The 115,343-nt window shown below is 35.9% G+C and carries 110 protein-coding genes and 4 tRNA genes (1 of these 114 running past the window's edge); 64 read left to right on the top strand and 50 right to left on the bottom strand.

The genetic code is table 11. From position 1 onward, the window contains the following. A protein-coding gene (locus tag AC57AW_RS16300) for an RNA polymerase sigma factor (protein WP_496352724.1) crosses the window boundary here: on the bottom strand, positions 1-95 show its start. Its footprint begins 517 nt before the window's first position; 95 of the gene's 612 nt are visible here — the first part of the coding sequence; its start codon is at positions 93-95; its stop codon lies off the left edge, out of view. A 48-nt stretch (positions 96-143) separates the two neighbouring features. Between AC57AW_RS16300 and msrB the strand changes: the two genes are divergently transcribed. The 4 genes from msrB to AC57AW_RS16280 all read left to right on the top strand — a co-directional run bounded on the left by msrB (position 144) and on the right by AC57AW_RS16280 (position 2,979). Beyond that, a complete protein-coding gene (gene msrB, locus AC57AW_RS16295; RefSeq protein ID WP_496352723.1) occupies positions 144-659 on the top strand; it encodes a peptide-methionine (R)-S-oxide reductase MsrB in 516 nt (171 codons plus the stop codon). A gap of 116 nt (positions 660-775) precedes the next feature. Continuing rightward, positions 776-1,345: a fasciclin domain-containing protein gene (locus AC57AW_RS16290; protein ID WP_496352722.1), complete on the top strand. Its 570-nt coding sequence runs from the start codon at positions 776-778 to the stop codon at positions 1,343-1,345. 83 nt (positions 1,346-1,428) lie between these two features. Further along, complete coding sequence (locus tag AC57AW_RS16285; protein WP_318845359.1) at positions 1,429-2,139, top strand: ferritin-like domain-containing protein; 711 nt, start codon at positions 1,429-1,431, stop codon at positions 2,137-2,139. A gap of 24 nt (positions 2,140-2,163) precedes the next feature. Next, a complete protein-coding gene (locus AC57AW_RS16280; protein ID WP_496352721.1) occupies positions 2,164-2,979 on the top strand; it encodes a ferritin-like domain-containing protein in 816 nt (271 codons plus the stop codon). A gap of 491 nt (positions 2,980-3,470) precedes the next feature. Here AC57AW_RS16280 and AC57AW_RS16275 read toward each other — a convergent pair whose 3' ends face one another. Further along, a complete protein-coding gene (locus AC57AW_RS16275; protein WP_496352720.1) occupies positions 3,471-3,992 on the bottom strand; it encodes a TlpA family protein disulfide reductase in 522 nt (173 codons plus the stop codon). 260 nt (positions 3,993-4,252) lie between these two features. Between AC57AW_RS16275 and AC57AW_RS16270 the strand changes: the two genes are divergently transcribed. Beyond that, positions 4,253-5,776 carry a catalase gene (locus AC57AW_RS16270; RefSeq protein WP_496352719.1) on the top strand — a complete coding sequence of 508 codons (1,524 nt, stop codon included), beginning with the start codon at positions 4,253-4,255 and terminating at the stop codon, positions 5,774-5,776. A 5-nt stretch (positions 5,777-5,781) separates the two neighbouring features. After that, positions 5,782-6,303 carry an ankyrin repeat domain-containing protein gene (locus AC57AW_RS16265; protein WP_496352718.1) on the top strand — a complete coding sequence of 174 codons (522 nt, stop codon included), beginning with the start codon at positions 5,782-5,784 and terminating at the stop codon, positions 6,301-6,303. Between the two features lie 104 nt (positions 6,304-6,407). Here the strand turns inward: AC57AW_RS16265 and AC57AW_RS16260 are convergent, their stop codons facing one another. Both AC57AW_RS16260 and AC57AW_RS16255 read right to left on the bottom strand, forming a co-directional pair. Further along, positions 6,408-7,046, bottom strand: coding sequence for a response regulator (locus AC57AW_RS16260; protein WP_318845363.1), 639 nt, complete (start codon positions 7,044-7,046; stop codon positions 6,408-6,410). Further along, entirely contained in the window at positions 7,039-10,029 is a 2,991-nt protein-coding gene (locus tag AC57AW_RS16255; protein ID WP_496352717.1) for a ligand-binding sensor domain-containing protein, read from the bottom strand. Before AC57AW_RS16255 ends, AC57AW_RS16260 begins: the two co-directional genes overlap by 8 nt. 359 nt (positions 10,030-10,388) lie before the next feature. Here AC57AW_RS16255 and AC57AW_RS16250 point away from each other — a divergent pair, with 359 nt between their 5' ends. From AC57AW_RS16250 to AC57AW_RS16235, 4 genes are all read left to right on the top strand, one after another. Continuing rightward, positions 10,389-11,276 (top strand): hypothetical protein, encoded by an 888-nt coding sequence (locus AC57AW_RS16250; protein ID WP_318845365.1) that lies wholly within the window; start codon positions 10,389-10,391, stop codon positions 11,274-11,276. A gap of 110 nt (positions 11,277-11,386) precedes the next feature. Next, positions 11,387-11,857: a hypothetical protein gene (locus AC57AW_RS16245; RefSeq protein ID WP_496352716.1), complete on the top strand. Its 471-nt coding sequence runs from the start codon at positions 11,387-11,389 to the stop codon at positions 11,855-11,857. 33 nt (positions 11,858-11,890) lie between these two features. Further along, entirely contained in the window at positions 11,891-12,310 is a 420-nt protein-coding gene (locus tag AC57AW_RS16240) for a transposase (RefSeq protein ID WP_496352715.1), read from the top strand. Beyond that, positions 12,286-12,618, top strand: a complete 333-nt coding sequence (locus tag AC57AW_RS16235) for a helix-turn-helix domain-containing protein (RefSeq protein ID WP_496352714.1) — start codon at positions 12,286-12,288, stop codon at positions 12,616-12,618. Before AC57AW_RS16240 ends, AC57AW_RS16235 begins: the two co-directional genes overlap by 25 nt. Positions 12,619-13,049: 431 nt before the next feature. Here AC57AW_RS16235 and AC57AW_RS16230 read toward each other — a convergent pair whose 3' ends face one another. Further along, on the bottom strand, positions 13,050-13,508 hold the full coding sequence (locus tag AC57AW_RS16230; protein ID WP_318845369.1) for an organic hydroperoxide resistance protein: 459 nt from the start codon (positions 13,506-13,508) through the stop codon (positions 13,050-13,052). 45 nt (positions 13,509-13,553) lie between these two features. After that, positions 13,554-14,852: an epoxide hydrolase family protein gene (locus tag AC57AW_RS16225; protein WP_496352713.1), complete on the bottom strand. Its 1,299-nt coding sequence runs from the start codon at positions 14,850-14,852 to the stop codon at positions 13,554-13,556. Positions 14,853-15,107: 255 nt separating this feature from the next. On the opposite strand from AC57AW_RS16225, the gene AC57AW_RS16220 reads away from it, so the two are divergent. After that, positions 15,108-15,965: a DUF4240 domain-containing protein gene (locus AC57AW_RS16220; RefSeq protein WP_496352712.1), complete on the top strand. Its 858-nt coding sequence runs from the start codon at positions 15,108-15,110 to the stop codon at positions 15,963-15,965. Between the two features lie 78 nt (positions 15,966-16,043). Here AC57AW_RS16220 and AC57AW_RS16215 read toward each other — a convergent pair whose 3' ends face one another. From AC57AW_RS16215 to AC57AW_RS16205, 3 genes are all read right to left on the bottom strand, one after another. Continuing rightward, entirely contained in the window at positions 16,044-16,850 is an 807-nt protein-coding gene (locus AC57AW_RS16215; RefSeq protein WP_496352711.1) for an SDR family NAD(P)-dependent oxidoreductase, read from the bottom strand. Between the two features lie 96 nt (positions 16,851-16,946). Further along, entirely contained in the window at positions 16,947-17,534 is a 588-nt protein-coding gene (locus tag AC57AW_RS16210; protein ID WP_496352710.1) for a TetR/AcrR family transcriptional regulator, read from the bottom strand. Between the two features lie 106 nt (positions 17,535-17,640). Then, on the bottom strand, positions 17,641-18,039 hold the full coding sequence (locus tag AC57AW_RS16205) for a winged helix-turn-helix transcriptional regulator (protein WP_496352709.1): 399 nt from the start codon (positions 18,037-18,039) through the stop codon (positions 17,641-17,643). Between the two features lie 208 nt (positions 18,040-18,247). On the opposite strand from AC57AW_RS16205, the gene AC57AW_RS16200 reads away from it, so the two are divergent. The 8 genes from AC57AW_RS16200 to AC57AW_RS16165 all read left to right on the top strand — a co-directional run bounded on the left by AC57AW_RS16200 (position 18,248) and on the right by AC57AW_RS16165 (position 23,915). After that, entirely contained in the window at positions 18,248-19,099 is an 852-nt protein-coding gene (locus AC57AW_RS16200; RefSeq protein WP_496352708.1) for an SDR family oxidoreductase, read from the top strand. Between the two features lie 164 nt (positions 19,100-19,263). Further along, positions 19,264-20,196, top strand: coding sequence for a helix-turn-helix domain-containing protein (locus AC57AW_RS16195; RefSeq protein ID WP_496352707.1), 933 nt, complete (start codon positions 19,264-19,266; stop codon positions 20,194-20,196). A gap of 97 nt (positions 20,197-20,293) precedes the next feature. Beyond that, the gene (locus tag AC57AW_RS16190) at positions 20,294-21,034 is read left to right on the top strand and encodes an SDR family oxidoreductase (RefSeq protein ID WP_496352706.1); all 741 of its coding nucleotides are present in this window, start codon (positions 20,294-20,296) and stop codon (positions 21,032-21,034) included. 21 nt (positions 21,035-21,055) lie between these two features. Beyond that, a complete protein-coding gene (locus tag AC57AW_RS16185) occupies positions 21,056-21,541 on the top strand; it encodes a DUF1097 domain-containing protein (RefSeq protein ID WP_496352705.1) in 486 nt (161 codons plus the stop codon). A gap of 48 nt (positions 21,542-21,589) precedes the next feature. After that, on the top strand, positions 21,590-22,342 hold the full coding sequence (locus tag AC57AW_RS16180) for an SDR family oxidoreductase (protein ID WP_496352704.1): 753 nt from the start codon (positions 21,590-21,592) through the stop codon (positions 22,340-22,342). A 9-nt stretch (positions 22,343-22,351) separates the two neighbouring features. Further along, positions 22,352-22,774, top strand: coding sequence for a nuclear transport factor 2 family protein (locus AC57AW_RS16175; RefSeq protein WP_496352703.1), 423 nt, complete (start codon positions 22,352-22,354; stop codon positions 22,772-22,774). 73 nt (positions 22,775-22,847) lie between these two features. After that, positions 22,848-23,246, top strand: a complete 399-nt coding sequence (locus AC57AW_RS16170) for a DoxX family protein (RefSeq protein ID WP_496352702.1) — start codon at positions 22,848-22,850, stop codon at positions 23,244-23,246. Positions 23,247-23,375: 129 nt separating this feature from the next. Beyond that, positions 23,376-23,915: a carboxymuconolactone decarboxylase family protein gene (locus AC57AW_RS16165; RefSeq protein WP_496352701.1), complete on the top strand. Its 540-nt coding sequence runs from the start codon at positions 23,376-23,378 to the stop codon at positions 23,913-23,915. A gap of 384 nt (positions 23,916-24,299) precedes the next feature. On the opposite strand, the gene AC57AW_RS16160 is transcribed toward AC57AW_RS16165, so the two are convergent. Both AC57AW_RS16160 and AC57AW_RS16155 read right to left on the bottom strand, forming a co-directional pair. Further along, positions 24,300-24,722 carry a transposase gene (locus tag AC57AW_RS16160; protein ID WP_496352700.1) on the bottom strand — a complete coding sequence of 141 codons (423 nt, stop codon included), beginning with the start codon at positions 24,720-24,722 and terminating at the stop codon, positions 24,300-24,302. Positions 24,723-24,817: 95 nt separating this feature from the next. Then, positions 24,818-25,516 carry a hypothetical protein gene (locus tag AC57AW_RS16155; RefSeq protein WP_318845384.1) on the bottom strand — a complete coding sequence of 233 codons (699 nt, stop codon included), beginning with the start codon at positions 25,514-25,516 and terminating at the stop codon, positions 24,818-24,820. Between the two features lie 696 nt (positions 25,517-26,212). Between AC57AW_RS16155 and AC57AW_RS16150 the strand changes: the two genes are divergently transcribed. The 4 genes from AC57AW_RS16150 (at position 26,213) to AC57AW_RS16135 (ending at position 30,444) form a co-directional block, all read left to right on the top strand. Further along, the gene (locus AC57AW_RS16150; protein ID WP_496352699.1) at positions 26,213-27,649 is read left to right on the top strand and encodes a helix-turn-helix transcriptional regulator; all 1,437 of its coding nucleotides are present in this window, start codon (positions 26,213-26,215) and stop codon (positions 27,647-27,649) included. A gap of 243 nt (positions 27,650-27,892) precedes the next feature. Beyond that, a complete protein-coding gene (locus AC57AW_RS16145; RefSeq protein ID WP_318845386.1) occupies positions 27,893-28,222 on the top strand; it encodes a helix-turn-helix domain-containing protein in 330 nt (109 codons plus the stop codon). Positions 28,223-28,334: 112 nt separating this feature from the next. After that, on the top strand, positions 28,335-29,210 hold the full coding sequence (locus AC57AW_RS16140) for an AraC family transcriptional regulator (protein WP_496352698.1): 876 nt from the start codon (positions 28,335-28,337) through the stop codon (positions 29,208-29,210). A 67-nt stretch (positions 29,211-29,277) separates the two neighbouring features. Next, positions 29,278-30,444, top strand: coding sequence for an iron-containing alcohol dehydrogenase (locus AC57AW_RS16135; protein WP_318845388.1), 1,167 nt, complete (start codon positions 29,278-29,280; stop codon positions 30,442-30,444). Between the two features lie 123 nt (positions 30,445-30,567). Here the strand turns inward: AC57AW_RS16135 and AC57AW_RS16130 are convergent, their stop codons facing one another. The 3 genes from AC57AW_RS16130 to AC57AW_RS16120 form a co-directional block, all read right to left on the bottom strand. Next, on the bottom strand, positions 30,568-30,975 hold the full coding sequence (locus tag AC57AW_RS16130; RefSeq protein WP_496352697.1) for a lipocalin-like domain-containing protein: 408 nt from the start codon (positions 30,973-30,975) through the stop codon (positions 30,568-30,570). A gap of 184 nt (positions 30,976-31,159) precedes the next feature. Continuing rightward, a complete protein-coding gene (locus AC57AW_RS16125; protein ID WP_496352696.1) occupies positions 31,160-32,395 on the bottom strand; it encodes a PKD domain-containing protein in 1,236 nt (411 codons plus the stop codon). 347 nt (positions 32,396-32,742) lie between these two features. Then, on the bottom strand, positions 32,743-35,748 hold the full coding sequence (locus AC57AW_RS16120; protein WP_496352695.1) for a reprolysin-like metallopeptidase: 3,006 nt from the start codon (positions 35,746-35,748) through the stop codon (positions 32,743-32,745). A gap of 194 nt (positions 35,749-35,942) precedes the next feature. On the opposite strand from AC57AW_RS16120, the gene AC57AW_RS16115 reads away from it, so the two are divergent. Both AC57AW_RS16115 and AC57AW_RS16110 read left to right on the top strand, forming a co-directional pair. Then, entirely contained in the window at positions 35,943-37,373 is a 1,431-nt protein-coding gene (locus AC57AW_RS16115) for a helix-turn-helix transcriptional regulator (RefSeq protein WP_496352694.1), read from the top strand. A 60-nt stretch (positions 37,374-37,433) separates the two neighbouring features. Beyond that, positions 37,434-38,876, top strand: a complete 1,443-nt coding sequence (locus AC57AW_RS16110; RefSeq protein ID WP_496352693.1) for a helix-turn-helix transcriptional regulator — start codon at positions 37,434-37,436, stop codon at positions 38,874-38,876. 189 nt (positions 38,877-39,065) lie between these two features. Here the strand turns inward: AC57AW_RS16110 and AC57AW_RS16105 are convergent, their stop codons facing one another. After that, complete coding sequence (locus tag AC57AW_RS16105; protein WP_496352692.1) at positions 39,066-39,788, bottom strand: T9SS type A sorting domain-containing protein; 723 nt, start codon at positions 39,786-39,788, stop codon at positions 39,066-39,068. A 332-nt stretch (positions 39,789-40,120) separates the two neighbouring features. On the opposite strand from AC57AW_RS16105, the gene AC57AW_RS16100 reads away from it, so the two are divergent. Further along, a complete protein-coding gene (locus tag AC57AW_RS16100) occupies positions 40,121-41,476 on the top strand; it encodes a tetratricopeptide repeat protein (RefSeq protein WP_496352691.1) in 1,356 nt (451 codons plus the stop codon). A gap of 86 nt (positions 41,477-41,562) precedes the next feature. Here the strand turns inward: AC57AW_RS16100 and AC57AW_RS16095 are convergent, their stop codons facing one another. Together AC57AW_RS16095 and AC57AW_RS16090 are read right to left on the bottom strand one after the other, a co-directional pair. Then, entirely contained in the window at positions 41,563-42,000 is a 438-nt protein-coding gene (locus tag AC57AW_RS16095) for a hypothetical protein (RefSeq protein WP_496352690.1), read from the bottom strand. A 50-nt stretch (positions 42,001-42,050) separates the two neighbouring features. After that, a complete protein-coding gene (locus tag AC57AW_RS16090; protein ID WP_496352689.1) occupies positions 42,051-44,873 on the bottom strand; it encodes a T9SS type B sorting domain-containing protein in 2,823 nt (940 codons plus the stop codon). A 683-nt stretch (positions 44,874-45,556) separates the two neighbouring features. Between AC57AW_RS16090 and AC57AW_RS16085 the strand changes: the two genes are divergently transcribed. Next, positions 45,557-46,312 carry a response regulator transcription factor gene (locus tag AC57AW_RS16085; RefSeq protein ID WP_496352688.1) on the top strand — a complete coding sequence of 252 codons (756 nt, stop codon included), beginning with the start codon at positions 45,557-45,559 and terminating at the stop codon, positions 46,310-46,312. 163 nt (positions 46,313-46,475) lie between these two features. Here AC57AW_RS16085 and AC57AW_RS16080 read toward each other — a convergent pair whose 3' ends face one another. Further along, positions 46,476-46,835: a prevent-host-death protein gene (locus AC57AW_RS16080; protein WP_318845399.1), complete on the bottom strand. Its 360-nt coding sequence runs from the start codon at positions 46,833-46,835 to the stop codon at positions 46,476-46,478. Between the two features lie 251 nt (positions 46,836-47,086). Here AC57AW_RS16080 and gnd point away from each other — a divergent pair, with 251 nt between their 5' ends. The 5 genes from gnd to AC57AW_RS16055 all read left to right on the top strand — a co-directional run bounded on the left by gnd (position 47,087) and on the right by AC57AW_RS16055 (position 53,419). Further along, positions 47,087-48,505 (top strand): NADP-dependent phosphogluconate dehydrogenase, encoded by a 1,419-nt coding sequence (gene gnd, locus AC57AW_RS16075; protein ID WP_496352687.1) that lies wholly within the window; start codon positions 47,087-47,089, stop codon positions 48,503-48,505. Positions 48,506-48,516: 11 nt separating this feature from the next. Beyond that, on the top strand, positions 48,517-49,998 hold the full coding sequence (gene zwf / locus AC57AW_RS16070) for a glucose-6-phosphate dehydrogenase (RefSeq protein ID WP_496352686.1): 1,482 nt from the start codon (positions 48,517-48,519) through the stop codon (positions 49,996-49,998). A gap of 25 nt (positions 49,999-50,023) precedes the next feature. Next, positions 50,024-50,734, top strand: coding sequence for a 6-phosphogluconolactonase (gene pgl, locus AC57AW_RS16065; protein WP_496352685.1), 711 nt, complete (start codon positions 50,024-50,026; stop codon positions 50,732-50,734). 705 nt (positions 50,735-51,439) lie between these two features. After that, positions 51,440-52,078, top strand: coding sequence for a TetR/AcrR family transcriptional regulator (locus AC57AW_RS16060; RefSeq protein ID WP_496352684.1), 639 nt, complete (start codon positions 51,440-51,442; stop codon positions 52,076-52,078). Positions 52,079-52,780: 702 nt separating this feature from the next. Continuing rightward, entirely contained in the window at positions 52,781-53,419 is a 639-nt protein-coding gene (locus AC57AW_RS16055; protein WP_318845404.1) for a TetR/AcrR family transcriptional regulator, read from the top strand. Positions 53,420-53,498: 79 nt separating this feature from the next. On the opposite strand, the gene AC57AW_RS16050 is transcribed toward AC57AW_RS16055, so the two are convergent. From AC57AW_RS16050 to AC57AW_RS16035, 4 genes are read right to left on the bottom strand one after another with little or no spacing between them, the layout of a single operon-like run. Next, positions 53,499-55,028: a peroxidase, FMP-type gene (locus AC57AW_RS16050; RefSeq protein ID WP_496352683.1), complete on the bottom strand. Its 1,530-nt coding sequence runs from the start codon at positions 55,026-55,028 to the stop codon at positions 53,499-53,501. A gap of 18 nt (positions 55,029-55,046) precedes the next feature. Next, positions 55,047-56,501: a ferritin-like domain-containing protein gene (locus tag AC57AW_RS16045; RefSeq protein WP_496352682.1), complete on the bottom strand. Its 1,455-nt coding sequence runs from the start codon at positions 56,499-56,501 to the stop codon at positions 55,047-55,049. Positions 56,502-56,505: 4 nt separating this feature from the next. Beyond that, complete coding sequence (locus AC57AW_RS16040; protein ID WP_496352681.1) at positions 56,506-58,584, bottom strand: GMC oxidoreductase; 2,079 nt, start codon at positions 58,582-58,584, stop codon at positions 56,506-56,508. Then, positions 58,581-59,024: a sugar dehydrogenase complex small subunit gene (locus tag AC57AW_RS16035; protein WP_496352680.1), complete on the bottom strand. Its 444-nt coding sequence runs from the start codon at positions 59,022-59,024 to the stop codon at positions 58,581-58,583. The genes AC57AW_RS16040 and AC57AW_RS16035 overlap by 4 nt, the downstream gene beginning before the upstream one ends. 518 nt (positions 59,025-59,542) lie before the next feature. Between AC57AW_RS16035 and AC57AW_RS16030 the strand changes: the two genes are divergently transcribed. Beyond that, positions 59,543-60,853, top strand: coding sequence for a M20 metallopeptidase family protein (locus AC57AW_RS16030; RefSeq protein WP_496352679.1), 1,311 nt, complete (start codon positions 59,543-59,545; stop codon positions 60,851-60,853). Here the strand turns inward: AC57AW_RS16030 and AC57AW_RS16025 are convergent. After that, positions 60,850-61,266, bottom strand: a complete 417-nt coding sequence (locus AC57AW_RS16025) for a RidA family protein (RefSeq protein ID WP_496352678.1) — start codon at positions 61,264-61,266, stop codon at positions 60,850-60,852. The genes AC57AW_RS16030 and AC57AW_RS16025 overlap by 4 nt on opposite strands. Before the next feature lie 159 nt (positions 61,267-61,425). After that, the gene (locus AC57AW_RS16020; protein WP_496352677.1) at positions 61,426-62,028 is read right to left on the bottom strand and encodes an FMN-dependent NADH-azoreductase; all 603 of its coding nucleotides are present in this window, start codon (positions 62,026-62,028) and stop codon (positions 61,426-61,428) included. A gap of 117 nt (positions 62,029-62,145) precedes the next feature. Here AC57AW_RS16020 and AC57AW_RS16015 point away from each other — a divergent pair, with 117 nt between their 5' ends. Next, positions 62,146-62,502, top strand: coding sequence for a winged helix-turn-helix transcriptional regulator (locus AC57AW_RS16015; RefSeq protein ID WP_496352676.1), 357 nt, complete (start codon positions 62,146-62,148; stop codon positions 62,500-62,502). 101 nt (positions 62,503-62,603) lie between these two features. Beyond that, a complete protein-coding gene (locus tag AC57AW_RS16010; protein ID WP_496352675.1) occupies positions 62,604-63,200 on the top strand; it encodes a Crp/Fnr family transcriptional regulator in 597 nt (198 codons plus the stop codon). 29 nt (positions 63,201-63,229) lie between these two features. Here AC57AW_RS16010 and AC57AW_RS16005 read toward each other — a convergent pair whose 3' ends face one another. Then, positions 63,230-64,072, bottom strand: coding sequence for a universal stress protein (locus tag AC57AW_RS16005; protein WP_496352674.1), 843 nt, complete (start codon positions 64,070-64,072; stop codon positions 63,230-63,232). Then, positions 64,069-64,545 (bottom strand): MarR family winged helix-turn-helix transcriptional regulator, encoded by a 477-nt coding sequence (locus tag AC57AW_RS16000; RefSeq protein WP_496352673.1) that lies wholly within the window; start codon positions 64,543-64,545, stop codon positions 64,069-64,071. Before AC57AW_RS16000 ends, AC57AW_RS16005 begins: the two co-directional genes overlap by 4 nt. Before the next feature lie 251 nt (positions 64,546-64,796). On the opposite strand from AC57AW_RS16000, the gene sph reads away from it, so the two are divergent. Beyond that, entirely contained in the window at positions 64,797-66,362 is a 1,566-nt protein-coding gene (gene sph / locus AC57AW_RS15995; protein WP_496352672.1) for a sphingomyelin phosphodiesterase, read from the top strand. 49 nt (positions 66,363-66,411) lie between these two features. Here sph and AC57AW_RS15990 read toward each other — a convergent pair whose 3' ends face one another. The 3 genes from AC57AW_RS15990 to AC57AW_RS15980 form a co-directional block, all read right to left on the bottom strand. Continuing rightward, positions 66,412-67,617, bottom strand: a complete 1,206-nt coding sequence (locus tag AC57AW_RS15990) for an MFS transporter (protein ID WP_496352671.1) — start codon at positions 67,615-67,617, stop codon at positions 66,412-66,414. A gap of 88 nt (positions 67,618-67,705) precedes the next feature. After that, the gene (locus tag AC57AW_RS15985; RefSeq protein WP_318845422.1) at positions 67,706-68,620 is read right to left on the bottom strand and encodes a helix-turn-helix domain-containing protein; all 915 of its coding nucleotides are present in this window, start codon (positions 68,618-68,620) and stop codon (positions 67,706-67,708) included. Between the two features lie 136 nt (positions 68,621-68,756). Continuing rightward, positions 68,757-69,272 carry a hypothetical protein gene (locus AC57AW_RS15980; protein WP_496352670.1) on the bottom strand — a complete coding sequence of 172 codons (516 nt, stop codon included), beginning with the start codon at positions 69,270-69,272 and terminating at the stop codon, positions 68,757-68,759. 118 nt (positions 69,273-69,390) lie between these two features. Here AC57AW_RS15980 and AC57AW_RS15975 point away from each other — a divergent pair, with 118 nt between their 5' ends. From AC57AW_RS15975 to AC57AW_RS15965, 3 genes are all read left to right on the top strand, one after another. Next, positions 69,391-70,812, top strand: coding sequence for an aminotransferase-like domain-containing protein (locus AC57AW_RS15975; protein WP_496352669.1), 1,422 nt, complete (start codon positions 69,391-69,393; stop codon positions 70,810-70,812). A 447-nt stretch (positions 70,813-71,259) separates the two neighbouring features. Continuing rightward, the gene (locus AC57AW_RS15970; protein WP_047377485.1) at positions 71,260-71,436 is read left to right on the top strand and encodes a BF3379 family histone-like protein; all 177 of its coding nucleotides are present in this window, start codon (positions 71,260-71,262) and stop codon (positions 71,434-71,436) included. A 414-nt stretch (positions 71,437-71,850) separates the two neighbouring features. After that, positions 71,851-73,422: a M28 family peptidase gene (locus tag AC57AW_RS15965; RefSeq protein WP_496352668.1), complete on the top strand. Its 1,572-nt coding sequence runs from the start codon at positions 71,851-71,853 to the stop codon at positions 73,420-73,422. 35 nt (positions 73,423-73,457) lie between these two features. On the opposite strand, the gene AC57AW_RS15960 is transcribed toward AC57AW_RS15965, so the two are convergent. Genes AC57AW_RS15960 through AC57AW_RS15950 form a run of 3 tightly spaced genes read right to left on the bottom strand, consistent with a single transcriptional unit; the run spans position 73,458 to position 76,840 of the window. Further along, positions 73,458-74,024 (bottom strand): RDD family protein, encoded by a 567-nt coding sequence (locus AC57AW_RS15960; protein ID WP_496352667.1) that lies wholly within the window; start codon positions 74,022-74,024, stop codon positions 73,458-73,460. Continuing rightward, entirely contained in the window at positions 74,024-74,674 is a 651-nt protein-coding gene (locus AC57AW_RS15955) for an HAD family hydrolase (protein WP_496352666.1), read from the bottom strand. Before AC57AW_RS15955 ends, AC57AW_RS15960 begins: the two co-directional genes overlap by 1 nt. A 42-nt stretch (positions 74,675-74,716) precedes the next feature. Next, positions 74,717-76,840, bottom strand: a complete 2,124-nt coding sequence (locus AC57AW_RS15950; protein WP_496352665.1) for a Tex family protein — start codon at positions 76,838-76,840, stop codon at positions 74,717-74,719. A gap of 274 nt (positions 76,841-77,114) precedes the next feature. Between AC57AW_RS15950 and AC57AW_RS15945 the strand changes: the two genes are divergently transcribed. Then, positions 77,115-77,792, top strand: coding sequence for a YceI family protein (locus tag AC57AW_RS15945; protein ID WP_318845432.1), 678 nt, complete (start codon positions 77,115-77,117; stop codon positions 77,790-77,792). Between the two features lie 89 nt (positions 77,793-77,881). Here AC57AW_RS15945 and AC57AW_RS15940 read toward each other — a convergent pair whose 3' ends face one another. Next, the gene (locus AC57AW_RS15940; protein WP_496352664.1) at positions 77,882-78,238 is read right to left on the bottom strand and encodes a hypothetical protein; all 357 of its coding nucleotides are present in this window, start codon (positions 78,236-78,238) and stop codon (positions 77,882-77,884) included. 119 nt (positions 78,239-78,357) lie between these two features. On the opposite strand from AC57AW_RS15940, the gene AC57AW_RS15935 reads away from it, so the two are divergent. The 6 genes from AC57AW_RS15935 to ychF all read left to right on the top strand — a co-directional run bounded on the left by AC57AW_RS15935 (position 78,358) and on the right by ychF (position 84,659). Next, complete coding sequence (locus tag AC57AW_RS15935) at positions 78,358-78,609, top strand: DUF1294 domain-containing protein (protein ID WP_318845434.1); 252 nt, start codon at positions 78,358-78,360, stop codon at positions 78,607-78,609. Between the two features lie 97 nt (positions 78,610-78,706). Beyond that, on the top strand, positions 78,707-78,913 hold the full coding sequence (locus AC57AW_RS15930; protein ID WP_496352663.1) for a bacteriocin-like protein: 207 nt from the start codon (positions 78,707-78,709) through the stop codon (positions 78,911-78,913). Positions 78,914-79,047: 134 nt separating this feature from the next. Further along, the gene (gene typA / locus AC57AW_RS15925; protein ID WP_318845436.1) at positions 79,048-80,853 is read left to right on the top strand and encodes a translational GTPase TypA; all 1,806 of its coding nucleotides are present in this window, start codon (positions 79,048-79,050) and stop codon (positions 80,851-80,853) included. A gap of 129 nt (positions 80,854-80,982) precedes the next feature. After that, the gene (locus AC57AW_RS15920; RefSeq protein WP_496352662.1) at positions 80,983-82,599 is read left to right on the top strand and encodes a glycoside hydrolase family 10-like protein; all 1,617 of its coding nucleotides are present in this window, start codon (positions 80,983-80,985) and stop codon (positions 82,597-82,599) included. 237 nt (positions 82,600-82,836) lie between these two features. Further along, positions 82,837-83,388, top strand: a complete 552-nt coding sequence (locus tag AC57AW_RS15915; RefSeq protein WP_496352661.1) for a ferritin — start codon at positions 82,837-82,839, stop codon at positions 83,386-83,388. 179 nt (positions 83,389-83,567) lie between these two features. Beyond that, positions 83,568-84,659: a redox-regulated ATPase YchF gene (ychF, locus tag AC57AW_RS15910; protein WP_496352660.1), complete on the top strand. Its 1,092-nt coding sequence runs from the start codon at positions 83,568-83,570 to the stop codon at positions 84,657-84,659. 447 nt (positions 84,660-85,106) lie between these two features. Here the strand turns inward: ychF and AC57AW_RS15905 are convergent, their stop codons facing one another. Genes AC57AW_RS15905 through AC57AW_RS15895 form a run of 3 tightly spaced genes read right to left on the bottom strand, consistent with a single transcriptional unit; the run spans position 85,107 to position 85,729 of the window. Then, positions 85,107-85,268, bottom strand: a complete 162-nt coding sequence (locus tag AC57AW_RS15905) for a hypothetical protein (RefSeq protein WP_223600919.1) — start codon at positions 85,266-85,268, stop codon at positions 85,107-85,109. Positions 85,269-85,309: 41 nt separating this feature from the next. Then, entirely contained in the window at positions 85,310-85,507 is a 198-nt protein-coding gene (locus AC57AW_RS15900; RefSeq protein WP_496352659.1) for a hypothetical protein, read from the bottom strand. A 30-nt stretch (positions 85,508-85,537) separates the two neighbouring features. Next, positions 85,538-85,729 (bottom strand): hypothetical protein, encoded by a 192-nt coding sequence (locus AC57AW_RS15895; RefSeq protein ID WP_318845441.1) that lies wholly within the window; start codon positions 85,727-85,729, stop codon positions 85,538-85,540. 231 nt (positions 85,730-85,960) lie between these two features. Here AC57AW_RS15895 and AC57AW_RS15890 point away from each other — a divergent pair, with 231 nt between their 5' ends. The 6 genes from AC57AW_RS15890 to AC57AW_RS15865 all read left to right on the top strand — a co-directional run bounded on the left by AC57AW_RS15890 (position 85,961) and on the right by AC57AW_RS15865 (position 91,406). Further along, positions 85,961-86,986, top strand: a complete 1,026-nt coding sequence (locus AC57AW_RS15890; protein ID WP_496352658.1) for an SDR family oxidoreductase — start codon at positions 85,961-85,963, stop codon at positions 86,984-86,986. 1 nt (position 86,987) lies between these two features. Next, complete coding sequence (locus AC57AW_RS15885; RefSeq protein WP_496352657.1) at positions 86,988-87,641, top strand: NAD-dependent epimerase/dehydratase family protein; 654 nt, start codon at positions 86,988-86,990, stop codon at positions 87,639-87,641. Further along, on the top strand, positions 87,638-88,768 hold the full coding sequence (locus tag AC57AW_RS15880; RefSeq protein ID WP_496352656.1) for an MBL fold metallo-hydrolase: 1,131 nt from the start codon (positions 87,638-87,640) through the stop codon (positions 88,766-88,768). The genes AC57AW_RS15885 and AC57AW_RS15880 overlap by 4 nt, the downstream gene beginning before the upstream one ends. 6 nt (positions 88,769-88,774) lie before the next feature. Then, positions 88,775-89,554, top strand: a complete 780-nt coding sequence (locus AC57AW_RS15875; RefSeq protein ID WP_318845445.1) for a helix-turn-helix domain-containing protein — start codon at positions 88,775-88,777, stop codon at positions 89,552-89,554. A 59-nt stretch (positions 89,555-89,613) separates the two neighbouring features. Then, complete coding sequence (locus AC57AW_RS15870) at positions 89,614-90,552, top strand: helix-turn-helix domain-containing protein (protein ID WP_496352655.1); 939 nt, start codon at positions 89,614-89,616, stop codon at positions 90,550-90,552. A gap of 89 nt (positions 90,553-90,641) precedes the next feature. Continuing rightward, complete coding sequence (locus AC57AW_RS15865) at positions 90,642-91,406, top strand: SDR family NAD(P)-dependent oxidoreductase (RefSeq protein WP_496352654.1); 765 nt, start codon at positions 90,642-90,644, stop codon at positions 91,404-91,406. Between the two features lie 87 nt (positions 91,407-91,493). On the opposite strand, the gene AC57AW_RS15860 is transcribed toward AC57AW_RS15865, so the two are convergent. From AC57AW_RS15860 to AC57AW_RS15845, 4 genes are all read right to left on the bottom strand, one after another. After that, a complete protein-coding gene (locus AC57AW_RS15860) occupies positions 91,494-91,670 on the bottom strand; it encodes a bacteriocin (protein ID WP_318845448.1) in 177 nt (58 codons plus the stop codon). 402 nt (positions 91,671-92,072) lie between these two features. Next, positions 92,073-93,224 (bottom strand): methionine aminotransferase, encoded by a 1,152-nt coding sequence (locus AC57AW_RS15855; RefSeq protein WP_496352653.1) that lies wholly within the window; start codon positions 93,222-93,224, stop codon positions 92,073-92,075. 132 nt (positions 93,225-93,356) lie between these two features. Beyond that, positions 93,357-94,082 (bottom strand): LytR/AlgR family response regulator transcription factor, encoded by a 726-nt coding sequence (locus AC57AW_RS15850; protein WP_496352652.1) that lies wholly within the window; start codon positions 94,080-94,082, stop codon positions 93,357-93,359. Then, entirely contained in the window at positions 94,051-96,909 is a 2,859-nt protein-coding gene (locus AC57AW_RS15845; protein ID WP_496352651.1) for a sensor histidine kinase, read from the bottom strand. Before AC57AW_RS15845 ends, AC57AW_RS15850 begins: the two co-directional genes overlap by 32 nt. 219 nt (positions 96,910-97,128) lie before the next feature. Here AC57AW_RS15845 and AC57AW_RS15840 point away from each other — a divergent pair, with 219 nt between their 5' ends. The 7 genes from AC57AW_RS15840 (at position 97,129) to AC57AW_RS15810 (ending at position 105,898) form a co-directional block, all read left to right on the top strand. Next, positions 97,129-99,015: a DNA topoisomerase IV subunit B gene (locus tag AC57AW_RS15840; protein WP_318845454.1), complete on the top strand. Its 1,887-nt coding sequence runs from the start codon at positions 97,129-97,131 to the stop codon at positions 99,013-99,015. 90 nt (positions 99,016-99,105) lie between these two features. Further along, the gene (locus AC57AW_RS15835) at positions 99,106-99,582 is read left to right on the top strand and encodes a hypothetical protein (protein ID WP_318845455.1); all 477 of its coding nucleotides are present in this window, start codon (positions 99,106-99,108) and stop codon (positions 99,580-99,582) included. 7 nt (positions 99,583-99,589) lie between these two features. Continuing rightward, positions 99,590-102,181: a DNA gyrase/topoisomerase IV subunit A gene (locus tag AC57AW_RS15830; RefSeq protein ID WP_496352650.1), complete on the top strand. Its 2,592-nt coding sequence runs from the start codon at positions 99,590-99,592 to the stop codon at positions 102,179-102,181. Positions 102,182-102,222: 41 nt separating this feature from the next. After that, positions 102,223-102,864 carry a rhomboid family intramembrane serine protease gene (locus tag AC57AW_RS15825; protein WP_496352649.1) on the top strand — a complete coding sequence of 214 codons (642 nt, stop codon included), beginning with the start codon at positions 102,223-102,225 and terminating at the stop codon, positions 102,862-102,864. A gap of 31 nt (positions 102,865-102,895) precedes the next feature. Then, a complete protein-coding gene (locus AC57AW_RS15820; RefSeq protein WP_496352648.1) occupies positions 102,896-103,984 on the top strand; it encodes a helix-turn-helix domain-containing protein in 1,089 nt (362 codons plus the stop codon). 160 nt (positions 103,985-104,144) lie between these two features. Next, positions 104,145-104,930: an SDR family NAD(P)-dependent oxidoreductase gene (locus AC57AW_RS15815; RefSeq protein ID WP_496352647.1), complete on the top strand. Its 786-nt coding sequence runs from the start codon at positions 104,145-104,147 to the stop codon at positions 104,928-104,930. Continuing rightward, positions 104,927-105,898 (top strand): NAD-dependent epimerase/dehydratase family protein, encoded by a 972-nt coding sequence (locus AC57AW_RS15810; RefSeq protein ID WP_496352646.1) that lies wholly within the window; start codon positions 104,927-104,929, stop codon positions 105,896-105,898. The genes AC57AW_RS15815 and AC57AW_RS15810 overlap by 4 nt, the downstream gene beginning before the upstream one ends. Positions 105,899-105,953: 55 nt before the next feature. On the opposite strand, the gene AC57AW_RS15805 is transcribed toward AC57AW_RS15810, so the two are convergent. The 8 genes from AC57AW_RS15805 to AC57AW_RS15770 form a co-directional block, all read right to left on the bottom strand. Further along, positions 105,954-107,486 carry an L-type lectin family protein gene (locus AC57AW_RS15805; protein ID WP_496352645.1) on the bottom strand — a complete coding sequence of 511 codons (1,533 nt, stop codon included), beginning with the start codon at positions 107,484-107,486 and terminating at the stop codon, positions 105,954-105,956. Positions 107,487-107,492: 6 nt separating this feature from the next. Beyond that, positions 107,493-108,065 carry a phage tail-like protein gene (locus AC57AW_RS15800; RefSeq protein WP_496352644.1) on the bottom strand — a complete coding sequence of 191 codons (573 nt, stop codon included), beginning with the start codon at positions 108,063-108,065 and terminating at the stop codon, positions 107,493-107,495. A 545-nt stretch (positions 108,066-108,610) separates the two neighbouring features. Continuing rightward, positions 108,611-108,970, bottom strand: coding sequence for a DUF4180 domain-containing protein (locus AC57AW_RS15795; protein ID WP_496352643.1), 360 nt, complete (start codon positions 108,968-108,970; stop codon positions 108,611-108,613). Between the two features lie 5 nt (positions 108,971-108,975). After that, positions 108,976-109,998, bottom strand: coding sequence for a serine hydrolase domain-containing protein (locus AC57AW_RS15790; protein WP_496352642.1), 1,023 nt, complete (start codon positions 109,996-109,998; stop codon positions 108,976-108,978). 27 nt (positions 109,999-110,025) lie between these two features. Then, on the bottom strand, positions 110,026-110,874 hold the full coding sequence (prmC, locus tag AC57AW_RS15785; protein ID WP_496352641.1) for a peptide chain release factor N(5)-glutamine methyltransferase: 849 nt from the start codon (positions 110,872-110,874) through the stop codon (positions 110,026-110,028). After that, positions 110,875-111,633 carry a peroxide stress protein YaaA gene (yaaA, locus tag AC57AW_RS15780; RefSeq protein ID WP_496352640.1) on the bottom strand — a complete coding sequence of 253 codons (759 nt, stop codon included), beginning with the start codon at positions 111,631-111,633 and terminating at the stop codon, positions 110,875-110,877. Between the two features lie 4 nt (positions 111,634-111,637). After that, on the bottom strand, positions 111,638-112,339 hold the full coding sequence (locus tag AC57AW_RS15775) for a CPBP family intramembrane glutamic endopeptidase (RefSeq protein WP_496352639.1): 702 nt from the start codon (positions 112,337-112,339) through the stop codon (positions 111,638-111,640). A gap of 39 nt (positions 112,340-112,378) precedes the next feature. After that, on the bottom strand, positions 112,379-112,990 hold the full coding sequence (locus AC57AW_RS15770; RefSeq protein ID WP_223600895.1) for an L-threonylcarbamoyladenylate synthase: 612 nt from the start codon (positions 112,988-112,990) through the stop codon (positions 112,379-112,381). 101 nt (positions 112,991-113,091) lie between these two features. Between AC57AW_RS15770 and AC57AW_RS15765 the strand changes: the two genes are divergently transcribed. The 4 genes from AC57AW_RS15765 to AC57AW_RS15750 all read left to right on the top strand — a co-directional run bounded on the left by AC57AW_RS15765 (position 113,092) and on the right by AC57AW_RS15750 (position 113,499). Beyond that, a tRNA-Met gene (locus tag AC57AW_RS15765) sits at positions 113,092-113,164 on the top strand. Positions 113,165-113,203: 39 nt separating this feature from the next. Continuing rightward, positions 113,204-113,276 (top strand) — tRNA-Met (locus AC57AW_RS15760). Between the two features lie 39 nt (positions 113,277-113,315). Further along, positions 113,316-113,388, top strand: a tRNA-Met gene (locus AC57AW_RS15755). A 38-nt stretch (positions 113,389-113,426) separates the two neighbouring features. After that, positions 113,427-113,499, top strand: a tRNA-Met gene (locus AC57AW_RS15750). 53 nt (positions 113,500-113,552) lie between these two features. Here the strand turns inward: AC57AW_RS15750 and AC57AW_RS15745 are convergent. Next, positions 113,553-113,825, bottom strand: coding sequence for an Ada metal-binding domain-containing protein (locus AC57AW_RS15745; protein WP_496352638.1), 273 nt, complete (start codon positions 113,823-113,825; stop codon positions 113,553-113,555). Between the two features lie 63 nt (positions 113,826-113,888). Next, positions 113,889-114,602: a 2OG-Fe(II) oxygenase gene (locus AC57AW_RS15740; RefSeq protein WP_496352637.1), complete on the bottom strand. Its 714-nt coding sequence runs from the start codon at positions 114,600-114,602 to the stop codon at positions 113,889-113,891. A 173-nt stretch (positions 114,603-114,775) separates the two neighbouring features. Here AC57AW_RS15740 and AC57AW_RS15735 point away from each other — a divergent pair, with 173 nt between their 5' ends. Further along, complete coding sequence (locus AC57AW_RS15735) at positions 114,776-115,222, top strand: GNAT family N-acetyltransferase (protein WP_496352636.1); 447 nt, start codon at positions 114,776-114,778, stop codon at positions 115,220-115,222. Positions 115,223-115,343 lie beyond the last annotated feature (121 nt).

Here is a 115,343-nt window from a genome sequence, read left to right as displayed (position 1 = left end):
ATAAGTTCCTCTTCCGAATAGGTTGTTTTAATAGCTTTTGTTTTTCTGTCCAAATGTAATAAAATAAAACAAATAGTCAATAAAATCCAATCCATCTTTTATTTCGTACATGATTTTAAAGAAATTATTAAAAAATATTCAATATGAAAAATCATACTTCAAGAGCTGTACTTGTTTTTTGTATCGCTCTGTCTGCACACTTCTATAAAGCCCAGAGTCAGCTTTTTAAAATTAAAAATCCTTATTACTCCCGTACAGCTGAAAATCTACTGAAAGTAAGCAATGCTGAGTGGAAAAAGATTTTAAAACCCGAACTCTATCAGGTGGCCAGAGAAGGAGCTACAGAAACTGCTTTTACCGGAAAGTATTATGAATTTGATGAAAAAGGAACTTATTATTGTGCGGTATGCGGGAATCCTCTTTTTATTTCAACTTCAAAATTTGCTACCACCTGTGGATGGCCGTCTTTTTATCAGCCTATCCGTAAAAACAGCGTTAAATACAGAAAAGATTCCTCACACGGTATGGAACGTACTGAAGTATTGTGCGGAAGATGTGATTCTCATCTGGGACATGTTTTTGATGATGGTCCCAAACCTACAGGAAACCGATTTTGTATGAATTCTGTCTGCCTTAAATTTGTTCCAAATAAAAAATAATAAGCTATAAATCAATTGGTTGAAAAATAATTTCGTTTTTTTCAATCTAAAATAAAACCAACCTCGTAAATGACATTAAACACACAATTAACTATAATTAATTAAAAAATAACGCAATGAACACACAATCGAAAATCACAGTTTTAGCAATGGTCGCTTTATCATTTGCTTTTAGCGGGAAGGTAACGGCACAAACGATGAAAGAAAAAACAGTAATGGTAGGAGGAGCTCCTATGTATCCATCCAAAAATATTATTGAAAACGCGGTCAATTCCAAAGATCACAAAACCCTCGTAGCAGCAGTAAAAGCTGCCGGTTTAGTAGAAACATTACAGGGAGCAGGACCTTTTACCGTACTGGCTCCCACAGATGCTGCCTTTGCAAAACTTCCGAAAGGAACAGTAGAAAATCTTGTAAAGCCTGAAAATAAAGCAATGCTTACAAGCATATTGACATATCATGTGCTTCCTGGAAAATACAGTGCAAAAGAAATCTGGGCCGCTGTAAAAGCAGGAAATGGGAAAAGTATGATGAAAACAGTACAGGGAGAGGAACTTACTTTCTGGACTAAAGGCAAAGACCTTTATATCAAAGATGCTAAAGGAAACAGTGCCAAAGTAACTATTGCAGATGTGAACCAATCTAATGGAGTGATTCATGTAATAGACACGGTTTTAATGCCATAACAATTTGTAAGATTTCAAACAGCATATGTTAGTATGCTGTTTTTCTTTCTATTATTTATCCTAACACTAAAAAAATTAATATTATGAAAAAACCAATTCAGGTTTCTAATCAGGGAGTAACCCTTGATACAAGCAGAAGAAACTTTTTAAAATTAAGTGGAGTAGGATTAGCCATCGCAGGCCTTACTTTCATAGGCTGTGATGACAATGATGATTTTCAGATCATAGATGAGCCCAAGTATGATTTGGGGACAGGAGATGTAGGGATATTAAACTATGCCTATGCACTCGAACAGCTGGAAGCTGATTTTTATACAAAAGTGGTGAATAATTTTTATACGGGAATTTCCAGTATTGAAAAAGAAGTTTTTACAGACCTCTATCATCATGAAGTGATTCACCGGGATTTCTTTAAAGTAGCTATTAGTGGTGCTACAGACCATGTACTTCCCAAACTGGAATTCCAGTATCCTAATGTGAATTTTAATGATCGTAATTCAGTATTGGCCACGGCAAAAGCTTTGGAAGATACTGGAGTGGCAGCGTACAATGGAGCAGGAAAATATATTTCCAATCCTGCTTATCTGGTGATTGCCGGCAAAATAGTTTCGGTGGAGGCCAGACATGCTTCTGCCATCAGAAATTTGATCAATCCAGGATCTGCTGATTTTTCGGGAGATGATGTGATAGATGCGAACGGACTTGATCTTGCAAAAGAGCCTAAAGATATTGTGATGGCTGCAGGAGCATTTATCAAAACACCTTTTACCTGGAAAGAAAGAGGCATTAACTAATCATTCACCTTTAAAAATTACATTATGAATATTCTTAGATTACTGGATAAGCTTTCTTATGATAAATTTTTTACAACGGAAGCTTCAAGACTGGAAACCATTACGAATATGTCATTATTCGGAAAAAAAGCAGCTACAGCAGTTGTCCCCCTTGGATTGGGAACGTTGATGGCAACCTCTGCCAAAGCGGAAACTACAACAACGAATTTAACAGGTACTGCTTTAAAAAGCACCCTGACGGATGCCTTACAACTGGCATTGGTCCTGGAATATCTGGAAAATGAATATTACAGTATAGGACTATCCACACCAGGATTGATCCCCACTGGAGACAGAACTGTTTTTATGCAGATCTCAAAACATGAATCAGCCCATGTGAGTTTTCTGAAAAGTACATTGACTTCTCTTGGAACAACACCGGGAAGTAAACCGACTTTTGATTTTACAGCCAGTGGAAATTTTACGCCTTTTACAGATTATAACCAGTTTCTTATTCTTGCACAGGCTTTTGAAGACACTGGAGTAAGAGCTTATAAAGGACAGGCCGGAAATGTAATGTCTAACAAGGTTGTACTTCAGGCCGCATTACAGATTCACTCTGTAGAAGCACGACATGCTTCGCAGGTAAGGAGGATGAGAGCCAATAAAGGATGGATTGAGCTTGCTGACGGAGGAAGCATGCCCTCTGCAACCAATCCCGTGTATGCCGGAGAAGACAATGTAAATCAGGCCGGTTATAATACAGGAACTTTATTTGGAGCTGCGGCTGGTTCTGCGGCTTATGATGAAATATTAAGTGGCAGCGATGCACAGACTATTGCTTCCCTGTTCATAGTTTAGTTGTGATTTGGATGATGATAAAGTGGTGTCCATTTCCGGAATTTTCCGGAAATGGATTTTTTTATGTTATATAGAATTGTAAATGAGTGCTATAGAGAGGTTTGGTTTTCCTTAATAATACCTTTGAAGTGACGATGGGGCAGGTATTGGTTTAAATAAAAAATCCCCAGTAATTCCTGGGGATAAAAACTAATAACCATGAAACTCAAATTAATGAGATAATCAAGCCGCAAATGTATTGAAAAAAGTTTCAAAGTCTCATTATTTTGAATTATTTTTTTCTGTTTTTTTTAAAAATGTACAGAAAGCTTCAATGTTTGCTGCCCGAAAGCATCTCAAAAAAATAAGATATTTTTTAATTGTAGATGGATCTCAAAAAAAGATAAGCTTAACGCCTATCTTATATAACCGCTGTTCAACATCTGTAACCTTCAGTTTTCCAGCGGTTCAGTTAATATGAATGTTGTGTTTTTAAAATGAGATGATGAATTCTATTGGAGTGTTTTTAATCGAGTGGTAAACTCATTATAATCTATACTCCCTACATTTTTATCAATTACCTTTCCATCTTTTATGATAAAAGTTAATGGGATGGCACTGTACCCCAATAGGCCGTTTCCTCCCAAATAGGTTTTGATTGCCTCTATATATTCTACATTTTGAAGTGTAATATCGTTTATCGTATTTTTAGTAAGAAAAGTTTTTAATTTTTCAGGATCTTCATCAATAGATAAAAAAGCAAACTTTATGTTTGGGTTCTCTTCCATTATTTTTTTGAAAGTTGGAATTTCCTGAAGGCAGGGTTTACACCATGTGGCCCAAACATTGATCACGATGATTCCGTCCTTATTCAGATATTCTTTTTGGAAGGGGCTGTCTTCAATATTTCCGGAGAATTTTGTTTTAAGGTGATTGATTATAGGAGGATCAACAGTACTTATTTTGATGAATTTTAATCCAAGGAAAATAGCTGCTGCTGGAATAATTATAATTAATATTATTTTTTTTATCATTTGTTTTTTTGCAAAACTATGTAATTCTTCAATCTAATAAATGATCAAGACTGTAGATATTAAACTACAGGAATAGCAAATTAAATTGTCACAGAGCAGAGAAGTTTATCATTCTATAAATCTTATTTTTTAAAATATAGTAGATTTCATCTATTGACTTATTTAATATTGATAGATTGTATAGATTTTCTGAATCGAATTTATTGAGAGGGATTCAGGAGATCAACGGTCTATATTTGCCCCACAATAAATAAGAAATTATGAAAAAAAATGTGTTTTTAGCGGGGATTCTTATCACTTCTACACTGTATTCTCAGCAACTGACAACTAATACGGGAAGCCCTGTAGGAGATAATCAAAATTCTAAAACGGTAGGGAATAACGGACCGGTTTTACTGGAAGATATTCATTTGATTGAGAAGTTAGCTGCTTTTGACAGAGAAAGGATTCCCGAAAGAGTAGTGCATGCGAGAGGAGCCGGAGCTATTGGAGAATTTGTTGCAGATGCAGATTTTTCAGAGGTTACTATGGCAGATTTTTTATCAAAGGCTGGAAAGAAAACACCTGTATTGGTAAGGTTTTCTACTGTAGTACATCAGCAGGGGTCTCCGGAAACCTTCAGAGATCCAAGAGGATTTGCAGTTAAATTTTATACTGATCAGGGAAATTACGACTTAGTGGGTAACAATTTACCGGTATTTTTCATCAGGGATGCCATGAAATTTCCTGATATGGTTCACGCTTTTAAACCATCTCCGGTTACCAATAACGCTTCTGACAATAACAGAGTCTTTGATTTTATGGCTAATATTCCGGAAGCTACGCATACGCTGACCTGGTTGTTTTCAGATTACGGAATTCCTGCCAGCTACAGGGAAATGCAGGGGAATGGTGTACATGTCTTCAAATGGGTCAATGCAAAAGGAGAAGTAACGTATGTAAAATATAAATGGGTTCCTCAACAAGGTGAGAAGAATCTTACCCAGGAAGAAGCTGATAAAATTCAGTCTATACAAATAGAACATGCTACAAGAGATTTGTACAATGCTATTCAGAATAAAAACTTTCCGAAGTGGGATTTGTATGTACAGATGCTGAAGAAAGAGGACTTTGAAAAGCTTGATTTTAACCCGGTAGATGTGACCAAAATATGGCCGGAAGCTATTGCAAAATCGGTTAAAGCAGGAACAATGACTCTTAATCAGAATCCAGCAAACTATTTTCAGCAGGTAGAGCAGGCCGCTTTTTCTCCGGGAACTCTTGTGCCGGGAATTGAGCCGTCAGAAGATAAACTGTTACAGGGAAGACTGTTCTCTTATTTTGATACTCAGAGACACAGGATTGGAGGAAATTTCCAACAGCTGCCAGTGAATGCATCGAAGAATGAAGTGATGACCTATAATCAGAACGGGTATATGTCTATGAGAGCCCAAAGCGGAGAAGTAAACTACCAGCCTTCAGCGGGTAAACCGGAAGTGAACGATAACAAAAAATTCAAATACTCTCAGACTGTTTTTCCAGCAGGTACATCATCGGTACAGGCGAAAATAGATAAGGAAAACAACTTTAAACAAGCCGGAGATCTGTACAGGTCTTTCTCTAAAAAAGATCAGGATAACCTGATTAAAAACCTTGGAGATGCTTTGAACAGCGTTACCAATAAAAAAGTAGTAGCTAAAATGATCTCTTACTTCTACCAGGCAGACGCTGATTATGGAAAACGTCTGGCACAATATGTTAAAATGGACCGCCAGCAACTGGAATCTTTATTATCTTCAAAATGAGAATAATGAAGTATTTTATTTCCGTTGTCATGCTTTTTTTTGCGATTAGCAGAATGAGCGCGCAAGACATTTTTTCGTATGCAAAGACAGGCAATGTAGAAGCCATGTCTAAATTTAAAAAAGATATTGATTCTAAAAACACAGAAGGCTATACTCCCTTAATTTTAGCCGTATATCATAATCATTACAAAACTGCCCAATGGCTGCTTGAAAACGGAGCTAAGCCTGATCTGCAGGATCAAAGCGGTAATACAGCATTAATGGGTGCTGCATTTAAAGGATATACAGAAATGGTTTCATTACTCATTTCCTTTAAAGCGGATATAAATGCCAGAAATTATAATGATGCAACAGCTCTTATCTATGCAACCGTTTTTGGCAGAACAGAAATTCTGAAATTACTTTTAGAAAAAGGAGCGGATAAAAGTATAAAGGATAACAGAGGAAACACTGCTCTGCAGCATGCTTTGATACAGAATAATGAAGAAGCCGTGAAATTGCTTCAAGGAGAATCAGTGATGAAATAATACAGTTATTATTGGCTGATTAAAAAAAGAATGCCCAATATCAATCTGATATTGGGCATTTTGTTTGGGTATTACATTCTTAGTGTTTTATTAAATGCTTGTGATTATTTGTATTTGTGTGCTTGGTTTTTATCTCCTAAGCGTACAAGATCTACTGTGTTTTTGATGTTTAGTTTTTTGTAAACTCTTGCTTTGTAGGTGCTTACTGTGGATAGGTGCAGGTTCAGCTCATTCGAGATCTCAATATTACCATATCCTTTTATCAATAAATCAAATATTTCCTTTTCTCTTTCGGATAAAGCTTCTATCGGGTTGACAGGAGTATCTTTTTTAGCAGAAGAAACCAGTTTTTTTACAATATCCGGAGAATAATAGGTTCCTGTTTCAAAGATGTTTTCTACGGCTTCCAGGATATTATTTTCATCACATAATTTATTAATGTATCCGTCAGCTCCTTCAATGATATATTGTACTGCAATATCATTGTCATACACTGAAAACACTAAAATCTTCAGGTCAGGCTGTATTTTTTTTACTTCACCTATCATGCTCAGATACTTGCTCTCCGGCATATTGATATCCAGGATCAATAAGTCGAATTTCTCAACGAGTAGTTTATCCGTCAGATCAGTATAAGATTCCGCGTAGGAAATCTGCACATCTTTGTAGTGGGATTCCAAAATAAGGGTGGTTCCCAATCTCACTACAAAATGATCATCAGCAATAATAATTTTTCTATCCATATTTTTGTTTTTTTATTTTAATCGATACTATTGTTCCATATGGGTTATTGTTTTTAAAGTCTATTTTACCGTTGATCATCATGAGTAATTGAAGAATAAGATGGAGCCCCAGACTGTACTTTTGTAAAATGAGTTTTTCATTTTCAATATTATTCTGAAGCTTTTCATAATACTTCATCTGTTCCTGGCTCATTCCTTTTCCTGTATCTCTTACTTCCAGAAAAAAGATGCTGTCATCTTCAATTGTAGTCAGCTCTATGATTCCATTTGTGGTATTTTTTATGGCATTGTCTATTAAATTATGAATAATAACCGCTACTACATTCTGATTGATTTTGGAGTAGGTAGGGTTTTTAACATTGTTAATAATCTGCGTATTTTGTTCTCTGGCAGCCCCCTCAAAAAGTGTCTTTTTGGTTTCAATAACTTCGTAAATATTATAAGTTTCCTTTTTCTCGGAGATATTGTAAATCTCAGCGTATTCCTTCAGGGTTTTTACAAAGTTGTAGAACTCTATTGAAGATTTATAAAAGCTTTCAAAATGCTTTTTTTGTATATAATGATCGTGCTCATCTGTTTCATACAATTTCTTTGCCGCAATAGACAGATATTTGATAGGAGTGATAATATCATGGCTTATCGTCTCCAGCAATTTTTTTTGCTGAACACTTTCTTTTCGGAGCTGTTCCTTTGTATATTCCAGTTTTGAAACTGCTTTTAATAATTTCTGAGTTCTTATCTCAATGATTTTTTCCAGTTCTCTTTTTTTCAGTTCCTGTCTTCTTATTCTTAGTTTTATTAGTTTTAATAAGATGAGTGATAGAATTAAGATGGTGAAAAACTTAAAAAGCAATGTTTGATAGAATAGATATTTGACATCAATATTCAATGTTTTGTAAATGTATTTTCCTTTTGGAGAGGCTAATACTCTTACGATAAGCTGATATTTTCCTGGATCAAGATTGGTGATATAGTATTTTCCGTCACTGCTTACTTTCTCCCATTTCTCATTATTAGAACCTTTCAGTTTGGCTTCAATCACAAGGTTTACCCGGTTGGCATAATAGGGTACATCTACCAATATCAAAGCTTTATAAAAATTGTTCTCCAGATTGATGGTATTCTCTTGTATACTGCTTTTTGAATCATAAAATACAACGCGTTCCATAAAGAAGTTCTTCGGATAATAGCTTCTTACTTTTTTAGGATCAAAAAATACCAATCCTTTTATTGAAGGCAGCACAAAGCTTCCATTCTGCAACACTGCAGCACTGGGAGAACACCCACCGTTGAATTCATTCGTGTTGAATCCGTCTTCCTTGCTGTATCTGTAATAATACACTGGGGATTTTCTATCTCTGGAATAGTTCAGAAGATTACTTTTCAGCACCTGAAATAGCCCGTTATTGGTACTGATCCAGAAAAATCCTTTTTTATCTTCCAGAATCGTATGCGAAAATAGAAGGTAGCCGTCCTTATCGTCAGGCATTTTTATTAATTCTTTGTTTCTGTAAAGAAAAAAGCCGTTTCCCTGAGTCATGATCCAAAAATTACCATCTTCAGTTTTTACAATTTCTCTTACATTCAAAGGTTTTGAAGATATTTTTTTAGGCGTAAAAGAAGGTGCTTCTATGGAATATAAGGCATCTCTCGTCCCTACCAGCCATTTATTATGACCATATTCCTGCACAGAGGTCACAATATTGGAGATGGAGAATTGCAGAAAGGACTTTTTGAAGCTGGCATCCTTATAAAAAACAAGCTGAGATCTTAGCGAGGGCTGATGAAATACCACCACGTAATAATCTTTTACATTCCATGCATAAGATACTGTTTTCCCGAAATCCTGCTCTTCTTTTGTAGAATAGTCGGTGTTACTGAAATAACGCAGCAGAGATTTGTCCTTTTGTACAATGATGTTTTTTTTGTTATCGTACAATAAAAAATACCTGCTGGTGGTATTGAAATGATATTGCTTTACCAATCCGTTTTCGTTATAAACATCTCCTGATGAGGTGATTACTTTATCTGTTCCAAACAGCAGCGGAGAATAAAAAATATTATCATAAGACTTGTCTGATTTGTTGACTACATGAAAATTATTGAATTTAATGACATTCAGGCCGTCAGACAAGGTTCCCAGATAGAGCTTATTATTGATTTCATCATGGTAAATGGAAGATAATGAGTTTTTATTCAGATCATAAGTTGCCATTTTTTTTACGCTGATGGCATTGTGATCATAAAGAACTTTATACAATATATGATCATGAATGATGAAAGATTGATTGTTGATCTGACTCCAGTATATTTTGGCATCCTTTTGAAAAAATACATCTGGAGCATCCAGATAAGTTACTTTCCCGGAGGATATTTTAATGATCTTTTTTAAGGTCTTGGAAGTGATGAAAATGTTTTGTCCAAAACAGAAAGTATCCAATATATAGTTCTCATCTAAGCCCTTGATAGGAGCCATATTTTGGTGTTTATACTGAATCGTACCATCATTAGCAAGATGATAGTAACTGTTTTTATCAAAATAAATGAAATATTTTCTATTTTCAACTTCTTCTAACACTCTGTTTTTTACAAAGATGGAATGTGCTCTGCTTTCAGTCAATACTTTTCGGATACAGCTGGTCTGTTTTTGTAAAACACTTATATTTCTTTTGGAGAGTAAAATAGTGTTTTCACTGTAAGCCGTTAAATTATATATAGAGTCTTTTTCAGCATTTCCGAAAAAGAATGTGAACCTGTTATTTTTAAGATTAAGATGAGTAAAGGTTACAAAATTATACCCGTCATACCGCACTAGTCCGTTCTCTGTACTCAACCAGATAAATCCATATTTATCTTTGGTAATATCCTTTACACTATTCTGCGGAAGTCCATTGTCTGTATCATACCATACAGAGGCTGTCTGCTGGCTATAACAGAGTTGTATACAGAATAGCAGAATAATAAAATGGATTTTATAAGACATCATTGTGGATTGGGAATTATGTGTGTTTTTTTAATAGATATAGTGAATTATTATTATAAAGTTAGGAAAAATTAACGGCCAGCAAAAGTATACAATGTCATTTTTAAACTACACACTATTAAATTTATAATTACAATCATGGCCATCTATTTTTACAATAATTATTTTACCATCCGTATGGGTTATCTGATCTTTGTCCCAACAATTTATTACCTGATTTAACAATGAATGTTAAATATGTTCCCACGTATTTTAAGTAAAGTTTCAGGGTAGTTTACACAGGGGAGATTCAGATCTCCTCTGTTAAAATTCAGGTGGTCAATAAGCAAATGAATGTCAAAAAAAATAAACCAAAGGTTATGAAAAATAGAAAAATTACATCCTTAGCAGCGGTAATGCTTGGACTATCTATTACCGTGTCCGGACAAACCGGAAATGTAGGAATCAATACAACTTCTCCTACAAAAACATTAGATATCAATGGAGAGTTGCGTACCCGTACATTACCTATCATTCCTGGAGGAACTCCTGTGGTAGCTGACGCAGACGGAAATATAGGAATATTCAAGCCCGTAAATCCCAATGATTTTATTGTATATAACTTAGATAGTAATATCAGACAAAATGATTCCAGGAATGTAGCTTTGACTTCGATAAGAAATAATGCGCAAAATGGAGGTTCTCCTCAGATTGATGCCAGTAATTGCTGGGTAGTTCCCAACTCTACGATCGGATTGAAATTTCCAGTAAGTTCTGTACGAAGAGGTACCGTATCCTGGGGATTATGGTTTGAGATGAATTACGCTGATTTAGGTGCATTTTCCCAAACTTCCATTGAAGGTGGCACAGGAAAGATTAAAGTTCCTGTATTGTTCAATAGCAGAGCATACGCAAGGCTATATAAAAAAACAGGGCCAGGGGTGAATGATTGGACGGAACAGAATACCGTAACCGTAGTGATGCAGACATCGCAGATTTCACCATATTTCTTTGATGCTGCCAATTTGGACAGCTCAGGTAATCCATATGCCACAGGAGGTGCTACCAATGCCAATTTTAGATATTTTCTATATGCCAATTATAGTGTAGGTGACGGAACAGGGATTAGTATTGATCCGGATTCTGAGTATAAAGTAGAATTGTTATACGGAATTGAAAACCTGTCTTCACGTGCTAATATTACAGATACTTCTTTCTTGCTGAACTGGGGAGTACAGTCTACAGGATATAGTTTTTACAAGAATTAGATTTTTAATTACATTTTAAAATGAGCGGAGTAGCAATATTCCGCCATTTGAATTCAGATTACTTTTTATAAAATATATTAACATAACAATCTTCACAATTTGAGAGTTCAATGAAAATAAACAATAAGAAAAAGGTAATTAATCATATGATTTTTCAGCTGGTAGTGATTGTGTTACTTGTAGTAACCATTATTACGCTTAGATATCTTCATTATTATTTACTTTCCATGTTGTTTGTTTTTATTACTCTTTTGGTATTGCTATATGGGAAACTAAAAAACAGATTTATCTTCGAATATGAAAACTCCGGAGAAATCCTTTCCATAAAAAGTTATCAATGGCTTTCAGGATGTAAAAAACCCCGTTTTGAAATGCCACACAGGAAAATCTTAAATATTGAAATCAAGGAAGGTATTTTAAAAAAATACCTGGTTATTCTGTTCTCAGGTTCTTCGGAAAAAGTATTGAGAATGGATATTGATATTACCTTTTGCAATGAAAATCAGGTGAGTTTACTTTTCAGGGATATCACAAAAAATTTGACCATGAAAGATGATGAGCTTATTTCCGGAAGGAGATAACGGTGTGTTGAACAGTAAATAAATTAATATAGGATGGAAAATTTAAAAGATATTCATATCGGAGGTCTGCTGTATAAAAAAGTAAAGGAAGAAGAGGTAGAGATAAGCCGAATCTGTAAGTTTCTGCAGAAAACAGAAATGGAAATTACAGAAATGTATTCTCAGAAGTCTGTAGGTGCAGACGTACTTTTAAAATGGTGTAAGCTGCTGGAATATGACTTTTTCAGGCTGTATTCCAATCATTTGATTTTATATGCTCCGGCTTCCGGTCCCAATAAAAAAGAGAAACGCTCCCAACTGCCGCAGTTCAGAAAAAGTTTATACACCAAAGAGATTATAGACTTTATGCTGGAACTCCTGGAGAATAAGCAGATGACCACTTTAGAGATTATGAATCAATACAGAATTCCAAAATCAACACTCAATAAATGGATAAGCAAATACAGATCATAAATATCGGCCCCAATTATAAACAGATTTATTATGATTTTATCACAGCCAAATGTCCTGATAAAAAAGAATTTGTCCAAGGGTTTCTATCCAAAGACAGTCTGTCTGTATCCGATGTATTGAAAATTAATAATATCATTTTTTTTGATGGATTATCCGAAAGCCAGAAATTCAAATCCTATGATAAACAGGCTATTTTCGAAATCCTCGATTATCAAAAAGCACACAGATTAAATAATACCCAATTGGCCAGTCATTTTAAGCTGAGCAGAAATACGGTGACCAAATGGAAACGTGCATTTTTAATATAAAGAGAAGAACACATTTTCCACTAAAGCAATGTTGTTTATAATTTTGTTTTTTTTCTAAGTTTTTAGAGTATATCTGATTGTGGATATGCTCTTTTTTATGGTTGTCAACATAGCGATGGGTAGTATTTTATCTACAATACCTGAGATTTATTTTTACAGAATAAGCTTAGAATGTTTACAAGATCTATTTTGTCTTTTTTCTTAATTATCAGACCTTTGGAGACACACTAATGATTATAAAATTAAATTCCTAATCGCATTTAATTACTATTGATTCTAAAGACTAAGGATGAAATATCTAGAGAGATCATTTTCTTTCTAGGTATTTCATTTGTGTTTGAATATGATCCTTTTCATTAATAAAACAAAACCTTCCTTACCAAAAGGCAAGGAAGATTTTCAATCAGAATGGTATAAGAACATTCTGATAACTACACCACTACATCTATCTTCACATTGATATTTCCACGGGTTGCTTTTGAATAAGGACATGTAGCATGTGCCGTTTCCACAACCTTTCTGGCTTCATCTACGGGAAGACCCGGTAAAATGATCTGTAAATGAGCCTGCAGAAAAAATCCGTCATCATTGGCCGCCAGATCTATTGAAGTATTGACAGACAGGTCTGAAGGAAGAGTAACTCCCATTTTAACAGCCCCCAAATGCATCGCTCCGATAAAACACGCCGACCATCCTGCCGCTAATAACTGTTCCGGGTTCGTTCCGTTTCCTTTGGCACCGGGAGACGTCAGCTCAATGTCCAGTTTTCCGTCACTGCTTTTAGCTTCCCCGTTGCGTCCTCCGGTTACTACAACGTTACCGGAATACAACACTTTACTGATGTTTACTACTGTTGTATTTTCTACTTCCTGAATGGTATTTAATTCCATGTTTTTATTATTTAGATTGAACAATATTGTTGATTTGATATGTTATTAAAGTTTTTTTCTTAAATCTTTGAAAGCTGCTCTAAGTTCTTCCGTAAAGACCTGTGGCTGCTCCCAGGCTGCAAAATGTCCTCCTTTTGGCGCTTTATGATAATAATATAATGTAGGATAAGCACGTTTTGACCAGCTTTCCGGAGCCTGATAAATCTCGTGAGGAAATACAGAGATCGCTACAGGAACTTTAATATCTTTTGTTTTCTGTGCATCAGCGCTGAAGTTATTTTTATTATTTTCCCAATAGAAACGCGAAGAAGATGCCCCTGTATTGGTAAGCCAGTAAAGCGTAATATCATCCAGGATCGCATCACGGCCAATTACATTTTCCGGATGAAGGTCACTTTCACTCCATTCAGCGATCTTCTCGTAAAGGAATGCTGCTAAAGCACCTGGAGAATCGGAAAGTAAATACCCTGTCGTTTGTGGACGTGTTACCATCATTCCTCCATACGCTGCATTCCTCCCAAAGAAAGTACTCATTGCATTATACGCCTGTGCCTCAGAAGCAGAAAGCCCGGCAGGAGTAGGATCACCTGCATTGATAGGTTTTACAAGTTCAGCAGGAATGGTTGCCGGCATGGTCAGGTGAATACCCAAAAGACCGGAAGGAGCTTGTTTTGCCAAAGCATCAGAAACTACAGAGCCATGGTCACCACCTTCAGAAACATATTTTTTGTAACCAAGTCTCTTCATCAGTACATCCCAGGCACGGGCAACACGGTCTGGATTCCAGCCCAATTCAGTAGGGATTTCTGAAAAACCATATCCAGGAATCGCTGGAATAATCACATCAAAAGCATCACTTGCTTTTCCACCATATTTTACCGGATCAGTCAGAGGACCTATGGCATCAATAAATTCTAGAGGAGAACCCGGCCAGCCATGAGTAAGGATTACAGGCATTGCATTAGATTCTTTTGAGCGTACATGAATAAACTGAATATCAAGCCCGTCAATCTTTGTTACAAATTGTGGAAGAGCATTCAGCTTATTTTCTACTTTTCGCCAGTCATAACCATTCCCCCAATAGGTGATCAGTTCTTGTAACTGAGCAAGCTGAATTCCCTGAGAAGCATCATTTACTGTTTCTTTATCAGGAAAACGGGTTTCTGAAATTCTTCTTTTAAGTTCATCCAGTTGAGACTGTGGAATATTAATGTGAAAAGGACGGATACTTGTATCAGATTTTGACGAAGCAGTAGGGGTATTATTAGCTTGTGCTTTAAAGATTGCAGGAGTACTTAGAATAAAAGTTGCTGATAAAAGGATGGTTGAAATTGTTGTTTTCATTGCTTTATTGTTTTAAATTTTAAATCTGTTTTTCTTTTTTGATGAGACAAAATTATGCTCTGAGAAGTGCATGGGAAACCAGTAATTTGTTCAAATAGTCATATTTCGTATCGAAATAGACATTCAAGAGGATGAACAGGAAAGTGATAGTATATAAGGACAAATCTGTGAAAAAGAAATACTCAGAAAAGCTGTTCATTTCTCATTTTTTTTTGTAGTTTCGTTGTTCTGCCAGTCACATTATAAAAGCTTTTTATGAAACGAAATTTCATCAATCAGGAAGAACTTTCTGATAAATTCTGGAATATTGAATATTCAGGAACTACACAAAAAATAGCATTCGGGAAAACCGGAACCAAAGGACGTGAAACTGTTAAAGAATTTGCCGACGAAAAAGAATGCATTCGCGAATCTGAAAAACTCATCAGCCAAAAGATGAAAAAAGGATACACCGAGATTCAGGAGAACGAAGAAGTCCCTCAGAAAAAAGAAATTTCAGAAAATGAAAAAGCAGATATTTATTTCTGGGAAGCGATTGAAAAATCCAATAAATATAAAAAAGCCCATTGGAGTGAATATGATATTGATGAACACCTGGAAAATCTAACAGCTTATCTTGCTAAATTTGGAAAAGAAAGACTTATTCTTTTTGAAAAGACGCTTCAGGAAAAATTGAGTGAACTGTATACCGCTGAAATTGCTGAGCTTTCCTTTATCCTTGAAGGTGATTTCAGGGCAGAAAACGGAACATATGTCTTTGATGGTTCCCTTTCTGATGATGGATTTATTTATTTCCGCTGCTGGCTGCTCCTGAAAGGGAAGGAATTTTTTGAAGATATTACAAAAGATATCCAGGCATTTGTAAGTGGAAAATACAGCTTTAATATTGGTGATTGCTGGGGGGAGGGACTTTTATATGTCTCAGATGAAGCTTATTCCGAAAATTATGACAACGATGATGAGTCAGAAATAAGAGATGCGGTGCATGAACTGTATCCGGATAATCATTATGATAGTATGGACCGCCAGATGAGCAGGGAGCCCAAAGAGGGGACCGATCTCCAGAAGATGTATCCGAAATTGGTAAAAGAGATCTGTGAATTGAGAAAATAAAAATTTCTTAAAAAAAATAGAAAATAAGCTCCGTTCTATAAAGACGGAGCTTATTTTATGGTTGTATTCTTTTGATAATTATCCGTGAGCTTCTACGGATACCTCATTCCATTCTTCCCAGACTTTTAATCGTTGTTCATAATTCTGTTTTACAAAAGGAAGAGCTACTTTTCCAAGTAATAAACGCAACGGAGGATTTTCAGTTTCTGTTAGTTTGATAAGTGCCGGTGCAGTAGCTTCTACACTTCCGAAAGAAGTCTCAGCTTCTGAAAAGGCTTTTTTTAGACCATCATAAACAGGATTGCTTTGGGTATTAATCCCTGTATGCCAGATATTGGAAGCATAGCCATTAGGTTCTACCAAAGTAACATGAATTCCGAATTCTTTCACTTCCGTTGCTAACGTTTCACTTAACCCTTCCAATGCAAATTTAGAAGCATTGTAAAGTCCCATCGTTGGTAAAGTTGCTAATCCCAGAATAGAAGAAACCTGAATGATATGGCCGCTTTTCTGATCTCTCATAATAGGAAGTACTGCCTGTGTAAGCCATAAAGTTCCAAAGAAATTGGTTTCAAACTGTGCTCTTGCTTCCTGCTCATTCGTTTCTTCAATAGCACCCGTTAGTGCATATCCTGCATTATTGATCAGGATATCAATACTGCCAAAGTGCTGATGTACTTTCTGAGCTACAGATAAAGATTCTTCACGCTTGTCTACATCTAAGGTTAAAGGCAATACAGAATCCCCATATTTTTCTTTTAAATCAGTAAGGGTCTCAACGTTTCTGGCTGTTGCTGCCACGTTGTATCCTTTTGCTAAAAATGCTTCTGCCCATGCTTTTCCGAAACCTTTTGATGCACCTGTAATTAAAACTGTTTTTGACATTGTTTTGTTTTTTTATTAATTGTTATGATTATACTTTTTTATAAAGTTTTTATATTTATTCTAATGACCGATCGGTCATATTTTTGATAAAAAAAATTACACTCTGTTTTCCTCTATCATTTTTTTCAGGCTGTTCCCAATAACCTCCATTCTGTCATTGTTTCCAGACATTCTGGACATCAAATGACCTCCTTCAAGCATGGCAAACAAAACCGTTGCAAAATCTGCCGGATTCCAGTCTGCTCGGAATTCTTTATTGGCAATTCCTTTTTTGATAATACCGGTAAGTAATTCCTGTCCCTGTTTAATCGCGCGGTTTACTTTTTCTTTGACTATAGGATTGGTGTCATCTGCTTCCATTCCAAAATTTAATAGAGGACACCCTCCGACAACCGGGGGATGATTGGGATCACTGAAAAAATCAATATAAGCTAATAATTGCTCTTCGGCAGTTTTACGGCCACTCAAAACTCTTTGAAGTCCGTCACTTAATAGCTTCATATTATGCTCAACGGCAGCACAGGCAAGAACGTCCTTATTTTCAAAATGAACATACATACTGCCTTTAGACAATTTGGTTGCCTCCATAATATCACTCATAGAAGTAGCTGCAATTCCTTTTGTATTAAAAATAGGTGCTGCTTTTTCTATAATGAACTGTCTGGTTTCTTCCCCTTTTGCCATGATGAGACTAAATAATGATGCAAATATATGACCGATTGGTCATAAAAACAAAAATTTTCTTATTTTTTTTAATAAGTGTATTGTAAAGTATTGTAAATCATTATGTTTATTCATCAGGAAGGCATTGAGGGATTTCTCCCACATCATCCATTGTATATCCTTCTTCGAAAAGCTTTCTTTTATGATTCGTTCCCCAGTCCTTAAGAGCAAAAATGATAGGATTTAATGTAGCAGAATAGGGTTGAGGTTGATAAATAATTTTAACAGGATAGTCATCAATAATTGTTCTTTTGATTAATTGATGCTGTTCCAGTTCCTTTAATTCTTTAGCCAGAACTTTCGGAGTGATTCCCGGTATACTGTCCTGAATATCCGTGAAACGGTCATTTCCTACAGATACAGAAACAATGATAGCCAGTTTCCATTTGCCACTCAGAACGTCTAAAGCATCCCGTACAGGCTTTATTGTTTCCAGACAGCTCGACTTTATTTTTTTTACAGACATATTTTTAAAAATTATTTCGCTTTCCTTTGGGAAAGTACTATACAAAGGAAAGTAAATCTGTGCTAAATTGCAACATCATTTTTCAGGTATTTCCTCATAAAGCAGAATAAGCTTTCCGGTTGAAATAAGATGATGATAAAAGGAATTCCGGCCGGTATTCTTTTGAGTTAAAAAAGAGTCAATAATTAAAAGAGACGAACAAAAAAGAATGAAAAAAGTAATCTTAATTACAGGTTCAAGTACCGGTTTCGGTGCATTAATGGTAAAAACATTTAATAAAGAAGGGCATCATGTAATTGCTGCGATGCGAAATACAGAAGGAAGTAATGCCGTATATGCAAAATCTTTGAATGCATTAGAAAATACAGAGGTTGTAGATATGGATATCACAGATGAAAACTCTGTAAAAGACGCAGTTGCTTGGGTATATGCCAAATATGGAAAGATTGATGTTCTGATTAATAACGCCGGAATATATGGAGCAGGTGTTCTTGAGTCCTATTCGATAGCACAGATCAAGAAACTGTTTGATGTAAATGTTTGGGGAACATTAAGAGTGAATAACGAAGTACTTCCGATCATGAGAGCTGCAAAAGAAGGCCTCATTATCACGATATCCAGCCAGGTAGGAAGAATATCACTGCCTTTACAGTCTGCATATAATGCTACTAAATTTGCATTGGAAGGCCTGGTGGAAGGTTCTTATGAAGAGCTTGCAGGACAGGGAATAGAATCTGTATTGCTGGAGCCGGGAGGATTCATGACGGAAATTATACAGAAGGCACACGTGAATGGGGATCGTGAAGGTATTCAGGAATCCTATGGTTCTGCTGTTGCAGAGATAAGCCAGAAAATTCAGGGAGTATTTGGAAAACTCTTTACAGAATCAGCTCCTGATCCACAGGTTATTGCAGATGGAGCTCTTTTGCTGGTGAATACAGAAAAAGGGAAAAGACCACTTCGTACTCCGCTTGATCCTCTTTCAAAAGGGGTTGACAATGAATATAATCAGGCCACTGAAGAGATTAAGCAAAAATGGATGAAAGCGTATGGATTTTAATTAATCCATAAAACAGCTTAAAAGCTTACAATCATTAGTAAAGGAGAAATACAGTTGAAATAAGATTGTATTTCTCCTTTTTATTTTAAGACATTTTTTACAACAAAGGATATTTCATGTAGAAGGCATCTATTAAATTTTTAAATTTACCTAAAATTAATGTAATGGCCAACGATAAACTGAATGTCCGGACACTCCGCGATCTCTATCAGCAGCTGGATCTTCCAGTTGATTATCTGGAAGAGGAATCCGGCTTTACCATTCATTATTTAGAAGAGACATTTAAAGATTTACCCTTTCGATCAGAACCTTTCCGCCCGAATTATTTCAGTTTTTTATTTATAAAAAGTGCATTTGGACATTATACAATAGATGATCAGCGGTTTGAAGTAACCTCAGATACCGTATACTTTACCAACCCCGGAAATTACAGAATTTTTGAATGGGAAAAGCTGAAACATACCTGCCTTATCACTTTTGGAGAAGGATTTTTGAAAGAATATGTACATGAGGATGTCTATAGGGATTTCTCTTTTCTTTTGTCAGAAGTTATTGCTCCGCGTATTTTGACACAAGAGCAATTCGGCCAGATAGAAGAGTTATATACATTGATACACAAAGAATATAAAGGACATTCTTTATATAAAAATAAGATTATTGGAGCTCTTGTGATTGCATTGCTGTTAAAAATCAAAGAATATTTTTTTCAGGATTATGACCCTATTTATGAAGGGAATCGCAGTTCACAGATTGTTAAAACTTTCAAACTGAATGTAGAACGGCATTTCAGAGATCTGATCAGCGGAAAGACAAATGCTCAGTTAAGAGTTCAGGATTATGCAGATCTGCAGGCTCTGCATGTCAATTATCTGTCAAGTGTTATCAGCAGTAAAACAGGAAAAACAATCAGTTCATGGATTGCGGACAAAGCGACAACTGAAGCTAAAGTAATGCTGCAGGATGAAAAACTTACAGTTAAAGAGATTGCCGCCCGTTTAGGCTTTCTTGAAACCCCTCATTTCAGCAATTATTTCAAAAAACATACATCAATAAGCCCTGCAGAATACCGAAAACAGTATTTTGGAAACCGATCTTAGATATTTGCAACATCTGCTATAATTCTTGTACGTCCTTTGGAGGTGTAATGTACCAACTTTGTCCTATCAAATTAACATTGATAAAAACAAAGTAAATATGAGTACATTAAACAACAAAGTGATCCTGGTGACCGGAGCGTCAAGAGGAATCGGAGCTGAAATCGCTCAACAGCTTGCTTCAGCGGGAGCAAAAATTATCGTCAACTATGCAGGCGGAAAAGAGGCTGCAGAACATGTCGTTACCTTAATACAAGCGAATGGAGGTGAGGCCATTGCCATACAGGCAGATGTAAGCAGTCCTGAGGCTGTAAAACAAATGTTTGATCAGGCTGTCAGCCATTATGGGAAACTTGATGTTCTTGTCAACAATGCCGGTATCATGATTACCAAACTGATCAAAGACACGACTGATGAGGACTTTGCACGCCAGTTCGACATTAATGTAAAAGGGACATTCAACACCTTAAGAGAAGCCGCTACCAGGCTGGCCGACAATGGAAGTATCATTAATTTTTCTTCTACCACTACAAGACTGATGATGCCTTCTTATGGTACTTATGTCGCGACCAAAGCGGCTGTAGAACAATTGACCCGTGTATTTGCAAAAGAAGTTGGCAGCAGAGGAATCAATGTAAATGCAATTCTTCCGGGACCTACCAATACAGAACTTTTTACGACTGGTAAATCACAGGAAGTGATAGACAGGCTGGCTTCTTTAAATGCGTTTAACCGCTTGGGAGAACCTTCTGATATTGCTAAAATTGTGGTTTTCCTTGCTGGAGATGATGCGAAATGGATCAGTGGACAAACCATTGGGGTGAATGGTGCTATGGCATAATAATCATTTATATCATATCATATGAAAACTTTACCAATCGCAGCTGCATTCGGCCTTTTCGGGGCCATTGCAGTTACTGTTTCTTTCTCACAGCAGTGGCCAACGTGGGTGATGTTCATAGCCTGGGTGAGTTTCTACATCTTCGGTAAAAAGTGGCAAAACTCTCTTTGGGCCTTCTTACAGATTATTCTGGGAATGGGAATGGCGGTATTGATCCAGTTGACAGCCGGATTTTTAGAACAATTTATCGGGATATTTGGATTTCCGGTGTCTGTATTTTTTTACATAGGATCATTAGCGTATTTCGCAGAAACCCAAAAACTTAATAATATACCTGCATGGTTTTTAGGATTAATTATTTTGTTCGGAGTTCATCCGCCGTTGGAACCGCTCCCGATATTAAAATTACTGATACCCATCACAGCAGGATTTTTCTTTGCCTGGCTGAATAACAAAGCCGTTGAAATAATCCATGAAAAACAGGTGACGGGATCATCCGCTCAATAAAATTTATTTTAAACACAATCATTATTCAAATTAAAAAAATCAAAAACAATGAATTCACTACAAAATAAAGTAGCCATTATTACAGGCTCAGGAAGAGGTTTAGGAAAAGCTATTGCAGAACGTTATGCTGCTTTGGGCGCTGATATCGTATTAAACTATTCACGGGATAAAGCTTCTGCTGATGAGGTGGAAAGCACGATCAAAGCAATGGGAAGCAATGTGATTTCTGTAAAGGCAGATGTAAGCAAAGTGGCTGAGATTAAATATCTTTTTGATGAAGCCAGAAAAGCGTTCGGGAAAATAGACATCGTGGTTGCCAATGCAGGTATTGAAATGGTGGAAACTCCCGTAACGGCATTTACGGAAGAACAGTTTGACAGATTGTTTTCAATCAACACAAAAGGCGCTTATTTCACTATGCAGCAAGCTGCTCTGAATGTAGAGGACAGCGGACGGATTATCTATGTGGCATCATCTACTACAGCTTTTCCCGTTCAGGGAATGGCAGTATATGGTGGAAGTAAAACAACACCCAGATATCTTGTGGATGTACTTTCAAAAGAGATAGGACACCGTGGAGTAACGGTGAATACCATTATTCCTTTTGCTGTAGACCATTCAGGAATTTTTGCAGAAGAAGGAAGTTATCCTGAGCTGAGAAAATCACTAATTGAAAGCTGCCCGATGGGAAGGCTGGCAGAAGTGGAAGATGTCGCCAATATTGCGGAATTTTTTGCAAGTGATCTTTCTTCATTTGTGAATGGACAGCATTTACTGGTGAACGGAGGAGCTAATCAATAAAACAGAAGAATGAAAACTATGAAATTATTCAGTATTGTACTGGTGATGATCTGCAGTCTGAATGCATGTGGACAGCAAAGCGGGCATCAACATAAAAAAATAAAGAATATGGATACTTCAAAAATAAAGAATACTCCAGTAAAACAGGCTATTGAAGCCTTTCAGGCGAGTGATATAGAAAAATGGATTTCTCTTTTCTCCAAAGATGCTGTCCTTTTGGATGACGGCAATCCCCGAAATTTTAAAGAGTTTTCTACCCATGCCATTACTATTGAGAATTTTGTGAGCATAGATAAAGTAGAGGATAATGGGAATTCGGTTTATGGAGCTTTTCACAGTGATGAGTATGGTGATTTTAAAGCGTATTTTAAATTCCATTTTAACAAAGAAGGAAAAATAAATAAGCTTGAAATTGGGCAGGCAGAGTATTAAAACTTAATGATAAACAGAAACTTTCAATAACTGTAGGGGAGTTTCTGTTTTTACTGAATGAATTATGGAAAAAATGATGAATTTTTTTAACAGAGACCGAGGTTTATTATTCTTCAGGGTTATGATCAGCCTCATTCTTTATAGTAATCACGGACACGAAAAACTGTTTCACTTTTCTGAAATGCTTATGAAAATTGCTGACCCTCTGCACATCGGAAAACTGCCGGGACTTCTGTTTGCAACCTTTTCTGATGTTTTTTGTGCAGTATTGCTGTTGTTTGGTTTCAAAACCAAAATAGCTTCTTCTGTCATAGCATTAAACACTTTGATTGCTTTTATATTAGTTCAGCATTGTGATGTGACGACTTACAGAGGTGAAATAGCACTTTTATTTTTCAGCAGTTCCATGCTCTTGTTTTTTACCGGTCCGGGATTGTACAGTCTGGATCTATCCGGAAAGAATGCACAATGATCAATTTGTCCATGTAATATCCCTTTCTGTGCATGTTTTGACGGTCTCTCACAGAATAACTTTGCAGTAGTAAAATAATTAAAAGGAGGGTACATAACAACCTATCCATTAACATTAAATCATCATACTATGAACATTATTAACGTTCCATCGAGAGAAGAAGTAGGTCAGGATTCACAGCTAATTTTTGATCAGATAAAAAAAGCAATGGGTAAAGTCCCTAATCTTTATGCAACCATCGGCTATTCATCACATGCATTGAAAGGATTGTTAGGACTGGAAGAAGAGCTGAACAAAGGAATATTTACAGCAAAAGAGAAAGAGGCTATCAATCTGGTGGTATCTGAAGCCAACCATTGTGATTACTGTCTGGCTGCCCATACCATGATTGCAGGAATGAAAGGAATTTCAAAAGAAGATATTCTGAGCTTCAGAAAAGGATCTATTGATGATCCGAGATTAAACGCGATTCTTGAACTGGCAAAATCAGTTTCAGAACAAAAAGGAGAAGCAGCTCAGGATAAGATAGAGAATTTTTTAGCCGCAGGATTTGACAATTCGGCAGTGATGGAATTGATAGGGTTGGTCATTCTAAGAACATTCACAAACTATGCATTTGCCGTAACGAAAATACCTGTAGATTTCCCATTGGCTGACCAATTGGATTAATAATAAAAAGTAGATAAACCCTAAGTTTATCATCATAAAAAGCCTCTAAACAGAGGCTTTTTATTTTTAAAGAAATTCCCCAACCAAAAATAAATTTCACTTGAGAATTTAAATAAGTAAATTCTTAAAAAAAGGTTGGGGATAAAAATAGAAATGTAATACTAAACTATATCCATAAAACTTAATCACTATTTCTTTATTATATACACGGGAAATCCATATTTCTTTTTTTGATCAATTTGACAACCTTTGTACCAGTACAGATACATTTTCCATTTGTGTTATAGAATCGTAAGTTTATAAAAAAGTAAAAAGGATAACACACATTCAATAGAGGGATATTATAATGTATGCAGCAACTTAAAATTTTGATTTATGAAAGTTCTAGTATTTTTTGATCCATTTGTATAAAGTGGTTTTTGGGATTCTGTAATCTTCTATTATCTGTTGTTTTGTTTTTTCATTCGTTTTTAAAAGATTTAGGATAAAATCAATCATTTCAACGGTATAAATATTTTTTCTAAACTCCGGAAGTTTGGTTTTTTCCTGTTTTACTTTTTGATAATAATCAGTAGATAAAGGAGGTGCATAGAGCAAAAGATGCTGAGAATAGATCCTGAAAAAATCATACGTTAAAAGTTTGCTCCATTTAAGAAGAACCTCTGTATCCAGAGATTTGTTTTTGTACATTTCTGCAAGTTCCTTATGACTGCATTGCATAAAGTTCAGGAGCCTGTCTGTAGAGAAACCCGTTTCCTCCACCCGTTTTTGTATCAATTCACCAATATGAATGTCTTTAAAAAGCATAGTAAACGGATTTGTATAAAAACCACTTTTGTGATGGCGTAAAAGTGGTTTTTATAGTTTGAAAATCAATGTTTTATAAGCCGGAAGGGAATTCATCAGGTACCATAATATACAATACTTAATGAGGCCGTAGTTAACCTATGAGGTCTTGTGTAGTTACCTCTGCAACTTATTATTTCACCAACATTAAAATAGGCAGTTACTCCTATGGTATTTGCTTCAATAGAAACATTATCAGTTAAGCCATTTTGATTGACTGAAAGTTCAGTTGTAGTACCTGAAACCGTTTTTTTTATGAAGGTCTGCACTGTTCCTCCAGTTGTAGGAGAATTCATACTGACATCTTTTTTTGTGTAAAGTGAAATACCATAATATCCAGCTTTCAGTACTGTAAAGTTCCCTGCGCTGTATGATAAGTTTGCAGAATTGATCTTGTTAGTAGTAAAAGTGTACTTAGCTTCTGTATTGGCAGAAAGATCAGCGGTTGAAGCAATTCCTGTGGCAATTCCTACGATAGAAGGTATACTTATTGTTGTGCCATCTTTGAGGTTGCCGTTAGCATCAGTTCCCAATAAGCTGAAGTTTTTATAGTTTTCCAGACGTACAGATCCATCATCAGATACACTAAGCAGCTCTTTGTTCGTACTGTCATTAATCTCCAGGGCTTTTGTAGCACTAGTGGTTCCTTTGCTAACTATATCAAGTGTAGCACTAGGGGTTGAAGTATTCATCCCAACCTGTGAATATACATTCAATGAGGCTAGTAGAACAGTGGGTAATAATAATTTTTTCATAGATGTAAAGATTTTTTATTTTTTTACCTGAGATTTACAGATATGTAGTTGTATGTACTGTAAATCAATTGGATACATTTTGTTTCTGCAATATTACTTTCTGAACTTTATACTATGCAAAATTTCACCTATGACATAGCTATGACATGGATTTAACTTATTGATAATCATTGTTTTGTTTTTATTAACTAAAAAGTGTATTATTTTAAAATATTCTCACTTTTGTGATATTTATTTAGTATGATTAATTGTTATTTCTTAAATAGGAATGATAGAGCCAATCTTAGAGTAATACCTGTATTTTATAATGTATGCTGAGTTTGATCGATACAGTTGAAACTTACTTTTGTTGTTATTAAATAGCCGTTTGTAGAAGTTGATTTCTGTAATAAACAAAAAAAATATTCTGGATAATAATGAGATTCTATTTCTGGATAGCAATTGCAAAATGTCAATAATTCTTCATGTCATATCTGTGTCATACCTATGTCATGCCCATATCGGTTTCTTTTTTCTTTAAATATTTTATCATTGTTCTTAAAATAGACAGTAATCTCTCTTAAAATTATTGATTGGATATTGAGTTTTTTATTATTGATGATTTTTTAATACTCAAATCATTTATTTATTTTCAATTTGGTTTTTTTTTACTGTTATATTTGTTTTATGTATAAATTATTTACACATACTTACTACATGATGAAATTTATATTTTTGTTTTTCCCATTATTACTGCTTGCACAGTCTAAAATTACAACAACAACCATTGATAAAAGGCTGGAGAAATCTAATGCTCTGCTTATTGAAGGGAAGACTGATGAAATGGTCACATTGAATCTTTCGATACTGGATGAAGCTAAGCATATTAATTATGCAGAAGGTAAATTGTCTGCATATTATAATTTAGCTCTTGCTTTTTCTATGCAATACAAGTATAATAAGAGCAATTACTTCTTAAAGATGATGGAACCCGAATTTAAAAATTCGGATGCTGAAGATCAGGAAATTTCCATGAATATATTATACAGTATTAATTACAGAGGCATTAAAATGTATGACGAAGCCCTGAAAAAATTAAAGAAAAACCTGGTGATGGCGAATAGTTTAAAAAATGATTCTACCAGATGCGCCATAAAAGGAATGATCCTTGTCCAGATAGGCAAGAATTATTTTGAGAAAAAGCAATATGACTCTGCTGCTTATTATGGAAAAGAAATTATTGATGAATTGAAGAAACCAAAAAAAATGGATGCTGGTATGAATACAAGTTTAAAAGCAGCAATGTTACTTTTAGCTGAAGTAAAGCTCAATGAAAACAAAATTGATTCTGCAGAGATTTATATTAGATCAGCTCAATCTGTACCTATAAAGTGGGGGAATAATGATTTTGCAACATTTAAGCTTTGGGGACAGATTCATGATGTGAGAAAGCAATATGATTCAGCAATTGTAAATTATGAGAAAGCAATAAAGCTCGCTGCAAAGGCAAAGAATTTTAAAAAATTATCAGAATTATACCGTTTAATAGCCATATCATACGAAAAAACCGGTGAGATTGATAAGGGAAATAGGTATGAACTTAAATATAATAGTCTTAGTGATAGTTTAAAAAAGATAGATGAGGAGAATCTGGAAGATACTGTAGGTCTTCTTGTAGAAGAAAAGCAGAAACCTTTGGAAGATAAAACCCATCTTTTATTATACATTATGCTTATAGGAGTTGTAAGCGCTGTTATTATCATCTTTTTTGTACATATCAGAATAAAAAATAAAGATAGAGTCTTAAATATAAAAGAAAAGGAAACTCAGGAATTGAATCAAAAATTGAATTTTGCCTTTGAAGAAGTCATTCTGTTGGCTAAAAATAATGATCCGGAATTTCTTACCCGGTTTCAGGAAGTATATCCTGATTTCTTTCCAAGCTTAATGAAAATAGAACCTCAGCTGCAGAGTACAGAATTGAAATTTTGCGCTCTGTTATTTCTTAATTTCTCTACCAAAGACATTGCAGCATATACATTTGTTCAGCCTCAATCTGTACAGACCAGAAAAAACCGCTTGCGTAAGAGATTGGGGATTCCATCGGATGAAGATATTTATCTGTGGATGAAAAATATTAATAATAAAATCTGATAACGCCGAAACTGTATTGCAGATTGCCTTGTAATACCTATGTGATAGGTGTTTTTTTTGAAAAATAATGAGGATTAATCAAATTTGTATTCAAAGAAAAATAGGATAATTGAAAAATTGCCGTAATGGTATTTTTAAAAGATAAACTTATTCTTTGTGGCTGAGAGTTTAGTTATTATTGGCCGGAGATCAGTCACACTCCGGCCCCCTTTTCGGGGGATATGTGATTAAAATAAAGAATCTATGCAAAAAACAGAATCCCCGGATTATAAAAGAATCTACGAAGATATCTTAAGACTGAAGCATCCCACAAAAAAAGCACAATGTACATCCATATTGTCTAAAGCAACATTTTCAGTGAAAGATGTTATTGCTATTAATGATATTATTTTTCCTAAAGCTGATAAAAAGACCGAATTTGCCAATCAAAGACATCGTTCTTATGATAAATCGGCGATTCTTGAAATTCTGGAATATCAGAAAAATAACAGCTTAAATAACTCTGAATTAGCAAGATATTTTAAACTGAGCCGGAATACAATTTCAAAATGGAAAAAACTGTTTTTGGTTTAATACGCAATTAGTCTGCCTCGGTTTTAAGAAACCCTTTATTCAGAAAGATATCATTGCAAATAATGGTTTATATCCCTTTTTTAATCATAAATTTGCCTTGGTAAAAGGAATTATGAAGAAACTGGAGATCAAAAAAAATATTCAGAAGCAGGAAGATAAAAATCTGTCTTTCCGGGTTTTTGATTTGAATAAAGATCATTTGGATCACTATGCAAAACCCCATAAAAAGGATCACTTTTGCATTTTCATTGTAGAACAGGGAAAACTTCAGGTTTATATTGAAGATAAGGTTCATTGGATAAAAGCAGGGAAAATCTCTGTGATATTCCCGGAGCAGGTACATTGTGTTGCGGAGTCAAGTGAAGATCTGATCGGGAAGATTATCCTGTTTGAGGAAATACTGTTTTGTTCCGATATTCTGAAGAATGAATTGAGTACGTATAATGTCAATCTTTCTACACAGCTCAACTGCACAATACTTTCTCGTGAGGATTTTGAACAAAGCTTACGCAACATTTCAATCATTAAAGAAATTTATGAACATCCAACCCTTATAAAGAAAGAACAGGCCAGGTTTTACATCAAAATTATTCTTCTTGGGCTTATTGAGTCCATTCACGGTTTACATCCGGTTTTGCATGAAAAAACGGCGGATCAACCTATCTATGTAAGATTTAAAAAACTGTTGAATGAACATTACAAACAATACAGAACCGTTCAGTACTATGCAGAAGAAATGGCCATTACAACCAAAAAATTAAACTCCATTACGAAGAAACATTGCGGAGAGACTGCCATCCAGGCAATACACAACCGTATTTTAACAGAAATTAAAAGACAGCTGATGTTTTCCGATCTTTCCCATAAAGAAATTGCTTTCGATCTTGGTTTTAATTCTCCTTCTGCCCTCAATAAATTTGTAAAAGCAAAACTCAAAGAAACTCCCACCGAACTTCAGCAGGAATTGGCGCAAATGTATAACGCATAGTCCCGTTTGTATAACAGGGCTTGTGAAGGCTTGTCTAATTTTGTCTTATTAAAATCAGATAAGAAAAATGAGCAAATTATTTATTGCAGGCGAAGTCTTCCATGGTGCAGGAAGTCTTGACGAATTAAAAAATATTCAGGGTAAAAAAGCAGTTATTGTAACAGGTGGAAGTTCTATGAGAAAAAGTGGAACCCTTGACAAAGCGGTAGCTTACCTTAATGAAGCGGGAATCGAAACACAGATTTTCGAAGGAGTAGAAGAAGATCCTTCATCGGCAACATGCCTGAAAGGAGCAGAGGTAATGAATACATTTCAGCCTGACTGGATTATCGGTTTAGGAGGATGTTCGGCAATTGATGCTGCAAAAATCATGTGGGTATTTTACGAATATCCTGAGGTGGAATTTGATGCTTTGATTAAACCTTTCACAGTACCGGTTCTGAGAAATAAAGCTAAGTTTATCGCTATTCCTTCTACAAGCGGAACTGGAACTGAAACTACGGGTCTTGCGGTAATTACCGACAGAGAAAAAGGAGTGAAATATCCTGTTGTTTCTTACGAATTGACACCGGATATCGCGATTATTGATGGAGAAATATGTGCTTCAATGCCAGCTCATGTGACGTCCAATACAGGACTTGATGCTTTAACACACTGTGTGGAAGCTTATGTTTCAAATATTGACAATAACATTGCAGATGCTCTGTCCAAAGGTGGTTTGGAGATTGTTTTTGATAACCTTAAAGAAGCCGTAGAAAATCCGGGGAATATTCAGGCCCGTCAGAATATGCATGATGCATCATTTATGGCTGGTTTAGCCTTCAACAATGCATGGCTGGGAATTGTACACTCTCTGTCTCACCAGGTAGGAGCCTTGTATGGAATTCCTCATGGAGCTTCAAACGCTATTTTTCTTCCGAATGTGATCCGTTATAATGCGCTGGCTACAGAACGTTATCCTGATCTGGCAAGAGTAATTGGGAAAGAAACTACCGAAGAACTGGCTCAGGCTATTGAGACATTACGTTCCGAAGTCAACAACCAGTCAGCGATCAAAGATTTCGGAATTTCAAGAGAAGATTGGGATAAAAACCTTGACTATATTACAGCCAATGCTTTGGCAGACCCTTGTACAGGTTTCAACCCGAGAGTTCCTGTTTTAGAAGAATTGAAAGCTATTTACAACGCTTGTTATGAAGGTGTTGTGTATGCAGAAGAAGTTGTTGCAGGTTAATCTTTTGTCATCATCAATGCAATGATGTTCAATGAGCTGTTGCCTATATAGAAAAAGAGAACTCATTTGAGTTCTCTTTTTTTAGTTATTCAATTATTTAACCATCATCTCTTAATGGAATATTTATTTTCCTTTATTGTAAATGAGTTCAAAGCTGGGGTTTCTTGCATAAGACACGGTGAGCTGATCATCGGTAAGCTTTTTAATCAGTAATGTATCAATGTCGTTCGAAACTTGACGTATACCTTCAGTATGATACCATATAAAAAGTGTATCATGAGAAACCTTCCATTGATCATATAATAAAGTATGAATATTTAATGAAGATGCAACACCATTCTCTTTAAGTTCAAAACCTTGTTTCTCATTTTCCTGGCCTGGAATAGGCTGTAACCATTTTCCTGCAAGTTTAGTTTTCAAAGAATTTTGGTCTTCAGAGGTATCTGTGTGCACTTTTGAATTTTTATTCTGAGTAGAAGGATTACATGATACTAAAATTCCCAGGATAATTACGGAAATAGTTTTTTTCATGATGTCAAAAAATATTAAGTTCATTTATTTTGTAAATATTAATTTATCTTGAAGTACATTGCAAACTTAAGTCCATATCTTTTCTTATAAACCAGACTCAATGTAGTTTTATATCGCTGATTTTGTAGATTAATGATTACAGTTTTTTTTGAATTTAGCTATAACCAATTTTTCGGCAGCCTGATTATTTAACTATAATCTTAAGGGTTTCCCTATGGTCATTTTCATAAAGAATACTCATCACATAAGTTCCTTTGCTATACGCTGAAAAATCTATTTTTGTATCATTCACATGAAGATTCTTCCAATCGGCAATTTTTCTTTGTGCCATATCATAAATAATGATGTCTTTCATTTTTTCTTTACTGCTGATATAACAAAAATCTGTAACTGGATTCGGATAAAATGTAAGTTCAGGCTTTACGTTAGGATTCATTGCTCCGAGTGAACCAATAGTAATTATTTTAGTAAAGGTTTCTGAACAGGAGTTTTTATTGACGGTAAGGGTAACCGTATAATTTCCCGGAGAAGTATACTGATGAACAGGATTCAGGGAAGGATTTGTATTGCCGTCTCCAAAATTCCACAATACTGAAGTCTGATTGGTAGAATGATTGGTGAAATTCACCGTTGTTCCATTAATTCCTGCTGTAAAATCTGCATGAAGGTGGAACGCATTGCTGTTCCATTGTGCAGGATTATTGAAAAAAACCTGATCTGCAATATTCTGAAAACTTTCGGCAGTGTTCTGTGGTAATCCGTTATAAAAAGTAGATGGAAAGACATGATCCTGGAAAATTGCTGAATACATGGAAGCTGCCACAAGATAACTTCCTTTCGGTCCCGGATGAATATCATTGTATGATCCGTGAAGAGCAAGATCCTGAGTAGTATTGTAATAATTCCTTGCAGATTCACCGGCAGGAACCATTTCCACCTGCATTAGATTAGACATCTTAGTAATGGAATCCTTTATTTTTTGCTGAATAGTAAAATAGGTGTTGTATTCATTGGCAGAAGGAACTCCATAGGGAATTTCATAGAGAAATATTTTAGAACACGGGCTGTATTTTCGAATAGAATCCCTGATCTTGCGGCCACGTTCAGCGGTAACGGCTACAGGAAAGGAATAACCTGGGGATTCGGCACTTCCAGGCTGTAGGATAACATACTTATAATTCTTAGATCTTATTTTCTGATACAGTGACGGATCATCTACGTGATTTACAAAACCGGTTCCTCCCGGAGTATGCGTTGTTATGGAAAGATTTTTTCCTTTTGAAGCTGCTATATTTTTAAAAATTTCAGGCATGTCATTAAAGTACGTGATGCTGTTTCCTATAAACAGAACCTCATCGGATTGTGAGTATGATAAGACTGAAAATCCGATACATAGTAAAAAGAGTAGTTTTTTTATCATATATTATTTTTTTTTTGGATTGAAATTAAAAAAAAGGTACCTGCAGAAAACCACTTATCTTGCAGGTACGCAATACAAACGACGATTAAAAAATGTTTTTTTTAAAATATAGATTGATATACATTTTATCTTTTTTGAACGGTAATTCTTGTAAAAGGTACCTGCAGTAAATCACTTATACTGCAGATACACTACTAAAAATGATTAAAAATTGTGTTTTATGATATCGTTCTTATCTTTTTTATATAATATGAATTACTTGTTGATTGTATTTTAATAGTTGATGAGAAAAGTACCTGCAGGCAGTAATAATCTTCCGCAGGTACACGGTACACTAATTATTACAACTATTTCTTGATTAGTTTTGTATTATAAGTCGTCTTATCATCTGTTATGGTGATTACATACATTCCTTTGATCAGTGAAGCAACATTGATTCTCTGCCCGTCCAGTTTTCCTCCCTGAACAAGTCTTCCGTCTGCACTGTAGATTTTGTAATCCGCTTTGCCTTTCAGGTTTTTCACCTCTACAAAAGTATCTGCAGGATTAGGATAGATTTCAATATTGGAAGATGATGGTGCAGATTCCTTAGTACCAAGGGCAGCACTGATCTTTACAGAGAAATCCCATACTGAACCACGAGAGAAAAGGTCACCATTATCATCTACAGAAGGACTTGTACACGCGTCAGCAGAAGCATTGAAAAATCCGCTGGCTACTCTCATTCTTAATGTTTTGTCACCATTATATGCCCCAGCCGGAACTGCAAAAGCAAAGCTGCCCTGATGTCTTGCATTGGCATTAGGAATTGCTCCATTAATACCTATTCTCTCTGAAGCTTCAAACACACCGTTTCTGTTGTAATCAATCCACACCTGTACCCAATCCATCCAATCCGGATAATCGGCACCATCACGGTTAGCATATACGATATAATTCAGATTATACTGAGCGCCCTGGGTAAGCTGGATCAGTTTTGCAGGATCTTCAGAATAATCTTTATAAGCATGCTGAACGGTAGTTCCGTTACCCGCTAAATCCACATTGGCCAGAGTTACCCTTAATATACCACTGAAAAGGTCCATATTTGTTGTGTTTCCTCCTGTAGTCATCAGGCAGTAATCATACCCGGTACGTAATCCTTTTGTTTTAAAATTATAAACTGGTGAAAACCCTCCGGGAACATTATTGATCACAGATGCAACACGAACTTCATAAGAGGTTTCATCTTCAAGATTATTTAATAGTACAGAACTAACCTGGCTGGCTGCATTAGACCAGTTTGCTGTTCCCACTTTTCTGTAGTTCACAGAATAAGTCGCTCCCGGTACATGGTTCCATGAAACGGTTGCTGAGGTTTTTAATACATCATTCTCAAAGGCAGCAAGACCTGTTGGAGGATTGTTTAAAGAAGCGGGAGCATTTCCTACACTTACTGTAGGAGAGACAGCATAAAATATATTACCTACCGCTGAAATTCTCAGCTTAATATTTCCCTGCAGCGTCGCTGGCATTTGTATTTCAAAACTACCGTCATTAGGAGTTGAGGCTACCAGTTCTGTCCATGCTGACCCATTATTTAAATCGGTTGTATATTCAATTTTTACATTGGCTGTGTTGTATGGAGCGAGGTTTGTGTTGGCAGCATCCCAGGAAATAGTATTGGTTGCATTGTTATACAGAGTAGAAGAAGCGGTTAATCCTTTAAATTTGAAAGGCCCGTCATTTCCAACAGTTACTGTATTTTCAGCAGAAATAGTCAGCGGTCTGTTCGGGTTGTTATCACGTACAGATACAGCGTAATGTAAAACTCTTGGAATATAGGAAACCGTTTCCCACGTGTCTTTATTAGTCAGTTTCCCACTCATAACAATAGGAAGACTTGGGAAATATCTTCTTCCGGAAGCAACAGCAGGATAAGAACGGGTGAGAGATCCTTCGGGATTAAAGCCCCAGCCGCTGTCTCCTGATATTGAGCTTGTAGACCCTACGCTGTCATACTGTTCCCAGTTATAGGTAAACTGATCTCCATTGGCATCTACTGCATTAGCATCCAGATAATACGCTGTCCCTTTGGGAATATTATAAGAAATAAGTGGTGTAATGGCAGGTGCATTATTGGCAATATTTTCAGCTACACCGCATCCAACTTTACCTTCAAGGTTGGTAAGAATCTGATTGATGGATGAATAATGAAAATAAGCATCACTGTTCATCTGAACATTATTGGCTGTAATCCCGGCATATGCCATAATAGTTGTTCCTCCTCCTGGCTCCACATTAACGCCTGAACTCTCAGTAACCGTAGAATAGGTATGGTTTCCTCCAAGCTGGTGCCCCATTTCATGAGCTACATAATCAATATCGAATGTGTCTCCCACAGGATTCTGGTTTTGAGTAAAGGCTGAACCTTTACCTAGTGGTTCTGCAACTGTTGGATCAGTACATATACAGCCAATACATCCAGCATTTCCGTTTCCTCCAGCTGCATTAAATACATGCCCGATATCGTAATTGGCATTACCTACCTGAGCAGTTAAGGTCTGTTGCAGTTGACCATTTAAGTTATTTGTATAAGGATCATTCGCGGGATTGGCATAGATAATATTGGGTAGATTCTGTATATTCAGGTGAATGGCAAATTCTTTTTCAAAAACACCGTTTACACGGGTCATGGTATTATTCATCTGGGCGAGTGCTCCTGCAACACCTCCAAAAAGCGTTGTATATTCTCCTGTTGCAGATAAAGCCAATCTGTAAGTTCTGTACATGGATGCAGCAGGTCTTCCTGTAATATTGATTCCTGCAAGTTTGTTTTTTCCTGCTTCTCTTAGAGAGTGAAAGTCCTGTTCTTTTTTACCTTCCATGCAGGTAAATCCTTGTTCAGAATCTGTTCTCTGCGTTTTATAAAACACACCATAGGTCTTTTTATCTGCGGTAACAGGTTCTATAAACTGAAATTTACCATCCTTAATGATCATAGACTGTATTTCTGTAGGGGATGTGCTGAATCTTACATATTTGGAAGGATCATCAATTCCAACGCCTACATAAGAGCCTAATCCATATTTTTCAGCCAATGATTTTTCCATTACCGGATTGCTGTATACCGCAAACTTTTCTACGGTTCCTTCTGCTGTAGGTAATTGAATCGTCACTGCTTTTGCATTAGCGCCTGTTTCCTCTGCATTTTTTAATAACTGAATTAAAGTAGTAATATCAGTTTTGTAAGCATGTAGAATTTTTACCTCTCTTCGGATTTCAGATACTTTCTGTGAAGCCGGTTCCCACTTTTGGGCATTGGAAAGACAGAAGCCTGATATCAAAAATAATGATAATAGAGTTTTTCTCATTTTAAAAATTAGGTATTTAATAATAGATTGTAGAGAATGAATATAATATTCGGGTATTCAAAAGTAATTGCTAATTTTGTATTATAAATGATGTTATCCTGCTGTTTCGTTATGTAGTGTATGTGATACGTATGTATTTCGGCTGATGCGGCAATGATGTAGTATTAATATTGCATTTTTATTTTGATCATATTATGGTGAAAAAACTAACTTTTTTATTCTTTTTAATTTCTTCCTTTTTCTATTCACAACATACAGAAGAAGAACTGAAGAATATTATTTTTGATATGGACTTTTCTACTGCCGGGCCAAAGGAAGTACAGAAAATTGATAGTCTTATTAAGGTATGTAAACAAAATTCTTATAATGATTGTGTCGCCTTTGGATATGTGAAGATTTCTATGATCTATGATAAAATGAATGATATAAAGAAATCTTTTTATTATATCAATAAGATAGAAAGCCTCATAAATTCTGATACCGACTTTGAAATCATTTTTTATCTCCATCTGCAAAAATCTTTTTTATACCGGAAATTAGGAGAGAGGGTTACTTCTTTTAAACAATTGGATGAAATCAAAGATGAGACAATGAAATCAAACAATGCTTATTTTATCTATCTGCTCAACCGGCAATATGCTGATAGATACATTGAAACAAATAAGGAACTCTCATTGAAGTATAATAAAATTGCATACAGGTTTTCAAAAATCTATAGAGAAAATAAAGGTAATCGCTACCGGATAGATAAAAACAGGCTGAGCAACAGTTATAAGACTTCTGCGTATCTTGGAGGTGCATATGTTGATGTTAATAAATTGGATTCTGCCAGAATTTATATTGAAGAAGCCATTCAGAATGAAAAAAAAGTGGATGATATCACTCTGAAATACATCACGTCTCTGTTTGCTGGAAGGTACTTTAAAGAAGTTAAGAATGTTGAACAGGCACAGCACTATCTGTGGACTGCCAAAAATATTGCTAAAAATTACCTTAAAAGCGAGAACTATCAAATTGCGGTGGGGGATTTACTTTATGATTTATATGAGAGTACTGGTCAAAAAGACAGTGTCGGTTACTATTCTAACTGGCTGGTAGAAGTAGAAGATGTAAACCATAAACAAAATCAAGCGCTGAATGATACTTTAGACAAGCAAAATGAATTGGAAAATACTAATAGAAAGAAGGAAACAAAAGGACTTTTTTTCATCTTATCAGTAAGCATAGGAGTATGTCTTCTCTTTATATTTCTTTTCCTGTATTACTACAGAAAACATAAAAGTAAAAACCTGGACAAAATTGATATCCCTCATCAATTACCAGTACAGGAGAGCATTTTTAAGGAAGTAATACAGCTTGCTAAAGAAAACAATCCTGAGTTTATGACCCGTTTCCATGAATACAGTCCGCGTTTTTCAGAAGAGCTGTTAAAAGTTTCTCTTTTAAAAATATCGGAAATAAGGTTTTGTGCTTATATCTATCTGAATTTTTCTACCAAAGAGATTGCAGATTATACATTTACTTCAGTGAGAACAGTACAGACGAAAAAGTATAATCTAAGAAAAAAGCTGAATATTCCCGGTGATATGGACATCTATGTATGGTTTTCCAAATTATTGAAATAAAGCTTAGTTTGCTTTTGATATTATGAGTTGTGATATGTATACATTTTTAATTATGGTGTAATGATGATAAAAAAATTATCTTTTTTGTTTGTCCTGATTTCGTCTTTGTTTTATGCACAGCAGACCGAAAGAGAACTAAAGAATATGATATTTGATATAGAGTTTTCTACTGCGGGACAAAAAGAGATGCAGAAAATTGACAGCCTTATTAAGGTGTGTCAAAAAAAACATTATAATGACTGTGTCGCACTAGGATATCTTAAAATTGCAAATATCTACAATCGGAACAGTGATATGAAGAAGTCTTTTTATTACACTGATAAAGTGGAAAAGGAGGGCCTCATCAATTCAGATACTGATTTTGAAGTTATATTTTATCTCCATCTTCAAAGGTCCTTATTGTATCAGAAATTAGGAGAAAGAGTCACCTCTCTGAAACAATTGGATGAAATGTATGATGACGTTATGGAAACCAATAATGCTTATTTTATTTATCTGATCAATTGGCAGTATGCCGGAATTTATAATGAAACTAATAAAAAAGAACTGGCATTAAAACATTACAAAACAGCCTACAAATATTCTAAAATTTACAGAGAAAACAAAGATAACCGCTACAGGATAGACAAGAACAGATTAAGCAACAGTTATAAAACCTCACCTTATCTGGGGGGAATGTATCTTGAGCTCAATAAGCCTGATTCTGCGAAAATTTATATTGAGGAAGCCATTCAGAATGAAAAAAAGATAGATGAAATAGGAATACGATATATTACCTCTTATTTTGCTGCAAGGTATTTTAAATCCATGAAGAAAATTCCGGAAGCTCAGCATTATTTATGGATCTGTAAAAATATAGCTAATAACTATTATAAAAGCGAAAACTATCAGAAGTCGGCGGCAACAGAGCTGAAGAACCTTTATGAAAGCACGGGGCAGAAAGACAGTATTGCTTATTATTCCAATTGGCTGTTGGATATAGAGTCTTCCAATAGCAGGCAAAATCAAACATTGAATGATCATGTAGACAAACAGAGTGAATTAGAAAATACCAATAGAAAGAAGGAAACAAAAGGGCTCTTTTTTATTCTGTCATTGAGTATTGTTCTGTGTCTTCTCTTTATCTTCCTTTTCCTGTACTACTATAGAAAACATAAAAGTAAAAACCTGGACAAAATTGATATCCCTCATCAGCTACCTGTACAGGAGAGTATTTTTAAGGAAGTGATAGAGCTTGCCAAAGAAAACAATCCTGAGTTTTTGACCCGTTTCAATGAATACAGTCCCCACTTTTCAGAAGAACTTTTAAAGGTTTCTCCTTTAAAAATATCGGAAATAAGATTCTGCGCTTACATCTATCTGAATTTTTCTACCAAAGAGATTGCAGAATATACATTTACCTCAGTGAGAACGGTACAGACCAAAAAGTATAATCTAAGGAAAAAGCTGAATATTTCTGGGGATATGGACATCTATGTGTGGTTTTCCAGATTGTTGAAATAAGGCTGAAGATATCTGTAAAAAAACAAAGGCTATTCCATTAATGAAATAACCTTTGTGGTCAATGTGAAAAAGTATAAATTGTTTTGAATTTAAAATTTTAAAAAGTACCTGCAGGGAAATAACACGCAACCTGCAGGTACACGATTTCCTAATTATTAAAAACTATTTTTGATTCTGAATAAATAGGTGTTATTTTTTGATCGCTTTTATTGTTTTTACAGTTCCATCCGTCATTTTTAAAGTAATGAAATACAGTCCTGATTTTAAATCATTCAAATACATCTGAGATGAAGGTGTTTCAATGGTTTTAACGGCTTTTCCTGAAGCATCCAGAACCGAAACCGACTTCACTTTTGAAATGTCAGAAATGGTAATGACATCACTGAATGGATTAGGAAATACTGTAATATTGTTTTTGCTGTTCACAACTTCATGAGTTGATAATAAACTGTCATCATATGCAGATACTTTGAATTCTCCACTTTCTATAGATGAATCATATTTCCAGACACTTACATACAGTGTGTTTCCTGGAGTCTGGCCTGTTAATGAAATCATAGAAAAAAAATCCTCGCCACTGTCATCATCACAGTCAATTTCTGTTAAAGAACCGCAAGAACCGCTATAAACCGTAAGTACAGAATCATCAAATGAAGATCCTGCAGCTTCCCTTATTTCCAGCGTTAAGTTTCCGCTTGCCGGAACTACTACTTTGAACCAGACATTTTCAACAGCATCAGGATTGCAAGAAGGAAGATTGCCATCTGTTGTAGCACTTGTATTGTTGGTTGTAATAGCTGCCGAAGCAAAATTTGTTCCTACAGTCAGGGATGTTGCTCCTGAGCAATTGTCATTTTGTGCCTTTACCAATATGGTGGTAAATAAAAATACATAGGGTAATAAATTTTTCATAATAATTAATAGAATTTTAATGGTTATCTGATTAGATTTTTATAATGCGTTATTGTTTTAAATTTTGATCAATTTTCTAACTTATTGTAAAAGCATAGAATAATTTTCGGGCAAAAGTAATTGCTAAATCTGTAATTTAAATGGTGTTTAATTGCGCTTTTGTGATATTGTGTATGTGATACGTAGGTGGTTTGAGTGGTATGGTAGAAGGATAGTACTAATATTGTATTTCAGATTATGAATAAGCCATGACACAAAAGCTGACCTTCTTGTTTTTTTTAATTTCCTTATTTTTTTATTCGCAGCAAACCAAAGAAGAACTAAAAAGCATCTTGTTTGATATTGAGTTTTGTACTGCGGGACCAAAAGAGATACATGAAATTGACAGTATTGTTACCATTTGCCGAAAATATTCTTATTATGATGGTGTAGCGTTGGGATATCTTAAAATAGCCAACATATACAATAAAAATAATGAGGTGAAAAAAGCATTTCATTATATTGATAAAGTGGATAAAGAAGGTCTAATTAATGAAGAATCAGACTTTGAAATCGTTTTATATCAACATATGATCAAATCTATGCTTTATTTTAATTTAGGAGAAAGGGTTACTGCCTTTGGCCTTCTGGATGAAATCTACGAAGAGACAATAAAGCAAAAAAATGCGTATTACACTTATCTGATCAATTGGCAGTACGCAGGGTTTTATAATGAAATGAATCAGAGGGAAAAAGCACTGGAGAAAATAAAAATCGCTTATAAATATTCAAAAATATACAGAGAAAATAAAAATCACAGATATAAAATTCACAAAGCACAGCTGAGCTGGAGTTTTATGACCACCTCTTATCTGGCTGCAATATATATTGATATGGGCAGGCTTGATCTGGCAAAAGGTTATATTCAAGAATCCCTTAACGATCTTAAAAAAAATGATAATAAGAGTTTAATATACTTTAATCTGTTCAATGCAGCAAAATATTATAGAGCTGTTAAAGATTTCAAAAGTGCCCGGCATTATCTGTGGATCTGCAAAAAAATTGCGGGACATCATTTTAAAGATGAATTCCATCAAAAGTCTGTATCCAAAGAATTGAAGAGTTTGTATGAAGAAATGAAGGAAAAAGACAGTACAGCGTACTATGTAAATCAGTTATTGGACATTCAAACGGCAAAAGAAAAACAAAATCAGGTCCTAAAAGATATCATTGATAAAAAAGATGAGGTTGAAGAAAAAAATGGAAAAAAACTAACACACGGCCTTATGTTTATTTTATTTGTCAGCGGAGTAATAGGTGTTCTTTTTATATCCCTGTTCTTGCACTATTACAAAAAATATAAAAGTAAAAACCTGGATAAAATAGACGTGCCACACAAATTACCGGTACAGGAGTGTATTTTTAAAGAAGTAATACAGCTTGCTAAAGAAAATAACTCTGAGTTTCTGATCCGTTTCAATGAATACTGCCCTCGTTTTTCGGATGAGCTCCTTGCAATTTCAGATTTAAAAATTACAGAAATACGATTTTGTGCCTACATATACCTGAATTTTTCTACAAAAGAAATAGCAGAATACACCTTTACCTCAGTGAGAACCGTACAGACCAAAAAATATAATATCAGGAAAAAACTGAATATTTCCGGTGATATAGATATTTATGTGTGGTTTTCCAGATTACTGAAGTAAAGAAAGCATGAATTAAAAAAGTAGAGACTATTTCACTTGTGAAATAGTCTCTACTTTTTTAATTAACATCCTGTCAATGCCGGCTATTAATTTTTTATGGTGGAAATATGGATGCATTTTTGCCCGTTATAATCTTTGAGTTCAATGCTGGCGATCATGTCATTGTAGACCCGGGTTGTGGCATCATTGAACTGATATCCTTCAATAAATACTGGACTGTCTTTAGGAAGATTGCTCTGCTCATTAAGCATTTCCAACGATAAACTATCTGGGTAACCTGCATTTTTTTTAAACTTGATCTCTATTAGACCGTTATCAGCAAGATAATTGAATTTCTTTAAATGAGAAGGCAGACTAGACTTGGTTTTGTAAACGTTTACTTTTTCAATACTGCTCTTGTAAAGATCAAACATGTTGGCAGTACCGATAGCATCATTGTAAACAGCAAATTGTACATTACTGTTTTTCTGCCCCCAAAGTAAGCCTGAAGTAATAATAAGGAATATATATAATAACTTTTTCATAATAAAAATAGAGGTTTAAATGTCCAATGATTTACTGTAGAAAGTTGGGATTAATTTCTGTTTTTTACTACAATCCATCCCGTATATTTTATTGGAGTCTGTTTTGTATTGTTTTCATTCCATCCCATATCAAACCAGTAGGTTCCGGTAGGTACTTTTTTACCATCCATGGCTCCATCCCATTTGTATCCGTTTAATTTACTTCCTATATGAAGCTTACTTCCATATCTGTCATAGATGCTGAATGTGAAATTAGGTTTATATGCTAAAGCAGAATAATCAAGAACATCATTGATTCCGTCACCGTTAGGAGTGATGATGTTGATCAGGTTAGGAACAGTAATTTCTACCTGTATAGGAACGCAGTTGTATGAATCCTTTACATAGAAAGTATGGCTTCCACGGGATATATTGGTAAATACATTTTCATTCTGCCAGTTGATATTATCCATGGAATATTGATAAGGTGCTGTTCCTGCAATTACGTCTAAAGTAACCGTATTATTGTTAATGTTAACATTCAAAATGACAGGGTTTTCAGAAGCATATACCTTCACTGTTTGTCTGGTGGTGCATTCTCTGGTTTTCAGATCTACCCAATAGGTTCCAACTCCTACATTCTTGATGGACTGTGTTGTCGCTCCCGTACTCCATTCATAAGAAGTATAGCCTGGTCCTGCATCTAATGTGGTCGTATTTTCCATACAGATAATTTTATCCTTTAATGCTTCTGAGTAGGTAGGAGGAATAACCGTAAGAGTTACTTCTGCAATTTTGTAACATCCGTCGGTATTACTTACCTTAATGTAAACCAAGCCGTTAGGAGCAATATAATTGGCTGGAGTCAGGATTTCGTTTGTCCCGTTATGCGCATCAGTAGGAGATAGATAATATTGTTTAATCGTTCCCGGTTGTACATTAACTCCTGCTGTCGTTAAATTAAATACTCCAAGCACCGGATTAGATGGCTGGAAACATGATCTTAAGGCTGCATTTTTAACGATTGGGCTTTCAGAAACTGTTAATGTTACAGTCACCCGTTCGCAATCTGTAAAATCCGGGTTATTTCCACAAAATTTATAAACAATAGTATCAGTACCCAGATAACCGAAGTTGGGAACGTAATTAATCACTCCTGCTGCATCAATGGTAGCGGTTCCGTTTGCTGGAGGAGTAATGATAGTTAACGTACTCGGAACATAAGTCTGGGTAGAATTGGTAAATTCAGGTACGATAGCCTGATGTCCTTCACAAACAGTAATCGCTTTTGTAGATTCCTGAAGACATGTATATACTTTATAGACAGGAGTAGTTGCCGGAGGGCAAGTGCTTACTGAAATTTTCACAGTATAATTCCCTGAAGCCACTGGAGTATGAGTATTAGTATTGGCTCCGGTAATAGGATTTCCGTTTAGGAACCATTGGTAGGTGTCGTAGCTGTCATTTACTTCCAGTACAATACCCGGAATACAATCTCCTGTTTTTTTTGAAATCAGTGGGATAGAAGAGAAACCTGCAAAATAACCTCCATATCCGGATGTACTGTAACCACCGTTAATACCTGCTGTTACAGCTTTATCAGAAACCACTGTTATATTTCCGGTGATAGATGGGATGGCATACGTCACCCAGCTGCTATTTCCTGTCAATGGGAAAGGCCCTTGTGCAGCGGTGGGAGTAATTCCGTTTACCGTTACATTAGCTCCGGTTTCCGTTAAAATATTTAGTTTTACAACAGCTCCGGTTGGGACCGTGCTTGTTATTCCTGGTCCTGTTGGCATTTCATTGATTTTCCCGATTTCTTCAATTTTTCGGGGTAGAAAACAGTTTAATGGTGGGATGTAGTTAAAGCCACAGGTTGCACTGCTGTTATTCACAGAGACCAACTGATATAAGTAGACGTTTTTTGAAGTTGTAATAAACATATTAAAATGTCCGGAAGTTCCCTGCTGAACATAGTTGCTTCCTGAAATTCTGTAAAATTCCCCACTATTGATGGTTGCAATGGGAATGTTGGAACCATTGATAAATATTTGGGTATTGTTTTCTGTTCCTACAATGATGCCACCTTCAAGATCCGGATTGGTGGATCTTGTTCTTACCATGGCAAAAGTGCTTCCAAGTCTTTCCGTAGGCACAGACTGGTCAAGAACTGCATCAGATCCCGCACTGGTGTTGTTTCCAAAATTTCCATTGACATTTCCGTTGGTAAGGGTAATGGGTTTATCGGAAACAATTTTAGCTCCAATAAAAGCTGATAGGTTTTGACCGCCTATTCCCGGACCTCCAGCAAAAATAAAAGATTGTCCTTTATTGAGAGTAATTGTTTGCGAATGGGTTGCTGGTGCTCCTCCAAAAAAAGTTACATTTCCGTTCCATGTAGTGGTGATAACTGTATTATTTTCTGTTGCCAATATACCTGCTGTGAAGTTAAATATGTTAAGTGATGCAGTGGTAGGAGCTGCGGCTACAAAAAATTCTTTGCCGATCCCGGCTTTTCCTTTACTTGTTATAATTTCAGCGTGTGTAGTACTGCTTACCATTCTTAATGAACAGTAGAAAGGCTTGGTTCCTTGTACATATAGTCCTTTATTAATAGTAGTGAAGGCATTTGACGTAACATTAGCGGCTATATTGCCAGCTGGTACCACAAAGGTTTGAGGAGCCCCTTTACTGATGGTTACATTGCCAATAGGAACGTTATTGCTGTTAATGGTAACAACAAAAGGAGTTGTAGAGTCGGTAGAAAGATATAATGCCTGTGTATAATTTACAGAGGCATAATAAGGTGCAAACCAATGATCTGTGTCTCTTTGAGCCAAGAGAGGGATGCCCAATATCAGGAACAATAAACTAAATAAAATGTTCTTCATGCATTGTTGAATTTTGATTCTAAAAATTACGAATTCTTTTTTAAAAAATGATTATGATTCCTTTATTAATTTTTTATGAATTGTTGTGTTATCATTTATTATTTCTATTTAAAAAGTGATCAATGGATAAAAAATAAGTACGATATTTAAGTAGGTGGGAATAGTTTCAGAGGTAAATTAATGTCAGTTTGATGGTTTCAGATACAAACTTGTTCACTTGAGCGCCTATTATTTGAGTAGGTTTTGATCTCTATCATTTCTATATATATATATTAGGTTAATTTTTATTTTATAGTTAGTGTAAAAATAATTTAATAAAAAGAAAAAATGACTATACTTTTGTATAGTTTTAAATCAAAGTTTAATGAATTAATTTGGGGTAAATTTATGTTGAAGTGCTTACAGTAAAGAGAATGCATAAGTCTCATTTTAAGAATAAATAATTTTTTTTTGATTTTTTAGTTTAATTCCATTTCTATGTGTATATAATGCAGTAGAATTTATTTTTAAATGTAATAAATTCAATAAAAATATTTTTTATATTCTTTAAATAAATGATTTATGGAATTAGATTCAATTATAATTAAGTTTTAATGGATTTTTCATTTAACTTAATTATGAATATGTTTGCAAAAAGTAATTAATAAAAAAAAGTTTTTCACCCCTATTATTGTGTTAAAAATATGAGTGATAAAATAAATTCATTGTATCCCAGGAACGCGTCTGATGTATCAACTTTTGAAGAAAAAAGTACAAACAAATATTTTAATGTGCTCAAAGCGGTATTGGGAAACAGTTTGGGGGCTGTTTTTATTACAGATCTTAAAACCGAAAAATTAGAATTTATTTCAGAAAATCCCCTTCTTTTTTCGGGTTTTCGGGCTGCTGAGGTTAAAAAAATGGGGTATAATTTTTTTCGGAAATACACCAAGAAGGAGGATTTTGAAATATTAAGAAAAGTGAATATTTATGGCCTTAAATTCTTTGAATGTCTTTCACCGGATGAGAAAAAAGCACACACCATTACTTATGATTTCCATCTTAAATATGCCAATAGTGTAGATGTACTTGTCAATCATAGAATTACACCCATAGAACTTGATGATGACGGAGAAATTTCTAAAATAGCCTGCGTAGTATCCTATTCCCTTAATCGGACTGCAGGAAATATCCGGATTATATCCAATGCCTCAGAAACGTATTGGAAATATGATCTTTTTACAGGAAAATGGACGGAAGAATGTAAAATTACTTTAAAAATAAGGGAGATTGAAATTATAAGACTTTATCTTCAGGGATTGAAAATAGAAGAAATTGCGGAACAATTGTGCGTTTCACCCAGCACCATAAAGTTTCACAGGAGTAAATTATTTGAAAGAATTGGCGTGAAAAATATTATCGAAGCAATATCCTACGTAATAACGAATAAATTAATTTAAACTTATTTTTAAATGTCTTCAAACGAAAGTACTGAAAAATAAAATATTCTTTTCCGGGTAATTTCCAGGTTTTAAATAATAAGAACTGCTTGGTTCTTATTGCAGTATGTTTTTTGAAAATTGTCCCACTACAGAATTATAGAAGGACAATCCCCAGAGCAGCTTAATTAAGCTGATAATTTGTGATCACTAAACTCAGGATGAAATGAACATAATTCTCTTCCACCTCTTTTCTGTTGATCAATTTGTTTTTGTACTCGTAAGAATTCAGGTCCCTGGATAATTTCTGATACGTTTCGAAATCATCACCTTTTATCTTTACTCTTATATTACCATCTCTTCTGTTGATAATTACATCATCTATAGTTCTTACTTTAAATAAAACTTCACATAATGTAGGACGAGCCTTCATTGACCCGATATATCTTTCAACTATATTAATCTTGAACGAATCAAATTTGATGGTATTAAAAACGATTTTAGAATTAGGTTCCTGAGTGTTGAGTTCAAGTTTATAGTTCATTACTTTATAAATTTTGGCAAATATAAGTTTAATTATACCAAAAAACAGACTGTTTTAATAGATCATTCCCATAATAATGATTGAATTTTATTCTGTAAAAAGAAAATCGTGTGAAAATGTGAATATTAGTAGCTTATAAATGAGGGGAAAACGGAAGTCTGACGAATTTTTTTCTTTCTTTATTTTTTTCCTTATAGGCATTTACGTAATTTTATTCTCTGTAATTAAAAATTCATATTAATACCAATATAATGGAAAGATATAGTTATGGAATAGTTGGCCTTGGAGTAATGGGGCGGAATCTTCTTTATAATATCGCTGATAACGGGTTTTCAATCGCAGGATTTGACCTTGATCAGGAGAAAGTAAAAGAATTGGAGAGTGGTGCTGCTTCAGAAATGAAAGTAAAAGGTACAGGCTCTTTAGAAGATTTTGTATCTGCATTAGAAGTCCCAAGAAAAATTATTCTTATGGTTCCTGCAGGAAAACCTGTAGATGCAGTGCTGGAAAGCATTACCCCACTTTTGAATGAAGGTGATATCGTAATTGATGCCGGGAATTCTTACTTTGAAGATACCAACAGACGTGTTGCTGATTTGGCATCAAAAAAACTGCATTTTATGGGAATGGGAGTGTCAGGTGGAGAAAAAGGAGCCAGAAGAGGACCGAGTATAATGCCTGGAGGTGATCTGGAAGCTTTCAAACTTCTTAGACCAATGCTTGAAGCCATTGCCGCAAAAGTAGATAACGAAGCATGTACAGCATATATGGGGAAAGGATCTGCAGGGAACTACGTGAAAATGGTGCACAACGGTATAGAATATGCCATTATGCAGCTTATCAGTGAAGCTTATGACCTGCTTAAAAGAGGAGCCGGTTTGAATAATGAACAGCTGTATGAAGTTTTCAGAGACTGGAATAATGGAGAAATGAACTCCTTTCTTATTGAAATTACCAGAGATATTTTTACTCAGAAAGATTCATTTACAGAAAACTATCTTGTTGATCAGATTTTAGATAAAGCAGGTGCAAAAGGAACCGGAAAATGGACTTCTGAACAGGCCATGGAAATTGGAGTTTCTATTCCTACTATTGATATTGCGGTAACTTCAAGAATTTTATCAGCGTATAAAGAAGAAAGAGTTCAAGCTTCTCAACTCTATGGTGAAAAGGAAATCACAAAGCCGGAAAATACAGAATTGTTTATCAAGGAAGTGGGTGATGCTCTTTTTCTTTCAACATTAATCAGCTATGCACAAGGATTGTCTTTGCTGGTAAAAGCCTCTGCAGAATACGGTTTTGAAATTCCCCTGAAAGATGTTGTGAAAATCTGGAGAGGAGGATGCATCATTCGCTCCGTATTGCTGGAAAAATTCTATTCAGCATATACTCAAAACCCTAACCTTTCTAATATTCTTCTTGATCACGATATTGCCGAATTGGTAAAATCAAAAATCAAAGCCCTAAGAAAAACCGCAGGATATGCTTCAGCAAACGGTATTTCCAGTTTGGGAATTCAGACTGCTTTGGGATATTTTGATGCTTACACAACAGACTCTCTTCCTGTGAATCTGATTCAGGCTCAGCGTGATTATTTTGGAGCTCATACCTATCAGCGTACTGACAGAGAAGGAGTATTCCATACCTCTTGGCAAACTGCAAACAATTAAAAATCGGAAAAATGAATCAAAATAGAATCTTGCAGCCAACAACTATCGTTATTTTTGGTGCTACAGGAGATCTGGCAAAAAGAAAACTTTTTCCGGCATTTTATAACTTATACATCGACGGCAGAATGCCCAAAGGCTTCAATATTGTTGCCTTGGGAAGAGCCGAAAATACCGATGAACTTTTTAGAAATTATATCAAAGAAAACCTTGAGAGTTTCTCCAGAAAAAAAGTAACTTCTGAAGACTGGGCTGGTTTTCAGGCTCATATTACTTACTTTCAGCATCAATTGGATGAAGAAAGTTCTTATCAGAATCTGCAGCAGAAATTGCTGGATTTTGATTCCGTTTATGGAATGAGAGCTAACAGGTTGTTTTACCTGTCAATTGGACCCAATTTCATTTCTACCATTTCCAACCATATCAAAACAACAGCATTAGCTTCAGATCCGAAAAAAGACCGTATTATTATTGAAAAACCGTTTGGTCACAATAAACAGTCCGCGATTGAGCTGAATACTCTTCTGGCAAAAACATTTGAAGAAGAACAGATTTATCGTATTGATCATTATTTGGGAAAGGAAACCGTACAGAATATATTGGCATTCAGATTTGGAAATTCAATTTTTGAACCTTTATGGGAGCATAAATATATAGAATCAGTACAGATTACCGTAGCAGAAGAAGTAGGCGTTGAGACAAGAGGAGCTTTTTATGAGCAGACAGGAGCATTGAGAGATATGATTCAGAACCACCTGCTGCAGATCCTGTGTATGGTGGCTATGGAACCACCAGCTTCATTGCAATCAGGGGAAATAAGAGACCGTAAAGTAGATGTTCTGAAATCAATTCGCAGAATTTCTTCAGATCAGGTTGAGCATTATGCAGTAAGAGGCCAATACGGGAAAAGTACAATCAACGGAGTAGATGTGAAAGGCTACCGTCAGGAGAACGGTATTGCTGAAGATTCCAACACCGAAACGTTTGCTGCAATAAAATTTTATCTGGATAACGAAAGATGGCAGGACGTTCCTTTCTACGTTCGTACCGGAAAGAAAATGAAAGAAAAGCATTCTTATATTACCATCCAGTTTAAGCCACTTCCTCATTCTACATTCTCAGATAGTCCGCACCTTTTGTCTGCTAACAGGTTGATTATTAATATTCAGCCGATGATGGATATCAGATTGCAGTTTATGACAAAAAAACCGGGATTGACCTTGGATTTAAAACCAGCAGAAATGATTTTTGATAATTTTGCCTGCCAGGACGATACTCCGGAAGCTTATGAAACTTTGCTGCAGGATGCTCTTTTAGGAGATCTTACATTATTTATGCGTTCCGATCAGGTGGAAGAAGCATGGGATGTTGTTACAACAATACAGGAAGCCTGGGAAAATAACAAAGATTTATCCTTCCCGAATTATAAAGCAGGAAGCTGGGGACCGGAAGACTGTAATGCTTTAGTAGAAAGACAGGGGCACAGCTGGGTATAAAACAATATAAAAATTAAACAAAAAAATGAATATTACAGTATTTGACGACTTGGAAAAACTGTACACAAAGGCAGCGGATGCATTTGTTGATCTTTCAAAAAAATCTATTCAGAAAAATGGCCGTTTTGTGGTTGCGTTGAGTGGAGGATCTTCTCCTAAAGCTATTTTCAAACTATTGGCAACCCAGAAATATGCAGAACAGATAGAATGGAATAAAGTCTATTTTTTTTGGGTGGATGAACGATGGGTTCCTTTACATGATGATAAAAGTAACTTCAGAATGACAGATGAGGCCCTTCTCAGCCAGGTTTCTGTAGATAAAAACCATATTTTTCCTATGTATGGTGAAGGAATAACTCCGGAAGATTATGCAAAGACATATGAAGAGCAGATCAGAGATATTCTTGGTAATGAGGGTATTTTTGATTTTATTCTTTTAGGAATGGGAGATGACGGTCATACTGCTTCTCTATTTCCGGGTGAAGAGGTTTTAAATGAAAAAGAAAAGTGGGTTTCTTCCTATTATCTCAAGCCTCAGGAAATGTTCAGAATCACATTGACTGCACCGTTGATCAATAAAGCTGAAAATATTCTGGTAATAGCATTTGGTGAATCCAAAAAACATGCATTGAATGAAGTATTGAACGGCGAATATAATCCATCATTATATCCATTACAACTTATTGAGAAAAAGGATGGATATCATTTTTTTACAGACGAAAAAGCAAAAGGTTAATATAAACTTTGACTTTTAAAATAAGAGACTGTCCATGGACAGTCTCTCTTCATATCAACTATTCTATACCGAAGCCGGTATATATAATTTTCTGTACTTCAAAATCAAAAATCTGTACTTCAAATTTAAAAACAGCATCATTAAAGAGCTAATGATACTGTTGCATTTAGTGTTTTTACCTTAGTTGCTTGTGTCCGAAACTTTTTAATTTTTCTCAACTCAAATAGTGCTTCTATGTAAAATGGTTATTAGTTTGAAGCAAATATACGAAATAAGACACTTCTAAGTGTCTAAAATGAAAAAAAAATAAAAATATTTTCATTCACACCTTAAGCAACTCATGAAAAGCCTTTTGTATAAGGCATTTGAAGCAGGAAATAAAATCAACAAAAAATAAATTTAAATCAGAAAATTGAAGCAGAAGAGGTATTTATGACCACTAAATGAGAAAGAAATACTTCTTTTAAATAAAAACAGCACCATAAATAATGGTGCTGCAAGTAATGTTTTACCTCAGCAGCTGAATGTTCAAAAACATTTAAACTGAGGGAACTAACGGTACAATCTGATCTCTCACAATCTCACAACTTTGATCGTTCGTTTTATATAAAATGGTTATTAGTTTCTGCAAATATAAACATTTAGACACTAAAAAGTGTCTAAAATGAAAAAAAATTCATAAACTTGTAGAATTGAAAGTTTACCATGGAAAGAAAGTCAGCAGCAGGAAATATCCGGAATAAGGAGCGCAGTAAAAAAAAGTTTTTGGACGCAGTGGGAAAAATACTGAGAATAAAAGGGCATACTGCATTGAAAGTGAATGATATTGCTGCTACTGCCGGGGTAGATAAAAAGATGATCTATACTTATTTTGGCGGGATAGACGGGTTGATAGACGAATATATACGGTCTCAGGATTACTGGAGTAAAGTGACCATTGATGAGGTAGAAAAAATAAAACCAAAATTGGATGACGGAGGACAATCTTTTATGGAGGATATGCTGTTGTCACAATTTGACTATGTTTACAAAAGCAAAGAAGCGCAAAAGTTACTGCTATGGCGGATTTCTGAACCCAGAAAATCATTAAGGAAGCTTACCGATACTCAGGAAGAAAACGGAGAATATATTTTTAAGCTGCTGATGGATCCTCATTTCAAAGAACATGCTGAAGATGTACGTTCAATAATGGCAATCCTGGTTTCCGGACTTTATTATCTGAATATGTATGCTGCTATGAATGGCAGTATTTTCTGTGGAATAGACGTTAACACTACTAAAGGACGGGAAAAAATAAAAAAAGCAGTTTCTTTTTTATTAAACCAAACCTACGGGAATCTTTAATATTCAGTTTGTTCTTATCTCAATAATTCCGGAAAAAAACAAAACCATTAGAAATTTCTAATGGTCCATTGTGTTGTTGTGTTTCTACCTTAGCTGTTTCGTGTTCGAAATTGTCTTAAAGTAAGGGAACAAAAATAAAAACAGTCTGAATTGTCTTATTTTTCAACCTAAAAGTGTTTTAAAATATATAGATGGTTTTAGTTTGTACAAATATATGAAATAAGACACCATGAAGTGTGTAAAATAGTATATATTTTTTAAATTTTATTTTAAAGTTTTGATTTTCAGATTATTAATTTTTGGTATACAAAGAAATTACTATCTGAATGAAGCTGATATTCCAGTTTAATCACCAAACAAGACAAAAAAAAAGATCCTTCTCAAGCTAAAGAATACATTTCAACACTTGAAAAGTGTTTTATTTAATATCATAGCGGCGTTTTGCTAATAAAAAACAGCATCATTATAAAAAATGATGCTGTTTGGTTGTGTTTTTACCTCAGTCGTTTATTTTCGAAATATTTTAAACTGAGGGAACTAATGATACAATCTGAATAGTTTTTAATTTTTCAACCTCGATAGTGTTTTTATATAGTGAATGGTTTTAGTTTGTACAAATATATACAAATAGTTGACATTAGACACTGGTTAGTGTCTAAAATAAAAAAAAATTGCTTAAACTTGTATATTGAATGTTTAGTCATGGAAAGAAAGTCAGCATCAGGGAGTATTAGAAACAAGGAACGCAGTAAGAAAAAGTTTTTAGATGCAGTTGGTAAAATTCTGAAAACGAAAGGATATGCAGGATTGAAGATCAATGATATCGCTGCAACTGCCGGGGTAGATAAGAAAATGATCTACACCTATTTTGGCGGTATGGATGGTCTGATGGACGAATATGTTCGTACACAGGATTTTTGGGTGAAGGTAACCAGTGAAGAAGTTGAAAAAATAAAACCGAATCTGGAAGATGGCGGAAGAGAATTTATTGAGCAGATGCTTCTATCACAATTTGATCATGTATACACCAACAAAGAAGCACAGAAACTATTGTTGTGGACCATATCTGAACCCCGAAAATCATTAAAAAAACTGATAGATACTCAGGAAGAAAACGGAGAATATATCTTTAAATTATTGATGGAGGACCATTTCAAAGAAAAAATGGACACTTATCGTTCTATCATGGCGATTATGGTTTCAGGACTTTATTACCTGAACATGTTTTCTTCTCTGAATGGCAGTCTTTTCTGTGGGATAGATACCAATACACCTGAAGGCCGCGAAAAGATCAAAAAAGCTGTATCCTTTATGGTAGATCAGACCTATGAAAATCTTTAATGTTCAAGGAGAATAAACCTTAAATAACATAAAAAAGAGGCAGTAATCTGCCCCTTGCTTGTATGTTGTGATGAATATCCTATCCTTTATGATAAGGACATCCTGAAGCAGCATCAGCACTTCCGGTAGTGTTAAAGAACTGCTCTTCAATCACTTTTCTCTGATCCTCAGGAATATCTGCTAACTTACGAAGCGTATTGACCTGGATATGAGGCCAGCTTGTGGTGCCGCCATCATTCCCGAAATCAAATTCGAAGAATACAATTTGCTCATATTGAAGCTGAAGAATCTCTTTTCCGTCTTCAATAATGGTTTCAATCCACATGTCCATATCCACCTCAACAGTTGGAACAAAACGGTTGACAAAAGGAACATTCAAAACACCTCCCTGCGCTCCGGTTTTCATTTTGGAAGACATTCTTACATGAACATAATTGCTTACTTCCTGGCCTCTTAATGTGTCTCTAAGTCTTAAATCTGGTCTTACAGAATAAGGATATAAATCATCTGCCAGTATTCTCTGGGTGTAAATCTTGTTTGAACCCGGATCATTATCATCATCTAACGTTTCATGTACCCAATCCGGTGCAGGCTGGTCCAGATCAATGATATTGTCAGGGGTTACTCCTGCGTTCCCCATCGTACGTGAAATCGAAAGATGATTGGTATCCCATGCTGCTTTACCATAAGGGAATTGAGGGGAACCATTAATTAAATAATAGGTTTTATCATCAATATTCTGAGAAATAATATCTCCAAGTAAAGTAATGGTACTCCCATGAGGAATAACGCCGCTTCGGGAAATAGAGTAGTCCGGAATAAAATAAGGACCATCAACTCCTGCTCCGGGCTTCAGTTCCTGTGCTGGAATAATCTCGTAATAAGGCTGTCCCGGCTCTAGCTGGCTTAGAAGAATATATTTAGGATTCGGTTCTCCGTCTGGTGTTATCCTTACCAAAGGCTCATCTCTGTATTTTCCTGTATATCCATATTTTTTAGCATCTTCTGTTGAAAAAGCATGAATACCACGGTCTCTTTCAATAGATTCTTTAGTTGCTGCATGGTTGTAGACGTCACTCAGCCAGAGAAACATACCATTTTCTTCATGGATAGGGGTGTATTGTAAGGCATCCTGTCCCTGCACAGTATTAACGCTCTTGATACTCTGTTCATATTTAACAGCTCCACAGAAAAGTTCACTGGCACCACCACGGTTACGAACACCACCGGGAACGATTGCAAATGTCAGTTTCTCAATATATTCTTCACTATCAAAAGCAAATTTTCCGGGAATTGTTCCTGAATTGGTTCCTGGAGAAGGCATAATGGTAGTATGCACTCCGCTTGCTAATGATGGTTTGGCAACACCTTGATTGTAGTTGGCATTATAACTTACCCATGTTCCATTCAAGGCGGCAAGGACTCCATAATCTACATTTTTCTCAATAGCCTGCAGATTGTCTTCTCTGAATGGCCTTACCGGATCATCAATAAGAAGTTTTGAGTATCCATCCATTATCTCGGCCAGATTAACTTCACTTTGGCCGGGCATTTTGCGGAACAACTGTTCTCCTCCCGCTTCGGGACTTTCTTTTTTTCTTTTAAGCATGATATATCGTTTTTATGGTTATAATTCAGTGTATTCGAATGTTGGGCCTGCATTAGTGTGAGCATCCAACGGTTGTTTCATCAGGTTGACAGCCTGTTCTTTCAACGCATACATGTACATAATTGATTTTTCCAACTCTCTTTGGTTTCCTTCCACAGCGCTTTGTATAGCGTCTAATAAACGTCTGTAGGTTTTATTAAACTCAACTCCCTGTGTATGCAGTTCTTTGTTTTTAATATAATCTTCCACCTTAGGATTAGGCTTCATCGGATAGGCTTCATCCCATTCTACCGGTAGATTTTTTCCGTTGGGTGGAGTAGTGACAGGCATCATTCCGTTTTCATCCATAAAAGGTTCATAATTTCCTCCCAGATAGAAATGCTCATGGAAAACTTCTTTAAATCTAAAATAATGAGCCAGTTCCACCCCTTCTTCAAACTGGGAAGAATCCACATCAAAAATAGAATCATCAGCTCCTTCGCCTTGTCCTTTAATCTCCTGGAAAACAGCAATGACGCCAGCTAGAGCTTCTACAAAATGTAATTTTCCACCACTTCCATAATATTGCTCAGGACGGATCTGTTTTTCCGGCTTTCCTGTGAAAATTCCACCCTTATTTAACTCTTCAAAATTCTTAGGAAGACTTCCATGCTTTTTGTAATAAGCTGTGATTTGGAAAACAACAATATAGAAGAATAAAACATCATAATATTCACCAATAGTATGTACATTTTCCATGATGAAACCTTTCATGTTTTCAAGAGTCCAGAAGTTGTTTTCCTGTACAGTGACTCTTTGAGAATATGATTCGAAGGTGTCGGTTTCATGATCATATTTCGGTGCCTTTACCAGGGGCTTGCTTGGACTTTCAATCGCAATAAATGTTGCAATACTGTTGCTTGAGAATGTTTCCAAACCTATATAGAAATCAACATTCATTGGTAATTTCATAGGATAAGTAGGGTAGTTCTCCTGTTTGTTTACAGAGGGCTGAATATCAATTGCATTCAGGACATTACAAACCATGATCAGGTGAAGCATTTCTTCTACAGCAACACTTCTGATAATTTGTGAAGCTAAAGCATTAGTTCCATCCTTGATAGAGTACAAAGCAGTCAAATAAGGCGGAATGGTAGAGTGCTCAATAAGAATCGCCGTCTGTAAAAGATCCTGTAAAACAGGTTTATAATCAATTTCGGTTAATCCATTTTTTGATTCCGGAACTCCGAAACCAGATTGAGATTCCAAATACGTATTAAAACCATCAATCTGATCATTCAGTAAAAGGTGAGTCACTGCTTTGCTGTGATATTTTACGCCTTCAACCCAGTCTTCTTTGCTGAGTGTGGAATCAAATAATAAAGATGGTAATGAAACGGTTTCTGCAACAACGGCGCTTCTGCCTGCCATTCCTGCTCCTTTTAATAACGTTTCCTGTGGTTGTGCTGTTTTATTGATAAGTCTTTGTCTCATGTTGTTATTTTTTAAGTTGAATTTCAAGATCAGCAAGGATAGATTCTACCGAACGGATCGTGAATGCTGATAATGTTAAAGTAGGATTTGAAGTTCCCAGAGTGGTCATATTTCCTGCCCCTACGACGTATAAATTCGGGTGATCCCAAGTTTTACAATAGCTGTTGGTAACAGAATCTTCAGCCGTAGAGCCCATTCTGTGAGTTCCCACAATATGACCTGCTCCGTTGTAAGAATATCTCACTTTGTTATAGATCACAGAATTTTTATCCTCGTCAGTATATTTTGTGTAATCTTTAATCTTTAATTTTTCGAACATCTGATCAGAAGCATGTTTTGCCTCTTCCATCGCTTTCATCTCGTACTCTGTCAGTTCATAATGAATGACAGGTCTCGGAATGCCAAGAACATCCAGATACTGATCATTAATGGTTACTCTGTTATTTGGATTCGGCAGTTGTTCAATTTCAAAATGAAATAATACCTGTTTTGAAAGTCTGTCGGTGAGTTCTTTTCTTAATTTTGCTCCAAAAAGCTTCTCCTCTGTGATAAAATAGGTAACATCTGATCCCGGAGAAAATGCCGGCCATCCCCATCCCCAATTGTCAAGCGGAGAGATCCATGCAGAAAATTTACTTCTGAAATCTCCATCACGGAAAGACGAAATGTTTGTAGTAGAACCAGGACCTCTGTATGGATATATCGGTTCAGGGAAAAGTCCCCAGGTAAGCATTACCATATGATCCATCAGGTTTCTTCCCACCTGATCACTGCTGTTGGCGGCAGTTTTTACACCCTCTTTGGTTGTATATTTGGAATTCAATAGAATTTTTGGGTTTTCAAAAGCATTGGCCGCCAGAATTACGATGGCATCTGAAGTGTCAATAAATTCTTCAACGAAATCTGTTTTCTCTTTTGAAGTATATCTTCTCAGGTGAACTTTGGAAATTTTATCCTTATCATTATGGTCAACACTTAATCTATACACCACACTCTGAGCCTGAATCTGCATGTATGGATTGCGTTTAAGATTTTCATTGTCATTGATCTTATATAAAGCTTTTTTCAATGTTTTTAAAGCATTGTACTTCGCCTGAACAGGACAGATCGGAACACATGAAGCGTTTCCTTCACAGCGTTCTCCCATGTAAGGATTCCACACAGAACCAAGAGCTTTGTATTCTTCTTTTTCAGAACTGTCTAAAACCAGTTTGTATCCCGATTCTTTTGATTCAGCTTTAATGATTTTCGTTTTTCCGTATTTTGGATTCGGAATAGAGTTTCTTCCCTGTGGAGAAGGTACCATCGTTAAAGAAATCTCTCCTGAGCTTAGCTTTACGTTTGTTCCCTTAAGTCCATCAATAATCTTATGATCCATATAACTCTGAGGAATTTCTTCCATCGGGAATACATAATCACCATAATATTTTTCCATTTTTTCGTCAATAGGATATTCCTGTTTTGAAACATCCCCGGAAACCCCGATTTCAAATTCTGCCATTTCATAATAAGGCCTTAATTCTTCATAGCTTATCGGCCAGTCGATAGAAATTTTCTCAGTAGAATCGGGTTTTGGAATGGTAATGCCGTACTTTTCAGTAAGTTTGAAATCATTAGGAAGCATTCTTGGAGTCGTTCCCAGCCAGTGAAGGGTCGTTCCGCCTCCCACGCGGATCGCATCACTCGCAAACGGCATTGGCCCAAACTGAACCAGATATCCTTTTTTGCCCGGATTGGGCTGAACAATTTTCTCCATGTCAAGAACGTTCGGAGAAGGAGCCTGTTTTAAGTTGGGATAAGGTGAATTGGGAACTTTGGCTATCTCTTTATAAAAAGTACGGATATAATCATTGTAAGTAGTCATTGAAGATACAGAATCCAGTTCAATGCCGGCTTCAAGCCCCGCTTCATACATGAGGACAGATATTTCACGGATATTATCCGATTTTCCGGTATCTGCACGGTGGATCATTTTTCCTTTTGTGACGTCAAATACGTGATCGGTCAGGAGTTTTGCAATTAATGATCCTGCAATCCCCGTTCCTACGATGATCACATCTTTTTTGTTATTGATTGGGTTCATGAGTTGCTGTTTACAGGTTTAATATTCCATGATTTGTAGCCAGGTTGTTTTGCTCCGGGCGGATGAGAGTGCATCAGATTCCAGACAAGACCTTCTTTGTAAGAAAGATCATCGATATAAGTACCTTCCCAGGTTCCTAAATACCACATTGTGATCACTTTTCCGGAAATATCATTCTTTTTGGGATTTCCAATAATTTCAGATTGAATGGCTTTTTTTAATTCATCACCGGAATATTTTTCGAGAATATTTTTCGAAACAGTAAGGAATTCTTCGAAAGTAACTGAATCTAAATTGTTTAAAACATAAGTGTAATAGGTTTCTGCCAGACCTGTAGACTGCAATTCGTTGACCGTAAACCCGGTAAGTGCTTCCGAGATAGACATAAACACGTCGAAATAATAATCGTCGACGTTGAGAATTTTGTTAATAATATTCATTTCGTTAAAAATTTGGGTTAGATATCTTCAACTCCTTTCAACAGGAAGTGATCATACCGATTGATCTATAGCTGCTGGATTTCAGATACCATTCCTTTTTCAGAAATGCGTGCATGTTTGTCAAGCTATCCATAGTTGTGGTCAGTTTTTGTTTATCCGAAATTAATCAGATCCTGTCAGATAAGATTCAGTATTTCTACGTAATTTATATTAATGATTATTTAAATTTTTGTATTAAACCCTTTATATGAGGGATTTGTAGAGGGTTGTGTTTTCACCTAGTTTAGAATTATTTTAAATAATGTGGTAGAGGTTTTTGTATTCAAATGGGAGTTGGAGATACTTCTCTTTGAAAATAAAACCTTGAAATTGTATAAGATGTAAAATGTTTTTAAACTTAAGGCTGAAATAGCTTTACCTTAGATGCCAAGAAAAGATATTTAACGATTGCATGTAATACAATAGAAACGACAGCTGTTTCTAAAAATATAACGCTGATAAACCAATTATTTCAGACCATGAAAAAACTTACTTTTACTATATTATGCCTGATCTCTTCCGTTTTGCCTGCGCAAGATTTGAGCACTAAAGATGTGGCGGTTTCCCATTCTTCCCTAAAACAGTCGGTGCATCAGTCTATTCAGGTTGAAACAGACCGGATATTTGATAAACTGGTTAATATCAGGAGAAGTTTTCATGAAAATCCGGAATTGGCAGGTAAAGAAATGCATACACAAGAGGTCATCAGACAATATCTGCTTGATTTGGGATTGGAAGTAAAAACCGATATATATGGTTACAGTGTAGTAGGGATTCTGAAAGGAGCTCAAAAGGGCAAAAAAATAGCCTGGAGATCAGATATGGATGCATTACCCAATAATTATCCCGATCCCGAAACTTTCAAATCAAAAGTAAAAGGAGTTCAGCATGGCTGCGGTCACGATATCCATATGGCAATTGGATTAGGAATTGCTGAAGTTCTTTCAAAAAATAAGAAATCTTTAAAGGGAACAGTCTATTTTATATTTCAGCCTGAAGAAGAAACATTCAAAGGTGCAAAAGAAATGTTGGATAAGGGCTTGCTTTCCAAAATAAATCCTGACGAAATATATGGACTGCATGTGACAGCAATACCTGTAGGGCAGATCATGGTAAAACCCAATGAAATGTTTGCCTATCAGAAAAAAATAAGAGTTCAGTTAAAAAATGGATTATCTGAAGAAGAGACAAAAGGATTAACCCAAAAGATCAGTAATTTTCTGACCCGTATTCAATCCGGAACTAAGCCTTGGGAAATACAGTCTATTGTTGATCCTAAAATAGGGCTGGCAAATCCGGATACTGTTTTTAAAGATTATCTTTTCACGGATGGAAAATTTGCGGCCTATTCTAAAAATAATGAGTCCTTTCTTGAAACCTATCTGTATGAGACCAATTCTTCTAATGTAGATAAGATAATTCCGGGAGTTCAGAAAATTATAGAGGATAGCGGGTACAAAGACAAACTTCTTTCCGTTTCATTCGTACAGGGAAATCCAACGGTTATCAATGATGCAAAGCTTACAACATCGGCCACGGAAATCCTTCAGAATCTGTATGGTAAAAATGCAGTTGCTCCGGATTATGGGCAGGTTCCATTTTTTAATGATGATTTCTCTTATTTTCAACAGAAAATTCCGGGTGTTTACTTTTTCCTGGGTGGTTCTAATTTTGAAAAAGGAGTGATTGCTATGAACCATTCTCCTAATTTTCAAGTGGATGAAGAAAGCATCAGAACCGGAGTTAGAAGCTTTTCATCATTACTTATTGAACGCCTCAACAGAAACTAATTTTTCACCGCAATGGCATCAATCTCGAATAGCATTCCAGGTAAAGCCAGCTGGCTCACAGGAATTAAGGTACTCGTAGGTAAGAATGACGGATTCCATACTTTTTGAGCTTCTTCTGCCCAGATTTCAAGCTTTTCCTGGTTGTGATCAACGATAAGAAGAGTGATTTTGACAATATTTTCAAATGTCATTGAGTGGCTCTGTAAAACGATTTTTAAATTTTTCAAAGCATTCTGAACCTGGGTTTTAAAATCATCAGCCAGTACATGATTTTCTCCTATGCCGCCGCTCTGCCCGGATATAAAACACATCTGGAAAGGAGATTTCACAGAAATGCTGTGTGAAAAACCATAAGGCTTCGGATTGAATAGTTCAGCAGGATTGATCAGTTGGTATTGTTTATTATCTTCCATAATCTTTCTTTTTTAACGATGTAAAAATGAGCGATAAAAACAAGAAAAGTCTGTACATATGTTGAGAGAAATATTCTTTTAATACGGTAAACATTTCTTTAAGTAAATGAAAGACTGATATAAAAAATGCTGCTCCTGAGGAACAGCATTTTTTATTCTTTACTCTACAATAATACTCTCAATCCCTTTTTGCAGGGCTGTTTCCTGAATCACTGGAACAGAAAGACCTTCTGCACGAACTACAGAAATATCCGTCATTCCCATAAATCCAAGCGTCTGTTTCAAGTAAGGAACTACAAAATCATACGACTGTCTTTCCCCTTCAGAATATACTCCGCCACTTGAAAATGCAAGATATACTTTTTTGTTTTTTACCAGACCTTCAGGACCGTTTTCGCTGTAGCTGAATGTTTTTCCTACTCTCGCAATATGATCAAGCCATGATTTCAGGGTAGAAGTGATACTGAAATTATACAATGGAGCTTCAATAATGATAATATCAGCTTCATGCAGTTCATCAATTACTGTATCTGAAAGTCTTACAGTTTCCAGCTGCTCAGCAGTACGGTGTTCAGCCGGAGTGAAAAAGGCATTGATATGAGCTTCTTCTAAATGAGGAAAAAGCGGATTGGCCAGATCTCGTTTTTTAAAAACGCTGTCAGGATATTTTGCTGTGATTTTTTCTACAACAGCGTTTCCCAGTTTTTTACTGATTGATGATTCGCTTCTTGGGCTTGAGATAATATGAAGTACTTGTTTCATTTTTATTTTTTTTAAAAATTGATGTTTCAAAATTATCTATATTTACTAATAAAAATATAGTAGTTACCAAAAGGTTAGTAATAATATTTAGGTTAGTAACCAGATAAAACAGAGATAATGGAAGAAGAAAAAATAGTGTATTCAAGACCACAATGCAGTACGCATCTGTCTGCTACTGAAGATGCTTTGTATGTTTTGGGAGGCAGGTGGACCATCCGGGTAATGATCGCTATTTTGGGCGGGCATACACGCTTCAACGAGTTACAGCGAACGATCAAAGGGATTTCAGCAAGGGTGTTATCCAGTGAATTGAAAAAACTGGAGGTCAATCATTTAGTTGAAAGAACCGTTCTTACTGATCACAAGCCGGTGTTGGTAGAATATGTTCCTACAGAATATAGTGAATCACTGAAAGATGTTATTGCAGCCCTTGCTGACTGGGGAGCAAAACATAAAAAGAAAATTACAGCTTAATAAAAAGAGTGTTGATATCAACAAATACCATGTTTTTGTGGTATTTGATAAGTTGCAATATAGCTTACACTTTAAGTATTTTTACTCAAAAATAATGCAAGATGATTATATGTGAAGACTTATTATTTTCCAACGGAGCTATTCTGGAAGAATATGATGCGGCAGATTCTATTTTTAAGGAAGGAACTGCAGCTAAATATTATTTCCAGATCAGGCACGGTACTGTAAAACTGAATACTTTTTTAGAAGATGGAAAAGAATTTGTTCACGGACTCCCTTTTGATGGTCACTGTATTGGTGAAAGCTATTTATTTACCAGCCATCATTACGCGATCAATGCCATTGCGATCACCAACTGTGAGATTATTAAGATTCCCAAGACTAAGTTTCTGCAATTGCTATTGGAAAAACCTGAATTAATGCTGGAGATTAGTAAATATACTGCTGACAGGCTGCATTTCAGGTATATGATTTCCAGCTTTCTTGCTATTTCAGATCCTATAGTAAAACTCCTGAAGCTTTTTGATCATCTTAAAAAGTATTTTGGATTTGAAGAAGCCTATTCATTTCTGATTCCCTATACCAGACAGCAGATAGCCACTCTTACCGGGCTTCGGGTAGAGACTGTAATCAGATATGTGAAAAAAATGCAGGAACTGGAACTTGTCAAAATTGAAAGCAGTAAAATTTACTATTAGCTTTCGATCATTCACTTTACAATTTCTTATTATTTTAAAATTAACACCGGTTGATGGGTGTTCTGGTAAATTCCCTCAGAAATACTTCTGCTTGCCAGATAATACAGGAAACTATGCTGACCTGGTAAGGCAATAATAAGATCTGCATCATTGGAGGCTGCAAAGCTGAGAATACCCTTAATAACATTTTCATCATGAGAATAATGAATACTGCTCGGAATTTCCGTTAAACGTTCACGAATGTACTCTTCCAGCTCTCTTTTTTTATCCTCATCCTCTTTTTCACGGGTATTGATATTCAAAAACATCAGACGCACATCCTGTTTATGAATAACAGATTTATGATGAAACAATCTTTCCAATCTTTTGATTCCTTTTATATCACAGGGAATAAATATATTTTTGATAGGGGTGTAGTGATAGCTGTTGGGCACAATTAAGGTCTTCACAGGACTCGTTCTTGCAATACTAATGATATTGTCGGAAACAAAACTCTCAGTGGTGGAGGTTTGGTCATCACTTCCCAAAATAATCAATTCTACAGAAGGCTGATTTTTTAAAAGTTCATTGATGCTTCTTGTAAGAGCCCAATCGCTTAAAATCCTTGAAACTTTTATTTCAGGTGATTTTTCTGTTATGATTTCTGTTAACTGATCGAATAATAATTCCGTTCTCTGCAATAGATTGTTGACACTTTCTTCATTGACAAATGAATGCCCTTCTGCAATATGCAGATAATCAAATTCAGATTCTCCTGCTGTTTTTAGTAGGATAATGTTTTGATATTCGTAGGTTTTTGCCCAGTCTGCGGCTATTCTTACTGCATTTTCCGTAGTTGATGTAAAATCAATGGGTACAAGGATTGTTCTCATAGTATTTCATATTTTGATCCTGATTTTTCCAGGTTTGCTGTCATTTTTTTTACTAAAAGCAAAGCTTTGCTGATTTCTTTTTCATCAATATTGCCAACCGCTTTTTTGTAAAGATCCAATGCCCATGGATAAACGGTTTCTACAATCTGTTCACCCTTCGGAGTCAGAAAGATCTGCTTGTTTCTCCGGTCGTTTTTATCAGCTATTCGCTCTACAAGATCCCGTTTTACGAGACTGTTGATGAGATAGGTAATGCTTGATTTATCTTTGCTTACTTTATTTCCTATTTCCTGCTGGTTGATACCATCATTGCGTGAAAGCAGTCCCAGAATTTCAATAAGTTCAAAAGAAAGATCCGGATCGTACTCATTAATCCTGGTCTGAATTTTCTGTCGAAGCCGGCTTTTCATTTCACCCATTGCCAGGCCAAGTTCCAGAGCTAGTTCTGATATATCGTTCTGTTTTTCAGGCATATTGTCTAATAATGGTATTGCAGAGTAAGAGGTGCTTTGAAAAAATAAGCATTGTTATCTTAACAAATATACGTAAAATTAGTTTTAATTGAAACTAATTGAGCCGTTAGATTATTCCTTTTTTTAATAGTTAAATCGCGTATCAGAAAATTATCATTTAGATAATATTGAGTTCATTTTTATCAATGCGGATAATTATACTTTGGCCGTCACAAAACAAAACAATTTTAACTTTAAAAATTATGAATCACATGCGAATTTCGTTATTCCGGTTTTTGCCGGTATTTTGTCTTCTAACCCTTTTATCTTGCAGGTCGGATCAGTTTCAGACTGATGAAACGCTTCCTGTTGCAAATGAAAAAGCAATGAGGAGTGCTTTCCCGAATATTAAAGTATTGTCTTACAATACATTCTTGTTGAAAGAACTCGTAGTGTCTGGTATGACACAATGGGGCCAGCAGGATAGAGCAGAGAGACTGGGAGGCGCTTCTTTTTTGAAAAATTATGATGTTCTGATGCTTCAGGAATGCTTTGATAATGCCGCTGCTGCTAAACTACGTAAAAAACTTCTTCCCAATTTTCCTCATCAGACTCCTGTATTAGGACAGACAAAAAGTGGCTGGGATAAGACTTCTGGTGACTGGCGTGAGATTGTCTCCGGAGGATTTGAAGACGGAGGAGTGATGATTGCCAGTAAATATCCAATAGAAAGAAAGGAACAATATATTTTTCCGGCAGGATGTTCTTATGATGGAAGCTGTCTGAAAGGTTTTGTGTATGTCAGAATCTTAAAAGACGGGAAGCGTGTCCATTTTATGGCGACTCATGCACAGTCTACACAGCCGTCTTGTGGCGGAGACGAAGTGAGAATCCGTAAACAGCAATTGGGAATGATGAAATCATTTGTAGACGGGTTGAAGATTCCTAAGGATGAAATGGTGATCTATGGAGGAGATTTTAATATCATAAAAGATACTCCCGAATATTCAAGTATGCTGCAAACTCTTAATGTAAGTGCGCCTACATACAAAGGGTTACCTTATTCATGGGATCCGAAAACCAATATAATGGCTTCCTATCATTACCCTTATCCGGAAAATAAGCGTGAATATCTTGATTATATCCTGGTTTCCAATGATCATCTTGTACCACCAACGTGGCAGAATATCGTTTTTGATCCTGTAGCTTCAAATCTTATGACGTATACGAATATAGCAGGGATTAAATATCATTGGGCAGAATATTCAGATCATTATCCTGTGGAAGCTAATATCTATTCTGATGAGAAAACGCCTACAAAAAGTTTAAAATTCAGAAAACATGACCGTATTTCACTGAAATCTGTATCTACCGGAAAATATATCACTAGCAATCTTTCAACTCCTAATGATTGGTTGACGGTTTCTTCTGCTCAGCCGGATGAAAAAACCTGGTTCAATATTGTAAATATCGGAGATTCTGATAATTATTTTGACTTGAAAGAAGGATATGTAAGAGTAGAAACCAGTGAAAGGCTTAATCATTTCTGGTACTGGTATTCCTCAGGCAGTGGAAGTTATTATTTTTATCCAAAGCATGGCAAGACAACTTACAACATGAGAATTCAGATTGTCAAGAAAAAGACAGGGAATGTTTCAAAAAGTATTGAAGATGGAGATGTTGTAGCTTTCAAGGATACAACAGGATTTGGGAATACTTACTATCTTCAGGTATATAAAGAATCAGGAAAAGATTGGATCTATCTGAATGGGACAAGTTTAACTCCTGATGTGCAGTTTGAAGTAAAAATGAACAATACGGTTGCAGATCCTTTTTAGAATTAATTGCTAAACCTATTATCTATTAATAATTATAAAAAAGCAGAGATTAATTCTCTGCTTTTTCTTTTTTTACGGCCTGATTCATAATAAGGATAATTCCTAAAAGTAAAAAGGCAATGATCAGGTAACGCCAGGAAAGATCTTTTTGTGCATTTACATTCCCACTTACCGAAATGATAAAGCTTGTCACAGAAGTGATCACATACACCAGTCCACCCATTAGCCCGCCGGCAGTCCCTGCATTTTTAGGAAAGTAAAGCATACTTGTCGTAAAGAATGAGGTAAATAAAATTCCGGAACAGATATGAATGAAAAAGGCAAAAGGAATCATAATGAAAAGACTTTCTGCGAAATAGCTGGTAATAATCAATCCTGCGATCAGTATCAGCTGTAAAAGGATAGGCTGTAGAATTCTTGGTTTAAAATCAAGAGTCAATCTGCGTTTCCCGATAAAACCTCCTATCATCCAGGAAAAACCAAGGATCAATGTACAGTATCCAATGACTACCGGTGTGAAATGGAAAGTGTTTTCTATAATAAAAGGTCCTGTAATATTAAATAACATAACGATAGAGTAGCTGAGTCCTAAAATGAAGATCCCCAGCATGAAAATCCTGTTCTTAAGCATCATTTTGTAAAGGCTGATATTTTCTGACAGATCCAGTTTCTTTTTTTGAGGAAGGCTCTCGCCACTGAAGAACCATTCAAACAGAAAAAGGAATCCGGCATATATAGCTAAGAAATAAAAATTAGCATGCCAGTTAAATATTTTCTCAAGATAACCGCCCAGAAAAGGAGCAAGAATAGGCCCGCAAGACCATACAATGGTAAAATAACTCAAATAGTGCTTCACTTTCTCAGAATCATAAATATCCACAAAAATAGCCCGCGTAGCTACTACCAATACTGAAACAGCTGCTCCCTGAAGAATACGAAGAAGACAGATCAACAAAATACTGTTGGTCATCGTAATTAAAATACTTGTGAGGATCAACATAAATAATGCGATCAATTTGGGGCGGTATCGGCCGATACTGTCCAGAATTCCTCCCACAAATAACTGGGAAATTCCGTAGCTCAGAAGATATGAGGTCAGAGTAATCTGGATATCTTTTTCTGAAACCATCATTTCTTTGGCCATAGAAGGGAACGATGGTAAATATATATCCGTGACAAACCCGGAAAGCGGGATAGACACGAAAGCCATAATGGTAATTAATCTGATTCTTTTTTCAGATGCTTCTCTCAACATATTCATTCATTTTTTACAATGCAAAAATAAGTCAAGAAATAGAAATGTGAATTTTAAAAGACAAAGTAAAAATTACAAAAATCAAATATTAAGCTAAATTCTTAAATTTTAATGGTGAAGTTTGGGCATGCTTTTTAAAAAAGTTGTTAAAATGAGCAGGTTGGTCAAAACCTAAAGTATAACCGATCTGGGCGATATCCCAATTAGTATACTTCAGCAGATTTTTAGACTCTTCAAACATTTTTTCTTTAATAATCTGTGTTGTAGTAAGATGGGTTACAGATTTTACTGAAGAATTCAAATGATTCACATGCACATTAAGATGATCGGCAAAATCCGAAGGAGTTTTCAACGCAAGCGGATAAGCAGGGGAGTCTAAAGGAAACTGTTTGTTGAGCAGTTCATCAAACAATCTGTATAGACGCACGTTTGCCGGAAGTTCATTGGGATTAATATCTTCCATGCGGTTTTCCAGTGCCAGATGCATAACAGATGCCAGATTGCTTTTGATACTGCTGCAACGGAAAGGGTAGGCGGAATTATTCATTCTGTAAATCTGATCAAAATAAAGAGTGGCCAACTGTGTCTGCTCTTCCGTTAGAAAAACGACAGGCTTGCTCCATTCTTTGAACATGGAAGTCTTTTTAAACAAGTTAAACTCTGAGTTTCCATTAAAAAACTCCTGATTGAACAGACAGAAATATCCTTCCTGCAAATCACTGTCACATTCCCAGGAATAAGGAATGCTTGGAGATGGAAAAAATAAAGCCGGACGATCAATATACAGCTGATGTGTACCATAATGAATGGTTCCTTTTCCAATGATAAAGCTGATTTTATAATAATCACGGCGGTTGTAAGGACTCTTAAAACTACAGTATTTCCGCATCGAAATATTGAAATGAGATTTACCCATTTCAAAATCCTCAGAATCAAACATTTTGATCTGGTTCTTACGGATACGTTTGTAATAATCCTCTATGGTTTCCAGCTGATCACTCATAAGTAAAAATTATAAAAATCAAAGATAATAAAACCATTGCTCACTTAAAATAATTTTAAGTGAAATAAAAAAATAAGAATGATAGCTCCTCTCAATAATTTTATGCTAATAGTATTGAGAGGAGCTCTGTGGATCACTAACTTTTATTAATCTCCAATTCTAAAATATGCGACGGAAGCAGAAAAGGACCAGCCTTTGAGTCTACGGCAGATACAAAACCATTCTCTTGTAAAAACTCCGAAAGCGGATCATGATCAAGCATATTAGTCCATACAATATCTGTGAAACTTACTGCTGATCTGCATTTTTTCCAAAGTGACTGTCTTGTTTCGGGAGAATCAAACTCTGACAGTATTACAAAACTGATTTCTGTTGCTCTTTTTCCTTCCGGTATGCCAGGATGCAGAGAACCGCTTTTGATGATACTGTATCCGACAGGTTTCTGATCTGCATACGTCATGATCAGCTGGTTGGAAAGATCATTCAGGTCATTGATCATCTTTCTCGGATCTATTTCATTGTGAATATATTTTTTAATATCTTCTTCAGTAACAAAGTCCTTGTGTAAGGCATAAATAGAAGAATCAATAATGGTTATAAGATCAGAAATTCCCTCTTCAGAACCTACTGTAAATTTTGAAATGATATCCATGGGATCTTTTTTTATTCAAAATTATAAGATTAATCCATTGAAAAAGGATACAGTTCATTAAAATATCATCGGTACAGAATAGTATTTTTGTAAATTTGTTCGGTACAGTTGATGTGTTATGGCAAAATCTTATAAATACGAAATTTTTACAACGGTAATAGAAAAACAGATCCACAGCGGGGTTTTGCAGGAAAAAGACAGGCTTCCGTCCGTCCGGGAGATAAAAGAAAAATACAAGCTCAGTACGAGTTCTGTGCAAAGTGGTTTTGAATATCTTATGATTAAAGGGCTGATCAGGAGCCAGCCGAGATCAGGATATTTTGTTGCCGGAAATCAGGAAGAGAATATTCCGGAAGTCAGAACAAAACTGCCTGTTGTAGTAAGAGATGCAGAATTTATGAAAAATATGATGCTGACTTCCAAAAGAACTTCAGAATCCAGTTCTTTCAATACAGCTGTGCCCGGAGATCTGCTGATTCCGCAGAAGCTCATCCTCAGAACAATGCAGGAAGTGATTCGTGAAAAAGGAGCGTCCCTGCTTAGATATTATCCGTCAAACGGTCTGGAGACATTACGGCAACAGATTGCAAAACAAATGGGAACTTATGGATGTATCTTAAACCCTGATGAAATAATCATCACTGACGGCGCTTTACAGGCACTCACTATCGCTTTGAAATCGGTTGCCAAAGCCGGTGATGTGGTGGCTGTAGACAGTCCTTGCGTATTTTCGGTATTGGAAGTTATCGCTAATCTGGATCTTAAAGTGATCGAAATTCCTGTCCATTACAGAAGTGGTTTTGATACAGAATATTTCCAAGCGGTCTGCGCTGAAAATGATATCCGTGCTTTGGTTGTAACTCCGAATTTTCATAATCCTACAGGTGTACTAATGACTGATGAGAATAAAAAAAAATTGCTGAGTATTGCAGAAGAACATCAGGTATGCATTATAGAAAATGATATGTATTCCGATCTTTATTTTGGTGAACAAAGACCGCTTTGTATAAAAAGTTTTGATAAAAACGGATGGGTGATGACCTATTCATCATTTTCAAAAACACTGGCTCCGGGAATTCGTTTAGGCTGGCTTTATGCTGGCAGTTTTTATGCAAAATCAGAAAGAGCGAGGTTTTCTTTGGGGCGGTCAGTTTCTCCTGTTTATCAGGAGTTGATTGTAAAATTGTTGAAGGGAAGCAGCTATGAAAGACATTTGCGCTCATTCCGGAAAAAGCTTAACCAGCAGGCTATTCAGGTATTGGACGTTTTAAGAAATTCCTTTCCCAAAGGTTCTTATTTCCACAGACCTCAGGGTGGCTATAGTATTTGGGGGCAGCTTTCGGAGAATACGGATATGCAGAAGTTCTATCAATATTGCGAGAAACATACTATTCTCTTTACACCAGGACATACTTTCTCACTCACTAATAAATATGATAACCATTTCCGGGTGGTCTTTGCGGAAAGAATTACTCCAGAAAGCTTAATTTTATTGGGAAATGCGGGGGAAAAGGCTAAGAAATTGTTACTTGGAACATAAGGATAACGGATTGACTTATCCTTTGTGGATAAAGTTTAATTGAGACCATATTAGTCTTTTTATATGGTGAGTAATCTTAAAATGATAAAAATACAGAGCGTAATTATTCTGTATGAACTTTATAATTTACTGTCTCCATCTTCCATCGTTAATCTCTTTCTAAAAACCAGAGATTCTAGTATCATTTTGTCGATATATTATTTTTCTAAAAATGAAAATTTAGAAACCAAAATAATGAGAAACCAACCTAAATAAAACTCCTTTCAGAAGACCTTAGAGAAGGGTTGGGGACGTATTCTATGATTGTCTTCAAGGGCTAAATCACCCAAAAATGCACTTTTATGGAGGTGGAAGTGAATATTTTAGCTATTTAGTTTAAACTTTTTTCGCTCCAGCTAGGCTGGAATCACCATAAAACCTATATTTGCAGCCTAAATTTTTAAATAAATGAAAGAACTAATTGAAAAAATCAACGCAGAATTTGAAGCGTTCACAACTGAGGCAAACCAACAAGCAGAAAAAGGAAACAAGGCTGCTGGTACAAGAGCTCGTAAAGCAGCTTTAGAACTAAGCAAATTGTTCAAAGACTTCAGAAAAGTTTCTGTAGAAGAAGCTAAAAAATAATTCACTTTTAGCCGGCTTTTGAAGCCGGCTTTTTTATTCCCATTACAATACGCTTCTGGATACATTCTACACTCTACTCATAGTAATCAAGAAGTAGTCTTGTTTAGACTTTACAAACCATAAAAGGTTTCATTTTAAAACGCTTAAGTAAGTTTAAAATGGTGCGTTAGAAAAAGTTCACATAAGATAAAATCAAAGATTGTCACAAAACTTAAGTGTGCTTATTAAAAGTTTACAGAGTTTTCATTATTAAAACTGTCTGTTGATATTTTTTTATCAATTGTGATTGCTATTGGATTGGGTTCTTAACTATGTGCAGTGATGTTAATAATATCATTGGAAAACCTCTTTTTTAGGCTCAATCCTTCACCATCTCCCCAATTTCCTTTATCTTTAAACCAATCAATATATATTATGAGGATAAATAGATTTTTTGCAGTGCCTGCAGTAGTGCTGGCTGCTCAGTTTTCCTGGGCTCAGGTAAAGGTTGACCCAAAAGAAAAGCTCAACCCTATCGTAAAAAGTTTTGTAGATGAAGTGAATAATAATTCCCAGCTGGAAAACCTGGCGTATGAGCTATTGGACGGCATTGGGCCGCGTCTTGTAGGAACTCCGGAAATGCTTGCAGCTAATGAATGGAGCGCAGGTAAACTTCGTTCATGGGGAGTAGATGCCAATCTTCAGCAGTTTGGAACATGGAAAGGGTGGCAGAGAGGGACTACTCATGTAGATATGACATATCCGCGTGTAAAATCTCTGGCTGCTACACAATTAGCGTGGAGTCCTTCAACTAAAAAAGCGATTGAAGCGGAAGTCATTATTCTTCCGAAAGTATCTTCCAAAGCTGAGTTTGATCAATGGCTTCCTTCTGTGAAAGGAAAAATAGTGCTGATGGCACAATACCAGAAAATTGGGCGTTCTGATGAGCAGATCAAAGAATTTGCTACTCCTGAACTGTATGAAAAGCTTAAAGCAGAAAAAGAACAGGCTGCCAAAGATTTCACTGCTTATGTGAAGAATATCGGATATGACAACAACAGTCTTCCAGAGGCTTTGGAAAAAGCGGGAGCGGCAGGAATTGCCATTTCAAACTGGACCGGAATTATGGGAGCTAACAGGATATTCGGAGCAAAAACCGCCAAAATTCCCATGATTGATATTGATGTGGAAGATTACGGAATGCTTTACAGAATAGCAGAAAAAGGAACGCTTCCTAAAATAAAAATTGATGCTCAGTCTAAAATACTACCTGAAGCCAAAAGTTTCAATACTATTGGGATGATCAAAGGAAAGGAAAAACCGGATGAATATGTAATTCTTTCGGCTCACCTTGATTCATGGGACGGAGCTCAGGGAGCTACAGATAACGGAACGGGAACGATTACGATGCTGGAAACTATGCGAATCCTGAAGAAATATTATCCTAATAACAAAAGAACTATCGTGATAGGACTTTGGGGAAGTGAAGAGCAGGGATTAAACGGTTCCAGAGGTTTTGTGGTGGATAATCCTCAGATTATAAAAGGAGTTCAGGCTGCTTTTAACCAGGACAACGGAACAGGGCGTGTTGTGAACATCAGCGGTCAGGGATTTGTAAAAGCTTATGATTATATCGGAAAATGGCTTGACGGGGTTCCAAAGTCTGTAAAAAGTCACATTAAAACTGATTTCCCTGGAATGCCAGGTGGTGGCGGTTCTGACCATGCTTCGTTTGTGGCAGCCGGAGTACCAGGATTTTCTTTAGGTTCTCTGAACTGGGGCTATTTCGGATATACATGGCATACCACAAAAGATACCTATGATAAAATTGTATTTGATGAGGTGAAAAACAACGTGATTTTAACCGCTGCATTAGCTTATATGGCTTCTGAAGACCCGGAATTCACCAACAGAGAGAAGAGAGCAATGCCTCAGGATGACAAAGGAGAAACGGTAAAATGGCCGGAAGTAAAAGAACCTAGAAGAAGTTCTAAGGATTATAAGTAAAAGTTTTCTACGATATAAAGAGTAAAAAGGCTGCCTCAATGGGCAGCCTTTTTGTTTTCCTGTGCTAATAGTTCTTTGATCTCTATTAATTTACTTTCTTTTACAATATGAGTTTTGCAAATCTTGTTATTCAAATGCATACTGAAATTCACTTGAGTACCTCTAGTATTCCCTGTTTTTGCGGGTGAAGGATTAATATCTGTAAAAACTACCCATAAGTTGGCCAGAACTAAAATATTTCTTTGCAGTGACTTGATAAAACCCGGTTGATTTCCATTGTCGTCGAGAATTTTAAGCTTAAAAATTTTCTTACCTAAGGTAGTTCCGAAATACCATTCACAAAAGGTTCCTGATATAATCACACAGGGAATAGAAAATAGAATACCAAGAATAGCAGGTAAATGGAATATGAAGATGAATACCATGAAAAACGGAATCATGTCAATCACCTTGGCAAAGAGACGTTCTGTTTCATTTCCTTTATGAGTAGGATTATAAGGGAAATCATATTCAAATTCGTTATAGATCCTGTTTCCCCATTCATCAAAGAATCGGGTAGCCCTGCGAATAATTCTCTTCTCTTTAAGCTCAGAAATCTTCATTATTTTGTACTATCGTAAATAAGGTTTGTTAAGCCCGAAAACGTAAGGATTGATGGTTCATAAAGTGGATCAGTGAGTTTTCCAAATCCGTATTTGCAGAAAATAAACGGCAGTCCATTAGAGCCTGCTGAATCATAATCAGTTTGAGTGTCACCAATATAAACAGAATCTTCGATGGATAAATGATTTCTTTCCATAAGAAGCTGTATGTTTTCAGATTTTGGTTTTTGAGTCCTTCCATGAGATTCAAAATCAACAAACAGATCATTGAACTGATAATATTCTAAAAATGACTCTATATAACCATTCTGACAGTTGCTTACGATAAAAAGAGAGTGGTTGATAGCCAGGCTTCTCAAAGTATCTTCTACGCCCTCATATAATATTCCTCCTTGTATGCGCAGTACCTTATTTTCTTCGGCTACAATCTCTGAAAGAAGTTCCTGTGCCTGCAGATCTGAAATACCGGGAATAATATCTTTCACCATATCATGAGCTAATAATCCCATGTACTGATCCATGTCTTCGGGCTTCAGTTCTCTTTTGAGCAGCTGATGTCTGCCCAGCACTTCATTCCATATTTTGATGATTGTCATTCTGGGGTCCCATAATGTACCGTCCAGATCGAAAATTAAGTTTTTTGTGTTCAAAACAAATATTTTGTGGTTGATATTTAATCTGCAATTAAAAAATTACAAAATCATGCTCAATTGTACTCTTTTTCTGGCTTCATCTACTTCTGTTACCTTTACACGAACATGCTGATGAAGTTTTACCACTTCGTTTACATCAGATACGAACCCTTCTTTCAACTGGGAGATATGAACCAGTCCGCTTTCTTTGATACCAAGATCTACAAAACATCCAAAAGCTGTAATATTGTTGACAATTCCTGGAAGAATCATTCCTGCTTTTAAGTCTTTAATACTTTTGACAGTAGGATCAAATTCAAATACTTTGGCTGCCTTTCTCGGATCCAGACCCGGTTTTTCAAGCTCTTTTAAAATATCTTTGATTCCTAAGATCCCGATTTCACCTGTGATATAACTTTCCGGTTTTACCAGAGCTATTTTTTCTTTATTGGCAATCAGCTCATCGGTTTTGATCCCTAAATCTTTGGCTATTTTTTCTACAATTCCATAAGCTTCCGGATGTACAGCGGAATTATCCAATGGATTTTTAGCATTCGCAATTCTTACAAATGCAGCTGCCTGCTGGAAGGCTTTTTCTCCAAGTCTCGGAACTTTTTTAAGTTGTTTTCTATCTTCAAATGCTCCATTTTCAGCACGGTAATTGACAATATTTTCAGCCATTTTCTCTCCGATTCCTGAAACATAGCTTAAAAGCGATTTACTTGCTGTATTTAAATTAATTCCCACAGAATTTACACATTTCATCACCGTAGAATCCAGCTCATTTTTCAGTTGGGTCTGATCTACATCATGTTGGTATTGGCCAACCCCAATAGATTTGGCATCAATCTTTACCAATTCTGCTAACGGATCAGAAAGCCTTCTTCCGATGGAAACAGCTCCACGAACCGTTACATCATATGTCGGAAACTCTTCTCTTGCAATTTTACTGGCAGAATAAACGGATGCTCCGGCTTCCGAAACTACAAAAACCTGCAGCGGCTTATCGAAAGCAATCTTTTTGATAAAAAATTCTGTTTCACGGCTTGCTGTTCCGTTACCGATGGAGATGGCTTCAATATTATAAGCATTCACCATAGAACGAATCTTTTTCATAGCCATTCCGCTTTCGTTCTGCGGAGCATGAGGGTAGAGGGTTTCATTGTGTAATAAGTCCCCTTTTTCATCCAGACACACTACTTTGCATCCGCTTCTGTATCCCGGGTCTATCGCCAGGATTCTTTTCTCTCCCAAAGGAGGCGCAAGCAGAAGCTGGCTTAAATTCTCAGAGAATATTTCAATCGCTTTTTTATCCGCTTTTTCTTTGGCTTCCTGTAATGCTTCATTGGAGATAGCGGGTTCCAGAAGTCTCTTATAACTGTCTTTTATGGCCAGTGCAATCTGGTCTGAGCTTTCATTGTTGGATTTTATAATGGCCTTTTCAATAAAATCAATGGCTTCTTCCTTATCTATTCCTACATTCGTTTTTACAAAGCCTTCCGTTTCCGCTCGTAGCATGGCTAAAAGTCGGTGAGAGGGAGTTCTGCTAAGGCTTTCTTCCCATTCAAAATATTGGGAGAATTTTTGGGCATCTTCCTCCTCTTTTTTAGCTTTTACAACTTTAGAGGTAACAACTGCTTTCCGCTGAAAGAGTCTGCGGAGATTCTTACGGACATACATATTTTCGTTGATCCATTCTGCCATGATGTCTCTCGCACCCTGAAGCGCTTCTTCTTCGGATGCAACATCATTGTTTAGATACTTAGAAGCCAGAAACTGAATGTCATTATTTTTCTGACTCATAATAATCCTGGCTAAAGGTTCCAATCCTTTTTCCTTGGCAGTATCAGCTTTTGTTTTTTTACGCTTTTTGAAAGGCAGATATAAATCTTCCAGCTCCTGAATATCAAAGCTGTCTTCAATTCTCTGTTGAAGTTCAGGACTTAGAGCATTTTGTTCTTCTATTGATTTTAAGATTGATTCTTTTCTCTTGACAATGTCTTCAAACTGCTTGCTGATCTTTGAGATCTGTTCGATCTGTACTTCATCGAGATTTCCGGTTTTATCTTTTCTATAACGGGAAATAAAAGGAATGGTGCAGTCTTCTGCTAATAATTGTAAAGTATTGTTGATGCTCTTTTCAGAAATATTGAGCTGCTTCTGTATAAATTCTACGGTCGTCATTGTTCTGTTTTCGGATAGCTAAAATAGTATTTTGGAATGAGAAAAAATTGGAATTTGGTTATAAAAATTGGGTTTCTACAAAATGTAATGAAACAGTAAAGGATCAGGATTTCTCAAGCAGTTATGAGAACAGCGGTGTTTCGTAAGAAGATTTACAACTGCAAATAATATAAATATTGTATTTCTTGATGTATGATAAGGTACCTCCCAATAGGTTTTTCTATTTTTGTACCCGAAAACAACAAAATTCAACAAACTTTTTAAACAGTTCAATATGAAAAAAATTAGCGTAATTGCATTAGTAGGAGTAGGATTGCTTTTAGCATCATGTGATAAAGGAAAAACGGCAGATACTGCAGCTACCACTCAGGAACAAACCGTAGCAGAGAGCAAAGGTGAAACACTGGCAGTAGATACAGTAGGTTCAGTAGTAAACTGGAAGGCTACCCACAAAGGAGGTATGGCTCCACGTTGGGGAACACTTACTGTAAAATCAGGAGATATTAGTGTTGACGGAGGTCAGGTTTCCGCAGGAAACTTCGTGATTGATATGAACTCTATCAAAGTAGATCCAGCTTCAGTAACAGAAAAAGATAAAAAACCTGCAGATCTTGAAGCTCACCTGAAAAATCCTGATTTCTTTGATGCAGCAAAAAACCCTACTTCAGATTTCAAAATTACAAGTGTTACAGATTTGAAAGAAGCACCAAAAGATGCTGTAGCAGGAGCTAATAAAACAGTAAGCGGAAACCTTACATTATCAGGAAAAACAATGAACGTTACTTTCCCTGCTAAAGTAGATGTAGCAGATAATTCAGCTGCTATTCAGGCTAAATTTACAGTAAACAGAGCAGATTGGGGGCTTAAATTCGGTACTTCAGAAGCAGATCCTGCAGAATGGATGATCAGCAAGGATATCGAGATTGCTATCGATGTAAAAGCTAAAAAATAAGTTATTGGAATTCCAATAATTACCGGGCTGTCTTGATAAAGGCAGCTCTTTTTATTTTAGAAACGGAGGTTTACTTATTATGGCGAAAATCAATTTAAAATTCTTGAATTCTGAATTCTCACACAATATTCACTTCCGAGATACAAAGGATCACCGTGCTTTTCAGACCAGAAACCATCCAGTATATCCTTATTTAAACAACGGTATACAGCAACTCCTTTATAGATCTTATGATCCTCACCTTCATAGTTGAAGTTGATCACTAAAATATGGTCTTTATAAAATCCTGTACCATGCTGCAGATGATCACCAATGACCCATTGGGCAATAATACGGTTGTTTTCATCAATAGATAAGGTTAATATACCATGATAAGAAGCCTGGGAAGAATCTTCCTGGTTACTTCCTTCAATAGAATAACTTCCTGCCAGATCCTGTATTGTCATTGATTCTTTTTTTTCGGAAGGTAAATTTAGAAAAAATCTGGTTCTGCCTTGAATTTAAATTTCGAAGATTTTCTTATATATAAATTAAACTTTATTTTTGTTTTAAATTAATTTTAAAAATGTTTCCTTTTCTATTGATCGCTAATCTGATTACATTTGGTGTCTTTGGTTTTGATAAATGGCAAGCCAAAAAACAGCAATGGCGAATTTCAGAAAATACTCTCTTAGGAATTTCTCTTATAGGTCTTGTAGGAGCAGCCTCTGGAATGATTATTTTCAATCATAAAGTTTCAAAAAAATCATTTCTTGTAAAATTTTTCATTGTGGTTTTAATTGATCTGGTACTTTTCTACCGATTGATAAGGCATTGATATAAAGAAATATATAAACGTTAAATATTGTAATAAATAATTGTTGTTTCGTTTTTTTTTATACTTTTATAAGGCTAATAACAAATAAACAAACAACATGAAAAATCTCAAAAAAGTTTCCAGAACTGAAATGAAGTCAGTTCAGGGAGGTATCATTAAAGGAATGGTAAGATGTAAAGATGCCGATACATGTGCCGTAAGATGGGGCTGGGGGACAGGATTCTCCAGTAATTGTGGCGATTTTGACATTATATGTGGAGAACCGCCAGCAGTAGATCCATGTGACGTACAGATCTGTATATAGATAGATTGGGAGTGTTTTTTAACACTCTTTTTTATTAGCTTGTAAATAAGTATTTTAAACAAATTATTAAATATTTGTATAAGTAAATATTTTTTCATTAAAATTCACTACTTTTGCACCCGTAAAAATCTTTTATGCAAAACATTAGAAATATTGCGATTATCGCACACGTTGACCACGGAAAGACGACTTTGGTTGACAAGATCATTCACGCTACCAACATTTTCAGAGAAAATCAGGAGAGTGGGGAGTTAATTATGGATAACAACGATCTTGAAAGAGAAAGAGGGATCACAATCTTATCCAAGAATATTTCTGTTACTTATAAAGACACAAAAATTAACGTAATTGATACTCCTGGTCACGCCGATTTTGGTGGTGAAGTAGAAAGAGTATTGAAAATGGCTGATGGGGTTATTTTGTTGGTAGATGCGTTCGAAGGACCAATGCCACAAACAAGATTTGTACTACAGAAAGCATTAGAGTTAGGATTGAGACCATTAGTGGTGATCAATAAAGTAGATAAACCAAACTGTCGTCCTGACGAAGTTCATGATAAGGTATTTGATTTATTCTTCAATCTTGAGGCTACAGAAGAGCAATTGGATTTCCCTACATTCTACGGATCTTCAAAACAAGGTTGGTTCAACACTTCATTAGAACAAACTGAAGATATTATGCCATTATTGGATGGTATTTTACAGTATGTTCCTGAACCTAAAATAACGGAAGGAAATCTTCAGATGCAGGTTACTTCATTAGATTTTTCTTCTTTCTTAGGAAGAATTGCGATCGGAAAAGTAACAAGAGGAGAGCTTAGAGAATCTCAATGGATCGGTCTTGCTCAGGCAGACGGAAAAGTTGTAAAAGGAAAAGTAAAAGAATTATACGTTTTCGAAGGTTTAGGAAAGAAAAAAGTAACTGAAGTACAGGCAGGAGATATCTGTGCGGTAGTAGGTTTCGATGCTTTCCAGATTGGAGATTCTTTCGTAGATCTTGAAAATCCTGAACCATTGGAAAGAACTGCTATTGATGAGCCGACTTTGAACATGACGTTCTCAATTAACAATTCACCTTTCTTTGGTAAAGACGGTAAATATGTTACTTCAAACCACCTGAAAGAAAGACTATATAAAGAATTAGAGAAAAACTTAGCATTGAGAGTTCAACAGACTGATGATGCAAACACTTTCCTTGTTTTTGGTAGAGGTATTCTTCACTTGTCAGTTTTAATTGAAACAATGAGAAGAGAAGGTTACGAAATGACAATTGGTCAGCCACAGGTTATCTTGAGAGAAATTGATGGAGAAAAATGTGAGCCTTATGAATCTTTGGTTGTTGATGTTCCTGAAGAATTTGCTTCAAGAGTTATCGACTTAGCAACTCAGAGAAAAGGTGACCTTCACATTATGGAAACTAAAGGTGAAATGCAGCACATGGAATTCGAAATTCCTTCAAGAGGTTTGATCGGACTACGTTCTCAGATGTTGACAGCTACTGCAGGGGAAGCTATTATGGCACACCGTTTCACAGAATATAAGCCTTTCAAAGGAGCTATTCCTGGAAGAAGTAATGGTGTTTTAATCAGCAAAACTCAAGGTCCTGCTACAGAATATTCTATTGCTAAACTACAGGATAGAGGTAAGTTCTATGTTGATCCGGGTGAGGAGATCTATGCTGGTATGGTTATCGGTGAGCAAAATAAGCCAGGTGACTTAGTAGTAAACATCGTTGAAGCAAAACAGTTGAATAACATGAGAGCTTCAGGAAAAGATAAAGATACAGGTGTTGCACCAAAAATCTTATTCTCTCTTGAAGAATGTATGGAATATATCCAGGCTGATGAAGCAATTGAGGTTACTCCAAACTTTATCAGAATGAGAAAGAAATTACTTTCTGAAGAAGAAAGAAAAAGAGTAGAAAGAGGAGCAAAAGCATAATCTGAAATTCTTAAAATATAATAAAGCCTCGATTTTCGGGGCTTTTTTTCTGTGTCAATTCATTAAAATGCTTATTTTGGCATAATAATCTCTGAAAATAAAAATAAATTTTAAAGTAGTTTTGTGACTATGAGAATGAATAAATTGAAACTTATCGTTTTATTGGGTGTTTTTGCATCTTATACTACCTCATGTTCCGTTCAGAACAATGTTGTAAAAACACCTTCCACGAAGAATCCGACAAAACCCACCAACAATACAACTCCACCCAAAGTACCTGTTGTAACAACAAAACCCGCTACAGGAACTACAGCTTCAAATGAAGATAATTTCAGAACCAATCTTCCGGAAATCAAAAGAGAATTCCGTGGAGCCTGGATCGCGAGTGTAGCCAATATCAACTGGCCTTCAAGAAATGATCTTACCGTAGAGCAGCAGAAAGCAGAAGCAATCAGTATGCTTGATATGTTGAAAGATAACAATTTCAATGCAGCTATTTTCCAGATCAGACCTTCTGCAGATGCCCTTTATACAAGTAGTATCGAACCATGGTCTTACTTTCTGACGGGTCAGACAGGAACAGCTCCTTCTCCGAACTATGATCCACTTCAGTTTTGGATAGAAGAAGCCCACAAAAGAGGATTGGAACTGCATGTCTGGTTAAACCCTTACCGTGCACACCATACCAACGGTGGTGCCGTGAATAATCTTTCAATGGCCAATAAACTGTCCGATATTGTTTTAAGATTAAAAAATGGAATGTATTGGTTTGATCCGGCCAATCCGAAAACACAAGGTCACGTATCCAATGTGGTGAGAGATATTGTAAAAAGATATGATATAGATGCCGTACACTTTGATGATTATTTCTACCCTTATGCAACCTATAACAAAGGAGCTGATTTTCCTGATAACGCAAGCTGGAATGCTTATGTAAGCAGTGGAGGTACCTTGTCCAGAGCAGATTGGAGAAGAGATAACGTTAATAAATTTGTAGAACGGATCTATAAAGAAATCCACGCAGAAAAAAATAATGTAAGATTCGGAATCAGCCCGTTCGGAATATGGAAACCCGGATATCCTGCGGGAGTTGTAGGCTCTTCACAATATGACGAGTTGTATGCAGATGCTAAATTATGGTTAAATAAAGGCTGGATAGATTACTTTTCACCACAGCTTTACTGGCCTATAGACTCCAAAGGGCAAAGCTTTGAAGCGCTGTTAAGCTGGTGGCAGTCTGAAAACACAATGAACCGTCATTTATGGCCGGGATTGAATACCGTTGAGATCAGAGTGTCAGATCGTCCGACAGAGATTAAAAATCAGATTGCAATCTCCAGAAATATCCTGAAAAATGATGCCGGAGAAATTCACTGGAGCATTGCCGGACTTACCAAAAATCCTAATATGCTTCCTGCTTTGAAAAACGGACCGTACAGTGAAAAAGCATTAGTACCAAAATCCCCATGGATAAAAGCCGTGCCATTGCAGACTCCTACATTGTTTATTGCAGATAACGGAAGTTTTGCACAGACAAGCTGGAGTACAAAAAATGCTGCTGATGTTTTTCAGTGGGTTCTTTTTACTCAATACAATGGAGTATGGCAAACCGAAATTTTAACGCTGGATACGCTTTCAAAAGACATTCCTAAATTTAAAGACGGTAAAAAACTAAGTGCAGTTGCTATAAAATCGATCGACAGACTAGGAAATGAAAGTGATTATATTGCCAGAAAGATTAAATAGCTTTTGAAACAAAAAGTTTGTCATTACGAACCAGTAATGTTAAGCAATCTCAATCATAACGATAAAACCCAATTCTGAACAGAATTGGGTTTTATTTTAGAATAACTATAAATTAATAACTTAAAATAATGATTTTCAATTAAATAACAAATTAAAATAAATAATAAAGTTGACAATATAAATTGCATCGGAATCATTTTTGCATGATTCATCCCATAATCACCAAAATATAACATTATGAATACTAACAGACTTTCCACCAACATGGAAAAAGCACTTAGTGACCAAATGAATAAGGAGATTCATGCATCACACATTTTTTTATCTTACGGAATTTGGGCCGATGACAAAGGCTATCAGGGAATTGCCAACTTTCTTTACCGCCACGCCCAGGAAGAAAGAAATCACTCAATCAAATTCATGGAATACATTTTAAACAGAGGCGGGAAACCAAAAGTAGACGCTATTCCAGCTCCTCCGGCAGATCCGGAAAATCTTACAGCCTGTTTTGATGGCGTTTTTAAGCATGAAGTTGACAATACAACTGCTATTTACAGAATTGTAGATCTTTCCATGGAAGAAAAAGACTGGGCCACATGGAATTTCATGCAGTGGTTTGTACAGGAACAGATTGAAGAAGAAACATTAGCTCAAAACTTAATTGATAAATTGAAAATTGCGGGTGGCGACAGAGCTACTGACGAATCTTTATTTACTTTAGATAAAACTTTACAGGAAGCGCCGAATGATGTACCGCTGGCTCAGAATGCCACAGGAGACAATCCATAGAACAACCGGTGAATATGAACCTTTTTTAAATCTGTCAGAATATTGACAGATTTTTTTATTATGAAACTCTCTCAAAAATCACTATCTTTGCACACTCGTAATTCAAGGTTCAGAGTTCAATATTTAAAGTTGGAGAAACCTTGGGTTGCCCCTAAACCTTAAACTTTGAATTTTACAATATGAAATGTGGAATCGTAGGCCTGCCGAATGTAGGTAAATCAACTCTTTTTAACTGTTTGAGTAATGCAAAAGCTCAATCAGCAAACTATCCTTTCTGTACTATTGAACCGAACTTAGGAACGGTTTCTGTACCAGATCAGAGATTGTTTGAACTGGAGAAAATCGTAAATCCTGAGAGAGTTTTACCCGCTGTAGTTGAGATTGTTGATATTGCAGGTCTTGTAAAAGGAGCCAGCAAAGGAGAAGGATTGGGGAACCAGTTCTTGGCTAATATCCGTGAGTGTGAAGCAATTATTCACGTTTTAAGATGTTTTGATAACGGAAATATCATCCACGTTGAAGGTTCTGTAGATCCTTTAAGAGATAAAGAAATTATTGATATCGAGCTGCAGCTGAAAGACCTTGAAACAGTAGGGAAAGCAGTTGAAAAAGCTAAGAAATTCATCAAATCAGGAAAAAAAGAAGATATTCTTATTTTTGAAACACTTCAGAATTTACAAAAATTCCTTGAAGATGGTAAAAATGCAAGAGAATTTGCTGCTGATGATTTTGCAAAGTCAATTATCGGAGAAGTTCAGTTGCTAACCAATAAGCCTGTACTTTACGTTTGTAATGTAGATGAAAATTCTATCAAAAACGGAAATGACTGGATTGGTAAGATTGAAGAAATGGCTAAGAATGAAGGTGCAGAAGTAGTTGTATTAGCAGCACAGATAGAAGCCGACATCAATGAGCTTGAAACTTTTGAAGAAAGAGAGATCTTCCTTGAAGAATTAGGTCTTACAGAGCCGGGAGTTAACCGTTTGATCAGAAAAGCTTACGATCTTTTAAAACTACAGACCTATTTTACTGCTGGAGTGAAAGAAGTAAGAGCATGGACTATCGGACAGGGATGGACAGCTCCACAGGCTGCTGGAGTAATCCACACAGATTTCGAAAAAGGATTTATCCGTGCAGAAGTAATCAAGTATAACGATTATATCCACTACGGATCTGAAGTAAAAATCAAAGAAGCCGGAAAACTTTCTGTAGAAGGTAAAGAATATGTAGTACAGGATGGAGACATCATGCACTTCAGATTCAATGTATAAGAAAATATTAAAGTTCGTTTATAATAAAAAACGTTTCCATGTATTTGGGAGCGTTTTTTGCATTCATATACAGTTCAATAAAAAACTGCTCACTAAAGCAGAGAGCAGTTCTGTTATTTTATCCTTAAAGCGGAATACCTATTTCAAATCGACATTTTGGCTCTATACAATACAAAGAGATACTAATACAGTTGCCAACCATATCTGTACATTTTAGCTCTGCACTCTGACACTGGAGCTCCATGCACGTAAGGCCGACCTGAGTGCATATACCATTGTACATACATATTTTTTTTCCTCCAGCTACTGTTTTCAATTCTTTCTTACTTAGTTTTTTTCCGTTCTCTAACGTTTGTTTTTTCATGGTCATTAATTAAATCAGGTATTAGTTCTTTTTTGTAGTTTAAAAAAGCCCTTCTTCATATGAAGAAAGGCATTGTATTGATATTATTCAATCTCAATGATTGGCTGACATTGTAATTCTGCGCAGGCAAGTGAATACTTCTTACAAGTAAGATCCGGTAGAAGACACATTTCTTTTCCGCCGGTAATGACTCTTAATTGCTTTTTATTCAATTTTTTTCCGTTGGTTAAATTTTGATTTTTCATAATGCTTAATTTTGGGTTTAGTGAAGTATTTTATAAAAATCTTAAGGTTGTGGTCGGCAGATTTTTTGTGCACAACCTACAGAAATGGTAGTACAGTTTCTGATGTCTCCGGGTGGGTAGGTTTCACAAGGAAATTCAGTACATAGAATAGGTTCCATACAGTTTAGCATTCCCCCTTGAATAGACATTAGTTCTTTTTTGTTAAGCCTTTTGCCTTTGTTTAGATCTAGTTTTTTCATAGTATTTTATTTATGATATAATTTTAAATACTATAGCTGTGGTCTGCATTCTTTTTGCGCACATTTTGGAGAAATAATAGTACAACCGTATGGATCTGAAGAAGGCTCACAAGGAGGGTTAGGACATAAAACTGGTTCGATACAGTTGATAAGACCTCCTTTAATTGTAATTAATTCTTTTCTGTTTAATTTTTTTCCGCTTTGATTGATTTGACTTTTCATTGATTTGATTTTTAATGGGTTAGTTTTGACGAATGTAAGAAAAATAAATGAAGTATATCACTGTGTTTAGAAAAAAATAAAGAATTATTTGAATAATGTGTAATAATATTGATTATTAGATTTAAATTGAATTAATAAATATGTGAACTTTTCAACACAATAAGAATGGACTTTTCAATACATTAATATGGTTTTATATTTTGGAAATTTGCCCTATTAATACTTCAGAAAATGGAAAATAAAGAAACTGTTTTAGTTACCGGAGGATCAGGTTTCATAGCCTGTTATTGTATGATTGCCCTTCTTAATAACGGGTATAAAGTAAGAGCTACACTTCGCTCACTTACCAAGTCAGGATTGGTAAAAAAAATGCTGCAGGAAGGAGGAATCAACTCCTTTGACGATTTATCTTTTGCAGAGGCAGATTTAGAAAACGAAACAAGTTGGGAAAAAGCAGTTGAAGGCTGTCAATATGTTATTCATACCGCTTCTCCAACCCCCCATACCGATGCAAAGACAGAAGACGATTTTGTGATTCCTGCTAAAAACGGAGTGCTGTTTGTACTGAGAGCAGCCAAAAAAGCAGGAGTAAAAAGAGTTGTTCTCACTTCAGCTTTCGGTGCTATAAGCTATGGTACATCGAAGAAAACGCCATATACCGAAGAAGACTGGACGGTAATAAATGATACTGTAGCACCTTATCAGCGTTCTAAAACCATTTCAGAAAGAGCAGCATGGGATTTTATTCAAAGTGAAGGCAATGGTATGGAACTTTCTGTAGTGAATCCAACAACTGTGATGGGACCTGTTTTATCAAGTGATTACGCCCATTCTATTCAGATAATAAAGCAAATGCTCAATGGAGAAATGAAGGGATGCCCAAAACTCATTACCGGTTTTGTAGACGTTAGAGACGTTGCTGACCTTCATCTAAAAGCATTAAGTATGCCTGAAGCCAATGGCCAGCGTTTTATTGCCGTAGCAGGAGAAGCTCTTTCTATGTTGGAGGTAGCTGCTGTTCTTAGAAGGAATTTAGGGAAAGCGGCAGACAAAGCTCCTACCAAAGAATTACCTAGTTGGATGATCAGAGTATTGGCTGTTTTTAATCCGAAATTAAAAATGATTGTTCCTCACTTAGGACTGGTAAAAAGAGCAAGCAATGAAAAGGCAAAACGTTTATTAGGATGGAAGCCAAGAAATGCTGAAGAAGCAATATTAGCAGCAGCGGAAAGTTTAATCAAATTCAATCAGATTTAAAATGAAAGTTATTATTACAGGAGCAACAGGATTAGTAGGTGAAGGTGTTTTGCTGGTTTGTTTGCAAAATCCGGAAGTTACAGAAGTTTTAAGCATCAGCAGAAAACCGGTCACTCATAAGCATAATAAGTTGAAAGAATTGATTGTAAAAGACTTTTCAGAGATAAAAAGTCATGCTGCTGAAATTAAAGGATTTGATGCATGTTTTTTTTGTGCAGGGTCAAGTTCTGTTGGCGAAACAGAAGAAACATTTACCAAAAAGACCTATGATTTTGTAGTTCCGTTTGCAGAAGCTTTGTCTCAAATTACTTCCGGGATGACATTTATCTATGTCTCCGGAAACCGAACCGACAGTACAGAGCAGGGCAAAGTAATGTGGGCAAGAGTAAAAGGGAGAATAGAAAATGCTTTGCTTAAACTTCCTTTTAAAGCTGTATATAACTTCCGACCAGGATTCATGAGCCCTGTAAAAGGACAGAAAAATGTCCGTTTTATTTACCGTATTTTTGATGTACTTTCACCATTATGGTACTTGGCGGTTCCCAACTGGATCTGTAAAATGGAAGAAGTGGGGTTAGCTATGATTCACTGTGTTTTCAAAGGATATCCTCAATCTGTTCTGGAAGTAAAAGATATTAAAATATCAGCACGATGAAAACATTTTTAAAACTGTTGAAAAGAATATTAATTGCCTTACTATGTCTCATACTGATGACGGTTTTTATAATCTGGTTTTATATGGGCAAGCCACAATTTGGGGCATTACCCGAAGGAAAAAGATTAGAACAGGTCAAAAAATCAATCCATTATAAAAATGGAAGATTCAGAAATCTGGAAGAAAAGCCGACGATTACTGAAGGATACAGCATGTTAGGCGAAATATGGAGATCTTTGACCAAAGAATATCCTCATACAGAACCCACTGATGTTTTACCTTCCATAAAAACAGACCTGAAATCAATCCCTATAGACGAAAATGTAATCGTATGGTTTGGGCATTCCTCTTTCTTTTTGCAGCTGGATGGAGTTAAAATTTTAGTAGACCCTATTTTCAGCGGCAAAGCATCACCATTGCCCTGGGGAGTAAAAGCGTACAAAGGAAGCGATATTTATACGGCAGATGATATACCAGAGATTGATTATATGCTGCTTTCCCATGATCATTACGATCATTTGGATTATGAAACGGTAAAAGCACTTCAATTCAGAGTAAAACATGTTGTTTGCGGTCTGGGAGCAGGAGCCCATTATGAAAGATGGGGCTATACAAAACAGCAGATTATCGAAAAAGACTGGGGCGAAAAAGTACAGGTAAAGCCCGGTTTTACCATCTTTGCTGAAAGTACGCATCATGATGGAGGAAGAGGTTTTAAAAGTTCACAATCCCTATGGTTGTCATTTTTCATTCAGTCATCTGCAATGAATGTTTACTATAGCGGAGATGGTGGTTACAGTGGCCGTTTTAAAAAAATAGCTGAAAAATATCCTGCTATCGACTGGGCGATCATGGAATGCGGACAATACAATAAAGCCTGGCAGTCTGTGCATGAATTACCTGAAGAAGTGGCGTTGGCTGCGGCAGAATTAAAAGCCAAAAATATGCTTCCTGTTCACCATTCCAAATTTACCTTAGCAAGGCATCCGTGGAATGAACCCTTAGAACGTATTTCAAAACTGTCACAAACAAAATCTTATCGTCTTGCCACTCCCATGATTGGCGAGAAAGTAAAATTAAATGACGGTACACAGCAATTTAAAGAATGGTGGAAAAATATAAAATAATGTACAATGAAAATAACTGAGATAAAATCCTGTTTTGTGGGGCCTGCAGTTTCACCGGAACAATTTATAGCTGAACATTTCTTTTTATTTTTGGTGAAAGGAACCATGAACGGCTATGATGGTAACAGACATTACGTTCTTAAACCTGGTGACAGCTGTATTGTACGTAAAAACCGCCTGGCCCGCTATAACAAGCAGAAAGACAATAATGAATTTGAAAAAGTAATTTTTATTTTTGATGAAAAGTTTTTAATAGATTTCCATAAAAAGCACAGCGTTTCCTTTCAGAATCATCAGTCAAAAGAAGCTTTTATTTCGATAAAAAAAGATCCGTTGATCAATAGTTTTTTGCTTTCATTAGAGCCTTATTATACAGAATCCGGACAGATAAACAATGCATTTTCAGACTTAAAAAGAGAAGAGTTGTTACTTATTCTCCTACAGCTGCATCCTGAATTATCAGATACGCTTTTTGATTTCGGTGTTCCGGGACGATTAGATCTTGAAGAATTTATGCAGAAAAATTATAAGTTTAATGTCAATCTGGAGCGTTTTGCATTCCTTACAGGACGGAGCTTATCTGCTTTTAAAAGAGATTTTAAAAACATATTTAATGAAACACCCAACCGTTGGTTAATCAAAAGGCGGTTGCAGGAAGCGAGATTTCTTATTGAAGAAAAAAAACAGAGACCATCTGATATTTATATTGATCTCGGATTTGAGGATCTGTCGCACTTTTCATTTGCTTTTAAAAAAGAGTTCGGAATTCTGGCGAGCAATTTGTAATATATTCAAACCAGACTATTTGATAAGTTTGTATATTTGAATTTTACAAATCATCTGTCATGGAAAAAGTAGCACACACTTCACTGGAAGATTTTTACAGAGAGATGGCCGCCAAATTAGGTAAAGATCTCGAAAGTATTTTTCCCAAAGGACTGCATAAAGATATTGGACACTTTAATGTTTTCGATATTGCCCAAACGCTTGAAAGAGCAAAGGCTACTTCCGAAATGCCTTATAACAGAAGAAAATACTATAAGATAAGTTTTATAAGAGGAAAAAACAGGGCAGAATACGCGGATAAAGTAATCTCAATAAAACAGAACGCCTTATTATTTGCTACTCCAAAAGTTCCTTATCATTGGGTGCCTGAAGATCCTGACCAGTCGGGGAGTTTCTGTGTATTTACAGAAGACTTTTTTATTAAAGATAAATCTTATTACAATCTTGAAGATCTTCCTATTTTTAAGCCCGGAGGAGTGCCTGTCTTTGAGATTGATGACGATCTTGCGGAAGAGATTGAAAGCCTTTTTAAAAAAATAAAAAAAGAGATAGATTCGGATTATGTTTTTAAATATGATCTGATCAGAAATTATGTTCTTGAACTCATTCATTATGGGCAGAAATTACAGCCAGCCACCAAAATATCCGCATCAAATGATGCTTCTATGAGAGTGGTTTCTCTATTTATAGAGCTGTTGGAAAGACAATTTCCTATAGAGTCCTGGGATCAGAGACTACAGCTGAAAACTGCGAAAGATTATGCAGAGAGATTGGCAGTTCATGTCAATTATTTAAATAAAAGATTAAAAGAAAGCACCGGAAAAACGACTACGGAATTTATTGCTGACCGTATCATTCAGGAGGCGAAAATACTCTTAAAGCAGACCAGATGGAATGTTTCAGAGATATCCTATGCCCTGGGTTTCGAAGAAATAGCCCATTTTTCTAATTTCTTTAAAAGGAAAACTTCCTTTACCCCGTTAGAATTTCGTTCCTGATTTGAATTTTGCAAATTTCAGATTGATTCAAGCAAACACTTCAGTCTGAAAATATCCCAACTTTGTACCATCAAAATAATCAAAATAAAATGAACACAAAAACAAATATCGCATTGGTAACCGGAGGAAGCCGTGGATTGGGAAAGAACTCAGCACTGAAAATTGCTCAAAAAGGATTAGACGTCATCATTACTTACAGAAGCAATAAAGAAGAAGCTGAAGCTATTGTGGACGAAATAAAAGCAATGGGAAGGAATGCCGCTGCTTTTCAACTGGATACAAAAGACATTAAAAGCTTTGATGCCTTTGTAAAAGACGTTACGGACCACTTACAGGAAAATACAGGAAATACTCATATTGATTATCTGATCAATAATGCAGGAACAGCTTTATACTCACCCATTACAGAAGTGACGGAAGAACAGCTGGATGATGTAGTAGACATCCATTTCAAAGGAGTGTTTTTCCTGACTCAAAAGTTTTTGCCATTCATCAATGATGGAGGAGGTATTATCAACATATCTTCAGGACTGGCAAGATTTGCAACACCAGGATCTTCTGTTTATGGATCCATAAAAGCTGGAGTAGAGATGCTCACAAAATATATGGCCAAAGAATTAGGATCAAGAAAAATCAAGGCTAATGTTGTGGCTCCGGGAGCTATTGAAACAGACTTTGGAGGAGGAAGAGTGAGAGATAATGAAGAGATCAACGCTGCAGTAGCGGGTGCTACAGCCTTGGGAAGAGTAGGACTTCCCGATGATATCGGTGGTGTGGTAGCATTCCTTTGTACAGAAGATGCACGATGGATAAACGGACAGAGAATTGAAGTTTCAGGAGGAATGTTTTTATAACATTTTGATGGATCATCATTAAAATAACTGGGCCGGCTCAAAATGAGCCGGCCCAGTTATTTTTTTCGGTTTCTTTAGGCTTATTTATTATTCAACAGCTTCAAGAGGTTCTGGCAGCTGGCATTTAAGCTCTTTGCATCCAGGCCCTGTGTATATGCAATATCCTGAAGAATTGGTACATCTTACATTGCCCAAACCTCCATTGATTGTACTTAATTCTTTTTTGTTTAATTTTTTTCCTTGTGAGAAGATTCTCTTTTTCATGATTTTGATATTTAATGGATTAGTTATTTTATAAATATATGAAAATCAATGATAATAATTATTATTTAAAATAAGTATTATAAAAATCAATAGATCACACAGAGTTATATTTAAAAATCTGCGGGATATACAATATATTATAGTTTGAAAACATAGATTCTTCACTACGCTCAGAATGACAAAAGGTCCGTTGAAATATCCGCATCATTTTTAGAGAAATACAATTTTATCGGAGATAAAATCTTTGCGCCTTAAAGCGTTTGCTTATAAAGTTCCTTTGCGTCTTCGCGTTTTCCAATATTAAATTCACAACTTCTGATGAGATTACTTTGCTTTGCTCGCAATGACAATGGAGAAAAAATCTTCGTGGCTTAGCCTTTCCTACAAAACTACAAAAAATTATTACGATATCCTTGATAAATTTTCAAGAGCTCTCTCTAATGTTTCTTGTTTTTTTGCAAAACATAGCCTGATCACATTTTCATTCAGCTTATTTTTATAAAACGAAGAAAAAGGAACACTCGCCACCTTATGATTGATTGTAAGTTCAGATGCAAAATCAAAATCGCTTTTATCCGAAATCTTATCATACTTTACCGCCTGAAAATAAGTTCCCTCACAATCCAGCAGTTCAAAAGACGTTCCTGAAAGACCCTTTCTCAGAAAATCTCTTTTTTCCTGGAAAAATTGATTCAAATGAGTATAATGTTCATCATTTTTCATGTATTCTGCCAGCGCAAGCTGAATAGGAGTATTCACACAGAAAACGTTGAATTGATGCACTTTTCTGAATTCATCCGTTAAAATTTTTGGAGCAGCACAATAGCCTACTTTCCAGCCGGTAACATGAAAAAGTTTTCCGAAAGAAGCAACAAGAAGACTTCTTTCTTTCAATTCCGGATATTTACAGATGCTTAAATGCTGCTTTCCGTCAAAAACAATATTTTCATACACTTCATCACTTAAAATAAGAATGGAAGTTCCTTTTACCAGCTGAATAAGCTCTTGTATATCATTTTCTGTCAGGATTTTTCCGGACGGGTTGTTGGGATTATTCAGAATAATCATTCTGGTTTTGTCGCTGACAAGATTTTTTACAGCTGTCCAGTCGATTTCATAATCCGGAGCTTTCATTTCAAAACGTTTTACAATACCTCCGAAAAGCTCTACAGTAGGTTCATAACAATCATAAGCCGGTTCAAAAATAATCACTTCATCCTCTTTTTTGATAAAAGAAGCAATAGCTGTGAATATAGCCTGAGTTCCGCCTGCTGTAACTGTTATTTCAGAGTCGGGATGATAGATTGCGTGATGACTGTTCTCAATTTTTCGGGCAATTTCTTCCTTCAGACCAATCATTCCTCCCAGTGGGGCATATTGGTTAAAGCCTTTTTTAATAAAGTGATCCACATGATTCAATAATTCAGGATCAGGCATAAAATCCGGAAATCCCTGAGAAAGATTGATCGCCTCATTTTCGTTGGCAAGTTGAGTCATTTGACTGAAAATAGTAGTTCCTACATTGGAAAGTTTTGATAAAGGAAGTTGTATCATAAAAACAGTTTTGTTGATCGAATTTAATGAAATATTTAAGACAGATTAAACTTATAAAAATAAAAATTAGGCTGAGATAGGTTTAAGGATGAATTTGTGGATAAAAATGATTTTAAACATGTGTTTGGTTTTTTAATCCAGATATCCTATCCTGTGAAGGAAATCATTTTTTTTGCGGACAGAAACATCCAGTACAGAATGATCAGCCATTACTACCTGGCCGCCTTTCCCTTTGATGTATTCTTTAAGATGAGACAGGTTGATAAGATGCTTATGATGGATTCTGAAAAAACTGTATTTTGAAAGCTGTTCCTCAAATTCATGAAGCGTTTTGGAAACAATAATCTTGGTCTTATCTGTGAAATAAAATGTGGTATAGCTGGAATCTGCTTCACAGCGAATGATTTCGTTGATGTCTGTGAGTTTAAAACCCTGCAGTGTCGGAAGGCTTATCTTATTGTTCTGAAGACTTGTCGTATTTTTAGTTTTCCTGATGCTTTCCAGAACTTTATTCACCGCAATAATGAATTCCATTTTTTTGATTGGCTTCAAAAGATAATCGGCAGCTCCGTTTTTAATGGCCTGAATTGCAAAATTTTCAAAAGCGGTAATAAAAATAATCTTTGAATCAACTTCTCTGAATTTTGACAGAAGATCAAATGCAGTTCCATCTTTCAGCTGAACGTCCAGAAAAAGAATGTCGGGTGAGTTTTTGGAAAGGTAAATATAGGCTTCCTCAACGCTGGCTGCCTGGTGGGTGTTCTCTATTTCTGGAAATTCATTCTCCAGCAGCAGGGAAATATAATCTCTTCCATCCTGTTCGTCATCAATGATGCATGCCTGTATTTTGGTTTTCATAAGGTGTAATATAAAGTGTGATTTGGGTTCCCGGTCTTTTTTCTTTCTCCTGAAGATCGGTTATTTCTAATAGGATATTAGTCTCAAAAAGCTGCCTGAATGTTTCAATTCTCTTTTCAGATAGTTTTACGCCAAAAGAATCTGCTTTGGAATGGCTCTTTTTTCCAATGCCTGTACCGTTGTCTTCAATAGTCACACAGAGAGCGGTTCCGGTATGTTGAAACAACACTTCTATATTTCCTTTTCTATCCTGAAGATTTGCTATACCGTGTTTTATGGCATTCTCTACAAAAGGCTGAATGAGAAGAGAAGGAACGGCCCAGCTGTCATTTACATTTTCAGTAATAGTGATTTTATAATCAAAAAGATCTTTCAGACGCAGTTTTTCCATATTCAGGTATAAGGATAAATATTCTGCTTCTTCTTTGATGGGCATAAAAGTTTTTTCTGAGTAATGAAGCGTTTTCCGGATCATTACAGAAAAGGTATCAAGATAGTTCTCCGCTTCATTATAATCTTTTTTATACAGTAAAAAATGAATAGAATTGAGACAGTTATAAATAAAATGAGGGTTAATCTGCGCTTTAATGGCCTGAAGTTCCAGCTCTGCAATTTTCTTTTCATAATATAAAGTCTCCAGCTTTTTGTTTCTCTTTTTCTGAAGATAAAATGTGATGAGCATAGATAATGCAGCTGCTCCAATGAATACAAGAAGCAGTTTAAACCACCATGTTTGCCAGAATGCAGGTTTGATCTCAAAATGCAGATTGGTAGAAGCATCCGACTTTCTTCCATTGTATCCTAACCCAAAAATTTTAAAAGTATAATCTCCGGGTGGAATAGAATTGAAAGTAATATTCGGGGAACTGCCGGTTTGCCAGTCTTCACTTAGTCCCTCAACTTTATATTGATAGTTTATTTTTCCCTGTGAAGCAAAATCCGGAAAACTTACATTGAAGGTTAAACTGTTGTCCGGAGTCTTACCCGTTAACGGTATGTCAAGATCAAAAAAATGTTTATTCCCGATCTTTACAGAATTAATGATTACTTTTTTATGAATAGATTCCTGCTGGCTCAGCAGGTTTTTAACAGAAAGAATACCCAGTCCTTTTGATGTGGCTGTATAAACGGTATCTCCGGAAATAACACATCCAGCGACAACATTTGAGGGAAGACCATCTATATGGGTGAAATTATTGATTTTTAATTTTTTATCTTTAAATTCAATTCTGCTAAGACCATAATTGGTACTCACCCAGAAAACTTTTTCATTCTCTATTTCTATTTTTTTGATCTGTCTTGTTGGAAGACCATCGCTTTCCGTAATTTTTTTGATTACCCTGGAATTATTAAACAAGATGATTCCGTTAAGATTGGTTGCACCCGCATAAAGATTATCACTAAGTTTTTTAATATCTGTAAAATAATACCCTTCCAGGAACGGCTTTTTCTTTTGTGTGGCAGTATTCAGCTTATAAAGGTCTTTAAATGTTCCGGCAAAGATGCTGTCTTTAGTATAAGGTAATGCTGTATAAATCCGGTCACCCATCATCAGCTGTTTGTAGGATTTTGTATGATAATTATAGGCAATAAGACCTTCTAAAGTACAGAAAAGTACAGATCCTGAAGTATAAGGTACCATATTTTTAATAACCTTTCCTTGTAGAATTTGCTTTTCTCCTGTCATGGTATTATACAGGAGAGGATTTCTGGAAAGCCCGAAAATAATAGTATTTCCATCAGAAAAAACGGCTTTATTTTCCATTTGTGAATTTCCACCCAAATGAATATCAGTGATGACGCCGTTATGATAGATACCGCCTTTTCCTTTATTATAGCCGAGATAGATTCGGTTTCCGTTTTTAGTAATAGCAGTAATATGGGATGAATTGTTCTTAACAGGAAAATGAATGTAATTTCTGAAAAACAGGTCCGAAATAAAAAAAAGACCGTTGTTTCTGGTAGAAAACCAAAGATTGTTGTCCATATCAGCGAATACATCATGGATAATGTAGCCGTCCATCAATCTAACATAGTCTGATAGGCCTTTTTCTTCCATGAAAGAATTCTTGAAATAAAGAACGCCCCCATTTTCAAGACAGGCCCAGATCCGGGAGTTTTTATCAAAGGCCAGACGGTGTATGTTTTCGGAAGCTGTATAGGACGCAATTTTTTTAAAATGGAACTGATGATTGACTTTGTATACATCAATTGTTCTCCCGTTTTTTACAATAAAAAAATCACCTTTCCTTGTTACCATCGCATTTTTTTCGATCGAAATATTGCAGACTGTTTTTTTTCGGGTGAAAATATTGTAGACTTCTATATTCTTCTTTTTATCTTTATCAGAAATGTAAAGAAGTCCGTTGGCCATATTCAAGTCGAAAGCAAAATAAGAATCCGAAGTATTCTGATTGAGAAAAAGAGGTATTGTCGTGATTTTTTCGTTTTTGTAAACCAATATATTTTGGGGATTGTCACCCTCATACAGATAGAGTGTATTTCCGTTGATGTGACTGAGAGTAGTATAATTAAATTTTATTTTTTTTAATTCTGGATTGCGGTCTGAATTAATGATTTTACCTTTCTTCAGATAGGCGAAATCATTAAGGAAAGAAATAATAAACATTCCATTGCCGGGAATTGAGAAGCTATTCAGAATCTCAATGTTTTTTAATCCGTTTTTACTTCCGAATTGTTTGAATTCTGTTCCGTCAAACCTGAAAAAACCATTGTCACTTCCTACATAAATAAATCCGTCTTCATCCTGGCTGAGTCCATAGGTATATGAGCTGTTGAGACCGTCTGCTTCACTATAATGTACCATTCCAGGAATTTGAGCATTACATAATGAAACAGCAAGTATAATGAATGAAAATATGCAAGAGGTTATTACTTTTTTCACATTTAGTAGAATAATTGTGAAAATTATATAATTTGATTGATAATATAGCAATGTTTTTAGGGAAATATTAAAAAAAACAAACTAAAAAATTCGGATAATTTTATACAATTTTGTACTTTTGTATGTTTGCTGAAATCATATATGTCACAAGAAATAAATCCAACCTATTCAGAAGATAATATCAGAACCCTCGATTGGCAGGAACATATCCGTCTGCGTCCCGGCATGTACATCGGGAAGCTTGGTGACGGGTCTTCCGCTGATGACGGTATTTATATTCTGCTTAAAGAAATCCTGGATAACTCCATTGATGAGTTCAGGATGAGATCAGGTAAAAGAATCGAAATAAAAGTGGATGACGGAAAAGTTACAGTTCGTGACTTTGGACGTGGAATCCCGTTGGGAAAAGTAGTAGACGCTGTTTCCAAAATGAATACCGGAGGTAAGTACGACAGTAAGGCGTTCAAAAAATCTGTAGGATTGAATGGGGTAGGTACCAAAGCGGTAAATGCACTCTCTGAGTATTTCAGAGTACGTTCTTTCCGTGACGGGAAAATGAAAGCAGCAGAATTCTCCCAAGGGCTTATTAAAGAAAACTTTGAAGAAAAGGAGACTTCTGATAGAAACGGTACTGAAATTTCCTTCGTTCCGGATAGCGATATTTTCCTTCATTTCAAATACAGAAAAGAGTATATCGAAAGAATGCTCCGGAATTATGCATACCTGAATCCGGGACTGAAAATTCTTTTCAACGGAGAAACCTATTTCTCTGAAAATGGTCTTAAAGATCTCCTTGAAGAAGAACTGGAAAGTGAGACTCTTTATCCTATTGTTCATTTGAAAGATGAAGATATTGAGGTGGCCATCACCCATACCGACAAATCTCAGATGGAAACCTACTTCTCATTCGTAAACGGACAGAATACCACACAAGGAGGAACCCACCTTAATGCATTCCGTGAAGCTTATGTAAAGACGATTCGTGAGTTTTTTAATAAAAGTTTTGAGGCTTCTGATATCAGAAAGTCTATCATTGCTGCTATCTCAATCAATGTAGAAGAACCGGTTTTCGAATCCCAGACCAAAACAAAGTTAGGGTCTAATGATATGGGACCTAACGGACCTACGGTAAGAACATTCATCATTGATTTTCTAAAAAGCAAACTGGATAATTTCTTACACAAGAATCCGGAAATTGCGGAAGCCATTCAAAGAAAAATTTTGATTTCCGAGAGAGAGAGAAAAGAACTTTCCGGAATCCAGAAACTGGCTAGAGAAAGAGCTAAAAAAGTGTCTCTTCACAACAAAAAACTTCGTGACTGCAGACAGCATTATAACGATCAGAAGGCCGAGAGAAAAGGAGATACCCAAATCTTCATTACCGAGGGAGATTCTGCATCAGGGTCTATCACAAAATCCAGAGATGTAGAAACACAAGCCGTATTCTCACTGAAAGGTAAACCATTGAACTGCTATGGTCTCACCAAGAAAGTAGTGTATGAAAATGAAGAATTTAACCTTCTTCAGGCGGCTTTAAATATTGAAGAAAGTCTGGAAGACCTGAGATACAACCAGGTGATTATTGCTACCGATGCCGATGTTGATGGGATGCACATCCGTTTGTTGATGATTACTTTCTTCCTGCAATTCTTCCCGGATCTGATTAAAAACGGACACCTTTATATTCTTCAGACCCCTTTGTTCAGGGTGAGAAACAAGAAAGAAACAAGGTATTGCTATTCAGAAGCCGAAAGAGTAAAAGCATTAAATGATCTGGGGAAAAATCCTGAAATCACACGATTCAAGGGATTAGGAGAAATTTCGCCGGATGAATTCAAGCATTTTATCGGTAAAGATATCAGATTGGAACCTGTAGTATTAGGGAAAGATCAGACCATTGAACAGCTTCTGGAGTTTTACATGGGAAAAAATACTCCGGACAGACAAACTTTCATCCTTGAAAACCTTGTTGTGGAAGATGATACTGATATTGCTAAAAAAGAAATCCTGGATGAAGTAGAAAATTAGACCTTATACCCGTTTGCGGGACCAACACAGATATTGATAAAAAAACACATTTTGAGGTAAGAAATTAGGAAACTTACAACAAAAAAAGAAATGAGACTAAGTAACCGTAATAAAGCATCAGTTTATAACTCTTTAAGCACCCTCCTTCTTATGATAATGGTACTTGGAGTCATTGTATTTATGGCTAATAAATATAGATTTAATGCGCTGGAAGATGAAAGTTATTTACTGATTATTGTTCCCATTGTAATGCTGATTATCTTTTATATTTGCGGAAGGCAGATTTTTGAATATGACAGCGATGGAGAAGCCCTGAACTTTAAAAACAGGAATATTATTCCTTTTTTAGACAAGCCTCTTCACGATGAATTTCCAAAATATAAGCTGGTAAAATATGATGTAGTCAGGATTTTATTTATCAAAAGATTATACATCACTGTTTCAAGTAAGAATAACGGATCTACCATACTGAAGTATCAGATCTCATATTTGAACAGAAGAGAAGTAAATGATTTAAAACTCTCTCTGAACAAAGTAGTGAAAGCTAATAAAGAGAAAAAAGATTAAAAAACAAATGACGACAGAAGAATATTCGCATGAGGGTGAAAGTTTAAAGAAGGTTTCCGGTCTGTACAAAGATTGGTTTCTGGATTATGCTTCCTATGTAATTTTGGACAGAGCTATTCCTTCGGTGTATGACGGTTTAAAACCCGTTCAGCGAAGAATCATGCACTCTATGCGGGAACTGGAAGACGGGCGTTACAATAAAGTAGCGAACGTTGTGGGAAATACCATGAAATATCACCCGCACGGAGATGCTTCCATTACAGATGCTATGGTGCAGATAGGGCAGAAAGAACTACTGATAGATACTCAGGGAAACTGGGGTAATATCTATACAGGAGATTCCGCAGCTGCAGCAAGGTATATTGAAGCAAGGCTGACACCTTTTGCTCTGGAAGTAGTCTTTAATCCTAAAACTACAGAGTGGACCAAATCTTACGACGGAAGAAATAATGAACCTGTTGACCTGCCTGTAAAATTCCCTTTGCTTCTTGCTCAGGGAGTAGAAGGTATTGGGGTAGGACTTTCTACAAAAATACTTCCACATAACTTCAATGAGCTTATCAACGCATCGGTAGCTTATTTGAAAGGGAAGAGATTTGAACTGTATCCGGACTTTTTAACAGCCGGTTATCTGGATGTTTCCGAGTATAATGACGGCCACAGAGGAGGAAAAGTAAGGGCTAGGGCAAAAATTACGCAGACGGATAAACACACATTGGTGATTTCCGAACTTCCTTACTCAAAAACAACTACTGATCTTATTGACTCTATCTTAAAAGCCAATGAGAAAGGGAAAATCAAAATTAAAAAGATTGAGGATAATACTTCAGATAAAGTAGAAATCCTGATCCATATTCATAACGATGTTTCTCCGGATAAGACAATTGATGCCCTGTATGCATTCACAGACTGTCAGGTGACCATCTCACCGAATGCCTGTGTGATCGTAGGAGATAAACCTATGTTCATGAATGTTTCCAATATTCTGAAAATGAATACGGACCATACCGTGTCATTATTGAAGAAGGAACTAGAGATTGAACTTCACGAACTTCAGGAAAGCTGGCATTTCTCTTCACTGGAAAGAATTTTTATTGAAAATAGAATCTATCACGATATTGAAGAGGTGAAAACCTGGGAAGATGTGCTAAAAACCATTGATGCAGGATTAAAACCGCATACCAAACATCTTTTAAGAGCCGTAACTGAAGAAGATATCTTAAAACTGACCGAGATCAGAATCAAGAGAATTTCAAGATTCGATTTAGATAAATTTAAAGAAAATATTGCAGCGCTGGAAGGTAAAATAGAGCAGGTAAAATACCACCTGGCTAACCTTATTGCTTATGCTATTGATTATTATTTAAATATTCAGAAAAAGTACGGGAAAGACAAACAGAGAAAGACAGAACTTAGAATCTTTGATACCATTGATGCTACAAAAGTAGCAGTAGCTAATGAAAAGTTCTATGCCAATTTTGAAGAAGGCTTTATTGGAACATCCCTGAAGAAAGACCAATATCTTTTCGACTGTTCTGACATTGATGATATCATCATTTTCAGAAAAGACGGAAGCATGAAAGTGGTAAAAGTAGAGGCCAAAACTTTTGTTGGAAAAGACATTCTGCATGTTGCCATATGGAAGAAAAATGATAAAAGAACGGTGTATAATATGATCTACCGCGAGGGAAGAGAAGGACCATATTATATGAAACGTTTCTCTGTAACCGGAGTGACAAGAAATACAGATTATCCGTTAGCTTCAGATAAAAAAGGCTCAGAAACGTTGTATTTTTCAGCTAACCCGAATGGTGAAGCAGAAACAGTAACAGTCCTTTTAAAACCAAATCCTAGGATCAGAAAGAATAAAATGGAGATCAATTTCTCCGAACTTGCCATCAAAGGACGTGACTCCAAAGGAAATCTGGTGACAAAATATGCTGTAAAGAAAGTGGATATGAAGGAAGAAGGAGTTTCTACCCTGGCGCCTAGAAAAATCTGGTTTGATGATACGGTAAGAAGACTGAATGCAGATGTAAGAGGAACTTTACTGGGAAGCTTCAAAGGAGATGATAAAATTCTTACAATTAATACCAACGGTGAAGTAAAGCTGGTGTCTTTTGATCTGGGTAACCGTTTTGACGATGAATATCTGGTGCTGGAAAAATGGAGACCTGCACAGCCTATTACCTGCATTTATTATGATGGTGAAAAAGATATTTACTTCATCAAAAGATTCTTATTGGAAAATACAGTCAACGTACAGACTTTCATGCCGTCTGAACACCCAAAATCATTCATTGAAAATGTAATCGTTGCCAATGACGTGACTGCAGAAATAGTTTTCGCGAAAGATAAAGGGAAAGAACGTGATGCCGAAACAATAAATATTGATGAATTTATTGCCATAAAAGGAATAAAGGCAATTGGAAACCAGTTTACCAAGTTTAAAGTAAAAGCAATCAATATTACCATTCCTGAGCCCGTAGAAGAAGAACCTGAAGTCTATGAAGAACCGGAACCCACAGGAGACACAGATGAAGACGGAGGAATTATAGGAGATCTCTTTCAAGAGGATGGGAATAACGAAAATGAATAGACTGTAAAATGTCTGTTTAAGTATAACATAAGAAACATACGATGAATATAGTTGTTTTAATTATCATGGCGGTTACATGTATTTTTAGTTACATGGGATTCAATAATACAGCATTATTTGAAAAATACAAATTCAATGTTGGAGCCATTAAGAACCGTAAAGAATATGTAAGGCTTATCAGTTCTGCATTTTTACATGCAGACTTTATGCACTTGTTTTTCAATATGCTTTCCCTGTATTTTTTCCAAGGAGTCGTTATTAGCTTTTTTGGTGAAATAGGATTTTTGATTCTTTATTTTGGATCAATGATTTTAGGGAATTTATTCAGTTTACAGATTTATAGAAATCAACCCTGGTATTCTGCTATCGGAGCATCAGGAGCGGTTTCGGGAATCATCTTTGCTTCCATAGCCATGGCTCCGAATGAGATCAGTGTCAACTTCCTGCCAGGATGGCTATTTGGAACATTGTATTTCGGATACTCTGTATATATGATGCTGAATCCTAAGCAATGGGATAATCTGGGACATGCAGCCCACCTTGGAGGTGCTTTTTTCGGACTCGTTTACTCTATTGTTATGCATCCGCAGCTGGCCATGAGCAATATCCTTTTCTTAGGAATCATGTCACTTCCGTTAATTTATCTGGGATATGAAATCTTTGTAAGGAAACGAATAGGATAAAAGACTATTTTTAATTAAAATATCAAGACCAATGAACACATCAGAGTTAAACAGTTTCATCGTGATACTTATCTATGGTTCATTGGTTTTGCTTTCTCTGCTGAAGCTGGCCAACCCTTTACAGGTAAATCATAAAGCCAATTTCTGGTTTGGAGTATTTCTGTTTCTGTGGTCTACCTTCTGGCTGGATGAGGTTTTGTTTCTTATCACAGGCTCGGCGGTTGAGGTTCATTCTCTGTTTTTTGTCAGATGTATTCAGTTTTTCACGCCTATTGTTTTTTACTTTAGTGTGCTGTTTTATACCAACCCTTCTTTTACCTTTAAAATCAGGGATATTAGATTCCTGTTACTTCCCGCAGCCTTCCTGTTTTGTCTTGTCTTGGTAAAACTGGGATATGAGAAACCGTTTGAATATCTGAGTGTCATTTTGATTCTGATTCAGGCGCTGTTCTATACCGGACTATCTTATATTACCATCAGAAAACACCAAAGAAAAATACAGCAGTTTTCTTCCAATACTGAAGGAATTAATCTCAATTGGCTGGAATATATCATTCTGGTACTTCTTATTGTGAATATCATCTATGTGATTTACAATTTGTTTTACGATCCCAAATCACTGAATTTCTTTATCAATACGGTCTTTTTACTCGTCATCTACTGGGTGGGCTATTATTCTCTGAAACAGAGGGAAATTTATCCTTTAGAAGAAAAGCAGAGAGAAGAGCTGATTTCCATCAATGAAGATTCCGATTCAGAAGAAATAAAGAGAAAACTGATCTCTGATGAAGAACTGGTAAAGATTAAAACTTCACTTGAAAGACTTATGGAAGCGCAGAAACCTTATCTTGACAGTGAACTTAACCTGATCAGGCTGGCTGAAATGCTGTCCGTTTCTACCCATCATCTGTCTTATGTCATCAACACAGGCTTTGGAAAGAATTTCTTCCAATATGTAAACGAATTTCGGGTAGAATATGCCCAAAAACTCTTGAAGGAATCAGACAGTAAATTATCAATTCTGGGGATTGCCTACGAATCAGGATTCAATTCCAAGACCTCTTTTAATACTACCTTTAAAAAAGTGACAGGACAAACTCCTTCTGAGTTCAAAAAATAAGTTCCGGTTTATAAAGTTTTACTTTTTTATTGAGTTAAGGTGTTGATTTTTAATTGTTTAAATTTTTAATCTTTCTTGATTGAAAATCAGTTCGTTCAGATAACCCGGAACATTCAAGCCCTCTTTTCACAATAGCTTTGTACCATAAAATTTAAACGTTATGGATACCAAAGAGTCATACGCTGTCGTCACAGGAGCAAGCCAGGGACTTGGCAAATCATTCGCTGAAAATCTGGCAAAGAAAAAGATCAATCTCGTGCTTATAAGTCTTCCGGATCAGAATCTCAAAGAGTTTTCTGAGGAACTTCAGGAGTTGTATGATGTAAAAGTTGATTACTATGAAACAGATCTTTCCATTAATGACAATGTTATGAAGCTTACAGAATGGCTTAACCGATCTTTTGATATTCATATCCTGATCAACAATGCAGGATTGGGAGGAACCAAAAAATTCACAGAAGCCACTCCGGATTATATCAATACCATTTTACAGGTGAATGTAACGGCCACTTCATTAATTACCCATCAGTTGCTTCCCAATCTTTTAAAACAGCCCAAAGCCTATATTTTGAATGTCTCCAGTATGGCCGCCTTTTCTCCCATTGGTTTTAAAACCGTATATCCTGCGTCCAAAAGCTTTATCCATTCATTTTCAAGAGGCCTGCATGAAGAACTGAAAGATACCAATGTCTTTGTAAGTGTGGTGAATCCAGGCGCTATGAAAACCAATACGGATGTCTGCAAAAGAATTGAAAAACAAGGTTTCATAGGTAGATTGACCCTTTTAAATCCTGATAAAGTAGCATCATACTGCATTCGTCAATTGTTTAAAAAAGATTCCGTAATTATGGTGAACCCAATCAGCTGGCTGATGATGAAAATTTTACCCATATGGATAAAACTTCCTTTAATGACTCAGGCTATAAAAAGAGAGATCGAAGCATGAAAAAAGTATGTGTAACCGGAGCGACAGGGCTTCTGGGAACTAATGTTATTATTAAATTATTACAAAATGGTTATTCTGTTATTGCTCTGGTGCGCAAGAAAAGCAGCTGGCTGGGCGAAGAGAACGAAAATCTGAAACTTGTGGAAGCAGATCTTTCCTCCGATCTTTCGTTATTGCTTAAAGAAATAGACTGCATCATTCATATTGCCGCGGAAACACGGCAGAATCTCATAAATTATGATGAATATCGAAAAGTGAATTATGAAACAACCGTAAATCTGTTTACCCATGCAGAATTAATGAATGTAAAAAAGTTTTTGTTTGTAAGCACAGCAAATACCTTAGGGTATGGAAATACAACGTTCCGGGGAAATGAAAAATCGCCGCAGCTTTATCCTTTTACGCATTCAATGTATGCTCAAAGTAAGCTGGAAGCTGAAGACTACCTTTTAAAGAACCGTAAAAATACAGAAGTGGTTATTGTAAATCCTACTTTTATGATCGGAGCCTATGACAGCAAACCGAGTTCCGGGAAAATTATCTTCTGGGCCTGGAAAAAGAAACTGGTTTTCTACCCGAAAGGAGGGAAGAACTTCGTACACGCAGAAGACGCAGCCAACGGAGTATTACATGCAATTGAAAAGGGTAGGAATGGTGAAAAATACCTTTTAGCCAACGAAAATCTGAGCTACAAGGAATTTTTCAAGAAAATAAACAGAATTACCCATCAAAATCCAGCCATGATAGCCATTCCAAATGGGTTGTTGAGTTTCCTGGGATTGATAGGAGAGGGATTAAGAAAATTAAAGATAAAAACAAACCTCAGTATTTCCAATATGAAAGCACTGCAGATCTGTAATTATTATTCTAATCAGAAATCAGTAAATGAATTAGGACTTCATTACCAATCTGTGAATAAAGCGATTGAAGATGCGATTCAGTATTTTGATCAAAATGATAAATATTGATTCTCATTACTGTAAATAATAAAAAAAACCAGCTTTTTAGGAGCTGGTTTTCAAATTATCTTGTTATTTTCTGAGTGACATTTTTATTAGAAATCACACAGGCTTTGCTGCAGTTGTTTGAACTTGAAACATTAACCTGTATCAACGCGGGCATTGATCTGTATTCTTCAAGATTGTAAGGGGCTTCAGTACCATTGCTTCCTCCACCTTTAATATCATATTTTATTTGTGCAGTTCCGGTAAATCCGGTTGCGGGCTTGAAAGAAAGTCTTCCTGTAGCATAAGAATATACCCATGTACCCTCATTGCTTGTATAGGTGCCATTTACAATATTCGGGATTACACTACCATTGATGTCTAAAAAACGAAATGAATTAAAATCCAGATTATTATAAGAAAGCGTTCGCGGATTCTGACCGCTATAAGCCGCATCATTAAGCAAAGGAGAATATGTTGATTTTATGCCTGAACATCCTGCATACAGATCATCCGTTACTTCCGCAGCATAAGGTCTGGTTACTCCTAGATTTTTCAATAAATGTATATTTTTAGCAGCTCCGGTAGAAGCAGCAAAACCAATTCTGAAAGTAGCAGGAGGTGAAGTGTCCAGGTTTCTTACTGTACTGTTGGATATTGTAGTCTCTGTATATTTCAGGGATGTTGGATAATAATAATTATCGATCACTGTTTCTTTCACATTTCCGTGTTGTATTTCCAGTGTTATATTGTAACCCCCGGAAGGATTGGGAATCAATGTAACATAGGCTTTACGGAATCTGATGTCATTTTCATTCTGAGGAATAGTGGTTCCACCGCTTTCAATACTAAACTGTTGAAGATTCGTGTTTTTTATGCCAATAAATTTTCCTGTCTGGGTATCCAGATAAGCAGATCGGTTGTTGCTGGAAGGGGATGCATTGGTAGCCGTGCTGTAAAGTAATGGGTAGCCATTGTATCCCGCAGGTTCAGATGACGACAGATATTGATTTCCACGTTTACCTCTTAAAGAAACATTGCTTCGTCCATCAGCTAAGGTTACGCCAAAAATTCCGTTTCTGACTCTCTCACCCTGGTTAAAGCTTGTTTTAAAATTTCCAAATTCATCCAGCCCTATTCCAAGATAGGCACCTCTCAGTCCTTCCGTAGACTCTCCTCCACGTACAAAACTATATCCTAATCCACCCCCAAAGTATCCTAGATTAAGCTGACTTTTAGGAATAGATCCATCTACTAAGAATATGGAAATACCATCTCCTCCGTTAGTATTTCCTCCATAAATGGCAAATTCAAATTCAAACTTAATTCCCTGGTCACTGTTGAATATTTTATCAGCAAGTATTATACCTCCCGAAATATTATTCACACTTCGGGTAAGACGCAATCCGTCTGTGGTAAAGGTGGCATCATTCTGGACTCCACTGGTTGCTACTTTATAAGCTTCCTGAGGCTGTAAACCCTGTGTAAAGTTGACAAAATACGGATATCCGGTTCCCTGCTGATTCTGTGCCTGAATACCTTGGGAGAAAATAAACGATGAAAAAATAAACAAAAGTCTTTTGTTTCTGCTAATTCGAGTACTTTTTATCATAACTCATTATTTAACAACAAAAACAATATTAATAAAAGAACAGTCTGTTGCAGCTGCTTTTACGTCATAGGTCATTACCCCGTCATCAGAAATAGAAATATTACTGAATACATTAGGATCAGCATCTGTTACATAATAATAAAGGTCTTTGCTTGACGGGAAAAAAGGAATAGAGGCAGGAGCACTGGTACTTTTCGCCTTTGGAGACCCGAACTGTGTTTTATACAACGTATATAAATCTTTAGTTCTGCCGGTTGCGTTGGTGGAAGTATCAAAAGAAACACTAGGCATGTAAAACATTTTTACAGCGTTATTACTGATACATAACCAATCTGGTTTGGTAGGTGTTCCAATGTTCTGGCTTAAACATTTTTTATCTGTATCATAAATAAGAAGTGAGGTAGCCGGATTGACAATGGCATCTCTTTTTGCAGTAGTAAGCCTTGGGATCAGCATCCCTTTATTAGGGCTGTAAACATCCAGAATTGCACTTTGATCAGGTTGGGGTGTGTTAATCCCTATCTGGGCAAATGTAAACGAACTTACTAAAACGATTGGTAGAAATAATTTTTTAATCATGATGTCTTTAATAATTTTTTATCTGTGTATTATATGTTTTTTTGTGTTGTGTGTTTTTATGAAAAATACTTTCCTGCCAGCTTAATTCATATTGTAATTAATACGTCTTCAATTCATTCAAACCATGAATTATACCAATACAATAGTATAAGGAGACCTTAGGTTCCAACGTAACAGATACAACAAGAATGCGTCATAGAAACATCTATGTCTTATCTGAAAGTGTCAAAAAGAGAATTGAGTTAAGTGGCCCTATTATATAAAATATAAGCCTTTAGAATAGTAAAATTCATAATCCTTTGTGTTTTTGCAAACATACGAATAATCTACTTAATATTTGGTTTTCAGTAGATTAAATTTAATTTAACTTTATTTGTTAGTTAAATTATCGATTATTGATTTAAATTTTCACTAATATGGCAGGATAAGTAGATTATTTTTAACATTCAAATCATTGCATTTTTTGAAATACGAGGTATTATAAAAAAAATGATCCTTAAAAATCTGATAAGTTGTATGTTTTGAGCGAATTGTCTCAAAAGAATTTATTTTGATAAATTATCCAACGCATCTTCCAGTGATTTGAGAAAATTCACGTGTTTTGTTTTGTTGCTTTCAAAAATAAAGTCTTTCAGGCTTTTACTCTCATATTGATCAAAATCGCCTATAATAACCAGTCCGATACGATAGTTTGAGAATTTTTGAAGAATTTCACCTGCAATTTTTGTTTTTAAATCGAAGAATTCAGGAGTGATGTTTTTTTCATAAAGAATGACTTTGTCAAAACCTTGATAATAAACATTTCCCATGAGATCCAGCCCGTCCTGTGCAGATTGGATGATCATGTGATCAGAAATAACTTCTGCAATTTTTATTGTATTAATTTCGTGAGATTGAATAGTCATCTTCTTTATTGAATTGTTTTTTTGATGTCATTTAAAAAGTTACCTAAAGGGAATGCATCTCCCTGATTAGTAAGTGCTATAATACAACTGTTATGCTCCAGATCTCTCCAGAATAAAGCTTTGAAACCATTCAAACCCCCTGTATGCATTGCAGTTTTTTCACCCTTTTCAGCTTCTATAAACCAGGCAAATCCGTAGTTTGAAATCTGACCGCCGGAGAGTTTTGCAGGAGTATACATAAGCGCTGTATTTTCTTTACTGATCAAAGTATAATTCCGCAAGGCCTGATCAAATTTATACAAATCTCCAGGAGTAGAGTAGATTCCACCATCACCAGTTGTTAAGATGGAATAATCATCAGGTTTATTCTGTTGATTATAACCTAATGCTTTATTTTGAATAATTGTAGAAGGCTCATACACATAGGTATTGTTCATCTTCAAAGGCGTGATGATCTGCTCATGAATCATGGTACGATAAGATTTCCCGGAAACTTTTTCGATAATCTGAGAAAGAATGATATATCCGCTGTTGCTGTATCTAAACTTACTGTCAGGAACAAAATCAAGATTTTTAAGGCTAAACAGCCAGTCAATCACTTCCTGATTGGTCAATCCTTTTTTCGAAAATAAATTCTCATAATCCCTGATTCCTGATGTATGGTGCAAAAGCTGCCTGATTGTGATATCGTTAACGTATTCAGGAAGTCCAATGAATTGAGATGCCTTGTCATCCAGCTTCAATAACCCTTTTTGTTCTAAAATCATAATCGCAGCAGCCGTAAAAGGTTTGCTGAGAGAGGCAATATAAAAAGAGGTGTTTTTATCAGATTGGAGTCCTTTTTCAATAGTACGGAAACCCAAAGCTGTATCACATACGACCCGGCCGTTTTTTACGATCAGAACAGAGCCGTTGAATTCTCCTTTCTTATAGTACGCATTCACAACATCCTCAGGATGCTGTTTACAAGATATTAGTTGTAAAATCAGAGAAATACCAATGAAGGTGTTCCATGTTAAAGTTTTCATAGGTTAGACGCATGGAAACAAAATTACTTATTTCTTTCCATAAATAAACCGGTCATTTTCAGATAAATCCTTCAATAATTGAGCGTTAGAGAAATATTGATACAGTTCCAGAGTTTCAGGACCTAATTTCTGATTGATTTCCAGGAACAAAAGCCCGTTCTCATTAAGGTACTTTTTAGCATCTTCTGCTATTTTTTTGTAAAAGATCAAAGCATCAGCAGTGGGAGAGAAAAGGGCCATTTTAGGTTCAAATTCTTTCACGGAGTCTGCAATTTCAATCTCTTCCTCAATACCTATATACGGGGGATTAGAAATAATGATATCATAGCTTTCAACCGGCTCAAAATTCAGATAGTCAGCATGGATAAATTGTATTTCCAGTTGATGATAATCTGCATTTTTTTTAGCAGTTTGCAGTGCTTTTTCTGAAAAGTCTATTGATGAAACTACAGCTTCAGGAAAATGCTTCTTTAAAACCAAAGGAATCACTCCACTTCCGGTTCCTATGTCCAAAATCTTTAACCCTTTAACCTTAAGCTTTAAACGTTGAACTTCTCTGATAGCAATCTCCAGCAGCTCTTCCGTTTCAGGGCGGGGAATCAGTACATTTTCATCCACAAAGAACTTCATTCCATAAAACTCAGTCTCCCCAAGAATCTGCTGATAAGGCCTTCCTGTTTTGAGTTCTGAAACCAAATGAGAAAGCTTCTCTTCATCATCTGTCAGAAGCTCCTGCTCAGAAAATCTTCTTTGCTGAAAATGATCAAAACCTACTGTCTGATGAATAAATAACGAGGATAAAAACGTGCTTTCCGACTCTGTATAAAGATCGGAAAGTTCTGTTTTGAAATATTTTTTAAATGCTGAAATTGTCATTTATCTTGTAAAAACCAGTTTAGTATCTGTAGACTTCTCTTCATCAATTCTGTAACCGTCATAATTGAACGCTTTTACATCTTCCAGTGTTTTGGCATTCGTTTCAGCACAAAATCTTACCACAAGACCTCTAGCATGCTTAGTGTATACAACAATGGTTTTCAGTTTTCCGTCTTTTAACTCATAAAAATCAAAATCGATCACTGTATGATTCAGCTTTTTTCTGTCGATTACTTTCCCATATTCATTGCTGGCAAGGTGAAGAAGTACTTCCCCTTTTTTCATTTCAGAATTCAATTGTTCTGTGATCTTTTCTCTCCAAAACCCATACAGATTTTTGTATTGTTCAAACTCAAAAGGACGTCCCATTTCAAGTCTGTAAAGCATTACTTTATCAGATGGTTTCAGAAGACCGTAAAGCCCGGAAAGCATTCTGTAGTTTTTCTGCAGATAGTCTACTGCACTTTTATCCAGAGTCTTGGCATCCAGTCCTCTGTAGACTTCCCCTGTAAACGCAAACATCGCTGGAGCAGATTCTTTTGCGGTAGGTTTTGATTTCCATTTTTGATTTCTTTCCCAGTTTTCATCAGCCAGTTTAGGCGATATTTCCATGAGCTCGGAAAGGTATTTTGGAGATTTTTCTTTTAAATAAGATTGTATAAATGCTGCGTCTTCAATGAATCTTGGAGTAGAAGATTTCAACAGATCTGTTGAGTTTTCTACGTTCATTAATTTTGCAGGAGATGTTATAATTTTCATAATGTTAAAATACAGATAAATGTTTAATATTAATAAAATTCAAGGTCATCAGAGAGATAAAGTCAATCATAAAATGACAGATGATCAGAATTTTAATATTTGAATAGCGTTTATAAAACAGGGCAAAAACAATTCCAATAAAGAAAGGTCCGAGAACCTGACCTACGGTACCATAGGTGCTGTGCAGAATTCCAAATAAAATGGATGAAACAATCACTCCGGCATTCGGATTATTATAGATTTTTTCAATCCTGGGCTGTATATAACCCCGCATCAGGAATTCTTCTACAATAGCAGCGGTAAGGCACAAGAAAATAATTAGAAAATAATTGTTTTTAAAAATGGGTACAAGGTTAAGAAGCTTATCACTTATTTTTTCAGGGATAAAAAAAAGGATTATGGCATTCAAAACTGCTCCGCCAATCATGCAGATAAAATATAAACTCAGAACAGCCTTTATATAAAATAAGAGAGAATATAGAGTTTCTTTTTTTAATAAAAATGAACCTTTCTCAATAAACGTATTATATAGAAATACGATGATCAAAACAATCCAGATCACAATTCTACTGAGAAAAAAGCTGTCTGCCGTAATTCCTCTTATTCCTGTAATCAGATTGATAACCGGGAAAGTATAAAGCATTGCTGCAACCAAAAGCACAAAAGTGAGTAAAATTCCTATAGAATATTTCCCATTAAACCCCATAATTCAATAACCCTAAACCTTGAATTCTACATTTTTGAATTAAATAATTCCTTTTCCCTGACGGATAATTTCCGGTTCTCCGGAAGTGAGATCTACAATAGTAGAAGCCACATTATCTCCATATCCTGAGTCAATAACGATATCTACCAAATGGTCATATTTCTCAGCAATCAGTTCCGGATCGGTAGAATATTCAAGGATTTCATCATCATCTTTAATGGAAGTGGAAGCAATAGGATGTCCTAGTTTTTCAACGATAAGCTGTGGGATCGGGTGATCAGGAACACGGATACCTATTGTTTTATGACCTTTATATGCTAAAGGTAAACTTTTATTAGCTTCAAGGATAAAAGTAAACGGTCCGGGAAGATGACTTTTCAAAAATCTGAAAACCGAGGTGTCAATAGGTCTTGTAAAGTCCGAAAGATGGCTGAGATCATTACAGATAATCGAGAATTTTGACTTCTCAAGCTTCATTTTTTTGAGCTGAGCCAGTTTTTCCATGGCTTTTATATCAAAAATATTACAGCCTAAAGCATATATCGTATCAGAAGGATAGATAATCAGCCCGCCATTATTTAAAGTTTTAATAACCTCATTCACAAGATTTTCCTGTGGGTTGTCTGGGTAAATTTTTAATATTTTTGCCATAAAACAAAGATACAAATAATAAAATAGTTTTCATAAAAGTCCTTTATTTAAAAGAAAAATTAGGATTTGTGAAAAATATTCGTACCTTTGCAATCCAATATCGCGGGATGGAGCAGTAGGTAGCTCGTCGGGCTCATAACCCGAAGGTCATCGGTTCGAGTCCGGTTCCCGCTACTAAGTTAAGTGCTTTCGGTAAGCACTCTAAAAATACACCGCGGGATGGAGCAGTAGGTAGCTCGTCGGGCTCATAACCCGAAGGTCATCGGTTCGAGTCCGGTTCCCGCTACTAAGTTAAGTGTTTTCGGTAAACACTCTAAAAATACACCGCGGGATGGAGCAGTAGGTAGCTCGTCGGGCTCATAACCCGAAGGTCATCGGTTCGAGTCCGGTTCCCGCTACTAAGTAAGTGCTTTCGGTAGGCACTCTAAAAATACACCGCGGGATGGAGCAGTAGGTAGCTCGTCGGGCTCATAACCCGAAGGTCATCGGTTCGAGTCCGGTTCCCGCTACTAAACTAAAATCGGTATAACGACAGTTATACCGATTTTTTTATGCTATCCTGTCATTGCGAACAATGTGAAGCAATCTGGCTGAACATTTTTTGTTTCCATTGCTTGTATGCCTCTTTCATGCAGTGTCCACAAGGACGATAGTTGTTTTGTAAGGCCTCTTCTTCATCTTTAAAGAAAATTCTGTTTTCTATTTTCATCCTTTTTCCTGAACCACAACCAAGCAATCCGTAAATCTTCAGTTTTTTATTTCCTCCAAAACGAATATCCTGACTGTGAATTTTACTTCTTAAGCTCTTGGGTGATAGTTGAGAATGCTGGATCATATTTATGATTGAGGGGTTATAGTTTAGGTTAAAATTAGGTTGGAAGTAATTAAGTGTGTTTTACTAGCTAATTGCATCATGGAAAATAATTCCCAGCGCATATCGGCTGCCTTCCTGAACTTCACTTATTCCATGCTTCATATTGACTCTGTAATAGCCTTTGGTTCCCTTTTCAGGTTTAAATTGAGTGGTGAAAATGAGGGCATCTCCTTTTTTAGGTTTTAAAACAATTGCTTTTGATTGAGCCCTCGGGATCTGCTGGGTAAGTACAAATTCTCCACCTGTAAAATCTTTATCAGGTTCGCTGAGCATTAACACGATTTGAATAGGAAAGTATACATCACCATATAAATCCTGATGCAAAGTATTAAAGCCGCCTGCTTTATATTTCAAAATTAAAACAGTTGCTTTTTGTTGGCCATTAGTATGACATTGTTGTAAAAATTCCTGATGATCTAAGGGAAATTGAGTGTCAATATGTAAGGCTTTAAACCATGAGTTGGCAATAGGAGCCAGATACGGATAGATATTCGTTCGTATGGTCTGAATAATTTCGGGAAGCGGATAATCAAAGTATTTATATTCACCAAGACCGAAACGATGTCTTACCATGACCACTGTTTTACGGTAAGAATCGGGTTTGTCATAATTCGTCTTCAATATTTCACACTCCTGATCTGATAACAGATTGGAAACTACTGCATATCCATTTTTGTGCATTGTTTCCGTAAGATGCTGCCAATCTGTATTTTTGAGTTTATGAATAATATCTTTCATTGATTTGATTTTATACTGCAAAAATCCGAAGTTATCCAGAGTAAGAAAATCCGAAACATGCGGTATTATCTTTAGTTTGACCTTTCTGGACTATCATTATAATACCAATCTGGATGATAAGTCTGGTCCTGTTTAAAGCTACTTTTGTCCTGTTAATAAAAATAAATATAACGATGAATTACAGTATTAAAAAGGCCAGCCTTGAGGATCTTGATGAAACAGCAGAATTATTCAATCTTTACCGTGTTTTTTACAGACAGGAATCAGACATTGAAAAAGGAAAAGTTTTTCTCAAAGAACGGTTTTTAAACAGTGAATCAGATATCTTTCTTGTGATGGCTGAAGAAAGGGCAGTGGGGTTTGTACAGCTTTACAAACTGTTTCACTATACCAAACTACAGAAACAATGGTTGCTAAGCGATTTGTTTGTTCATCCGGAGTACAGAGGAAAAGGACTTTCTGTAGCATTAATTAACCGTAGTAAACAATGGTGTGAAGAAACGGGAGCATGCGGATTGATGCTTGAAACCGAAAAAACAAATGATATCGGAAATACTTTATATCCCCGTTGTGGATTTGAATATGATGGGTTGCACAATTATTACCATTGGTGGAAATAGAGATTAAAGCGGCAGATAATTTTTAGGTGGGGAATCGGAAGTGGGAAGTAAGAATCTGCCGCAGGAGAATAAAGCTTTAGATGATATATTAAAATTATGTTATTTTCGAGTGTAAATTTTT

The sequence above is a fragment of the Chryseobacterium sp. BGA-UO-ETr-SB22 genome (assembly GCF_059567885.1).
This window is presented reverse-complemented; position numbering and strand designations above follow the sequence as displayed.

What these genes read in the sequence shown, in the direction of transcription:
- msrB (WP_496352723.1), top strand. Translation starts at nt 144, where the DNA reads ATGAAAAATCATACTTCAAGAGCTGTACTTGTTTTTTGTATCGCTCTG.
- AC57AW_RS16290 (WP_496352722.1), top strand. Translation starts at nt 776, where the DNA reads ATGAACACACAATCGAAAATCACAGTTTTAGCAATGGTCGCTTTATCA.
- AC57AW_RS16285 (WP_318845359.1), top strand. Translation starts at nt 1,429, where the DNA reads ATGAAAAAACCAATTCAGGTTTCTAATCAGGGAGTAACCCTTGATACA.
- AC57AW_RS16280 (WP_496352721.1), top strand. Translation starts at nt 2,164, where the DNA reads ATGAATATTCTTAGATTACTGGATAAGCTTTCTTATGATAAATTTTTT.
- AC57AW_RS16275 (WP_496352720.1), bottom strand. Translation starts at nt 3,992, where the DNA reads ATGATAAAAAAAATAATATTAATTATAATTATTCCAGCAGCAGCTATT.
- AC57AW_RS16270 (WP_496352719.1), top strand. Translation starts at nt 4,253, where the DNA reads ATGAAAAAAAATGTGTTTTTAGCGGGGATTCTTATCACTTCTACACTG.
- AC57AW_RS16265 (WP_496352718.1), top strand. Translation starts at nt 5,782, where the DNA reads ATGAAGTATTTTATTTCCGTTGTCATGCTTTTTTTTGCGATTAGCAGA.
- AC57AW_RS16260 (WP_318845363.1), bottom strand. Translation starts at nt 7,046, where the DNA reads ATGGATAGAAAAATTATTATTGCTGATGATCATTTTGTAGTGAGATTG.
- AC57AW_RS16255 (WP_496352717.1), bottom strand. Translation starts at nt 10,029, where the DNA reads ATGTCTTATAAAATCCATTTTATTATTCTGCTATTCTGTATACAACTC.
- AC57AW_RS16250 (WP_318845365.1), top strand. Translation starts at nt 10,389, where the DNA reads ATGAAAAATAGAAAAATTACATCCTTAGCAGCGGTAATGCTTGGACTA.
- AC57AW_RS16245 (WP_496352716.1), top strand. Translation starts at nt 11,387, where the DNA reads ATGAAAATAAACAATAAGAAAAAGGTAATTAATCATATGATTTTTCAG.
- AC57AW_RS16240 (WP_496352715.1), top strand. Translation starts at nt 11,891, where the DNA reads ATGGAAAATTTAAAAGATATTCATATCGGAGGTCTGCTGTATAAAAAA.
- AC57AW_RS16235 (WP_496352714.1), top strand. Translation starts at nt 12,286, where the DNA reads ATGGATAAGCAAATACAGATCATAAATATCGGCCCCAATTATAAACAG.
- AC57AW_RS16230 (WP_318845369.1), bottom strand. Translation starts at nt 13,508, where the DNA reads ATGGAATTAAATACCATTCAGGAAGTAGAAAATACAACAGTAGTAAAC.
- AC57AW_RS16225 (WP_496352713.1), bottom strand. Translation starts at nt 14,852, where the DNA reads ATGAAAACAACAATTTCAACCATCCTTTTATCAGCAACTTTTATTCTA.
- AC57AW_RS16220 (WP_496352712.1), top strand. Translation starts at nt 15,108, where the DNA reads ATGAAACGAAATTTCATCAATCAGGAAGAACTTTCTGATAAATTCTGG.
- AC57AW_RS16215 (WP_496352711.1), bottom strand. Translation starts at nt 16,850, where the DNA reads ATGTCAAAAACAGTTTTAATTACAGGTGCATCAAAAGGTTTCGGAAAA.
- AC57AW_RS16210 (WP_496352710.1), bottom strand. Translation starts at nt 17,534, where the DNA reads ATGGCAAAAGGGGAAGAAACCAGACAGTTCATTATAGAAAAAGCAGCA.
- AC57AW_RS16205 (WP_496352709.1), bottom strand. Translation starts at nt 18,039, where the DNA reads ATGTCTGTAAAAAAAATAAAGTCGAGCTGTCTGGAAACAATAAAGCCT.
- AC57AW_RS16200 (WP_496352708.1), top strand. Translation starts at nt 18,248, where the DNA reads ATGAAAAAAGTAATCTTAATTACAGGTTCAAGTACCGGTTTCGGTGCA.
- AC57AW_RS16195 (WP_496352707.1), top strand. Translation starts at nt 19,264, where the DNA reads ATGGCCAACGATAAACTGAATGTCCGGACACTCCGCGATCTCTATCAG.
- AC57AW_RS16190 (WP_496352706.1), top strand. Translation starts at nt 20,294, where the DNA reads ATGAGTACATTAAACAACAAAGTGATCCTGGTGACCGGAGCGTCAAGA.
- AC57AW_RS16185 (WP_496352705.1), top strand. Translation starts at nt 21,056, where the DNA reads ATGAAAACTTTACCAATCGCAGCTGCATTCGGCCTTTTCGGGGCCATT.
- AC57AW_RS16180 (WP_496352704.1), top strand. Translation starts at nt 21,590, where the DNA reads ATGAATTCACTACAAAATAAAGTAGCCATTATTACAGGCTCAGGAAGA.
- AC57AW_RS16175 (WP_496352703.1), top strand. Translation starts at nt 22,352, where the DNA reads ATGAAAACTATGAAATTATTCAGTATTGTACTGGTGATGATCTGCAGT.
- AC57AW_RS16170 (WP_496352702.1), top strand. Translation starts at nt 22,848, where the DNA reads ATGATGAATTTTTTTAACAGAGACCGAGGTTTATTATTCTTCAGGGTT.
- AC57AW_RS16165 (WP_496352701.1), top strand. Translation starts at nt 23,376, where the DNA reads ATGAACATTATTAACGTTCCATCGAGAGAAGAAGTAGGTCAGGATTCA.
- AC57AW_RS16160 (WP_496352700.1), bottom strand. Translation starts at nt 24,722, where the DNA reads ATGCTTTTTAAAGACATTCATATTGGTGAATTGATACAAAAACGGGTG.
- AC57AW_RS16155 (WP_318845384.1), bottom strand. Translation starts at nt 25,516, where the DNA reads ATGAAAAAATTATTATTACCCACTGTTCTACTAGCCTCATTGAATGTA.
- AC57AW_RS16150 (WP_496352699.1), top strand. Translation starts at nt 26,213, where the DNA reads ATGATGAAATTTATATTTTTGTTTTTCCCATTATTACTGCTTGCACAG.
- AC57AW_RS16145 (WP_318845386.1), top strand. Translation starts at nt 27,893, where the DNA reads ATGCAAAAAACAGAATCCCCGGATTATAAAAGAATCTACGAAGATATC.
- AC57AW_RS16140 (WP_496352698.1), top strand. Translation starts at nt 28,335, where the DNA reads ATGAAGAAACTGGAGATCAAAAAAAATATTCAGAAGCAGGAAGATAAA.
- AC57AW_RS16135 (WP_318845388.1), top strand. Translation starts at nt 29,278, where the DNA reads ATGAGCAAATTATTTATTGCAGGCGAAGTCTTCCATGGTGCAGGAAGT.
- AC57AW_RS16130 (WP_496352697.1), bottom strand. Translation starts at nt 30,975, where the DNA reads ATGAAAAAAACTATTTCCGTAATTATCCTGGGAATTTTAGTATCATGT.
- AC57AW_RS16125 (WP_496352696.1), bottom strand. Translation starts at nt 32,395, where the DNA reads ATGATAAAAAAACTACTCTTTTTACTATGTATCGGATTTTCAGTCTTA.
- AC57AW_RS16120 (WP_496352695.1), bottom strand. Translation starts at nt 35,748, where the DNA reads ATGAGAAAAACTCTATTATCATTATTTTTGATATCAGGCTTCTGTCTT.
- AC57AW_RS16115 (WP_496352694.1), top strand. Translation starts at nt 35,943, where the DNA reads ATGGTGAAAAAACTAACTTTTTTATTCTTTTTAATTTCTTCCTTTTTC.
- AC57AW_RS16110 (WP_496352693.1), top strand. Translation starts at nt 37,434, where the DNA reads ATGATGATAAAAAAATTATCTTTTTTGTTTGTCCTGATTTCGTCTTTG.
- AC57AW_RS16105 (WP_496352692.1), bottom strand. Translation starts at nt 39,788, where the DNA reads ATGAAAAATTTATTACCCTATGTATTTTTATTTACCACCATATTGGTA.
- AC57AW_RS16095 (WP_496352690.1), bottom strand. Translation starts at nt 42,000, where the DNA reads ATGAAAAAGTTATTATATATATTCCTTATTATTACTTCAGGCTTACTT.
- AC57AW_RS16090 (WP_496352689.1), bottom strand. Translation starts at nt 44,873, where the DNA reads ATGAAGAACATTTTATTTAGTTTATTGTTCCTGATATTGGGCATCCCT.
- AC57AW_RS16085 (WP_496352688.1), top strand. Translation starts at nt 45,557, where the DNA reads ATGAGTGATAAAATAAATTCATTGTATCCCAGGAACGCGTCTGATGTA.
- AC57AW_RS16080 (WP_318845399.1), bottom strand. Translation starts at nt 46,835, where the DNA reads ATGAACTATAAACTTGAACTCAACACTCAGGAACCTAATTCTAAAATC.
- gnd (WP_496352687.1), top strand. Translation starts at nt 47,087, where the DNA reads ATGGAAAGATATAGTTATGGAATAGTTGGCCTTGGAGTAATGGGGCGG.
- zwf (WP_496352686.1), top strand. Translation starts at nt 48,517, where the DNA reads ATGAATCAAAATAGAATCTTGCAGCCAACAACTATCGTTATTTTTGGT.
- pgl (WP_496352685.1), top strand. Translation starts at nt 50,024, where the DNA reads ATGAATATTACAGTATTTGACGACTTGGAAAAACTGTACACAAAGGCA.
- AC57AW_RS16060 (WP_496352684.1), top strand. Translation starts at nt 51,440, where the DNA reads ATGGAAAGAAAGTCAGCAGCAGGAAATATCCGGAATAAGGAGCGCAGT.
- AC57AW_RS16055 (WP_318845404.1), top strand. Translation starts at nt 52,781, where the DNA reads ATGGAAAGAAAGTCAGCATCAGGGAGTATTAGAAACAAGGAACGCAGT.
- AC57AW_RS16050 (WP_496352683.1), bottom strand. Translation starts at nt 55,028, where the DNA reads ATGCTTAAAAGAAAAAAAGAAAGTCCCGAAGCGGGAGGAGAACAGTTG.
- AC57AW_RS16045 (WP_496352682.1), bottom strand. Translation starts at nt 56,501, where the DNA reads ATGAGACAAAGACTTATCAATAAAACAGCACAACCACAGGAAACGTTA.
- AC57AW_RS16040 (WP_496352681.1), bottom strand. Translation starts at nt 58,584, where the DNA reads ATGAACCCAATCAATAACAAAAAAGATGTGATCATCGTAGGAACGGGG.
- AC57AW_RS16035 (WP_496352680.1), bottom strand. Translation starts at nt 59,024, where the DNA reads ATGAATATTATTAACAAAATTCTCAACGTCGACGATTATTATTTCGAC.
- AC57AW_RS16030 (WP_496352679.1), top strand. Translation starts at nt 59,543, where the DNA reads ATGAAAAAACTTACTTTTACTATATTATGCCTGATCTCTTCCGTTTTG.
- AC57AW_RS16025 (WP_496352678.1), bottom strand. Translation starts at nt 61,266, where the DNA reads ATGGAAGATAATAAACAATACCAACTGATCAATCCTGCTGAACTATTC.
- AC57AW_RS16020 (WP_496352677.1), bottom strand. Translation starts at nt 62,028, where the DNA reads ATGAAACAAGTACTTCATATTATCTCAAGCCCAAGAAGCGAATCATCA.
- AC57AW_RS16015 (WP_496352676.1), top strand. Translation starts at nt 62,146, where the DNA reads ATGGAAGAAGAAAAAATAGTGTATTCAAGACCACAATGCAGTACGCAT.
- AC57AW_RS16010 (WP_496352675.1), top strand. Translation starts at nt 62,604, where the DNA reads ATGATTATATGTGAAGACTTATTATTTTCCAACGGAGCTATTCTGGAA.
- AC57AW_RS16005 (WP_496352674.1), bottom strand. Translation starts at nt 64,072, where the DNA reads ATGAGAACAATCCTTGTACCCATTGATTTTACATCAACTACGGAAAAT.
- AC57AW_RS16000 (WP_496352673.1), bottom strand. Translation starts at nt 64,545, where the DNA reads ATGCCTGAAAAACAGAACGATATATCAGAACTAGCTCTGGAACTTGGC.
- sph (WP_496352672.1), top strand. Translation starts at nt 64,797, where the DNA reads ATGCGAATTTCGTTATTCCGGTTTTTGCCGGTATTTTGTCTTCTAACC.
- AC57AW_RS15990 (WP_496352671.1), bottom strand. Translation starts at nt 67,617, where the DNA reads ATGTTGAGAGAAGCATCTGAAAAAAGAATCAGATTAATTACCATTATG.
- AC57AW_RS15985 (WP_318845422.1), bottom strand. Translation starts at nt 68,620, where the DNA reads ATGAGTGATCAGCTGGAAACCATAGAGGATTATTACAAACGTATCCGT.
- AC57AW_RS15980 (WP_496352670.1), bottom strand. Translation starts at nt 69,272, where the DNA reads ATGGATATCATTTCAAAATTTACAGTAGGTTCTGAAGAGGGAATTTCT.
- AC57AW_RS15975 (WP_496352669.1), top strand. Translation starts at nt 69,391, where the DNA reads ATGGCAAAATCTTATAAATACGAAATTTTTACAACGGTAATAGAAAAA.
- AC57AW_RS15970 (WP_047377485.1), top strand. Translation starts at nt 71,260, where the DNA reads ATGAAAGAACTAATTGAAAAAATCAACGCAGAATTTGAAGCGTTCACA.
- AC57AW_RS15965 (WP_496352668.1), top strand. Translation starts at nt 71,851, where the DNA reads ATGAGGATAAATAGATTTTTTGCAGTGCCTGCAGTAGTGCTGGCTGCT.
- AC57AW_RS15960 (WP_496352667.1), bottom strand. Translation starts at nt 74,024, where the DNA reads ATGAAGATTTCTGAGCTTAAAGAGAAGAGAATTATTCGCAGGGCTACC.
- AC57AW_RS15950 (WP_496352665.1), bottom strand. Translation starts at nt 76,840, where the DNA reads ATGACGACCGTAGAATTTATACAGAAGCAGCTCAATATTTCTGAAAAG.
- AC57AW_RS15945 (WP_318845432.1), top strand. Translation starts at nt 77,115, where the DNA reads ATGAAAAAAATTAGCGTAATTGCATTAGTAGGAGTAGGATTGCTTTTA.
- AC57AW_RS15940 (WP_496352664.1), bottom strand. Translation starts at nt 78,238, where the DNA reads ATGACAATACAGGATCTGGCAGGAAGTTATTCTATTGAAGGAAGTAAC.
- AC57AW_RS15935 (WP_318845434.1), top strand. Translation starts at nt 78,358, where the DNA reads ATGTTTCCTTTTCTATTGATCGCTAATCTGATTACATTTGGTGTCTTT.
- AC57AW_RS15930 (WP_496352663.1), top strand. Translation starts at nt 78,707, where the DNA reads ATGAAAAATCTCAAAAAAGTTTCCAGAACTGAAATGAAGTCAGTTCAG.
- typA (WP_318845436.1), top strand. Translation starts at nt 79,048, where the DNA reads ATGCAAAACATTAGAAATATTGCGATTATCGCACACGTTGACCACGGA.
- AC57AW_RS15920 (WP_496352662.1), top strand. Translation starts at nt 80,983, where the DNA reads ATGAGAATGAATAAATTGAAACTTATCGTTTTATTGGGTGTTTTTGCA.
- AC57AW_RS15915 (WP_496352661.1), top strand. Translation starts at nt 82,837, where the DNA reads ATGAATACTAACAGACTTTCCACCAACATGGAAAAAGCACTTAGTGAC.
- ychF (WP_496352660.1), top strand. Translation starts at nt 83,568, where the DNA reads ATGAAATGTGGAATCGTAGGCCTGCCGAATGTAGGTAAATCAACTCTT.
- AC57AW_RS15905 (WP_223600919.1), bottom strand. Translation starts at nt 85,268, where the DNA reads ATGAAAAATCAAAATTTAACCAACGGAAAAAAATTGAATAAAAAGCAA.
- AC57AW_RS15900 (WP_496352659.1), bottom strand. Translation starts at nt 85,507, where the DNA reads ATGAAAAAACTAGATCTAAACAAAGGCAAAAGGCTTAACAAAAAAGAA.
- AC57AW_RS15895 (WP_318845441.1), bottom strand. Translation starts at nt 85,729, where the DNA reads ATGAAAAGTCAAATCAATCAAAGCGGAAAAAAATTAAACAGAAAAGAA.
- AC57AW_RS15890 (WP_496352658.1), top strand. Translation starts at nt 85,961, where the DNA reads ATGGAAAATAAAGAAACTGTTTTAGTTACCGGAGGATCAGGTTTCATA.
- AC57AW_RS15885 (WP_496352657.1), top strand. Translation starts at nt 86,988, where the DNA reads ATGAAAGTTATTATTACAGGAGCAACAGGATTAGTAGGTGAAGGTGTT.
- AC57AW_RS15880 (WP_496352656.1), top strand. Translation starts at nt 87,638, where the DNA reads ATGAAAACATTTTTAAAACTGTTGAAAAGAATATTAATTGCCTTACTA.
- AC57AW_RS15875 (WP_318845445.1), top strand. Translation starts at nt 88,775, where the DNA reads ATGAAAATAACTGAGATAAAATCCTGTTTTGTGGGGCCTGCAGTTTCA.
- AC57AW_RS15870 (WP_496352655.1), top strand. Translation starts at nt 89,614, where the DNA reads ATGGAAAAAGTAGCACACACTTCACTGGAAGATTTTTACAGAGAGATG.
- AC57AW_RS15865 (WP_496352654.1), top strand. Translation starts at nt 90,642, where the DNA reads ATGAACACAAAAACAAATATCGCATTGGTAACCGGAGGAAGCCGTGGA.
- AC57AW_RS15860 (WP_318845448.1), bottom strand. Translation starts at nt 91,670, where the DNA reads ATGAAAAAGAGAATCTTCTCACAAGGAAAAAAATTAAACAAAAAAGAA.
- AC57AW_RS15855 (WP_496352653.1), bottom strand. Translation starts at nt 93,224, where the DNA reads ATGATACAACTTCCTTTATCAAAACTTTCCAATGTAGGAACTACTATT.
- AC57AW_RS15850 (WP_496352652.1), bottom strand. Translation starts at nt 94,082, where the DNA reads ATGAAAACCAAAATACAGGCATGCATCATTGATGACGAACAGGATGGA.
- AC57AW_RS15845 (WP_496352651.1), bottom strand. Translation starts at nt 96,909, where the DNA reads ATGGTACATTATAGTGAAGCAGACGGTCTCAACAGCTCATATACCTAT.
- AC57AW_RS15840 (WP_318845454.1), top strand. Translation starts at nt 97,129, where the DNA reads ATGTCACAAGAAATAAATCCAACCTATTCAGAAGATAATATCAGAACC.
- AC57AW_RS15835 (WP_318845455.1), top strand. Translation starts at nt 99,106, where the DNA reads ATGAGACTAAGTAACCGTAATAAAGCATCAGTTTATAACTCTTTAAGC.
- AC57AW_RS15830 (WP_496352650.1), top strand. Translation starts at nt 99,590, where the DNA reads ATGACGACAGAAGAATATTCGCATGAGGGTGAAAGTTTAAAGAAGGTT.
- AC57AW_RS15825 (WP_496352649.1), top strand. Translation starts at nt 102,223, where the DNA reads ATGAATATAGTTGTTTTAATTATCATGGCGGTTACATGTATTTTTAGT.
- AC57AW_RS15820 (WP_496352648.1), top strand. Translation starts at nt 102,896, where the DNA reads ATGAACACATCAGAGTTAAACAGTTTCATCGTGATACTTATCTATGGT.
- AC57AW_RS15815 (WP_496352647.1), top strand. Translation starts at nt 104,145, where the DNA reads ATGGATACCAAAGAGTCATACGCTGTCGTCACAGGAGCAAGCCAGGGA.
- AC57AW_RS15810 (WP_496352646.1), top strand. Translation starts at nt 104,927, where the DNA reads ATGAAAAAAGTATGTGTAACCGGAGCGACAGGGCTTCTGGGAACTAAT.
- AC57AW_RS15805 (WP_496352645.1), bottom strand. Translation starts at nt 107,486, where the DNA reads ATGATAAAAAGTACTCGAATTAGCAGAAACAAAAGACTTTTGTTTATT.
- AC57AW_RS15800 (WP_496352644.1), bottom strand. Translation starts at nt 108,065, where the DNA reads ATGATTAAAAAATTATTTCTACCAATCGTTTTAGTAAGTTCGTTTACA.
- AC57AW_RS15795 (WP_496352643.1), bottom strand. Translation starts at nt 108,970, where the DNA reads ATGACTATTCAATCTCACGAAATTAATACAATAAAAATTGCAGAAGTT.
- AC57AW_RS15790 (WP_496352642.1), bottom strand. Translation starts at nt 109,998, where the DNA reads ATGAAAACTTTAACATGGAACACCTTCATTGGTATTTCTCTGATTTTA.
- prmC (WP_496352641.1), bottom strand. Translation starts at nt 110,874, where the DNA reads ATGACAATTTCAGCATTTAAAAAATATTTCAAAACAGAACTTTCCGAT.
- yaaA (WP_496352640.1), bottom strand. Translation starts at nt 111,633, where the DNA reads ATGAAAATTATAACATCTCCTGCAAAATTAATGAACGTAGAAAACTCA.
- AC57AW_RS15775 (WP_496352639.1), bottom strand. Translation starts at nt 112,339, where the DNA reads ATGGGGTTTAATGGGAAATATTCTATAGGAATTTTACTCACTTTTGTG.
- AC57AW_RS15770 (WP_223600895.1), bottom strand. Translation starts at nt 112,990, where the DNA reads ATGGCAAAAATATTAAAAATTTACCCAGACAACCCACAGGAAAATCTT.
- AC57AW_RS15745 (WP_496352638.1), bottom strand. Translation starts at nt 113,825, where the DNA reads ATGATCCAGCATTCTCAACTATCACCCAAGAGCTTAAGAAGTAAAATT.
- AC57AW_RS15740 (WP_496352637.1), bottom strand. Translation starts at nt 114,602, where the DNA reads ATGAAAGATATTATTCATAAACTCAAAAATACAGATTGGCAGCATCTT.
- AC57AW_RS15735 (WP_496352636.1), top strand. Translation starts at nt 114,776, where the DNA reads ATGAATTACAGTATTAAAAAGGCCAGCCTTGAGGATCTTGATGAAACA.